The sequence below is a fragment of the Mesorhizobium shangrilense genome, assembly GCF_040537815.1.
Lineage (GTDB): Bacteria > Pseudomonadota > Alphaproteobacteria > Rhizobiales > Rhizobiaceae > Mesorhizobium > Mesorhizobium shangrilense.
Genome location: NZ_JBEWSZ010000012.1, coordinates 1 through 108,715, shown reverse-complemented (window position 1 = coordinate 108,715; position 108,715 = coordinate 1). Strand labels below are relative to the sequence as shown.

109 protein-coding genes, 4 pseudogenes and 1 riboswitch are annotated in these 108,715 nt (G+C 62.9%); of the genes and pseudogenes, 54 read left to right on the top strand and 59 right to left on the bottom strand.

The window, feature by feature from the left end; translation table 11 throughout:
- Positions 1-100: pseudogene (locus tag ABVQ20_RS38210) on the top strand (IS110 family transposase); the annotation flags it as partial.
- A gap of 64 nt (positions 101-164) precedes the next feature.
- Here ABVQ20_RS38210 and ABVQ20_RS38205 read toward each other — a convergent pair.
- The 4 genes from ABVQ20_RS38205 to ABVQ20_RS38190 form a co-directional block, all read right to left on the bottom strand.
- Positions 165-1,040, bottom strand: a complete 876-nt coding sequence (locus ABVQ20_RS38205; RefSeq protein WP_354464974.1) for an MBL fold metallo-hydrolase — start codon at positions 1,038-1,040, stop codon at positions 165-167.
- 146 nt (positions 1,041-1,186) lie between these two features.
- Positions 1,187-1,846 carry a peroxiredoxin gene (locus ABVQ20_RS38200; RefSeq protein WP_354464973.1) on the bottom strand — a complete coding sequence of 220 codons (660 nt, stop codon included), beginning with the start codon at positions 1,844-1,846 and terminating at the stop codon, positions 1,187-1,189.
- A gap of 186 nt (positions 1,847-2,032) precedes the next feature.
- Complete coding sequence (locus ABVQ20_RS38195; RefSeq protein ID WP_354464972.1) at positions 2,033-2,398, bottom strand: cell division protein ZapA; 366 nt, start codon at positions 2,396-2,398, stop codon at positions 2,033-2,035.
- A gap of 19 nt (positions 2,399-2,417) precedes the next feature.
- Positions 2,418-2,690, bottom strand: coding sequence for a DUF4164 domain-containing protein (locus ABVQ20_RS38190; protein WP_006200774.1), 273 nt, complete (start codon positions 2,688-2,690; stop codon positions 2,418-2,420).
- Between the two features lie 261 nt (positions 2,691-2,951).
- Here ABVQ20_RS38190 and tkt point away from each other — a divergent pair, with 261 nt between their 5' ends.
- From tkt to ABVQ20_RS38155, 7 genes are all read left to right on the top strand, one after another.
- Positions 2,952-4,943, top strand: a complete 1,992-nt coding sequence (gene tkt / locus ABVQ20_RS38185; protein ID WP_354464971.1) for a transketolase — start codon at positions 2,952-2,954, stop codon at positions 4,941-4,943.
- Between the two features lie 211 nt (positions 4,944-5,154).
- Positions 5,155-6,165, top strand: coding sequence for a type I glyceraldehyde-3-phosphate dehydrogenase (gene gap / locus ABVQ20_RS38180; protein WP_354464970.1), 1,011 nt, complete (start codon positions 5,155-5,157; stop codon positions 6,163-6,165).
- Between the two features lie 368 nt (positions 6,166-6,533).
- Positions 6,534-8,408, top strand: coding sequence for a potassium/proton antiporter (locus ABVQ20_RS38175; RefSeq protein ID WP_354464969.1), 1,875 nt, complete (start codon positions 6,534-6,536; stop codon positions 8,406-8,408).
- Positions 8,409-8,522: 114 nt separating this feature from the next.
- The gene (locus ABVQ20_RS38170; protein WP_354464968.1) at positions 8,523-9,719 is read left to right on the top strand and encodes a phosphoglycerate kinase; all 1,197 of its coding nucleotides are present in this window, start codon (positions 8,523-8,525) and stop codon (positions 9,717-9,719) included.
- A 126-nt stretch (positions 9,720-9,845) separates the two neighbouring features.
- Positions 9,846-10,871 carry a class I fructose-bisphosphate aldolase gene (locus tag ABVQ20_RS38165; RefSeq protein ID WP_354464967.1) on the top strand — a complete coding sequence of 342 codons (1,026 nt, stop codon included), beginning with the start codon at positions 9,846-9,848 and terminating at the stop codon, positions 10,869-10,871.
- A gap of 175 nt (positions 10,872-11,046) precedes the next feature.
- Positions 11,047-11,787, top strand: a complete 741-nt coding sequence (locus ABVQ20_RS38160; protein ID WP_354464966.1) for a DUF899 domain-containing protein — start codon at positions 11,047-11,049, stop codon at positions 11,785-11,787.
- Between the two features lie 73 nt (positions 11,788-11,860).
- The gene (locus ABVQ20_RS38155) at positions 11,861-12,577 is read left to right on the top strand and encodes an SGNH/GDSL hydrolase family protein (protein ID WP_354464965.1); all 717 of its coding nucleotides are present in this window, start codon (positions 11,861-11,863) and stop codon (positions 12,575-12,577) included.
- Here ABVQ20_RS38155 and ABVQ20_RS38150 read toward each other — a convergent pair.
- The gene (locus ABVQ20_RS38150) at positions 12,574-12,753 is read right to left on the bottom strand and encodes a hypothetical protein (protein ID WP_354464981.1); all 180 of its coding nucleotides are present in this window, start codon (positions 12,751-12,753) and stop codon (positions 12,574-12,576) included. The two genes, ABVQ20_RS38155 and ABVQ20_RS38150, sit on opposite strands and share 4 nt — an antisense overlap.
- Before the next feature lie 98 nt (positions 12,754-12,851).
- Positions 12,852-13,805: a ring-cleaving dioxygenase gene (locus ABVQ20_RS38145; protein ID WP_354464964.1), complete on the bottom strand. Its 954-nt coding sequence runs from the start codon at positions 13,803-13,805 to the stop codon at positions 12,852-12,854.
- Between the two features lie 232 nt (positions 13,806-14,037).
- On the opposite strand from ABVQ20_RS38145, the gene ABVQ20_RS38140 reads away from it, so the two are divergent.
- The 5 genes and pseudogenes from ABVQ20_RS38140 to ABVQ20_RS38120 all read left to right on the top strand — a co-directional run bounded on the left by ABVQ20_RS38140 (position 14,038) and on the right by ABVQ20_RS38120 (position 16,519).
- Positions 14,038-14,205 carry a hypothetical protein gene (locus ABVQ20_RS38140; protein WP_354464963.1) on the top strand — a complete coding sequence of 56 codons (168 nt, stop codon included), beginning with the start codon at positions 14,038-14,040 and terminating at the stop codon, positions 14,203-14,205.
- A gap of 84 nt (positions 14,206-14,289) precedes the next feature.
- Positions 14,290-14,879: pseudogene (locus ABVQ20_RS38135) on the top strand (DJ-1/PfpI family protein).
- Between the two features lie 53 nt (positions 14,880-14,932).
- Complete coding sequence (locus ABVQ20_RS38130) at positions 14,933-15,298, top strand: VOC family protein (protein WP_354464962.1); 366 nt, start codon at positions 14,933-14,935, stop codon at positions 15,296-15,298.
- Positions 15,299-15,316: 18 nt separating this feature from the next.
- Positions 15,317-15,727: a hypothetical protein gene (locus ABVQ20_RS38125; RefSeq protein WP_354464961.1), complete on the top strand. Its 411-nt coding sequence runs from the start codon at positions 15,317-15,319 to the stop codon at positions 15,725-15,727.
- A gap of 72 nt (positions 15,728-15,799) precedes the next feature.
- Positions 15,800-16,519, top strand: coding sequence for a helix-turn-helix transcriptional regulator (locus ABVQ20_RS38120; RefSeq protein ID WP_227349662.1), 720 nt, complete (start codon positions 15,800-15,802; stop codon positions 16,517-16,519).
- An 85-nt stretch (positions 16,520-16,604) separates the two neighbouring features.
- Here the strand turns inward: ABVQ20_RS38120 and ABVQ20_RS38115 are convergent, their stop codons facing one another.
- The 4 genes from ABVQ20_RS38115 to ABVQ20_RS38100 form a co-directional block, all read right to left on the bottom strand.
- Positions 16,605-17,300 carry a DUF1013 domain-containing protein gene (locus ABVQ20_RS38115; protein ID WP_354464960.1) on the bottom strand — a complete coding sequence of 232 codons (696 nt, stop codon included), beginning with the start codon at positions 17,298-17,300 and terminating at the stop codon, positions 16,605-16,607.
- Positions 17,301-17,504: 204 nt separating this feature from the next.
- Positions 17,505-18,110 carry a hypothetical protein gene (locus ABVQ20_RS38110; RefSeq protein WP_354464959.1) on the bottom strand — a complete coding sequence of 202 codons (606 nt, stop codon included), beginning with the start codon at positions 18,108-18,110 and terminating at the stop codon, positions 17,505-17,507.
- A 207-nt stretch (positions 18,111-18,317) separates the two neighbouring features.
- Positions 18,318-18,458 (bottom strand): DUF1127 domain-containing protein, encoded by a 141-nt coding sequence (locus tag ABVQ20_RS38105; RefSeq protein ID WP_354464958.1) that lies wholly within the window; start codon positions 18,456-18,458, stop codon positions 18,318-18,320.
- Between the two features lie 203 nt (positions 18,459-18,661).
- Complete coding sequence (locus tag ABVQ20_RS38100) at positions 18,662-19,672, bottom strand: NAD(P)H-quinone oxidoreductase (protein WP_354464957.1); 1,011 nt, start codon at positions 19,670-19,672, stop codon at positions 18,662-18,664.
- Between the two features lie 150 nt (positions 19,673-19,822).
- Here ABVQ20_RS38100 and ABVQ20_RS38095 point away from each other — a divergent pair, with 150 nt between their 5' ends.
- The 3 genes from ABVQ20_RS38095 to ABVQ20_RS38085 all read left to right on the top strand — a co-directional run bounded on the left by ABVQ20_RS38095 (position 19,823) and on the right by ABVQ20_RS38085 (position 21,651).
- The gene (locus tag ABVQ20_RS38095) at positions 19,823-20,017 is read left to right on the top strand and encodes a DUF1192 domain-containing protein (RefSeq protein WP_354464956.1); all 195 of its coding nucleotides are present in this window, start codon (positions 19,823-19,825) and stop codon (positions 20,015-20,017) included.
- A 91-nt stretch (positions 20,018-20,108) separates the two neighbouring features.
- The gene (locus tag ABVQ20_RS38090) at positions 20,109-21,356 is read left to right on the top strand and encodes an MFS transporter (RefSeq protein ID WP_354464955.1); all 1,248 of its coding nucleotides are present in this window, start codon (positions 20,109-20,111) and stop codon (positions 21,354-21,356) included.
- 31 nt (positions 21,357-21,387) lie between these two features.
- Positions 21,388-21,651, top strand: a complete 264-nt coding sequence (locus ABVQ20_RS38085) for an ArsR/SmtB family transcription factor (RefSeq protein WP_227344874.1) — start codon at positions 21,388-21,390, stop codon at positions 21,649-21,651.
- A 99-nt stretch (positions 21,652-21,750) separates the two neighbouring features.
- Here ABVQ20_RS38085 and ABVQ20_RS38080 read toward each other — a convergent pair whose 3' ends face one another.
- The 6 genes from ABVQ20_RS38080 to ABVQ20_RS38055 all read right to left on the bottom strand — a co-directional run bounded on the left by ABVQ20_RS38080 (position 21,751) and on the right by ABVQ20_RS38055 (position 25,109).
- Positions 21,751-22,215 carry an SRPBCC family protein gene (locus tag ABVQ20_RS38080; RefSeq protein ID WP_354464954.1) on the bottom strand — a complete coding sequence of 155 codons (465 nt, stop codon included), beginning with the start codon at positions 22,213-22,215 and terminating at the stop codon, positions 21,751-21,753.
- 13 nt (positions 22,216-22,228) lie between these two features.
- Positions 22,229-22,603, bottom strand: coding sequence for a nuclear transport factor 2 family protein (locus tag ABVQ20_RS38075; protein ID WP_354464953.1), 375 nt, complete (start codon positions 22,601-22,603; stop codon positions 22,229-22,231).
- Between the two features lie 39 nt (positions 22,604-22,642).
- On the bottom strand, positions 22,643-23,116 hold the full coding sequence (locus ABVQ20_RS38070) for an SRPBCC family protein (RefSeq protein ID WP_354464952.1): 474 nt from the start codon (positions 23,114-23,116) through the stop codon (positions 22,643-22,645).
- Between the two features lie 12 nt (positions 23,117-23,128).
- On the bottom strand, positions 23,129-23,473 hold the full coding sequence (locus tag ABVQ20_RS38065; protein WP_354464951.1) for an ArsR/SmtB family transcription factor: 345 nt from the start codon (positions 23,471-23,473) through the stop codon (positions 23,129-23,131).
- Between the two features lie 4 nt (positions 23,474-23,477).
- A complete protein-coding gene (locus tag ABVQ20_RS38060) occupies positions 23,478-24,134 on the bottom strand; it encodes a glutathione S-transferase family protein (RefSeq protein WP_354464950.1) in 657 nt (218 codons plus the stop codon).
- Positions 24,135-24,272: 138 nt separating this feature from the next.
- A complete protein-coding gene (locus ABVQ20_RS38055) occupies positions 24,273-25,109 on the bottom strand; it encodes an alpha/beta fold hydrolase (protein WP_354464949.1) in 837 nt (278 codons plus the stop codon).
- A 103-nt stretch (positions 25,110-25,212) separates the two neighbouring features.
- On the opposite strand from ABVQ20_RS38055, the gene ABVQ20_RS38050 reads away from it, so the two are divergent.
- The 3 genes from ABVQ20_RS38050 to ABVQ20_RS38040 all read left to right on the top strand — a co-directional run bounded on the left by ABVQ20_RS38050 (position 25,213) and on the right by ABVQ20_RS38040 (position 26,689).
- A complete protein-coding gene (locus tag ABVQ20_RS38050) occupies positions 25,213-25,737 on the top strand; it encodes a winged helix-turn-helix transcriptional regulator (RefSeq protein ID WP_354464948.1) in 525 nt (174 codons plus the stop codon).
- A gap of 79 nt (positions 25,738-25,816) precedes the next feature.
- Complete coding sequence (locus ABVQ20_RS38045) at positions 25,817-26,056, top strand: hypothetical protein (protein ID WP_227344863.1); 240 nt, start codon at positions 25,817-25,819, stop codon at positions 26,054-26,056.
- 201 nt (positions 26,057-26,257) lie between these two features.
- Positions 26,258-26,689, top strand: a complete 432-nt coding sequence (locus tag ABVQ20_RS38040) for a GlcG/HbpS family heme-binding protein (protein WP_354464947.1) — start codon at positions 26,258-26,260, stop codon at positions 26,687-26,689.
- 30 nt (positions 26,690-26,719) lie between these two features.
- Here the strand turns inward: ABVQ20_RS38040 and ABVQ20_RS38035 are convergent, their stop codons facing one another.
- The 8 genes from ABVQ20_RS38035 to ABVQ20_RS38000 all read right to left on the bottom strand — a co-directional run bounded on the left by ABVQ20_RS38035 (position 26,720) and on the right by ABVQ20_RS38000 (position 32,515).
- On the bottom strand, positions 26,720-27,121 hold the full coding sequence (locus tag ABVQ20_RS38035) for a hypothetical protein (RefSeq protein WP_354464946.1): 402 nt from the start codon (positions 27,119-27,121) through the stop codon (positions 26,720-26,722).
- Between the two features lie 149 nt (positions 27,122-27,270).
- A complete protein-coding gene (locus tag ABVQ20_RS38030; protein ID WP_354464945.1) occupies positions 27,271-28,224 on the bottom strand; it encodes an agmatinase in 954 nt (317 codons plus the stop codon).
- Between the two features lie 29 nt (positions 28,225-28,253).
- A complete protein-coding gene (locus ABVQ20_RS38025) occupies positions 28,254-28,928 on the bottom strand; it encodes an amino acid ABC transporter permease (RefSeq protein ID WP_354464944.1) in 675 nt (224 codons plus the stop codon).
- Positions 28,925-29,584 (bottom strand): amino acid ABC transporter permease, encoded by a 660-nt coding sequence (locus tag ABVQ20_RS38020; protein ID WP_354464943.1) that lies wholly within the window; start codon positions 29,582-29,584, stop codon positions 28,925-28,927. Before ABVQ20_RS38020 ends, ABVQ20_RS38025 begins: the two co-directional genes overlap by 4 nt.
- 108 nt (positions 29,585-29,692) lie before the next feature.
- Positions 29,693-30,547 (bottom strand): transporter substrate-binding domain-containing protein, encoded by an 855-nt coding sequence (locus tag ABVQ20_RS38015; RefSeq protein ID WP_354464942.1) that lies wholly within the window; start codon positions 30,545-30,547, stop codon positions 29,693-29,695.
- A gap of 2 nt (positions 30,548-30,549) precedes the next feature.
- On the bottom strand, positions 30,550-31,044 hold the full coding sequence (locus ABVQ20_RS38010) for an Lrp/AsnC family transcriptional regulator (RefSeq protein WP_354464941.1): 495 nt from the start codon (positions 31,042-31,044) through the stop codon (positions 30,550-30,552).
- 383 nt (positions 31,045-31,427) lie between these two features.
- Positions 31,428-31,610: a 50S ribosomal protein L32 gene (rpmF, locus tag ABVQ20_RS38005; protein WP_008834724.1), complete on the bottom strand. Its 183-nt coding sequence runs from the start codon at positions 31,608-31,610 to the stop codon at positions 31,428-31,430.
- A 143-nt stretch (positions 31,611-31,753) separates the two neighbouring features.
- Positions 31,754-32,515 carry a biosynthetic peptidoglycan transglycosylase gene (locus tag ABVQ20_RS38000; RefSeq protein ID WP_354464940.1) on the bottom strand — a complete coding sequence of 254 codons (762 nt, stop codon included), beginning with the start codon at positions 32,513-32,515 and terminating at the stop codon, positions 31,754-31,756.
- A 78-nt stretch (positions 32,516-32,593) separates the two neighbouring features.
- Between ABVQ20_RS38000 and ABVQ20_RS37995 the strand changes: the two genes are divergently transcribed.
- Together ABVQ20_RS37995 and ABVQ20_RS37990 are read left to right on the top strand one after the other, a co-directional pair.
- Positions 32,594-33,511 (top strand): polyprenyl synthetase family protein, encoded by a 918-nt coding sequence (locus ABVQ20_RS37995; protein ID WP_354464939.1) that lies wholly within the window; start codon positions 32,594-32,596, stop codon positions 33,509-33,511.
- Positions 33,512-33,598: 87 nt separating this feature from the next.
- Positions 33,599-35,938 (top strand): response regulator, encoded by a 2,340-nt coding sequence (locus ABVQ20_RS37990; protein WP_354464938.1) that lies wholly within the window; start codon positions 33,599-33,601, stop codon positions 35,936-35,938.
- Between the two features lie 3 nt (positions 35,939-35,941).
- Here the strand turns inward: ABVQ20_RS37990 and ABVQ20_RS37985 are convergent, their stop codons facing one another.
- The 6 genes from ABVQ20_RS37985 to ABVQ20_RS37960 all read right to left on the bottom strand — a co-directional run bounded on the left by ABVQ20_RS37985 (position 35,942) and on the right by ABVQ20_RS37960 (position 39,784).
- On the bottom strand, positions 35,942-36,706 hold the full coding sequence (locus ABVQ20_RS37985) for a Stf0 family sulfotransferase (protein WP_354464980.1): 765 nt from the start codon (positions 36,704-36,706) through the stop codon (positions 35,942-35,944).
- 59 nt (positions 36,707-36,765) lie between these two features.
- Positions 36,766-36,849 carry a phosphotransferase-like protein gene (locus tag ABVQ20_RS37980; RefSeq protein WP_354464979.1) on the bottom strand — a complete coding sequence of 28 codons (84 nt, stop codon included), beginning with the start codon at positions 36,847-36,849 and terminating at the stop codon, positions 36,766-36,768.
- 17 nt (positions 36,850-36,866) lie between these two features.
- Positions 36,867-37,070, bottom strand: coding sequence for a phosphotransferase-like protein (locus ABVQ20_RS37975; protein ID WP_354464937.1), 204 nt, complete (start codon positions 37,068-37,070; stop codon positions 36,867-36,869).
- 102 nt (positions 37,071-37,172) lie between these two features.
- Positions 37,173-38,027 (bottom strand): lytic transglycosylase domain-containing protein, encoded by an 855-nt coding sequence (locus tag ABVQ20_RS37970; protein ID WP_354464936.1) that lies wholly within the window; start codon positions 38,025-38,027, stop codon positions 37,173-37,175.
- A 5-nt stretch (positions 38,028-38,032) separates the two neighbouring features.
- Positions 38,033-39,283 carry a flavodoxin-dependent (E)-4-hydroxy-3-methylbut-2-enyl-diphosphate synthase gene (ispG, locus tag ABVQ20_RS37965; protein ID WP_354464935.1) on the bottom strand — a complete coding sequence of 417 codons (1,251 nt, stop codon included), beginning with the start codon at positions 39,281-39,283 and terminating at the stop codon, positions 38,033-38,035.
- A 327-nt stretch (positions 39,284-39,610) separates the two neighbouring features.
- Positions 39,611-39,784, bottom strand: coding sequence for a YdcH family protein (locus ABVQ20_RS37960; protein ID WP_227344845.1), 174 nt, complete (start codon positions 39,782-39,784; stop codon positions 39,611-39,613).
- Positions 39,785-40,024: 240 nt separating this feature from the next.
- Between ABVQ20_RS37960 and ABVQ20_RS37955 the strand changes: the two genes are divergently transcribed.
- Positions 40,025-40,228: a YdcH family protein gene (locus ABVQ20_RS37955; protein ID WP_354464934.1), complete on the top strand. Its 204-nt coding sequence runs from the start codon at positions 40,025-40,027 to the stop codon at positions 40,226-40,228.
- A 6-nt stretch (positions 40,229-40,234) separates the two neighbouring features.
- On the opposite strand, the gene ABVQ20_RS37950 is transcribed toward ABVQ20_RS37955, so the two are convergent.
- Positions 40,235-41,023 carry an IclR family transcriptional regulator gene (locus ABVQ20_RS37950; protein ID WP_354464933.1) on the bottom strand — a complete coding sequence of 263 codons (789 nt, stop codon included), beginning with the start codon at positions 41,021-41,023 and terminating at the stop codon, positions 40,235-40,237.
- Positions 41,024-41,146: 123 nt separating this feature from the next.
- On the opposite strand from ABVQ20_RS37950, the gene ABVQ20_RS37945 reads away from it, so the two are divergent.
- The 13 genes from ABVQ20_RS37945 (at position 41,147) to ABVQ20_RS37885 (ending at position 52,916) form a co-directional block, all read left to right on the top strand.
- The gene (locus ABVQ20_RS37945) at positions 41,147-42,019 is read left to right on the top strand and encodes a transporter substrate-binding protein (protein ID WP_435528500.1); all 873 of its coding nucleotides are present in this window, start codon (positions 41,147-41,149) and stop codon (positions 42,017-42,019) included.
- Positions 42,020-42,089: 70 nt separating this feature from the next.
- Positions 42,090-42,755: an amino acid ABC transporter permease gene (locus tag ABVQ20_RS37940; RefSeq protein ID WP_354464932.1), complete on the top strand. Its 666-nt coding sequence runs from the start codon at positions 42,090-42,092 to the stop codon at positions 42,753-42,755.
- Positions 42,756-43,406, top strand: a complete 651-nt coding sequence (locus ABVQ20_RS37935; protein WP_354464931.1) for an amino acid ABC transporter permease — start codon at positions 42,756-42,758, stop codon at positions 43,404-43,406. It abuts the gene before it with no gap.
- 4 nt (positions 43,407-43,410) lie between these two features.
- The gene (locus tag ABVQ20_RS37930; protein WP_354464930.1) at positions 43,411-44,205 is read left to right on the top strand and encodes an amino acid ABC transporter ATP-binding protein; all 795 of its coding nucleotides are present in this window, start codon (positions 43,411-43,413) and stop codon (positions 44,203-44,205) included.
- Between the two features lie 35 nt (positions 44,206-44,240).
- On the top strand, positions 44,241-44,702 hold the full coding sequence (locus tag ABVQ20_RS37925) for a RidA family protein (RefSeq protein WP_354464929.1): 462 nt from the start codon (positions 44,241-44,243) through the stop codon (positions 44,700-44,702).
- Between the two features lie 25 nt (positions 44,703-44,727).
- Positions 44,728-45,933 carry an aminotransferase class V-fold PLP-dependent enzyme gene (locus ABVQ20_RS37920; protein WP_354464928.1) on the top strand — a complete coding sequence of 402 codons (1,206 nt, stop codon included), beginning with the start codon at positions 44,728-44,730 and terminating at the stop codon, positions 45,931-45,933.
- Positions 45,934-46,122: 189 nt separating this feature from the next.
- Entirely contained in the window at positions 46,123-47,565 is a 1,443-nt protein-coding gene (locus tag ABVQ20_RS37915; RefSeq protein ID WP_354464927.1) for an alginate export family protein, read from the top strand.
- A 100-nt stretch (positions 47,566-47,665) separates the two neighbouring features.
- Complete coding sequence (locus ABVQ20_RS37910; protein WP_354464977.1) at positions 47,666-48,892, top strand: serine hydrolase domain-containing protein; 1,227 nt, start codon at positions 47,666-47,668, stop codon at positions 48,890-48,892.
- A gap of 107 nt (positions 48,893-48,999) precedes the next feature.
- Positions 49,000-49,497: a 5-(carboxyamino)imidazole ribonucleotide mutase gene (gene purE / locus ABVQ20_RS37905; RefSeq protein ID WP_354464926.1), complete on the top strand. Its 498-nt coding sequence runs from the start codon at positions 49,000-49,002 to the stop codon at positions 49,495-49,497.
- Positions 49,494-50,570, top strand: a complete 1,077-nt coding sequence (locus ABVQ20_RS37900; RefSeq protein WP_354464925.1) for a 5-(carboxyamino)imidazole ribonucleotide synthase — start codon at positions 49,494-49,496, stop codon at positions 50,568-50,570. The genes purE and ABVQ20_RS37900 overlap by 4 nt, the downstream gene beginning before the upstream one ends.
- A gap of 237 nt (positions 50,571-50,807) precedes the next feature.
- Positions 50,808-50,933 carry a type B 50S ribosomal protein L36 gene (gene ykgO / locus ABVQ20_RS37895; RefSeq protein ID WP_006327841.1) on the top strand — a complete coding sequence of 42 codons (126 nt, stop codon included), beginning with the start codon at positions 50,808-50,810 and terminating at the stop codon, positions 50,931-50,933.
- Positions 50,934-51,142: 209 nt separating this feature from the next.
- Positions 51,143-51,727 carry a tetratricopeptide repeat protein gene (locus ABVQ20_RS37890; protein ID WP_354464924.1) on the top strand — a complete coding sequence of 195 codons (585 nt, stop codon included), beginning with the start codon at positions 51,143-51,145 and terminating at the stop codon, positions 51,725-51,727.
- Between the two features lie 121 nt (positions 51,728-51,848).
- A complete protein-coding gene (locus ABVQ20_RS37885) occupies positions 51,849-52,916 on the top strand; it encodes an alpha/beta fold hydrolase (protein ID WP_354464923.1) in 1,068 nt (355 codons plus the stop codon).
- Between the two features lie 19 nt (positions 52,917-52,935).
- On the opposite strand, the gene ABVQ20_RS37880 is transcribed toward ABVQ20_RS37885, so the two are convergent.
- From ABVQ20_RS37880 to ABVQ20_RS37870, 3 genes are all read right to left on the bottom strand, one after another.
- The gene (locus ABVQ20_RS37880) at positions 52,936-53,664 is read right to left on the bottom strand and encodes a L,D-transpeptidase (protein WP_354464922.1); all 729 of its coding nucleotides are present in this window, start codon (positions 53,662-53,664) and stop codon (positions 52,936-52,938) included.
- A 198-nt stretch (positions 53,665-53,862) separates the two neighbouring features.
- Positions 53,863-55,299 carry a pyruvate kinase gene (gene pyk / locus ABVQ20_RS37875; protein WP_354464921.1) on the bottom strand — a complete coding sequence of 479 codons (1,437 nt, stop codon included), beginning with the start codon at positions 55,297-55,299 and terminating at the stop codon, positions 53,863-53,865.
- A complete protein-coding gene (locus tag ABVQ20_RS37870) occupies positions 55,296-55,784 on the bottom strand; it encodes a DUF1036 domain-containing protein (RefSeq protein ID WP_354464920.1) in 489 nt (162 codons plus the stop codon). Before ABVQ20_RS37870 ends, pyk begins: the two co-directional genes overlap by 4 nt.
- A gap of 245 nt (positions 55,785-56,029) precedes the next feature.
- Between ABVQ20_RS37870 and ABVQ20_RS37865 the strand changes: the two genes are divergently transcribed.
- The 3 genes from ABVQ20_RS37865 (at position 56,030) to ABVQ20_RS37855 (ending at position 58,468) form a co-directional block, all read left to right on the top strand.
- Positions 56,030-56,827: an N-formylglutamate amidohydrolase gene (locus ABVQ20_RS37865; protein WP_354464919.1), complete on the top strand. Its 798-nt coding sequence runs from the start codon at positions 56,030-56,032 to the stop codon at positions 56,825-56,827.
- 18 nt (positions 56,828-56,845) lie between these two features.
- Positions 56,846-57,154 carry a DUF1244 domain-containing protein gene (locus ABVQ20_RS37860; RefSeq protein ID WP_354464918.1) on the top strand — a complete coding sequence of 103 codons (309 nt, stop codon included), beginning with the start codon at positions 56,846-56,848 and terminating at the stop codon, positions 57,152-57,154.
- Positions 57,155-57,286: 132 nt separating this feature from the next.
- Positions 57,287-58,468, top strand: coding sequence for an MFS transporter (locus tag ABVQ20_RS37855; protein ID WP_354464917.1), 1,182 nt, complete (start codon positions 57,287-57,289; stop codon positions 58,466-58,468).
- On the opposite strand, the gene ABVQ20_RS37850 is transcribed toward ABVQ20_RS37855, so the two are convergent.
- Positions 58,426-59,340, bottom strand: a complete 915-nt coding sequence (locus ABVQ20_RS37850; protein ID WP_354464916.1) for a LysR family transcriptional regulator — start codon at positions 59,338-59,340, stop codon at positions 58,426-58,428. The genes ABVQ20_RS37855 and ABVQ20_RS37850 overlap by 43 nt on opposite strands.
- A 94-nt stretch (positions 59,341-59,434) precedes the next feature.
- Here ABVQ20_RS37850 and ABVQ20_RS37845 point away from each other — a divergent pair, with 94 nt between their 5' ends.
- Complete coding sequence (locus ABVQ20_RS37845) at positions 59,435-60,394, top strand: SDR family oxidoreductase (protein WP_354464915.1); 960 nt, start codon at positions 59,435-59,437, stop codon at positions 60,392-60,394.
- A gap of 67 nt (positions 60,395-60,461) precedes the next feature.
- On the opposite strand, the pseudogene ABVQ20_RS37840 reads toward ABVQ20_RS37845, so the two are convergent.
- From ABVQ20_RS37840 to ABVQ20_RS37815, 6 genes and pseudogenes are all read right to left on the bottom strand, one after another.
- Positions 60,462-60,617: pseudogene (locus ABVQ20_RS37840) on the bottom strand (DUF3309 family protein); the annotation flags it as partial.
- A 92-nt stretch (positions 60,618-60,709) separates the two neighbouring features.
- On the bottom strand, positions 60,710-63,883 hold the full coding sequence (locus ABVQ20_RS37835; RefSeq protein ID WP_354464914.1) for an efflux RND transporter permease subunit: 3,174 nt from the start codon (positions 63,881-63,883) through the stop codon (positions 60,710-60,712).
- A 79-nt stretch (positions 63,884-63,962) separates the two neighbouring features.
- A complete protein-coding gene (locus tag ABVQ20_RS37830) occupies positions 63,963-65,138 on the bottom strand; it encodes an efflux RND transporter periplasmic adaptor subunit (RefSeq protein ID WP_354464913.1) in 1,176 nt (391 codons plus the stop codon).
- A 786-nt stretch (positions 65,139-65,924) separates the two neighbouring features.
- A complete protein-coding gene (locus ABVQ20_RS37825) occupies positions 65,925-67,055 on the bottom strand; it encodes a patatin-like phospholipase family protein (protein ID WP_354464912.1) in 1,131 nt (376 codons plus the stop codon).
- 93 nt (positions 67,056-67,148) lie between these two features.
- Positions 67,149-67,931: a 3-hydroxybutyrate dehydrogenase gene (locus ABVQ20_RS37820; RefSeq protein WP_354464911.1), complete on the bottom strand. Its 783-nt coding sequence runs from the start codon at positions 67,929-67,931 to the stop codon at positions 67,149-67,151.
- Between the two features lie 233 nt (positions 67,932-68,164).
- Complete coding sequence (locus ABVQ20_RS37815) at positions 68,165-69,253, bottom strand: citrate synthase/methylcitrate synthase (RefSeq protein WP_354464910.1); 1,089 nt, start codon at positions 69,251-69,253, stop codon at positions 68,165-68,167.
- Between the two features lie 91 nt (positions 69,254-69,344).
- Between ABVQ20_RS37815 and ABVQ20_RS37810 the strand changes: the two genes are divergently transcribed.
- The gene (locus tag ABVQ20_RS37810; RefSeq protein WP_354464909.1) at positions 69,345-70,484 is read left to right on the top strand and encodes a citrate synthase; all 1,140 of its coding nucleotides are present in this window, start codon (positions 69,345-69,347) and stop codon (positions 70,482-70,484) included.
- Between the two features lie 43 nt (positions 70,485-70,527).
- Here the strand turns inward: ABVQ20_RS37810 and phaR are convergent, their stop codons facing one another.
- Together phaR and ABVQ20_RS37800 are read right to left on the bottom strand one after the other, a co-directional pair.
- A complete protein-coding gene (gene phaR / locus ABVQ20_RS37805; protein WP_354464908.1) occupies positions 70,528-71,139 on the bottom strand; it encodes a polyhydroxyalkanoate synthesis repressor PhaR in 612 nt (203 codons plus the stop codon).
- A gap of 120 nt (positions 71,140-71,259) precedes the next feature.
- Positions 71,260-71,451 carry a hypothetical protein gene (locus tag ABVQ20_RS37800; protein WP_354464907.1) on the bottom strand — a complete coding sequence of 64 codons (192 nt, stop codon included), beginning with the start codon at positions 71,449-71,451 and terminating at the stop codon, positions 71,260-71,262.
- Here ABVQ20_RS37800 and ABVQ20_RS37795 point away from each other — a divergent pair.
- From ABVQ20_RS37795 to ABVQ20_RS37770, 6 genes are all read left to right on the top strand, one after another.
- Positions 71,438-72,616 (top strand): acetyl-CoA C-acetyltransferase, encoded by a 1,179-nt coding sequence (locus tag ABVQ20_RS37795; protein WP_354464906.1) that lies wholly within the window; start codon positions 71,438-71,440, stop codon positions 72,614-72,616. The genes ABVQ20_RS37800 and ABVQ20_RS37795 overlap by 14 nt on opposite strands.
- Before the next feature lie 105 nt (positions 72,617-72,721).
- Positions 72,722-73,447, top strand: coding sequence for an acetoacetyl-CoA reductase (gene phbB, locus ABVQ20_RS37790; RefSeq protein WP_354464905.1), 726 nt, complete (start codon positions 72,722-72,724; stop codon positions 73,445-73,447).
- A 705-nt stretch (positions 73,448-74,152) separates the two neighbouring features.
- Positions 74,153-77,542, top strand: a complete 3,390-nt coding sequence (locus ABVQ20_RS37785) for a helicase-related protein (protein WP_354464904.1) — start codon at positions 74,153-74,155, stop codon at positions 77,540-77,542.
- A gap of 26 nt (positions 77,543-77,568) precedes the next feature.
- Positions 77,569-77,955 carry an RNA-binding S4 domain-containing protein gene (locus ABVQ20_RS37780; protein WP_354464976.1) on the top strand — a complete coding sequence of 129 codons (387 nt, stop codon included), beginning with the start codon at positions 77,569-77,571 and terminating at the stop codon, positions 77,953-77,955.
- A gap of 149 nt (positions 77,956-78,104) precedes the next feature.
- Positions 78,105-78,443 (top strand): ferredoxin FdxA, encoded by a 339-nt coding sequence (fdxA, locus tag ABVQ20_RS37775; RefSeq protein WP_095089463.1) that lies wholly within the window; start codon positions 78,105-78,107, stop codon positions 78,441-78,443.
- 369 nt (positions 78,444-78,812) lie between these two features.
- Positions 78,813-79,394 (top strand): CarD family transcriptional regulator, encoded by a 582-nt coding sequence (locus ABVQ20_RS37770; RefSeq protein WP_354464903.1) that lies wholly within the window; start codon positions 78,813-78,815, stop codon positions 79,392-79,394.
- An 85-nt stretch (positions 79,395-79,479) separates the two neighbouring features.
- Here ABVQ20_RS37770 and ABVQ20_RS37765 read toward each other — a convergent pair whose 3' ends face one another.
- The 3 genes from ABVQ20_RS37765 to ABVQ20_RS37755 form a co-directional block, all read right to left on the bottom strand.
- Entirely contained in the window at positions 79,480-80,256 is a 777-nt protein-coding gene (locus ABVQ20_RS37765; protein ID WP_354464902.1) for an amino acid ABC transporter ATP-binding protein, read from the bottom strand.
- Complete coding sequence (locus ABVQ20_RS37760) at positions 80,253-80,933, bottom strand: amino acid ABC transporter permease (protein ID WP_354464901.1); 681 nt, start codon at positions 80,931-80,933, stop codon at positions 80,253-80,255. Before ABVQ20_RS37760 ends, ABVQ20_RS37765 begins: the two co-directional genes overlap by 4 nt.
- A 127-nt stretch (positions 80,934-81,060) precedes the next feature.
- Complete coding sequence (locus ABVQ20_RS37755; RefSeq protein ID WP_354464900.1) at positions 81,061-81,834, bottom strand: amino acid ABC transporter substrate-binding protein; 774 nt, start codon at positions 81,832-81,834, stop codon at positions 81,061-81,063.
- A 300-nt stretch (positions 81,835-82,134) separates the two neighbouring features.
- On the opposite strand from ABVQ20_RS37755, the gene ABVQ20_RS37750 reads away from it, so the two are divergent.
- On the top strand, positions 82,135-82,992 hold the full coding sequence (locus ABVQ20_RS37750; protein ID WP_354464899.1) for an RNA polymerase factor sigma-32: 858 nt from the start codon (positions 82,135-82,137) through the stop codon (positions 82,990-82,992).
- A gap of 37 nt (positions 82,993-83,029) precedes the next feature.
- On the opposite strand, the gene ABVQ20_RS37745 is transcribed toward ABVQ20_RS37750, so the two are convergent.
- The 4 genes from ABVQ20_RS37745 to thiB form a co-directional block, all read right to left on the bottom strand.
- Positions 83,030-84,499: a M48 family metalloprotease gene (locus ABVQ20_RS37745; protein ID WP_354464898.1), complete on the bottom strand. Its 1,470-nt coding sequence runs from the start codon at positions 84,497-84,499 to the stop codon at positions 83,030-83,032.
- 240 nt (positions 84,500-84,739) lie between these two features.
- Entirely contained in the window at positions 84,740-85,525 is a 786-nt protein-coding gene (gene thiQ, locus ABVQ20_RS37740) for a thiamine ABC transporter ATP-binding protein (protein WP_354464897.1), read from the bottom strand.
- Positions 85,522-87,141, bottom strand: coding sequence for a thiamine/thiamine pyrophosphate ABC transporter permease (gene thiP, locus ABVQ20_RS37735; RefSeq protein ID WP_354464975.1), 1,620 nt, complete (start codon positions 87,139-87,141; stop codon positions 85,522-85,524). Before thiP ends, thiQ begins: the two co-directional genes overlap by 4 nt.
- 8 nt (positions 87,142-87,149) lie before the next feature.
- Entirely contained in the window at positions 87,150-88,148 is a 999-nt protein-coding gene (thiB, locus tag ABVQ20_RS37730; RefSeq protein WP_354464896.1) for a thiamine ABC transporter substrate binding subunit, read from the bottom strand.
- A 43-nt stretch (positions 88,149-88,191) separates the two neighbouring features.
- Positions 88,192-88,306: riboswitch (TPP riboswitch) on the bottom strand.
- 86 nt (positions 88,307-88,392) lie between these two features.
- Here thiB and ABVQ20_RS37725 point away from each other — a divergent pair.
- From ABVQ20_RS37725 to ABVQ20_RS37710, 4 genes are read left to right on the top strand one after another with little or no spacing between them, the layout of a single operon-like run.
- Positions 88,393-89,037 carry a thiamine diphosphokinase gene (locus ABVQ20_RS37725; RefSeq protein ID WP_354464895.1) on the top strand — a complete coding sequence of 215 codons (645 nt, stop codon included), beginning with the start codon at positions 88,393-88,395 and terminating at the stop codon, positions 89,035-89,037.
- A gap of 1 nt (position 89,038) precedes the next feature.
- Positions 89,039-90,859, top strand: coding sequence for an ABC-F family ATP-binding cassette domain-containing protein (locus tag ABVQ20_RS37720; protein ID WP_354464894.1), 1,821 nt, complete (start codon positions 89,039-89,041; stop codon positions 90,857-90,859).
- A 57-nt stretch (positions 90,860-90,916) separates the two neighbouring features.
- The gene (locus tag ABVQ20_RS37715) at positions 90,917-91,159 is read left to right on the top strand and encodes a type II toxin-antitoxin system CcdA family antitoxin (protein WP_354464893.1); all 243 of its coding nucleotides are present in this window, start codon (positions 90,917-90,919) and stop codon (positions 91,157-91,159) included.
- Complete coding sequence (locus ABVQ20_RS37710) at positions 91,159-91,458, top strand: CcdB family protein (RefSeq protein WP_354464892.1); 300 nt, start codon at positions 91,159-91,161, stop codon at positions 91,456-91,458. The genes ABVQ20_RS37715 and ABVQ20_RS37710 overlap by 1 nt, the downstream gene beginning before the upstream one ends.
- Before the next feature lie 26 nt (positions 91,459-91,484).
- Here ABVQ20_RS37710 and ABVQ20_RS37705 read toward each other — a convergent pair whose 3' ends face one another.
- A complete protein-coding gene (locus tag ABVQ20_RS37705; protein WP_354464891.1) occupies positions 91,485-93,233 on the bottom strand; it encodes a hypothetical protein in 1,749 nt (582 codons plus the stop codon).
- A 73-nt stretch (positions 93,234-93,306) separates the two neighbouring features.
- On the bottom strand, positions 93,307-94,605 hold the full coding sequence (locus ABVQ20_RS37700; protein ID WP_354464890.1) for an adenylosuccinate synthase: 1,299 nt from the start codon (positions 94,603-94,605) through the stop codon (positions 93,307-93,309).
- A 214-nt stretch (positions 94,606-94,819) separates the two neighbouring features.
- On the opposite strand from ABVQ20_RS37700, the gene ABVQ20_RS37695 reads away from it, so the two are divergent.
- Entirely contained in the window at positions 94,820-95,785 is a 966-nt protein-coding gene (locus tag ABVQ20_RS37695; protein WP_354464889.1) for a DMT family transporter, read from the top strand.
- A 5-nt stretch (positions 95,786-95,790) separates the two neighbouring features.
- On the opposite strand, the gene serA is transcribed toward ABVQ20_RS37695, so the two are convergent.
- From serA to ABVQ20_RS37680, 3 genes are all read right to left on the bottom strand, one after another.
- Complete coding sequence (gene serA / locus ABVQ20_RS37690) at positions 95,791-97,392, bottom strand: phosphoglycerate dehydrogenase (RefSeq protein ID WP_354464888.1); 1,602 nt, start codon at positions 97,390-97,392, stop codon at positions 95,791-95,793.
- A gap of 63 nt (positions 97,393-97,455) precedes the next feature.
- A complete protein-coding gene (locus ABVQ20_RS37685; protein ID WP_354464887.1) occupies positions 97,456-98,631 on the bottom strand; it encodes a phosphoserine transaminase in 1,176 nt (391 codons plus the stop codon).
- Between the two features lie 267 nt (positions 98,632-98,898).
- On the bottom strand, positions 98,899-101,649 hold the full coding sequence (locus ABVQ20_RS37680; protein ID WP_354464886.1) for an autotransporter family protein: 2,751 nt from the start codon (positions 101,647-101,649) through the stop codon (positions 98,899-98,901).
- A 685-nt stretch (positions 101,650-102,334) separates the two neighbouring features.
- On the opposite strand from ABVQ20_RS37680, the gene ABVQ20_RS37675 reads away from it, so the two are divergent.
- Positions 102,335-103,354: a helix-turn-helix domain-containing protein gene (locus tag ABVQ20_RS37675; protein ID WP_354464885.1), complete on the top strand. Its 1,020-nt coding sequence runs from the start codon at positions 102,335-102,337 to the stop codon at positions 103,352-103,354.
- A gap of 127 nt (positions 103,355-103,481) precedes the next feature.
- Here ABVQ20_RS37675 and ABVQ20_RS37670 read toward each other — a convergent pair whose 3' ends face one another.
- From ABVQ20_RS37670 to glmM, 3 genes are all read right to left on the bottom strand, one after another.
- Positions 103,482-104,366, bottom strand: coding sequence for an outer membrane protein (locus ABVQ20_RS37670; protein ID WP_354464884.1), 885 nt, complete (start codon positions 104,364-104,366; stop codon positions 103,482-103,484).
- Positions 104,367-104,564: 198 nt separating this feature from the next.
- Entirely contained in the window at positions 104,565-105,416 is an 852-nt protein-coding gene (locus tag ABVQ20_RS37665) for an outer membrane protein (RefSeq protein WP_354464883.1), read from the bottom strand.
- 249 nt (positions 105,417-105,665) lie between these two features.
- Positions 105,666-107,018, bottom strand: coding sequence for a phosphoglucosamine mutase (gene glmM / locus ABVQ20_RS37660; protein ID WP_354464882.1), 1,353 nt, complete (start codon positions 107,016-107,018; stop codon positions 105,666-105,668).
- A 366-nt stretch (positions 107,019-107,384) separates the two neighbouring features.
- On the opposite strand from glmM, the gene ABVQ20_RS37655 reads away from it, so the two are divergent.
- Positions 107,385-108,221, top strand: a complete 837-nt coding sequence (locus tag ABVQ20_RS37655; RefSeq protein WP_354464881.1) for a hypothetical protein — start codon at positions 107,385-107,387, stop codon at positions 108,219-108,221.
- 395 nt (positions 108,222-108,616) lie between these two features.
- Here ABVQ20_RS37655 and ABVQ20_RS37650 read toward each other — a convergent pair.
- A pseudogene (locus tag ABVQ20_RS37650) lies at positions 108,617-108,715 on the bottom strand (IS110 family transposase); the annotation flags it as partial.

Below are 108,715 nucleotides of genomic sequence, written 5' to 3'. Positions count from 1 at the left end.
GCCCAAAATGCTCATCCGCATCGCTCTCGCCCGAAAACTTCTCGTCATCCTCAATGCAAAAGCACGCGACGCGCGCAACGAGTTCGCAAATGCAACTTGACACCCCAGATAGTCGCTCTCCCCACGCGTTGGGCGAGGAACCCGGGTTCTGAAAGGCCGCCCACCTACAGCCCATCCAGCGGAAACTTGAGGTAGCGCCGGCCATTGGCTTCCGGCTCCGGCAGCCGTCCGCCATTCATGTTGACCTGCAACGCATGCAGGATCAGCCTTGGCATCGGCAACGTCCGGTCACGCGCCTGACGGAGCGCCACGAAATCGGCTTCCGTCCTGCAGGCGGCGATGTGAATGTTCGTGGCTTTCTGTTGCGCGACCGTGCTTTCCCACAGGGGTTCACGCCCGCCGCCGGCCTGATAATCGTGGCCGACGAAAACCCGCGTCTCGTCGGGCAACGTCAGAATATCCTGGATCGAGCGCCAGAGCCGCTCGGCACTGCCGCCGGGAAAGTCCGTCCTCGCCGTACCGCTGTCGGGCATGAACAGCGTGTCATGGACGAAGGCGGCATCACCGATCACATAGGTGATCGAGGCCAGCGTATGCCCTGGCGAAAACATGACCTTTGCCGGAACGCCACCGACCGAAAAGACCGCGCCATCGGCGAACAGCCTGTCCCACTGCGACCCGTCGGCGGGAAAGTCCGGCCAATTGTAGATGGCTTTCCAGAGCCGCTGAACGTCGACGATCGCTTGGCCGATCGCTGCCGGCGCCCCGGTCTTCTGCTTCAGGTAATAGGCGGCCGAGAAATGGTCGGCATGCGGATGGGTATCGAGAACCCATTCCACCTCCAGCCGGTTTTCCCGGACGAAATCGAGCAGCGCGTCGGCCGACCTCGTGGCCGTGGCGCCGGACTTCTCGTCGAAATCCAGCACCGGATCTATGATGGCGCATCGCCGCGTCCGCGGATCAGCGACGACATACTGGATCGACCCGCTCGGCTTGTCGTAGAAGCCCCGGACCTGAGGCTTGGCCAACGCTGCGTCCAATTCCACCTCCTCGCCCGGTCCGAAAGGAATGATTTTCTCTATCAGGACCGAAGACGAGGATGTTTGTCCACCGACATTGCCCAGTCAAGCATCGTTTGGCTTGCTGAAGCTGGAACGCCGAAAACTCTTCCGTTGCAGCCGGCCGCTCAGGCGGACGGCTGCTTGGTCTTGCGCAGGTACGGCAGGATCGTCTCGTAGGCGCCGAACCGCTTGATCGCGTCCTCGTTGGAGACGGCGGCGGTGATGATCACGTCCTCGCCCTGCTTCCAGTTCGCCGGCGTCGCCACCTGGTGCTTGGCGGTCAGCTGCATGGAATCGACAGCGCGCAGGATCTCGTCGAAGTTACGGCCCGTCGTCATCGGGTAGGTAAGCACCAGCTTGACCTTCTTGTCGGGACCGATGACGTAGACCGAACGCACCGTGGCGTTGTCGGCGGGCGTACGGCCCTCCGACGTGTCACCGGCGCTCGCCGGCAGCATGTCGTAGAGCTTGGCCACCTTGAGGTCCTTGTCGCCGATCAGCGGATAGTTCACCGATTGCCCCGTCGCCGTCTTGATGTCGTCCTTCCATTTGCCGTGGCTTTCGACAGGGTCGACGGAAATGCCTATGATCTTGACATTGCGTTTCTTGAATTCGCCCTCAAGCCCGGCCATCGTGCCGAGCTCGGTCGTGCAGACCGGGGTAAAATTCTTCGGATGGCTGAACAGGATCGCCCAGCCGTCGCCGATCCATTCATGGAACTTGACCGTCCCTTGCGTGGTCTCGGCGGTGAAATCCGGCGCGATATCGTTGATGCGAAGACTCATGATGTGCTCCTACCCTTTGTGCTTGCTGCCGCAAATAACCAGCCGTCGGCTCTGCCGACCTTTCTAGCACTCCGGCACCATCCTTCAAAACGCGATAAGGGCAGCCATCGGCACTGGTGGCGGAAAAATTTCGTCTTTTGCCGGAAAATCCAGGAATTTCCGTTCAACGGACCGGGAGGCGAAGGCCTACGCTTTCGGCACGACCAGCGCGGTAGCCAGATCCTCCATGCGCTGGGCAAGCGCGCCAAGCGCCCCGGTCAACACGCTGTCGTTCTTGTCGGCCTTGGTCAGCGCCTCGTCGCGCGTCTTGCGCAGCGTCACCACTTCGCTCTCCATCCCGGCGATACGCTTTTGCAGTTCGGAGAGTTCGTCCATGACCATGATGCCGGCCATGACGGTCAGCCGCTGGTCGCCGATCTCGCCGAATGAATCCTTCAGGTGCGAGACGTAGCGGTCGAAGCGCTCGGCAAGGTCGATCAGATGCTCTTCCTGGCCCTCGTCGCAGGCCATGCGATACTGCTTGCCGTCGATGGAAACCGTGACCTGTGCCATTGGCCTACCTGTCCAGCCCCTATCTGTCCAACACAGCGCGGATGGTTTCCATGGCGGTCACCAGCCGGCGCGACACTTCCTTGTTGGCATCTTCCAGCCGTTCGGCGCGCGCTTCGGAATTGTCGAGCTCCTGCGCCAGCCGTGAACGGTCGGCATTCATCCGCTGCACTTCGGCCTCGGCTTCGGAATAGTCCCGCTCATGCTCGAGCTTGGCCGCGACGGCGTTTTCCAGCCCTTCGATGGCCTTACCCAGCCTGGCGATGACTTCCTTCAGTGTCGTTTCCCCGGTCATGGCCTTCGTCCTGTACCCTGCCCATCACCGAATCGCTCGCGTTCAGAACGCGTTATCTGGGAAACATTACGCGCCGTGTTAAGCGCACGTCAATAAAGCTCTCGCGACTGTCCCCCGCTAACGCTAATGTGCCGCCCTGACGCCCATCACAAGGCGGGCAAAGGCGCACCGATTTGTTGACTAAAAGGCCGCGCCTGCTATGTGTCGCGGCACCATTTCAAGGGCCTTCCCACGGTCCCAACCCCCCACTTTGGAGGAAGCATGAGCTCGCGCGAACAACATGACCGGATGGCCAATGCGATCCGTTTTCTCGCCATGGACGCAGTTGAAAAAGCCCAGTCCGGCCATCCCGGCCTGCCCATGGGCTGCGCCGACATCGCCACCGTACTGTTCACGCGCTTCCTGAAATTCGACGCCAAGGCTCCGCACTGGGCCGACCGCGACCGCTTCATCCTGTCGGCCGGCCATGGCTCGATGCTGCTCTATTCGCTGCTGTATCTCACCGGCTACGAAGACATGACCATCGACCAGATCAAGCATTTCCGCCAGTTGGGATCGAAGACGGCGGGCCATCCCGAATACGGCCATGCCACCGGTATCGAGACCACGACCGGTCCGCTCGGCCAGGGCCTCGCCAATTCGGTCGGCTTCGCGCTCGGCGAGCGCATCATGAACGCCGCCTTCGGCAACGACCTCGTCAATCACTACACCTATGTGCTGGCCGGCGATGGCTGCTTGATGGAAGGTGTTTCCCAGGAAGCCATCGCGCTTGCCGGGCACCTCAAGCTCAACAAGCTGATCGTCTTCTGGGACAACAACAACATCTCGATCGATGGCCCCGTCTCGCTCGCTGATAACACCGACCAGGTCGCCCGCTTCCAGGCCTCCGGCTGGAACGCGAGCCACATCGACGGCACGGATCCCGAAGCGATTGCCTATGCCATCGAAGCCGCCCGCCATTCCGACAAGCCGACGATGATCGCCTGCAAGACGACCATCGGCTTCGGCGCCCCGACGAAGGCCGGCACCAACAAGGCGCACGGCTCGCCGCTCGGCGCCGACGAGATCGCCGGCGCGCGGAAGTTCTTCAATTGGGAGTCGCCGCCCTTCGAGATTCCAGCCGATATCCTCGACGCCTGGCGCACCGCCGGCCAGGCCAACGTCAAGGCGCGCACCGATTGGGAAGGTCGCCTGGCCAAGGCCGAGCCGAAGCTGAAGGCTGAGTTCGAGCGCCGCCTTGCCGGCAAATTGCCGTCCAATTTCGACGCGGTCATCGCCGACTACAAGAAGAAGCTCTCCGCCGACAAGCCCAAGGTCGCCACCCGCAAATCGTCGGAAATGGCGCTCGAGGTCATCAACGGCGCCGTGCCGGAAACCATCGGCGGCTCCGCCGACCTCACGGGCTCCAACAACACCAAGACCAGCCAGACCAAGAACATCACCCCCGACGACTACGGCCAGCGCTATGTCCACTACGGCATCCGCGAGCATGGCATGGCCGCCGCGATCAACGGCTTGACGCTGCATGGCGGCCTCATCGCCTATGGCGGCACCTTCATGTGCTTCTCCGACTACGCCCGTCCGTCGATGCGGCTTTCCTCGCTGATGGGCATCCGCTCGATCTTCGTCATGACCCATGATTCCATTGGTCTGGGCGAAGACGGCCCGACCCACCAGCCGGTCGAGCATCTGGCGGCACTGCGCGCCATCCCGAACCACAATGTCTTCCGTCCGGCTGACGCGGTCGAGACCGCCGAATGCTGGCAATTGGCCCTTGAGTCGGAAAAGACGCCTTCGACGCTGGCGCTGACCCGCCAGAACCTGCCGACGGTGCGCACCGAATTCGTTGCCGAGAACCTGAGCGGCAAGGGCGCCTACGAGCTGGCTGCCGCCAGCGGTGAAGCGGCCGTGACGATCTTCGCCACGGGTTCCGAGATCGAAATCGCGCTTGCTGCCCGCGACCTGCTGGAAAAGCATGGCCATCCGACCCGCGTCGTTTCCGTTCCCTGCTTCGAACTGTTCGACAAGCAGAGCGACGACTACCGCAAGAAGACGATCGGCAACGCACCGATCAAGATGGCGATCGAAGCCGGCATCCGCCAGGGCTGGGATCATCTCATCGGCTCAGACGGCATCTTCATCGGCATGACCGGCTTCGGCGCCAGCGGTACCATCGAACAGCTCTATCCGCATTTCGGCATCACCGCTGAAGCCGCGGCCAAGGCGGCGGAAGCCCGCCTGCACGGCAAGTAAGGTCTATGCATGCCGCCCCAAATTGCTCAGCGGTTTTGGGATACCGACATGCATGAAACAAAGATGCCCCGGCGAAATCGCGCAAAGCGATTTCGCCGGACTGGCCCAACCTAATCGATTTAAATCCACATCGTCGCGGCTGGATTCTTTCCGCTTCCGCCGCTATGAAGCTGCGGACCCATCGTCTGCCTCCAGCTCCCAGGAGAGAAAAATGACCGTCAGAGTTGCCATCAACGGATTCGGCCGCATCGGCCGCAACATCCTGCGCGCCATCCACGAATCCGGCCGCAAGGACATCGAAGTGGTCGCCGTCAACGATCTCGGCCCGGTCGAGACCAACGCGCATCTGCTGCGCTTCGACAGCGTGCATGGCCGCTTCCCGCACGAAGTCTCGGTTTCCGGCGACCAGATCACCGTCGGCAAGGAAAAGTTCAAGGTCACGGCGATCAAGGATCCGACGCAACTGCCGTGGAAGGAACTGGGCGTCGACATCGCGCTCGAATGCACGGGCATCTTCACTGCCCGCGACAAGGCCGCCGCGCACCTCACCGCCGGCGCCAAGCGCGTGCTCGTCTCGGCTCCGGCCGAAGGCGCCGACCTCACCGTCGTCTACGGCATCAACCACGACCAGCTGACCAAGGACCACATCGTCATCTCGAATGCGTCCTGCACCACCAACTGCCTGGCGCCGCTGGCAGCCGTTCTGCACGAGACGGTCGGCATCGAAAAAGGCATGATGACGACGATCCACTCCTACACTGGCGACCAGCCGACGCTGGACACCATGCACAAGGATCTCTACCGCGCACGCGCCGCGGCACTGTCGCAGATCCCGACCTCGACGGGTGCCGCCAAGGCGATCGGTCTTGTCCTGCCCGACCTCAAGGGCAAGCTCGACGGCATCTCGATCCGCGTGCCGACCCCGAACGTCTCGGTCGTCGACTTCAAGTTCATCGCCAAGCGCCCAACCACGGTGCAGGAGATCAATGACGCGGTGATCGCCGCCTCGAACGGCAAGCTCAAGGGCATTCTCGGCGTCACCCATCACCCGAACGTCTCGATCGACTTCAACCACGATCCCCGGTCCTCGATCATGGCGCTCGACCAGACCAAGGTCATGGACGGCAACTTCGTTTCGGTCCTGTCGTGGTACGACAACGAATGGGGCTTCTCCAACCGCATGTCCGACACCGCCGTCGCCTTCGGCAAGACCATCGCCTGATCAGGCGCCTGGCTTTCAAGCTAAAACGCCCGGCTCGTCCGGGCGTTTTTCGTTGGACACTTGGCTCGCCTCCTCAAGTTGGCATATTGCATGTCCTCGAGATTGGCCTGAACGCCCATCGCGGTTCGATCCATGCAGCGCCGTTGGAGCGTTGCGGCGGTACCGAGCCCTGTTCCGCTGCATCCCTCGGCCGATATCGCGGAATGGATCCCAGGGTCGCCGCGACGCCGCTTCGCGGCTGCTCTGCCCTGGGATGACGAAGTTGGGTGGATAGGGCAAAAAACCACCCTCCCGCCTTGCACTGGTCATGTCTTCGCCCCACTCTCACGTAAAGCGGGAAACAGAGGAATTCGAGGGGCAAATCACGGATGGAGCATGCGATCTATCTCGTCACGCTGGTCGGCACCGCGCTTGTTGTTGCCGCCGCGTTTTCGAGCCTGATCGCCTTCCGCTTCGGCGCCCCTCTTCTGCTCCTGTTTCTCTGCATTGGTCTCGCCACCGGAACCGACGGGCTCGGCATCGAGTTCGACAATGCGCGCGTGGCTTACTTTGCCGGCTCACTGGCGCTGGCCGTCATCCTCTTCGATTCCGGTTTTGGCACCCCGCTCAACGCCCTGCGGCAAGCGGCCGGACCCGCCCTGTCGCTGGCAACGTTCGGTGTGATCCTGACCACCGGGCTGTTCGGCGCTGCCGCTCACTACATCCTCAGTCTCACCTGGCTGGAATCCTTCCTGCTCGGCGCCGCCGTCGCCTCGACCGATGCGGCCGCGGTGTTCTTCCTGTTGCGCGCCGGCGAGATCAATCTGCGCGAGCGCGTCCGCTCGACGCTCGAGGTGGAATCCGGCACCAACGATCCGATCGCCATCTTCCTGACCATCACGCTGGTCGAGATCATTGCCGCCCATGCCAATCCGGAAGCCAATGTTCTCGTTGCCAACCTGGTCCTCGGCTTCCTCCTCAACATGGGGCTCGGTGCTGTCGTCGGCGTGCTCGGCGGCCTCGCCATCGTGCGCCTCGTCGACCGGCTCAACCTCGATCATGGCCTGCTGCCGATCTTCGTCCTGACCCTGTCGCTGATGGTCTTTGCCGCCGCCGGCGCAATTGGCGGCTCGGGCTTCCTGGCTGTTTATATCGCCGGCCTGATCGCCGGCAATTCCGATATCCGCGCCGTCACTATCCTGAAACGCTTCCAGGACGGCATGTCGTGGCTGGCGCAGATCATCATGTTCCTGATCCTTGGCCTGTTCGCGACGCCCTCGCAGTTTCCGGCCATCATGCTGCCGGCCATAGGGCTCGGCCTGTTCCTGATGTTCGTCGCGCGGCCGATCGCGGTCTGGCTGTGCCTGATCCCGTTCCGCCTGCCCCGCCCCGAGGTCGCCTTCGTCTCATGGGTCGGCCTGCGCGGCGCGGTGTCGATCCTGCTCGCCATCACCCCGCTGCTCGGTGGCCTCGAAAACGGCCGCATCATCTTCAACACCGCCTTCATCATCGTGCTGGTGTCGCTGATCATCCAGGGTTGGACCGTCGGACCGCTGGCGCGCCGCCTGGGTCTCATCGTGCCGGCTCGCCTTGGCCCCCTGGACAAGGTCGAACTGGAACTGCCGGGCTCGGCCCACCACGAGCTTCTCGCCTATCGTGTAGCACCGGGCAGCCCGGTGGCGCGCGGCGAGCGCATCCCGCGCTGGGCGCGGCCCTCGCTGGTGTTGCGTGACGGGCGCTCGATGCGCTTCCAGGACATGGGCCGCCTGGCCGCCGGCGATCAGGTTTATATCTTCGTGCCCGACCGCTATCCGCGCCTGCTCGACAAGCTGTTTGCCAGCCGTGCGGTGGTCGATCCGGAGGATGCGGATTTCTTCGGCGCCTTTGCCCTCGATCCGGCGCGCTCCGCCACGGAACTGGAGGCCGCCTATGCACCGGGCCTCACCGAGGCGGAGCAGAAGCTGACGATCGGCGCTTTGGTCACCGCGAGGCTCGGCGGCCACGCCGAATATGCCGACCGGGTGCTGCTCGGTCCGATCGAACTGATTGTCAGGGACGTCGACGACAAGGGCAAGATCATCGGTCTTGGCCTTTCCTTCGAGCCGACAGCGCCCGTGGCGCGGGTGCCTGTGTTCCTGAGCGCCGGCGAGATGGGCGACCGTCTGGCCGCCTTTATCCGTAACTGGCGCAAGCCGACAGAGACGCAGATCGCCGAGGCGCGAGAGACGCCCGCGGTGCCGCCGGTTCCTGAAAAGACGGAATAGGGCCGGTTCGTCTGCCCACAGAACATCAAATTTTCCGCAGCCGCACGCCGTAAGCCTTGCATCATCGATGGTGCGGGGTAATGTCCCGGCGATTTTTCCGCGAAAGGAACCAGCATGGCCGCCTTCAAGACACTCGACGACATCGGCAACATCAGCGGCAAGCGCGTGCTGGTGCGTGTCGACCTCAACGTGCCCGTCGCCGATGGCAAGGTCACCGACGCCACCCGCATCGAGCGCATCGCGCCGACCATCGCGGAACTGTCCGGCAAGGGCGCCAAGGTCATCCTGCTCGCCCATTTCGGCCGCCCCAAGGACGGCCCCTCGCCTGAATTCTCGCTGGAGCCGATTGCCAGGGCGACAGCCGAGGTGCTCGGACGCCCTGTTGGCTTCGCTTCCGATTGCGCCGGCGACACGGCGGGAAGCGCCGTGGCGGCGATGAACAAGGGCGACGTGCTGCTGCTCGAGAACACCCGTTTCTACAAGGCGGAGGAAAAGAACGACCCCGCCTTCACCGAACGGCTTGCCGCCAATGGCGACATCTTCGTCAACGACGCCTTCTCGGCGGCGCACCGCGCCCATTCGTCGACGGAAGGCCTCGCGCGTCTGTTGCCGGCTTTCGCCGGCCGCACCATGCAGGCTGAACTCGAAGCGCTGGAAAAGGGCCTGGGCAACCCGGCCCGCCCGGTCGTTGCCATCGTCGGCGGCGCCAAGGTCTCGACCAAGATCGACCTCTTGATGAACCTGGTGAAGAAGGTCGATGCCCTGGTCATCGGCGGCGGCATGGCCAACACCTTCCTTGCCGCGCGCGGCACCGATGTCGGAAAATCGCTGTGCGAGCATGACCTGGCCACGACCGCCAAGCAGATCATGATCGAGGCGGCGGAATCGGGCTGCGCCATCATCTTGCCCGTCGACGGTGTCGTCGCCCGCGAATTCAAGGCGGGCGCCGCCTGCGAGACCGTCGCCATCGCCGACGTGCCGGCCGACGGCATGATCCTGGACGTTGGCGCGAAAACCGTCAAAACCATCGGCGAATGGATCGACCGCGCCGCGACGCTGGTCTGGAACGGCCCGCTCGGCGCCTTCGAGATCGAGCCGTTCGATCATGCGACGGTGGCGGCGGCAAAGCATGCCGCCGAACGTACCAGGGCCGGCAAGCTGGTTTCGGTTGCCGGCGGCGGCGACACGGTGGCGGCCCTCAACCACGCCGGCGTCGCCGATGATTTCACCTATGTGTCGACGGCCGGCGGCGCTTTTCTGGAGTGGATGGAAGGCAAGCCACTGCCGGGCGTCGACGTGTTGAAGAAGTAGGCTCGGCCGGATCGGCGACGCGGCGGAAGGCGCTGGAAACTTTCAATCGATTCGAGCTTTCCGATGCCATTCCTTTGGCGGTAGACTTCCGTTAAGCGCGGAACAGACCCGTTGAGGAGAAGCAGAATGAGCGAACGTCTCGAAGACATTGCCGCAGCGATCGTGGCCGGTGGCAAGGGCCTGCTGGCCGCCGATGAAAGTTCCGGCACCATCAAGAAGCGCTTCGACGTCATCGGCGTCGAATCGACCGCCGACAGCCGCCGCGACTATCGCGAGATGATGTTTCGCGCCAAGGACGCGATGACCAAATACATTTCCGGGGTCATCCTCTACGACGAGACCATCCGCCAGAAGGCCGCCGACGGCACGCCGCTGGTCGATATCATCAAGGCGGCCGGCGCCATTCCCGGCATCAAGGTCGACGCCGGCGCAAAACCCCTGGCCGGCTTTCCCGGCGACACGATCACCGAAGGCCTCGACGGCCTGCGCGAACGCCTCGCCGATTACTACAAGCTCGGCGCCCGCTTCGCCAAATGGCGCGCGGTGATCGATATCGACACCGCCAAGGGCGTTCCATCGGCCAATTCGATCGCCTCGAACACCCATGCGCTCGCCCGCTATGCGGCACTTTGCCAGGAGGCCGGCATCGTGCCGATCGTCGAGCCGGAAGTGCTCATGGACGGCGCCCACGACATCGACACCTGCTACCAGGTCTCGAAGGCAACGCTGCTGAAGCTCTATGATGAGCTCAACATGGCCGGCGTTGTGCTGGAAGGCACCATCCTGAAGCCGAACATGGTGATTGCAGGCAAGAAGTCGGGCAAGACCAACAGCCCCGAAGAAATCGCCGAGAAGACGATCAAGCTGTTCCGTGAGACCGTGCCCGTCGCTGTACCTGGCATCGCCTTCCTGTCGGGCGGTCAGTCGGACGAGGAAGCGACCGCCAATCTCAACGCCATCAACGCCATCGGGCCGCATCCGTGGAAGCTGACCTTCTCCTATGGCCGCGCCCTGCAGGCGGCCCCGCAGAAGGCCTGGAGCGGCAAGGCGTCGAACGTTGCCGCCGGCCAGGCTGCCTTCACTCACCGCGCCCACATGAACCATCTGGCCGCACTGGGGAAATGGAAGGCGGGCCTGGAACAGGCCGCCTGAGCGCAGCTCTTCTGTCTTCCTTCGAACCCGGGCCACGTGCCCGGGTTTTTTGTTTGTGGCTTGCCGGGCTTGGGCTGGCGCTTCAGCGTCCTTATTTCCTCTTCGGCAAAAGTGACGGCGATGTCGGTTGAGGCCGGTCTCGAACGTCCTTGGGGGACAAGCCAGGGAGAGGTTCATGAACAACAACAAGGCCGTTTCGCGGGAAGACTGGTTTCAGGCGCACAAGGCGCATCTGGCCCGTGAGAAGGAACTGACGCGGTTTCGCGAGCGTATTGCGGCGGAACGGCGGGAACTGCCCTGGTTGAAGATCCGGAAGGACTATGTCTTCGAGACCGAGCAAGGGCCGAAGAAACTGGCCGATCTATTTGGCGCCAACAGCCAGCTGATCGTCTATCACTTCATGCTCGGGCCGGGGTGCAATCATCATTGCGAGGGCTGTTCGTTCCTTGCCGACCATATCGACGGCGCCAACCAGCATCTCAGCCATCACGACGTGTCGCTGGTCGTGGTGTCGCGCGCGCCGCTGGCCGAGCTTCAGCCCTACAGGCAGCGCATGGGCTGGAAATTCGACTGGGTGTCGTCCTATGCCTCAGATTTCAACTTCGACATGCAGGTTTCGTTCACTGACAAGCAGATCGCTTCCGGCGAAACCACCTACAATTTCGAGACCCGTCCCCGGACATCGAAGGAACTGCCCGGCACCAGTGTTTTCTATCGCGACGAGAGCGGCGACATCTTCCTTACCTTCATATCGCGGGCACGCGGCGGCGAAGCGCTGATCGGCACTTACGACTATCTCGACATGACCCCGAAGGGCCGCGATGAGACCGGTCCCTATCACGGCCTGATGGACTGGGTGCGGCTGCACGACGAGTATTGCGACAGACCGAAGACGAAGAGCGACTGCTGCGATTAACCTTGCGGCAGCTGGACCGTTCACCTCGGCCGCAACATCGGCTAATGCTCGTTGTTCGTCCAAGGGTATCGTGATGCGACGCTTTCTGGCCCTCCTCACCTGGCTCGCCTTTCCGGTCTATGTCTGGCAGGGATTGGGCGTGCGCCGACGCACCACGCGCATGCTGCCGGCGCAGGGACCGGTCATGCACGATCTCCTGGGCAATGCGCCGGCGATCTCGCTGCTCGTCCTGGGTGATTCCTCCGCCGCCTCGGTCGGCATCGGCAATTCCGAAAACGGGCTTGCCGCGCAACTCGCCGTGCTGATTTCGCAAAGCACCGGCCGCGCCGTACGCTGGCGCGCCGCCGGCTTCAACTCGGCAACGTCAGGCCAGATCCGCGATCACGTCCTGCCCAATCTCTCGGCCGACCCGTGGACGCATATTGTGCTGGCCATCGGCACCAACGACACCAAGAACTTTCACTCGGTGCCCCGCTTCAAGAAGGATTTCGGCGGCCTGCTCTATGCACTGCGCGCCAAATGGCCGGAGGCTCGCGTGGTGTGGTCGCCAGTGCTGGAATTCACCCGCGCCCCAGCCATGCCGTCATTGCTTGGCAAGATCCTCGAAATCCGCGCCGTCGAGATGAACCGGATGGGTGAGCGCCTCTGCCTTGAGCGCGGCGCGGTGCCGGCGCCACGCCTGCCGATCACCAATCCCGAGGCCGGCTTTGCTTCCGACGGTTTTCACGCCTCGGAAGCCGGCTACCGGGCCTGGGCGGAGCATCTCGTCGGACTGGTGATCGCGAGCTAAGTCAAATGCCCGAGCACGGCGGCCAGCGATATCGCCGCCATGGCAAGCAGCGCCAGCTTCCAGAAATCGCCGCGGCGCTTGAGACCAGGCCAGCCGATGGGCTTGATCAGCTGGATGACCATGAAGCCGACGATGACAAGGGCAAGGAGTTTCGTCATGCCGTCTTTGACCAGCAACGCCGGCCCCTGTCAAAGTGGTTCGCTCGGCCTCTGGAAAAGAACAGGCGCCGCGATCCCGAACTGGAACGCGGCGCCCGCTGTCGGCCGGAGGCGGTTCAGTTCAGCGGCTTGAGGCCAGCCTCGATGGAGGCGCGTCTCGGTTCGAGGAACGGCGGCAGCGCCAGCTTTTCGCCCAGCGTTTCCAGCGGCTCGTCGGCCGTGAACCCAGGTCCGTCGGTGGCGATCTCGAACAGGATTCCGTTCGGCTCGCGGAAATAGAGCGAGCGGAAATAGTAACGCTCGACCTCACCGCTTGATGGCAGCCGGAATTCGGCCAGGCGGGCCGTCCACTGATGCAACGTCTTCTCGTCCGGCGCCCTGAAGGCAACGTGATGGACAGCACCGGCGCCTTGGCGTGCCGGAGCCAGCCCCGGCTGTACCGCGACATGAAGTTCGGCCGCCGGGCCGCCATCTCCCATTTCGAAGACATGAACCTGACCCTCGCCATCCGGCGAGGCATATTCCCGCGCCTTGCGCATGTTCATCACCTGTGTCACCACCGCCTCGGTGTTGGCGATGTCGGGAACGCTGATGACGATCGGGCCGAGCCCGCGTATCTGATGCTCCACGGGAACCGGGCTCCCTGCCCATGGGTTGCTGTCACCCTTGCCGCCATCGCTGACAAGACGCAGGCGCTGGCCCTCCGGATCTTCGAAATCCAGCGATGGATAGCCGCCGACATCACTGACCGCTCCTGACACGATGCCCTCGCCGGTCAGCCGCTCTTTCCACCAGGCAAGGCTTTCGAGGCTGGCCACGCGCAGGCTCGTCCGGACGATGCTGTGGGTACCGCGCCGCTCCGGCCCGACAGGCCAGTCGAAGAAGGTCACGTCGCTGCCCGGCGTTGCTTCTCCGTCGGCATAGAACAGATGATAGGCTGACGTATCGTCCTGGTTCACGGTCTTCTTGACCAGCCGCAAGCCCAGGACGTTCCTGTAGAAATGCAGGTTTCCCGCCGCATTGGCGGTGATGGCCGTCAGATGATGAATTCCGGTTAGTTGCAGGCTCATGGTCGTCTCCCTGATCTCGAGGAAATCTACGAGAATTGTTGGTCCTCATATCGGGATGCCCGGCCCATCTCCGTAGAGCCCAGAACCCGACGGTCCGTCGCCGCAGGCTGAACGCTGCCGCCCTTGACAGCGTGGGACGTTCGACAACCCGCCGGGCCTCCAAGCCTCCTGACAGACTGCTGTCAGGAGGGGTGTGCGATGATGCCTCCATCAAAGAGAGAGGAGTCACGTCATGACCGGTTTTACCATTCTGCGCGACATGCAGCACTATGTCGGCAAGATACGGACGATTCGCAACGAGATCCGCACCCAGCGTTTCCTGAACGCGCTGCCGCCGGATATCCGCAAGGATATCGGCTGGCCGGACATGTATGCCGAGCGCCGCCTGCGCGGCAATTGAGACGAATTTTTCGACATCACGGTTGGATGCGCGCGCGACGGCACCCAGATAATAGGACCGGCGCGCGAGGGGTGGAGCGAGCTCATGCCAGAACAGAAGAAAATCGGTGTCCTGTTCATCGAAGGCTTCGCCGACTGGGAATATGGGCTGCTGGCGGCCTCGGCGGTCGAATGGTTCGGCGCACGCACCGTATCGCTGACGCCGGGCGGCCAGCCGGTGACCGGGATCAGCGGTTTTCGGCTCGCTCCCGAACGCTCGGCCAATGTCGACGACACCGCCGATCTCCATGCCATTGCCGTGATCGGCTCCGAGCAATGGTTCGGCAAAGCGCCGCCAGATACCGTTGATCTGCTCGCGGCCGTCGCGTCGCGCGGCGGCGTGGTCGGCGGTATCTGCGCCGGGACGCTGGCACTGGCCCGGGCCGGCCTCTTCGACAAGGCCAAACATACCAGCAATGGCCGCGACTGGATCAACGAAAGCAACTCGGTTATCCGGGCGCGGCGAATTATCAGGACGTACCGCATGCCGTTGCGGACGGCACGATCGTTTCCGCGCCGGGTTCGGCGCCCGGCACGTTCGCCTTGGCCTTCCTGAAGGCGCTCTATCCCGAAAGAAGCCGTGACCTCGCTGGAATGCGGGCAATGTTCGCCAAGGAGTATGCTGAAGCCTCCTGACAGAATGCTGTCAGGAGCGGCATGCAATAGTGCAGCCGTAACGGGAGCGAAAAATGACCTTCATACCTTCAAAAGCCTCGGCTTGGTTCGAGATCCCTGTCACTGACATGGATCGGGCGCGCACCTTCTACGCATCGGTGCTTCAGAACGATCTGGTGCTTGAGGAAAGTGGGCCGAACCCGATTGCCATGTTCACGGCGCAGGACCGAATGGCATCAGGGCATGTCTATCCCGGCAGGCCAGCGACGCCTGGGACCGGCCCGACTATCCATTTGTCCGTCGCGGCACCCATCGATGACGCCATGGAGCGGGTCAAGCAGAATGGCGGCCAGGTCGTTTCTCCGGCCATCTCCATTCCCGTCGGCACATTCGCCTATTGTCTCGACCCGGACGGCAACAGTTTCGCCCTGTTCGTTTGAGGTGATGAGGACCGCCTGATGGTGAAAAGCTGGAATGACAGGCTGGACACACCGGGTATCAACGGCATCAAGCCGTCGCCGCGTACGTTCGCCGACGTCATCGAGGATCAGCCGATGCTGGTGCCGACAGCTCGGCAGGTGGATGACTTCATCCGCACGATCCCGCAGGGGGTGGACATGGATGTCCGCGCCCTGCGCACCGCGCTCGCCATCGAGCATGGCGCCGAAGTGACATGTCCGGTCACCATAGGTTATCATCTGCGCACCGTCGCCGAGGCCGCCAATGAGGATCTCGAACGAGGCATGACGCTGAACGACGTCGCGCCCTTCTGGCGCGTGCTCGACGCGAAGACGCCGACGACGAAGAAACTTTCCTTCGGCACGGCATTTGTTGCCGCGCAGCGCAAGCGCGAAGGACTGAAACCATAATGGACACCGCCCAAAAGTGGAGATCGGTTTTGGGCGATGACATACACAGAAGCAACGCCGAGGGACGATACGATGCGCCGCGCCGACAGGCTCTTCCAGATCGTGCAGCATTTGCGCGGTGGCCGTCTGGTCACCGCCCAGAAGCTTGGCACGTGGCTCGAGGTTTCCGAGCGAACGATCTACCGCGACATAGCCGACCTGCAGTCGACCGGGGTGCCGATCGACGGCGAGGCCGGCGTTGGCTACATGATGAGGGAGGGTTTCGACCTTCCGCCGCTGATGTTCACGCGTGATGAGATCGTGGCGCTGGTCGCGGGCGCCCGCATGGTGCGCGCCTTTGGTGGCGCCGCCATGGCGAGGGCCGCGGACGAGGCACTCGTAAAGATCGGCGCCGTGCTGCCAGACGCCGAAAAGGACCGCATTGCCCGCACCGAGATCCACACGCCGATGTGGGTGGTCAGCGACGCCGCCCGCGAAGCGATCGACTTGATCGAGCGCGCGGTCGAGAAACGCCAGGTGCTGACCATCGACTATTGCGACGAGGCTGGCCGTGGCACGGCGCGCGATATCCGCCCGCTCGGCCTGTGGTTCTGGGGCAAGGTGTGGACGCTGGTCGCCTGGTGCGAGATGCGCGACGATTTCCGAGCCTTCCGCATCGACCGCATCGCCTCGGTGATCATCGCCGGCCGTATCTTCAAGCCGGAGCGCGGCAAGCAGCTTGCCGACTTCTACCGGGCAGTGGAGCGCAGCGAGGACTATGGCATGGCGCCGGATCGCGCGGCCAGAACCTGACATCGGCGCACGCATGACAATAAAAAGCCCGCTCGAAGCGGGCTTTTTTCAACGTGCAATTGATCGGGCTTTCGCCGATCCTTCCTCACTCGTCGTCGTCGGTATCCGTGTTCTTGGACTTCAGCGCCGAGAGCTTGGCGAAGACGGCGTTGGCGTCGAGCTCCGCATCCTCGTCCTTCGGCTTCTCCGGCGTTGGCACCAGACGTTCGGTCAATGCCGCCGGCAGCAGCGTGTCGCCGACCGGCTGCGCCTGCTCGCGGCCGCGCGAAGCGCGGTTGACTTCCATGTCGAGGTCGATCTGCGAGGCAAGGCCCAGCGTCACCGGGTCCATCGGCTGCAGATTGGCCGAATTCCAGTGCTTGCGCTCGCGGATCTGCTCGATCGTCGACTTGGTGGTGCCGACGAGGCGCGAAATCTGCGCATCCTTGAGTTCGGGATGGTTGCGCACCAGCCAGAGAATGGCGTTGGGGCGATCCTGGCGCTTGGACAGCGGCGTGTAGCGCGGACCCTTGCGCTTGGATTCGGGCACGCGGACCTTGGGGTCCGAGAGCTTCAGGCGCTGGTTCGGGTCCTTCTCGGCGCGCGCGATCTCGTCGCGGGTCAACTGGCCGGTCATGATCGGGTCCATGCCCTTGATGCCCTGCGCCGATTCGCCGTCGGCGATCGCCTTGACCTCGAGCGGATGCAACCCGCAGAACTGCGCGATCTGCTCGAAGGAAAGCGCGGTGTTGTCGACCAGCCAGACGGCGGTCGCCTTGGGCATCAACAGCGTATTGGCCATTTTAAAAATCCTTCTCGTTCGCCCGCGTTCCCGCGCGGGCGGTGGTTTAGGGCCACCAAAATGGGAAATTCGCGGTCTGTATAACCGCTCGCAAGGCGTTTCGCAACGCTTTTGGCGGAAGTGATGGGCTCGCCGACGAGAGATCACCAAGCCTCGTTCATCATAGGGCCAGCAATATCAACCCGCCTTGGCCGCCCACCGTTCTCAGCGAAACGGCTCGGTGCTTTTGAGCAGCGCGACGAGTTGGCTTTGCTGGCGGGTCCTGGTTTTGGCGAATATCCTTTCGAGATACGTCCGGCTGGTCTTGACGGTAATGCTTGAGCTCGCCGCCGCGTCCTTCAGGGAATATCCGGCGGCAAGAGCAGCGGCCAGCGTGGCTTCCGCCGGCGTCAGCTCGAACAGGGCGCGAATGTGGTCGGCAAAGCTGTCGCTCACCTGGAATGAAACGTCCCGAAGCATCACCATCGCGCAACGTTCAGAAGCCAGGCCATAGGCAGGGGCATGAACGAACGGTGCTATGGAGACAAGCAGTCCCGGTCGGTCGGGCTCCTCGCGATCACCCCGCAGCAGGAGCGTCCCGCCTTTGCTAGGCGTGAGATCGTCATATGTCGCGCAGGCATCCGCGATATGTCTCTGGAGCGGCTGGGCATCCTTGAAATTGGATGCCTGGATCTCGCCGCCGAAAGCGCGAAGCAGGCTGCCGGGACGCGCCAGTATCATCTCGGCGGCCTCGTTCAGCTGCACGATGCGCTGTTGGCCGGTGACTACGACCACCCCGAAAGGGAGGTGCGAGAACGATGACGAGAGCAAGGAACTCGCCTGCCGGAGATATTTCCGAACACCGATACGTCATTCAAAAACCGCCTCCGCGTGCCATTCAATTGTCGGCGGACGCTCTCGTGGGTCCTAAACGACAAAACCCGCCGGACAGGGTCCAGCGGGTTCGGAACCGGCGACGGGAAACCCGTCTCGTGTGGCTCTGGCTTGGGTCGCGGCCGCGAGCAGCCGCTCTTGAAATCAGATGGCGCGACGAGCGATCTTTTCGATGTCGGCGCGGTTGATGCCGAGATCGTTGAGCTGACGGGTGTTCAGCCGGTTCAGCTCGCGCACGGTTTCGTTGTACATGCGCCAGTTACGGAAAGCGCGGATCGGGTTCATGTTAGTCCTCCAAATGGTTGTTCGTTTCGGTGATGCTCAAATAGGCGTCACCGATGCGGAGTTGAATGGCTGATTTTGCATAGCAATGATGCAAATGCTGCATTGCAGCATTAAGCTTCTGTTCATCTTGTAGGCAGGGACCAGGACCACGGGCGCGGTCTCGCTCCGGTCAGCCTGCCGATCGAGCCCCGGGTATGCCGCTATCAGCCGACGTCCAGCACGATCTTGCCGATATGCTCGCCGTCCTCCATCCGCTCATGTGCCCGCCAGGCGTCGCTGAGTGGGAAGATCATATCCATGACCGGGGCAACCTTGCGGGTACCCAGCAGCGGCCACACCTGCGCCTCCAGCGCGGCGGCAATGGCCGCCTTGAACTCGACGGTGCGCGGCCTGAGCGTCGAGCCGGTATGAACAAGCCGCTTGACCATGATCTTCGAGAAATCGGCGCTTGCGACAGCGCCGCCCTGCACAGCGATCTGGACAATACGGCCTTCGACCGCCGCGGCCTCGTAGTTTCGCGCCACATAGTCGCCGCCGACCATGTCGAGGATGACGTTTGCGCCCTTGCCTCCTGTCGCGTCCTTGACCGCGGCGACGAAATCCTCTTCGCGATAGTTGATCGCCCGATCCGCCCCCAGCCTCAGGCAGGCGTCGCATTTCTCCTTGCTGCCGGCCGTGGTGATGACATAGGCGCCGAACGCGGCGGCAAGCTGGATGGCCGTGGTGCCTATGCCCGACGAGCCGCCATGCACAAGCAAGGTCTCGCCGCGTTTCAGGCCGCCGCGCTCGAACACATTGTGCCAGACGGTGAAATAGTTTTCCGGCACCGCGGCCGCTTCGGTGTGGGTAAAGCCGGCCGGCAAGGGCAGGACGCTGCCGGTATGCACCTTGACGTATTCTGCATATCCGCCACCCGGCGTCAGCGCGCAGACCCGGTCGCCGATGCGCCAGCGCGATATGTCGTCGCCAAGGGCGGCCACTTCGCCGGACGCCTCGAGGCCCGGCAGGTCCGACGCGCCGGGCGGTGCTGGATAGGCGCCCTTGCGCTGCTGCACATCGGGCCGGTTGACGCCGGCGGCGCGCACCCTGATCAGGATTTCACCGGAGCCCGGCTGCGGCACATCGCGCGTCTCGGGTTTCAGCACACGGGGACCACCAGGTTCCGAGATCGCGATGGCCGTCATCTTCGCCGGAATTCTCTGTCCATTCGCCATGCGTGTTTCCATCCCTGGTTCGCCAGACTCTTGCTGGCTGCCATACTCTTGCCGGCAGTCCGAATCTTGCCGGATGTTTGCATCCGTGCCCCTGCCCTATGTATGCTCATTGCCAAATCAGGCAAATGGCCAAATCAGGGAGGAGCGACGATGGCGATCTTCGACGACGAACCCAAGAAGAAAGCGCGCCCGCATGAGATAGGGCAGGACCTGTCCCTGCTTTCCGTGAGTGAGTTGTCGGAGCGGATCGGTATCTTGCGAGAAGAGATCGCCAGGCTGGAAGCCGAGCTCAAGGCCAAGGGCAGCACGAAGTCCGCGGCCGAGGCCTTGTTCCGCCGCGGATAGTTTCAAAAAGCGCCGGTTTGACGCCGCCGAAAAGCCGGAATGCACCTGTCTTCAGACCCTGCGCTTCAGCAAACTCCAGCCGGATCAAAACATGTTCGCAGCCTACCGACCGATCCTCTCGCTGCTTCGCGGCACTGCCTTCCTGCTGGCGGCATCCGGCTTGCACGGCCTGCTCCTGCCGTTGCGCGGTCAACTTGAAGGGTTCTCGACGGCATCGCTCGGCCTGATGGGCACCGCCTGGGCCGGCGGCTTCGTCACCGGCTGCTTCTTTGCCCCGCGCCTCGTGCGCCGCGCGGGACATGTGCGGGCCTTCGGCGCCTTTGCGGCGTCGGGAGCGATCGTGGCGCTGCTGACCGGCTTGATCATCGACGAATACGTCTGGATCCTGCTGCGCGCTTTCACCGGCTTCACCATGGCCGGCGCCTTCATGGTCATCGAAAGCTGGCTGAACGAGAAGGCCACCAACGAGAACCGCGGCACTGTCTTTGGCCTCTACATGATGGTCACCTACGCCTCGATCATGGGCGGACAGATGATCGTCGCCGGCGGTGACGTGCGATCGGACTCGCTGTTCATGATCACCGGCATCCTGTTTTGCCTGTCGCTCATTCCGACCGCCGTTTCGACGGCGTCGCATCCCAAGGCGCTGCAGGATGTCAAGCTTGACGTCAAAGGCCTTTATGCCAATTCGCCGGTGTCGGCGGTCGCTTGCCTGCTGGTCGGCATCGCCAATGGCGCCTGGGGCACGCTGGGTGCCGTCTACGGCGCCCGCATCGGCATTTCCACGGCCGAGATCGCCTTGATGATGAGCCTCGTCGTCGTCGCCGGCGCTGCCATGCAGCTTCCGGCCGGGCGCCTGTCCGACAAGACCGACCGACGTTTCGTGCTGGCGGGCGCGGCCTTCGGCGCGGCGCTGTTTGCGCTTGCGATCTTCCTGTTCGAGCCGCGCTCAGCCATCTTCGTCCTGATCTTCACGGCGGCCTACGGCGCTTTTGCCTACACGCTCTATTCGATCGCCGTCGCCCACGCCAACGACCACGCGCGATCCGAGGATTTCGTCAAGGTCTCGGGCGGCCTGTTGCTGCTCTATGGTTTCGGCACGATGATCGGCCCGTTGCTGGGCGCGGCCCTGATGGGGTGGGTCCGGCCGGAAGGCCTGTTCCTGGCGACGGCGTTCGCGCATCTCAGTCTCGCCGCCTATACGCTGCTGCGCATCAGCCGCCGCGCCCCGGTGCCGATCGAGGATCGCGATGCCTTCAAGACACAGCCGGCCGACCGCTCGGTCACGCCGGAAGCGCTGCGGCTTGACCCGCGAAGAAAAGCTGAAACCAATGGTTGAGATTCGAAAGGCTTTGCCTCACAAATAAGGCATGATGTTTTCCGACGCCTTCATGGCGATTGCCGATCCCAACCGGCGCCATCTCTTGGAAGAACTCCGGCGCGGCCCGAAGACCGTCAACGAATTGGCCGCCGGACTGCCGGTATCGCGACCCGCCGTCTCCCAGCACCTGAAGGTGCTGCTTGATGCCGGCCTGGTCAACGCCAAGCCGGAAGGAACAAGACGGGTCTATACGGTGAGCAATGCCGGTTTCCTGAAGCTGAACCTCTGGCTCGATCAATTCTGGGAGACCTGATGCTTCTTGCCCAAAAGCGCACAGCGGTTTTGGGACAACGACATGCATGAAGAAAGCTCGGCGCGCTTCAAGCCCTTCGCCGGATACCGGTAGCCGAAATCAGGCTTCGACCGTCAGCGCCGCGCCCAGCGCGTCGAGCAGTTCGCGGGTGCCGTGCTCGCGGGTGGCGGAGCTGTCGTGGCCATCGAGAAAAGCGCCCTGCTCGGTCAGCACCAGCCGCGTGCCCTTGCCTTCGGCATGCAGCTCGATCGTAGCCAAGGACACCGAGATGCGGGTTTCGCCAAAAAGCATGTCGTAACTGTAGACGATGCGCTGGTCCGGCACGATGTCCTGATAGGTAGCGTTGTATACGTGGATCGGTCCGTCCTTGGGACCGCCGGCATTGATCTCCTTGCCGCCAACGCGGAAGTCCATTTCATGCCTGCTGGGCATCGGGTTGCTGGGGTCCGTGAACCAGCGCCTCTTGGCCGCCGGATCGCTGAGCGCGAAGTAAACTTTCGCGGGCGGCACCGGATAGAAGCGGTCGATGATGAAGGTGGAATGGACGACGGATCGCTGGGTCATGGGAATTCTCCTGCTAGCTTGATGGTTGCTGGGCGATGAAGACGCCGTCCTTGTGGGCAGCCCCGAAATAGACCTCGACACCGCACAGCCGGCTGCCCCGGAACGTATGAAGCTCGGTGTTGCGGAAGCCTTTGCCGTCGAGCGTTTCGCAACGATAGAGAACGAAGGCAGCGTCCCCGTCCTCGCATATCCTCTCGATGGTGATCGACTTGAAGAGCTTGCTGTTGGGCCAGCACCGCACGAAATAGGTCGCCCGGTCGATGGCATCGTCATAAGGGCTGGTGAAGGTGAAATCATCGGTCAGGACAGCCTCGATGATTTCACGGTCATTCGCCTGATAGGCAGCGAAATAACTGTGGATCAGCTCCGATCTGCTTTTGCCGGGCATGGCGGAAACCTCCTTCTGCTTGGTTGGCGATTGCCAGGATCAGGCGTCGGCGGGCTCGTTCGAAAACTCCGCCGCGAGATTGTCCAGCGCGGCGCTGAATCCCGCCTCGCTGCCGGCGATCATGTCCTTGTCGCCGAAGGCCGCGACCTGGTCGGTGAGGATAAGCCGTGTGGATTTACCCTGTGCCTGAAGCTCGACCGTGATCAGGGACACGGAAAGCCGGTTCCAGCCCTCCGACACGACTTCGGTCGAGACGATCCTGTATTCGGGCTCGATATCCATATAGCGGGTTTCAACCCGGTAGATCAGTCTGCTGCGCGGCCCGCAGCGGCTGACATCCAGCCCGCCGACACGAAAGTCGGTCTTGTCGTAGACCAGTTCCGCATCCTTCGATGGCGTGCCCCAGCGCATGCGCGCCTGCGGGTCGGCCAGGGCCTTGAACACCCGCGCCGGCGAAGCATTATAGAAGCGCTCGAGCACGATGGTGGCATGTGTCACGGACGGTTCGGTCATGATGAGCCTCCTTCACTTTCCTTCGGTGTCGTCATTGGTTTCGGCAAGAAAGGCGCCGAGCCGGTCGAGCCGGCGCTCCCAGATCAGGCGCCGTTCGTTGATCCAGTGTTCGGCGGTTCTCAGCGCCTGCGGTTCAATCTGGCAGGTGCGCACCCGGCCGAGTTTCTCGGTGCGGACGAGCCCGCTTGCCTCCAGCACGTTCAGGTGCTGGACGACAGCCGACAGCGACATCGCCAGCGGCTCGGCCAGTTGGCTGACCGATGCCGGACCGCGCGACAATCGGTCGACCATCTGCCGGCGCGCCGGGTCGGCAAGCGCCTGGAACATCAGATCAAGCTGGGCCGGATCGTGCAGCATGGCTTTAACCGTTGTTGTAGGGGAACATGTGGAAATAGGGCTGCGCTTCCTCGATCACGCGGGCGAAGGATGGCCGCTCCACCAATCGGTCGTGGTAACGCTTCACCGCCGGATATCGGTCGCCGAAAGGCTCGACCTTGTTGGCGTAGAACAGCGCCGGTGACGCCGCGCAGTCGGCCATGGTGAAGGTCTCGCCCGTCGCCCAGCTCTTTGCCTGCATGTCTTGTTCAAGGAAGGTATAGGAATTGCGCAACTGGCCTCGCGCCTGCTCGACGCCGAACGGATCGGTCATGCCTTCCGGCCGCAGCCGGTCGGCGACGATCTTCTGCATCGGCTCCTGGACATAGAAATCATAGAAGCGGTCGGCCACGCGAACCCTGCTGGCGAGACCGACATCGACGGGGAGCAGTTCGACTGGCCCTGGGTAATGGGCGGCCAGATATTCGATGATGATGGTCGATTCCGGCACCGTGCGGTCGCGCGCATCGTCGCGCAACGCCGGCATCTTGCCCCAGGGCGACAATTTCAGGAAGGCGGCGCGCGACTGCTCGTTGCCGAGATCGACGATGACCGATGTGAATGGCGTATCGTTCTCATAAAGCGCGACCAAAGGCTTCCAGCAGAAGGAGGCCAGCGGGTGAAAGTGAAGCGTAAGGGTCATTGTCCTGCTCGTCCGTTCCTTGGCTCGTCTGTTCCTTGGCACGCCAGCTTTGGTGCCTCGTCCTAGCGAAAATCAAACACTGAAGCATTTGCTTAACTATTGCCGCAAGCCCGATGCGTCAAGCCCCCGGCCGCGCTCTTAGCCGGCCTGGGCGTGAGCGACGATCGCAGCAGCTATCGTTGTCCAATCGTCCGGATGCAGCTCGTGACCGCCGCCCTCAATGCGGACAAGCCGCGCCCCGGCAACCGCCTCGGCAAGTGCCGCGCCGTGCTCGATCGGGAAGATCGGGTCTGCCGTGCCGTGCACCACGAGCAGCGGAGCCGCGATCTCGCCGAGGCGGCCCTTCCAGGCCTCGCCGCCCTTGAGCATGAAATGATTGGTCGCGCTCAGAAAGCCGCCGGAACGGTCGTAATCCCCTTCGATAAACGCCCTTGTCCGTTTCTCGTCGAACGGATGCGCCACGCTGGCGATCATCCGCGCATCCCTGGTGATAAAATCGACCACCTGGCCGCGATCGGACCAATCGACGTTCTCGCCTCCAGCCGAATGTTCCATATAGGCTTCGGTCGTTCCCGGCAGATGGGACGTGTCGGTTCCAATCGGCGAACTGCTGATGACCGTAAGCGACAGGACACGCGGCGGATACTTCAAGACCACAAGCTGCGCAATCATGCCGCCCATCGACATGCCGACAATATGGGCCTCTCCGATGCCATGGCTGTCGAGCACATGGATCGCATCATCAGCCATGTCGTCGAGCGTATAAGGCGGCGCGCCCGGCGGATATTTGGTCGAGCGGCCGGTGTCGCGATTGTCATAGCGGATCACGAACAGGCCGGCGTCAGCCAGTTTCCTGCAGACCGCCTCCGGCCACCACAGCATTGAGGCCATGGCGCCCATGATGAGCAGGATCGAAGGATTTGCTGGATCGCCAAAGGCCTGGGATGCGATTTCCGGCTGTTCACTCGTCGCCATATCGGGAGTCTCCTGGTCCTCACAACCGATTGCGTTTTGCAATCAGTTGCACGATACTGAGACTGATACGATAATGCAACTGGTTTTTCTCTCGGAGAGTCGCATGAGCATCGATCGCCGGTCCGGATGCCCGATCAACCTGTCGCTGGAAGTGTTCGGCGATCGCTGGAGCCTGATCATCCTTCGCGACATGATTTTCGGCGGCAAACGCCATTTTCGCGAGCTGCTCAACGGCTCGATGGAGGGGATCGCTTCCAACATCCTCGCCGACCGGCTGAAGCGATTGATGGAACTGGGCATGCTGACCAGGGCCGACGACCCCACCCACAAGCAGAAGGCCATCTACAGCCTGACCGAAATGGCCATCACGCTGGTGCCGATCCTGGCGCATCTCGGCGCCTGGGGCCGCGTCTGGCTGCCGGTGAGCGATGATCTGTCGATCCGCGCCGAGCTCCTCGAAAAAGGCGGCCCGCCGTTGTGGGAGCAATTCATGGACGAACTGCGCCACGAGCATCTTGGCACGCCATCCAGCACGCCCTCCGACGCCACGGTGCGCGCAACCCTGCGGGCAGCCTACGAGGCGGTCGTCGCCCGCAAGAAGGACGCAGGACCCGGTGCGCCTGCGTGACCCAAGTTATTTTTCCATTTTCAGGCCGGCTCTGCTATCAAGGGGCCGAAATCATGATTTGCGAGATTGGATAAAGCCCTTGGTTGAGAACTCTAAGGATACCGCACGCGCACGCGCCGATTCGCGTTTCAAGAAACAGGAAGAGGCCGCCACCGTGCGCCAGAAGGCGATGGCCGAATATGTCGCCGAGAGCGATGCCCGGCAGGCCAAGACCAACAAACTGAGGGCACTCCGCCTCGCCAAGGAAGCGGAAGACCTCGCCAACGCGCCAGCCGCCCCGGCCAAGAAGCCGGCGCGCGCCAAGAAGAAAACCGCCTAGCAGGCTAGACCTTCGAAGGCAGATCAGAAGCACGCGAGCGCCATATCGGGAGGATGCGGTACTGGTGGCGTGCTTCCACATTGCGGCCTGTCGTGGTCGCTATCCATCCCGCCCTTTCCGGCGAAGCAATTTCAACCGAAACCGGGATTTCGCATCGCCCGCACCCGGTCAATGATTCACGCCTTTCCATAGGAGATTACCATGACCGCACTGACGCTCGAAAAGGCCAAGCAGATCATCGACGCCGCCTTTGCCAAGGGGGCCGAACTCAAGCTCAAGCCGCTGGGCGTCTCGGTGCTTGATGCCGGCGCCCATCTGGTCGCGTTCCAGCGCCAGGACGGCGCCTCGTTCCTGCGCCCGCAAATGTCGGCTGGAAAGGCCTATGGCGCGCTTGCCATCGGCATGGGATCGCGCCGCGTGGAAGCCTTCGCCAAGGAACGTCCGCATCTTGTCGCCGGCATTTCCGATGTCTCGGGCGGGCGTGTCCTGCCGGTCGTCGGCGGCGTTCTGATCCGTGACAAGGCTGGTGCCGTCATCGGTGCGGTCGGCATTTCGGGCGACACGTCGGACAATGACGAGACCGCGGCCATCGCCGGCATCGAGGCAGCCGGCTTCACCGCCGACCCAGGTTGAGGTCGAGCAGCGGGCTGAACCTCGATATCCCTAGTTCAAATTGATATCCCGGCTGGCCGATCGCATCGACACCGCGAAACCGGCCAGCACGTCGATGAGTGCGATGACCATCAGCGTGAAGAAGACGGAATGGGCGGCGCCCTTCACCAGCAGGAACTCGACCAGGAACGCCACGAAGACGAAGGTCGATAGCAGGTGGTCCATGATCGACGCATTGGTCGTGCGCGTCGACTTTACCATTTCCGCGAAGAAGAAGATCAGCCCGATCAGCACCATCAGGTCGCCGAGCGTCATCGAAAACACCCCGCCCGACATCATGCGGACCGAGAAGATCTCGCTCACCCACGGATCATCGCCGCCGCCGAATATTCCCAGAAGGCCGAGATTGTAGAGGACGAAGGGCACGATCAGCAGCGGAATGGCACCGAACATCTGACGTCTCCGGTTTGGGCACCCTTCTGTAGAATGCGGCACGCGCCCGCCGTCAAGAATTTTCGCAGAGGCGCGACAACACGAACAAAGACCGCGTGAAACCGCATGGCGGCCGGAATTGCTCCCGACCGCCACGCGATCCTCTGAACTCAGCGCTTGAACTGCCCCGCCCGCACCGCGGCGCCAATGACGTTGAGGATGATATGGCCAGCGGTGATCGAGGTGATCTCGTTGACATCGCGCGCCGGAGTGATCTCGACGATATCGACGCCGACCACCTTACCCTTGGCGAACAGTCCCTTGATCAGGTCGATCGTCTGGCGATAGGTGACCCCGCCCGGCTGTGGGCCGGCGACAGCCGGCATGACCGCCGGATCAAGCCCGTCGGCATCGATGGTGAGGTAATAGCGACCGCCATCGGGGATGCGCTTGAGCAGGGCCGCGGTGCCGATGTCCTGCCATTCATTGGTGGTTATGATGTTGGCGCCGTAAGCGTGGGCGGCTGCCACCTCTTCCGCGCGCGCGCTGCCCTGGCCGCGCACGCCGACCTGGAAGATGTCCTTGATATGCGCCATTTCCGAGGCTCGGCGGATGGTGCTGGAATAGCCCTCCTTGACGCCGTTGACGTTGTCACGCCAGTCGAGATGGGCGTCGAGCTGCACCAGGGTGACCGGGCCCTCGCCGTCAAGGGCCCGGAAGATCGGGATCGGAATGCCGTGATCGCCGCCTATGGTGATCGGCAGTGCGCCGGCAGCGCGGATCTTGCGGATCGCGGCTTCGGCCCGTTTGTAGTGCCCGACATGATCGGCCGCCGCGCCGGGCACGTCGCCGACATCGACAACCTTGATGTCCTGGCCGTCGAAGACCGGTCCGCCAATGTCGAAATCATAGCGGTCCAGCGCCTGGCTGATACGCTGCGAGGCGCGCCGCACCGCTGTCGGCGCGTTGGTCTGGTCGTTGATCAGCTCGTCGATTGTGTAGGGGTCTCCATAAGGCATGCCGATAATGGCGACGTCAGCCTTCAGCGTGTCGAGATCCTCGACCAGCGGAAAGTTCATGAATGTCTGGAACACATCGCGCGGCGCGGTGGTGAGCTTGGACATGGGGTCTCCTCTGTATTGAAAGTTTTGGATCAGGCGCCACGGCGGGCCGCGAGATGGGGCTGCAACCTGTGCTCCAGGCTGCGCGAGATTGCCGCGACAAGGGCGGTCAGCCCCCAGTACAGCAATGCAATGGCGGTGAAGATCTCCACCGGCGAGAAGGTGCGGCCGATGACGTTCTGAGCCATATAGGTGAGCTCGGGAACCGTGATCGCCGACAGGATCGCCGATTCCTTGATCAGCGTGATTGTGAGATTGGTGGCCGCGGGCAGGATATAGCCGAGCACCTGCGGCACAAGGATCTTGCGAAAGATGGTGAGGTAGCGCAGCCCGAGCGCATAGCCTGCCTCGACCTGCCCACGCGAGATGGACTGGATCGCCCCCCTGATGATCTCGGCCGAATAGGCGCTGGCATAGGCCGACAGCGCGCCGATCGAAACCACCACCGGCGAAAGCCGGATGCCGAACATCGGCAAGGCGTAGAACAAGAGGAAAATCTGGATCAGGAACGGGATGTTGCGGAAGATTTCAACATAGGCCGAGACGATAGCCGCCGACAGCCGCCCGCCCCGCAGCCTGACCAGCGCCAGCACGACGCCGAGCGCGAAGCCGAGCGGCAGCGACACGGCGCACATCAGCACCGTATTGCCGAAGCCCTTGGCGAGTATCTGCCAATTGTCCAGGATGACGGAAAAATCGAACGTCATGCGCGTGCTCCCTGCGCCTTGCGTTCCAGGTGCCTGGTCAGCAGGCTGCAGGAGAACAGCACGATGAAATACAGCACCGCCGCCATGCAGAAGGCCTCGACCGGCCGGTAGGTGACGTTCATGATGTTCTGCGCGGTGCGGGTCAGTTCGACCACGGCAATCACGGAGAGGATGGATGACGCTTTCACCAGCATGGTGAACTCGTTGACCATCGGCGGGATGATGGCCCGGAACAGCTGCGGCATGATGACCTTGAACCAGATCACCACGGGTTTCAGGCCAAGCGCCTTGGCCGCTTCGTATTGGCCGGCGGGAATGCGTGTCAGCCCGGCGCGCAGAATCTCGGCGACGAAGGCAGCGCTGTTGAAGCTGAGCGCCAGCACGCCCGCCAGCAGCGGCGGCAGATCAATTCCGACAAGACCCGGCAGCACATAATAGACAACGAAAATCTGCACGATCAGCGGCGTGCCGCGAATGAAACTGGTGTAGAGCGCGCCGATCCAGCGAACCACGCGCCAGCGTGATCGACCGCAAGCGAGCAAGCCGAAGCCGATCACCGTGCCGACCAGGAACCCCAGCGCCGAGACACCGAGCGTGATGCAGGCACCGGTCAGGAATTGCGGCAGGAAGGCCAGCGTTTTTGAAAAATGGAACATTTTTCAACTCGAACGGAGAAGCATCGTCTGGCGTGGCGAGAGCGATTGCCGCAAAGGCTGCGAACCATCGCCTGCGCCGCGCCAGACATGTTCAAGGACGGATACGGTTCAGAGCGCGCCGGGTGGCAGATAGCCTTCAGCAGGCGTCTTCATCTCGAAGCCGAACCATTTCAGCTGCAGCTCCTTCAGCTTGCCGCTATCCTTCAGCTCGCCGATCTTGGCGTTGATGAATTCGCGTAGATCCTTGTCCTCCGGCCGCAAGACCCAGGACAGATAAGAGAATTCGCCGATCGAGCCGACGACCTTGTAGGTATCGGGAACGTTCTTCATCAGCACCGCCGCTGAAGGCGAGGCGATGACAATGGCGTCGACCTGTCCGGAGGCCAGGGCGACATGGGTCTCGGGGAAGGAGGTGAACAGCTTCAGTTCGCCGACACCTTTGCCACCCTTGTCCTTGAGCTCCTTGTCATAGGCTTCGATGATCGGCTGCACGGACGACGCAAGCTGCGTCGCCACCACCATGCCAGTAATGTCTTCCGGCGTCTTGATGCGGGTCTCGTCGGCACGCACGACAATCACGTTCTCGAACGACCCCGTCGGTCGAGTGTAGGCGTATTTCGCCGCCCGTTCGGCGTTGATGCCGGTAGACGTCGCCATCAGATCGAACTTCTTGGCAAGCAGGCCCGGCAGCAGGCCCTGGAAGGGAAGGTTGAGCTGGTCGAGCTTCACGCCCAACTGGCTTACCACATAGTCCAGGATGTCCTTGTTGTAGCCGACGATCTGGCCATCACGGACGAACTCGAACGGTTCGAAGGCGGCCTCGGTGCCAACGACGATGGTGCCGCGCTGCTTGATCTGATCGATCAACCCATCGGCATGAGCGGGAGCGAGTGACAGGAAGAGCGGCGCGGCGGCAAGCAGAGACAGGACGCGGCGGCGCGAAGCTGAGAAAAACGCAATCATTGTTACCCTCTTTTTTCTTCGGTTTTGCTGTGCTGGTAGGCGCGGCCGCTGTGTTTGAAGACGCGGCCGATCATGTAGCTCTCCGAGTCCTTGATGCCGGGAACATTGGCCAATTCGCTGACCAGGAAGTCATGCAGGCTGGTCGTTGACGGCAAGGTGAGCTGGATGATGATGTCGAACGGTCCGGTCATGGCGTAGACGCTGTCGACGAACGAGTACTCGGACAGCTTTTTGGCGACACTGATGATGTGCTCGCGGTCAACATCGAGCCCGACGATTGCCGCGATGCCGACATCGCTGCGCAAGGGACGCACGACAGCCTGGATGCAGATATCCGGATCTTCCAGCACACGGGCCATTTTTCGCCGCACGGTCGCTTCGGTCACGCCGATGCGCTTGGCGATATCGACGCTCGACATCCGTCCGTCGACCTTGAGTTGGGAAAGCACCGCTTGTTCGGTATCGTCCAGATCACTCGTGCTGACGAAATCCCACATATATTCCCTCATTCATGTCGATTAACGACTATGAATTTGAAAATTGCATAAGAAACCATTCATGACAATCCCACATGCGCCGAAAAACATCGAGCGCGGGGAAGCCCGGTCATCGCGAGCGATCCCGGAATGCCCGCTTGGTTCATGGAAGACGTCGCATTGAAGGAGATGAGGCAGCGATGATCCCGCGTTCCAGGCGTCAGGCCAGCCTGGAGGGGTACCTGCGCGCTGAAACAGCGTCACGGTCGATCAAGGATCAGGGCCTGGAAGGATGCCGGCAATGGCGGCCTGCGCTTCGAGAAGTGTGCCATCCGGCTGAAAAACGCAAAAAGACCGGCCACTGGCCGGTCTTTTTACAATTCAGGACTTGGAAGAAGCTGGTCTCAGCTTTCCTTGGGCGTCAACACCTGACGGCCGCGATACATGCCGGTCTTCAGGTCGATGTGGTGCGGGCGGCGCATTTCGCCGGAATTCTTGTCCTCGACATAGGTCGGGGCCTTGAGGGCGTCGGCCGAGCGGCGCATGCCGCGCTTGGACGGAGAGGTTTTTCGTTTCGGAACGGCCATGGATATGCTCCACTACATGGTCAAAAAAGCCCCGCCTGCCCTCGTGAAAGGGCCGTTTCAGGGGCCGGAATCTGAGAAAGTCGGGTGCCTATACACGCCCTGTGCCGTTTTGGCCAGCACTACCGCGAATTTTTTTGAGTTGGCTACTGGAGACAACCGACATAGGCGCCGGACCGGCCCGCCCGCCGCTCGATCAGGTTGGCGAGCCGTTTGAGGCCCGGTCCCGGCTTTGCCGGATTGCGTTCGATCGGGTTGGGCAAGGTGACGGCCAGCAGCGCCGCCTGCCGCCGTGACAGCTGTTTGGCCGAAATTCCGAAATGATGCTGGGCGGCGGCCTCGATGCCATAGATGCCCGGCCCCCATTCGGCGATATTGAGATAGATTTCCATGATGCGCCGTTTCGACATGACGGCATCGAAATAGACGGCCAGCGGCAGTTCGACGACCTTTCGAACCGTGCCCAGCGGCCGAGACCACAGAAAGAGGTTCTTCACGGTCTGCATGGTGATGGTCGACGCGCCGCGCGTGGCCTCGCCGGCGAGCGCGTCGTCGACCACGCCCTTCAATTCACCAAGGTCGACGCCGCGATGGAAGCAGAACTGCCCGTCTTCCGACATGATGACCGAATGCGCCAGCACCGGCGCCACGTCGTCGATCGAAACCCAGCGGCGGTCGTAGCCTGAAAACGTCGCCAGATCCTTCAGCATCAGCGTCGAAACCGGATGCACGAACGATGGCAGATAGAGGAAGGTCAGCACCGCCGGGATCAGCGCCATCACGAAGAGTACGGCAATGCCGCGCCGGACCCAGCGTTTGAGACCGATGCGGTTGCCGCCTTTCGGTCTCCCCGCCATGTCCAGCCCTTCGGTTTCGTGATCGACGATCGGTTCCGTCAAGCCGCCCAACCCGTGCTACTCCCCCTCCCGGCATAATGGCGCTTGGCTTCTTGCGCAATGTCTGAGTGTCGGCTACCCGTCCCGGCCATGACGAAAGACGATCAAATGGCGTTCGAAACGATCCTTGTCGAGCACGCGGCCGCGATCGAGGCGCAACTGCGCCAAATCCTCGATGGACGCGCGCTTGCCGGCGAAATCGCGCGGCCGGAACGTTTGATGGCGGCGATGCGCCACGGTGTGCTGAATGGCGGCAAGCGCCTGCGCCCCTTCCTTGTCATGGAGAGCGCCGCGTTGTTTTCCGCCGATGGCGAGGCAGCTTGGCGCGTGGCGACAGCCCTTGAATGCATGCATTGCTATTCGCTGATCCATGACGATCTGCCGGCCATGGACGACGACGACCTGCGCCGTGGCCAGCCGACCGTGCACAAGGCCTTCGACGAGGCGACGGCCATTCTTGCCGGCGATGCCCTGCTGACACTGGCCTTCGACATCCTCGCCGACGAAGCGACCGTGCTGCCGCCGGATCGAAAGGTGGCGTTGATGCTGGCGCTTTCCCGCGCCGCCGGCGTCGGCGGCATGGTCGGCGGCCAGATGCTCGACCTCGAAGCCGAACGAAACCGGCCTGATGAGGCCGGCATCATCCGCCTTCAGGCAATGAAGACAGGCGCGTTGATCCGCTTTGCCTGCGAAGCGGGTGCGATTGTCGCCGGCGCCCCGGCGCAAGACCGCGAGCGGCTGGCCGAGTTCGGCTCGGCGATCGGGCTTGCCTTCCAGCTTGCCGACGACCTGCTCGACCTGACGGCCAATGCGAGCCAGATGGGCAAGGCGACCGGCAAGGATGCGGCGGCCGGCAAGGCGACGCTGGTGGCGCTGCATGGCGCGACCTGGGCGCGAAGCCAGCTCCAGGGCCTCGTCGATCAGGCCCATGCCTTGCTCGAGCCCTATGGCGAACGCGCGGCACTTCTGAAGGAAGCCGCCAAATTCGTGGCAGTCCGCAGCAACTAAGGGCGGCTTTGCTCCACGAACGAAATTTTAATGTAAATGAAGCGTAATCCCCATCATTAAAATGATGCGTATGTGTTGGGGTTGCGCATGCCGGAATATTCTTCCTTTATCCGGTCGATCCGGATTCGCTACCTTTCAGGACTGTTGATTTTCGCACTCGCCTCCGCCGCGATCATGGTTGCGCTGGATCGGGTGAATTCCTTTCGTCGCGACATCGAGTCCGTGAGCAGCAACCTCGTCGTCTTCACGCGCGACTTGCGCAACGCGACAAGTTTCGCCGAAACGACCGGCACCGCCTGGCAGACGGAAACGCGTGACGCGCTCGCCACATCGGCGCGTGGCCATTCGGAGCGCCTGACCGGCGACATCGATGCACTCGATGCCCAGATCGCCGCGATCCGGCCGCGCCTCTCGAAGCAGACCGTAGACGAGCTCGATTCCGCGTCCGTCAACGGCGACCTGTTCTGGTCGCCGCGCGACATGGTGCGCAATTTCAACCGTATGTCGGTGGCACAAAAGGCCGACGAGTGGAGTTATCGCGAGATCCGCAACCAGAACGACCTGGTTGCACAGCCCATGCTTGTCCGTGTCCGCACCGCCATGGACGACGAGCGCCATCTGGCCGATGCCGCCAGCGACAGGCTGCTCTTGTGGGCAAGCGGGCTGTTGTTCGCCGTGCTCGCCATCGTCGCCTTCTGGATCTTCCGCCCGATGGAAAAGGCGATCCGGCGTGCCTTCACCGAATCCGCGGCGTCGCTGTTCAAGGCCGAGGCAGCCGACCGCGCCAAATCGGAATTCCTGGCCAATATGAGCCATGAGATCCGCACCCCGATGAACGGCGTGCTGGGCATGGCGGAACTGCTTGCCAAGACCGAGCTTACGCCGCGCCAGAAGACCTTCACCGATGTCATCGTCAAGTCCGGCAATGCGCTGTTGACCATCATCAACGACATCCTCGATTTTTCGAAAATCAATGCCGGCCAGCTGACGCTGGACCCGGCGCCCTTCCGCCTTTCCGAAGCGGTCGAGGACGTGGCGACCCTGGTGTCGGCGCGCGTTGCCGAGAAGAACCTGGAACTGATCGTCCGCGTTGACCCGCGTCTGCCCGCCTTTGTCGTCGGCGACGCCGGGCGGTTCCGGCAGATCATCACCAACCTGCTTGGCAATGCGGTGAAATTCACCGAAAAAGGCCATGTCCTGATCGATGTCGGCGGCGATATCATCGATGGCGTTGTTCAGCTCAAGGTCCGGGTCGAGGACACCGGCATCGGCATCCCGGCCGAAAAGCTGCAGAACGTGTTCGAGAAGTTTGCCCAGGTCGACGGTTCCTCGACACGCCGCCATGAAGGTACCGGTCTTGGCCTTGCGATCGCCGCACGCCTCGTCGACCTGATGGGCGGCAAGATCGGCGTCGAGAGCGAGATCGGCCGCGGCTCGGTGTTCTGGTTTGCCGTGCCGCTGCCCGCGCACCAGGCCCAGCAACGCGACGAGATCGTGCCGGTCGATGTCACCGGCGCACGCGTGCTGGTCATCGACGACAATCCGGTCAACCGCGAAATCCTGCTCGAACAGCTCCGAAGCTGGAGCTTCGACTGCGCCGCCGCCGAAAGCGGCGCTGTCGGCCTGGCTTTCCTCGACCGCGCCTTCCAGTTGGGTGCGGCGGTCGACTGCATCATCCTCGACTATCAAATGCCCGGCATGAACGGCGCCGATGTCGCCAGAGCCATCGCCGCCGACAGTCGGCTGAACATCATTCCGGTCGTGCTTTTGACGTCGGTCGATCAGGTTGATTTCGGTCGGATGATCATCGATTACGGCATATCGGCGCACCTGACCAAGCCGGCGCGCTCGGCCGTGCTGCTTGGCACGGTCATCTCCGTGATACAGAAGGCCCGCGCGCAAGGCAGCAAGGCACAGTTCGTTCGCGAACCGGTCGCCGTTGCCCAACCGTCGGTGCCGGCCTTCACCGTCATTCGCGGCCCTGCCATGCCGGTCTCCACCGCACCGGAATCAACGGTGACGCCCAATGGCCCGATCGACATCCTCATCGCCGAGGACAATGACGTGAACCAGCTGGTCTTCGGCCAGATCCTCAATGGGCTGGGCTTGAGCTACCGCATCGCCGGCAATGGCCGCACCGCGGTCGAAATGTACCGGGCGCTGCGACCCAAGCTGATCCTGATGGATGTCTCGATGCCCGAGATGAACGGCTACGAAGCGACGCGCGCTATCCGGACCATGGAGGCCACGACAGGCAGCCACATACCGATCATCGGCGTCACCGCGCATGCCTTGAAGGGCGACCGCGACAAATGCCTCGAGGCCGGCATGGATGACTATCTGCCGAAGCCGGTTTCCCCGGACCGCCTGGGGACGAAGATCGGCACCTGGCTGAGCGAGACGGTGGTGGTGGCCAAGACGGCTTAGCCCCTACTCAGAGCTTCGGACAGGCGCATCCGAACAATAGCGGCGCATCCAGTCGAGGCTTGTCTCGTCGGCGAGCTTTGCAACGCCCGGCCGCACATCTTCGGCATTCGGGGGCTGAACGCCGAGGACCTCGCAGATGCCCAGCAATGTCGCCGCCGGGTCGGCGGAAAGACGCTCATAGCCAATTCGCAGCGGGGTTAGGCCTTGCGCTGCGAACCAAACGTTCCAGGCCGCATCATAGGCTTCGAGTTCGGCGAGTTCACCTTTGATCCGCTCGAAATCATATTGGGGTTCTTGCGCCGGTCCTACCCTCTCGATCTCGGAGCCATCGGGAGCGATGTGCCAGAGACCGGTCTGCTGCGCCTTGATCAGGGAAATGGCCTGCGCAAGCTTGTCTTCACGCGAGAGGTGTATGTAGAGCATGCGACCAAAAGCTTTTTCAAAACGCGCCGTGTCTGACGCAAGTCCAGGGAAAATCTGATCGAGGATCGCTGAAAGCTCATCCAGGTTTTCGCGCATCAGGCGCAGGCCGAAGACGCCCGTCCCACCCTTGCCGGCACTGATTGCCGCATTGAGGTAGGCCGTGTTGAATTCAAGCTCGCCCATCATATCGCGAGCGGGCAGATTCCACTCTTCGGCCCACTCCGACACGTCCTGCCGCCGATAGAATGAGTGAGGATCGCCGGCCGTCCTCGTCGACGCCAGAAGCTTGCACAGCAAAGTGCTCCCGGTTCTCGGCGTGCCGCAGATTATGTATCCGTCAAACATGTTACAGCCCATGCTGGTCGTCGAAGGCAGCGCAACCGCCCCTGGCAAATGATGGGCGCCTATAACCGAAATTTCCGCTGTATGCGACGGGCGCATTCCAACGGCGTAAGCGTGCTGGTGTCGACTTCGAGATCGTAGCGGATGCCCTTACGCGCCCATATTACCAGCGCGCCAGCCCCGGCAACCGGTCGGCCCGCTGGACTTCACGAGCCTCGAGGACCTCCAGTGGCGCGAACACGCCAATCAGGTGAAGATCGAAGTCGGCGAGCAGCTCGAGATATTCCGGCATTTCGCCGTGGCACAGCACATCGTCGACAATCAGGTTGTTGCCCTGCCCCGCCATGGCGGCGATGGCGTGCCGCATGCCCCGCAAGGCTCGAGCTTTTGCCGGCACTGCCAACGCCATTGAGAAGAATGATCTTGGCGGTCATACCGACAGTGCCCTCATCAGGAATTTCCGACTGTTCTACCGGTTGCGCATGACCAGGCATGAGCCACCGACGCTGTGCAGTTTCTGGCAGATGATGTCGGCATTGGCTCTGGTATCGGCCCCGATTCTGACCGCATAGATGCCGCGCCGGCCGATTGGCGTGCGCACCCGGCTGACCACCGGATCATGACTGGCGAGCAACGCTGGAAACCGGCTTCTCACCCTGAGCCACTGGTTGAGCGCAGCGGAGCGGCGGAAATTGCCGGCCACCTGCACGCCCCATGGCATGACGTTGATCGAGGCCATCGCCACGGTCGTCGACATGATTGATGGCAACCTGCGGCAAGCAACAGCGAAACTCACCTTGGCATCAAGCGGCTGGGAGGTTCCGGCGTAGGATGTGTCGGTGAACTTGTCCACCGGCTCGCCCATGATGTCGAACACGTAGCTTTCGGTCTCCATCGGCAGGAAACCGCCGGAACTCAGCCAGCGCGACACCCGGTTCTCGCCGGCATTGTAGGCGGCCGCAGCAAGGCCGAGATTGCCATAGGTGGTTTTCATCTCGGCGAGATATTTTGCCGAGGCCGGGATCGCCTGGGTGATGTCGAAGGAATCGGCGAGGCCGCGCATCTTGGCGGTGCCCGGCATGAATTGGGCGATGCCCTCGGCGCCAACGGGACTGACCGCATTGGGATCAAACCGGCTTTCCTTCCAGATCAGCCGGGCGAAGAAATCCCTCGGCAGGCCGTTCTGGTCGGCATAGGCCTCGATAAGATTGCAAACCTTGTCGATCAGCCGCTGCTTGGCCGACTGGGGCGGATCGGCCCGAACGACAGTCGACCAGGTCAGTCCACACAGCAAAACCAGCGTCGCCCAGAGGAAACGCTGCATCTGATCTACTCGGCCGCGGCCTTGCCGCGACCAAACCGCTGCTCGATATAGTCAGCGACCATTTTCTCGAAATCGGCGGCGATCGACGGCCCACGCAACGTCGCGGCCTTCTTGCCGTCGACGAATACCGGCGCTGTCGGCGTCTCGCCGGTGCCGGGCAGCGAAATGCCGATATCGGCATGCTTGGACTCGCCCGGACCGTTGACGATACAGCCCATCACCGCGACCTTGAGGTTCTCGACACCGGGATATTTTTCGCGCCACACCGGCATGTTCTTCCGGAGATCGGCCTGGATGTTCTGGGCGAGTTCCTGGAACACGGTGGACGTCGTGCGACCGCAGCCGGGGCACGCGGCGACGATCGGCACGAACTGCCGGAAACCCATCGTCTGCAGGAGTTCCTGCGACACCTGCACTTCGCGCGTGCGGTCGCCATTCGGCTCCGGCGTCAGCGAGATGCGGATGGTGTCGCCGATGCCTTGCTGCAGGAGGATGCCCATAGCGGCGGAAGAAGCCACGATGCCCTTCGACCCCATGCCGGCTTCGGTGAGCCCGAGATGCAGCGCATGGTTGGAGCGGGTGGCGAGTTCGGTATAAACAGCGATCAGGTCCTGCACGCCGCTGACCTTGGCCGACAGGATGATTTTCTCGCGGCCGAGACCGATCTCCTCGGCCATCTCGGCCGACAGGATCGCCGATTGCACGATCGCCTCGCGGGTGACTTCCTGCGCCGTCAGCGGAAAGCCCTGGGCCTGATTGTCGTTCATCAGCCGGGTCAGCAGCTCCTGGTCGAGCGAGCCCCAATTGACGCCGATACGCACCGGCTTGTCGTATCTGATCGCCATCTCGACGATATCAGTGAACTGCCGGTCCTTCTTGTCCTTGAAGCCGACATTGCCGGGGTTGATGCGATATTTGGCGAGCGCTTCCGCGCAGGCCGGATGATCCGCCAGCAGCTTGTGGCCGATATAGTGGAAATCGCCAACCAGCGGCACATTGACGCCAAGCCGCTGAAGCCGCTCGTGGATGCGCGGCACGGCCGCGGCACTCTCGTCGCGGTCGACGGTGATGCGCACGATCTCGGAGCCGGCGCGATGCAGCGCCGCGACTTGCGCAACTGTCTGGTCGATGTCGGCCGTGTCGGTGTTGGTCATCGACTGCACGACGACCGGGGCGCCGCCGCCAACCATCACACCGCCGACATCGACACCGACCGAGGTGCGACGCGGAAATGGAGAGGAGAAATATCCGGTCATGGCCGGCTACCCTTTGTCCAACACTTTTTGAATCTGCGCATCGCGCTTCCCGAAAACCGTATCCGGTTGCGGCGGCGACGCGCCAAGGTCCGGGCATGAGGTGGAGGAGCAAAGATGGCTTGTCAATGGCGACAGGTCGCCACTGCTTCAAATCAGACCAGGGATGAGACCGGAAAATCCTTGGATCTCATACAGTCAGAGACAACAAAAATAGCTCCGGAACCCAGCCTCGGTTTCCGGCCGCCTGCGCCAAGACCAACAGCCACTGTCCGGCGGCGGATGCCGCCGGCAGGAAATCCAAACTGTGGCTACTAAATCAACGGGGCGTTAGTGTGTGGTCGCCCTCAGTTTTTCAATCTCGTCCTTGAGTGCCAGCTTGCGCCGCTTGAGATTCACGATATCGAGGTCATCGACCGACGGATGGTTCATCGCGTCATCGATCTCGCGTTCGATGTCGCCGTGTTTCCGCTGCAACTCATCAAGATGGGATGCAAGAGACATGATTGGTTCTCCCTTTCATGGTTTTCCTCGATTGCAGCCGTCAAAGGCACATCCACCGCAGGTCGCATCTGTGACGGCACGATGACACTGTGCCACCATCCGGAAGCGATGTCGAATGATCCGTGGTAGCATTCCACGACAATACGAAATGTGATATGGGCTGCCCGCCGGTTGCAAAAGACGCCGGCCCCGCCCAATCAGGCCCAGTTTTGGGCGCCGCAGATATCAATACGGTAGAGAATGTCCGATCAGGAACAGGCCGATATTCGCCTCGAATTTTCCCGGCTGAAGCAGGAACACGCCGATTTCGACGCCGCGATCAACGCGATGATCGCGATGAATTGCGACCCGCTGCAGGTACAGCGCATGAAAAAGAAGAAGCTGTTCCTGAAGGACCGGCTGATGGCGCTGGAAGACAAGATCATCCCCGACATCATTGCGTGAGGCAGCCTATCCGGCGATCGAAAGCCTGGCGGCGCGGTCGCGCAGCAAGCCGATGAGATCGCCGGTTCGCTCCTCGGAAGTGTCGATGGGAACAACCAGGCACATCGTCGCCTCGACCTTGCCGGGCGCTGAAAAGACCGGCGCGGCCAGGCATTTCGTATAGGCGTCGACAAGGCCCGACGTGACGCAGTAGCCGGTGGTTTGCGCCCTCGCTATGTCGGCGATGAAGTCGTTGAGCAGCAATTTGCGGCCGTCCGGCAGGACAAGGTCATCCTGCGACACCATGCCCTCGATCCGGGCTCGCTCGAAGCCGGAAAGAAGCAGCCGTCCCGACGCGGTCCAGGGCAGCGGTATCTGCAAGCCGGTGGCGGAGCTGATGCGGAACGGCCTGGTGCCCGGACTGGAGTGGACGATCGTGTAGCGGCCGCTCTGCAGCATGCAGAGTTCCGAGGTTTCGCCTGTCTCGCGCGAGAGGTTGTCGACCTCCTGACGTCCCCTTCTGAGCAGGTCGTTGCCCCGCACATAATCCATTCCGTAGAGATAGAGCTTCTTGCCGAAATAGACGCGGTTGCCATCGCCGGTCATTTCCAGAAGGCCGGCGTCAACAAGCGAACGCACCAGCGTGTAGGTCGTCGAGCGAGGTGCGTTCACCCCCTTGGCAAGGTCGCCAATACCGATCGCCCGCTGGGTCGTGTGAAGAAACTCCAGGATCTCGAGCACCCGGTTGAGCCCCTTTTCACGCGATCCCGATGTCTTCTCGTCGGCTGAAGCTGCTGCGGCATTGCCATCTTGCATTGTCGATTCCTGGTGTTAGTATCTGTCTTGTACAGGATACATGCGTCTCTTGTAAGAGACAATCGGCTAGAGATCACTGACGCGTGGATCCGTTCAAGGGGAACAACACGAAAGGAGGTCGCCGTGAACGACACATCCGGAAGACGTGATTTTCTGAAATTGGGAATGGCGGGACTGGCCACGGCTGGCGTGCTGGCAACCGTCGATGCTCAGAAGGCCGCGGCCCAGGCCGCATCCGACAGCTTGCTGCGCACTGTGCTCGATCGCGGCAAGCTGATCGTCGGCACCGGCAGCACCAACGCGCCCTGGCATTTCGAAAACGATGCCGGCGAACTTGTCGGCATGGACATCACCATGGGACGCATTCTTGCCAAGGGGCTTTTCGACGACCCGACCAAGGTCGAATTCGTCATGCAGGATCCTTCGCAGCGGATTCCAAACGTGACCACCAACAAGGTCGACATCACCATCCAGTTCATGACCATGAGCGCCCAGCGCTCGCAGCTGATCAATTTCTCCAGGCCCTACTATGTCGAGGGCGTCGCCCTTCTGACCCTGCCGACCGCCGAGAACAAGACCTTCGACAAGCTGCTTGCCGCGGGTTCCGCAACGCGCGTCTCCATCCTGCAGAATGTCGATGCGGAGGCATCGGTGCACATGGCACTGCCGCAGTCGCAAGTGATGCAGATCGACACCCAGGCCAACGTGCTGCAGGCCCTGGAATCAAAGCGCGTCGACGCGGCAGCGGTCGATCTTTCGACGGTGCGCTGGCTCGCCTCGCGCAACCCGGACAAATATTTCGACGCTGGCAAGAGCTGGTTCTCGATGCTTTACGGCGCGGCACTTCGGCAAGGCGATCTCGACTGGCTGACCTTCGTCAACGCGACCTTCACCATCGCCATGTTCGGTCATGAGACGGCGCTCTATGACGCCGCGTTCAAGGACTATTTCGGGCAGGAGCCGCCGGCGCGCCATCCCGGCTTCCCGGTCATCTGATCCGCAGGGACGGAAGGGCGTATCCAGCGCTCTTCCGTCCGCCGACGGCCCTCGACACAGAGGCGGACGCATGGGCTATGCCCTCAATTTCAACCTGATCTGGCGCCATTTCGACAAGCTCTGGGGCGGACTGCTGCTCAGCCTGGAGCTTGCCGTGATCTCGATCGCCATTGGCATCGTCATCGGACTGGTTCTGGCGGTCTGGTACGTTTCGGCCGGGCGCGTGGTGCGCACCATCATCGCCGCCTATGTCGAATTCATCCGCAACGTACCGCTGATCCTGCTCGTCTATCTCGTCTTTTACGGCCTGCCCACGGTGGTCGATCTCGCTTACAGCGCCCAGACTTCGTTCGTGGCGACACTGGCGCTCTACAGCGGCGCCTATCTGGTCGAGGTGTTTCGCTCCGGGCTCGAAGCTGTGCCGCGTGGCCAGATAGACGCCGGCAAGGCGATCGGCCTGACACCCTGGCAAAGGCTGCTGCATGTGCGCCTGCCGACGATGCTGCGCATAACGCTGCCCGCACTTTCCAACACCTTCATCTCCCTTTTCAAGGACACATCCGTGGCATCGGTCATTTCGGTCCCCGAACTGACCTACGGCGCCCAGTGGATCAACTTCAACACGTTCAGGATCGTCGAGGTCTACCTCGTTGTGACGGCTATGTACCTGCTGACGGGCTATACGCTTCTCTATGCGCTCAGACTTCTCGAGCGCTGGTTCAAGGTGGCGCATTAGATGACCAGCCAGATTGCCTATGCCTTGCCTTTCCTGGCCCAGGGCTTTGCCCTGACGCTCTGGGTATCGCTGCTGGTCGTGGTGTTTTCGCTGATTGCAGGCGTGATCATGGGCGTCGGCCTTGTCTACGGCCCGGCGCCGCTGCGCTGGGCGGTACGCATCTTCAGCGACACCATTCGCGGCATACCGATCCTGGTGCTCATCTTCTTTGTCTATTACGGCCTGCCTGCCGTCGGCATCCATCTCCAGTCATTCTGGGCGGCGGTGCTGGCGCTCACCCTCTTCAAGACGGCGCAGGTCATCGAATATTTGCGTGGCGCTGTCGGCTCCATACCAAGGGGGCAGTCTGAAGCGGCGATGGCGATCGGGCTGACCTTTCGCCAGCGGCTGGCCTACGTCATCTTCCCGCAGGCGTTCAGGCGCTTCCTGCCGCCCTGGATCAACGGCGTCACCGATGCGGTCAAGGGCAGCGCGCTGGTATCGCTGCTCGGCGTCACCGACCTGATGCAGGCCATCAACCAGGTCATCGGCCGCACCTACGAAGCCATGCCGCTCTATATCCTCGGCGCGCTCATCTACTTCGCGGTCAACTATACGCTTTCGCTGGCCAGCCGACGGCTGGAGCGGCGTTTCTCCTTCATCCGGGAATAGCAAGATGTCCACCAGCTCGAACGCCACCCCGGCCCTTCTCGACGTCTCCAACGTCTCCAAATCCTTCGGCGCCGTCGAAGTGCTGCGCTCGGTCAGCCTGCAGGTGGCGCGCGGCGAAGTGGTGACGGTCATCGGCCCCTCGGGCAGCGGCAAGACCACGCTGCTGCGTTGCGTCAACTTCCTGGAAAGCTACGATGGCGGCTCGATCCGCATCGACGGCAAGGAGGTCGGCTACCGCGACAGCGGAACACGACAGCGCCGCAGCGAACGCGACCTGGCCGCGATGCGCGCCGAGACCGGCATGGTGTTCCAAAGCTTCAACCTGTTTCCGCATCTGACGGCCGCCGGCAACATCATGCTCGGCCTCACCAAGGTGCGTGGCAAGAGCAACGCCGAGGCGCGCACCATCGCCGAGCACTGGCTCGGCCGGGTCGGCCTCGCCCACAAGGCCGACAGCCTGCCTGCCGAACTTTCCGGCGGCCAGCAGCAGCGCGTCGGCATTGCGCGTGCCGTGGCGATGGGACCGAAGATCCTGCTGCTCGACGAGATAACCTCGGCGCTCGACCCGGAACTGGTTGGCGAAGTGCTTGAGGTCGTGCGCAGCCTGGCCGAGGACGGCATGACGATGGTGATGGTCACGCATGAGATGGCCTTCGCCCGCGACGCATCGAGCCGCATCATCTTCATGGCCGACGGCGGCGTCAGCGCGGCCGGCCCGCCCGCCGAAATCCTGGCGGCGGACACCGACAACGAGCGCCTCCGCACCTTCCTGGCGCGCTTCCGCGCCTCGCATTTCTGACCCGGACGGCAAAGCCGTCGCAAGGAGCTTTTTTCATGACGCCTTACATCCGGCTCGCCGAGTTGGGCCTGACGCTGCCCGAACCGCCGACGCCCATCGCCAACTTCGTCACCCATGCCGAAAGTGGACGGCTGATCTTCCTGTCCGGACAGGGCCCGCTACGCCCCGACGGCACGCTCTTCACTGGCAAGGTCGGAGACGATGTCACGGTCGAGGAGGCCTATGGCCATGCCCGCCTCACCGGTCTCAACCTGCTCGCCGTCATGCACGCAGCCGCCGGCGACCTCGGCCGCATCGTGCGCATCGTCAAGTTGCTCGGCTTCGTCAACGCGATACCGACCTTCAGCGACCACCCGAAAGTGGTCAATGGATGCTCCGATCTCTTCGCCGATGTGTTCGACAAGATCGGCGGCCATGCCCGCTCGGCGATCGGCGTCGGCTCCTTGCCCGGAAACATCACGGTCGAAATCGAGGCGGTCGTCGAGATCGCCGCCTGACCTGTCACCAATGGGATATGCAGAAATGAAAACCACTTCCGCCGACGGCTCCAACACCACCATCCGCGAACGGCTCGGCCTTCGCCCGATCATCAACGTGTCGGGCACGATGACCGCGCTCGGCGCGTCTATCATTGTCCCGGAAGCGATCCGCGCCATGTCGGAAATCGCCTCGCAATGGGTGGAGATGGATGACCTGCAGCGTGCCGCAAGCACGGTTGTCGCGCGCCTGACCGGCGGCGAGGCCGGTTTCATCACAGCCTGCTGCGCCAGCGGCATCACCATGGCCATCGCCGGCGCGATGACCGGAAACAACCTGCTCGCCATAGAGCGGCTGCCGGATGATACGGAGGGCCTCAAGTCTGAGGTCATCGTCCAGCTCGGCCACATCGTCAATTACGGCGCGCCGATCGACCAGTCGATCCGGCTGGCGGGCGCAAAGACCATCCCGGCCGGCACCGTCAGCGTGACGCAGGACTATCATGTGCGCGACGCCATCCGCGACCGCACGGTGGCGGGCCTCTATGTGGTCGCTCACCACACCGTCCAGTACGGCATGCTATCCTTGGAGGAATTCTGCGAGATCTGTCACGCCAAGGGCGTTCCGGTGATCGTCGACGCGGCTTCCGAATACGATCTACGCGGCTTCCTGGCGCGCGGCGCCGACATCGTTATCTACAGCGGCCACAAATTCCTCAGCGGGCCGACCAGTGGCATCGTCACCGGGCGCAAGGATCTGGTGCGGGCCGCCTACCTGCAGAACCGCGGCGTCGCGCGCGCCATGAAGGTCGGCAAGGAAAGCATCGCCGGCACCATGGCCGCGCTGGAAGCCTGGGAAAGGCGCGACCATGCCGGCATCCGCCAGCGCGAGGAAGCAGCACTCAAGCTGTGGAAGGACACGCTACACGGCCTGCCTGGCATTTTCGCGAAGATTATACCCGATCCGACCGCCAATCCGCTCGACCGGCTGCAGATCTTCGTGTCACCTGAAAGCCGGTTCACCGCCACAGGTCTCGCCTCGGCGCTGGCGGCGGGTTCGCCGCCCATCATCGTGCGCAACCACGAGGTCGAGCGCGGTCATTTCTTCCTCGATCCCTGCAACCTTCATCCGGGCGAAGCAGAAATCGTCGCCGAACGGCTGCGCGCCATATTGACCGCGACTGAGCGGCCCGCCGATGCGATGAAGACCGCTCGCAAGGATTCGTCCGGCGCCTTGCGCTGGCCGGATTAGGGCCGTTCCTGCCAATGACAACATTGAACACGTAGGCAATCAGTCCTCGCCGAAAGCAATTGCCCGAGCGTTATCCGCCAGTCGCAGAAAATGAAGAAGAAGGAGCGCCGATAGTCTAGGCTGGGCGGAAATCACACTGGCAGTGACTCGCCGGGAGAACAAATGACATGCGTGCATCAGGACATGCGAATGCAACGGGATAGACTATGGCCCGTCGCTATTGTCTGGTTCTCCGGAGCGCTCTTCATCCCCCGCTTGGCACTCGCTGACGATCCCATGGTGCTGCTCGACAGCGATGGGCTTGTGGTCAGGGCTCATCTTCAGGCTGGCCTGAACGTCGTGTCCGAACAGAATCTGTTCTGGAACTATGCCGACACGTTCGCACCATCCGCTGGTTTCAATGCCAACCCGACCTGGCTCGAAGGCTACATCAAACCCGGCCTGAGCTTCTCCAAGGAGCTTACCTCCGTCGTGTCGGCCTACGGCATGATCTCGCTGGTGGCTTCAGGCACGGTTGGCATCGACGCCTACGACACCGGCAACACCGGCCGCATAACCCTTGAGGAGGGTTACCTCGGCATGCGCTCCACAAACAAGGATGGCCCGACATTCGACGTCTCGGCCGGACCGCGCGAATTCAAGGCGGGCACGGGCATGCTGCTCGCCAATGGTGGCTCCAGCGGCTTTGATCGCGGCGCGCTCAAACTCGGGCCGCGCAAGGCATGGGAACAGTCCGCGATCGGACGGGTCGGCATCGACGGCTTTACAGGCACTGCCTTCTACCTTGACGCCAACGAGCTGTCCGATACCGACAGCCACACCAGGATCGTCGGAACCGACCTTCGCTATGACGCGGGGCCTGAGAACTTTGCCGGCGCCACGATCGGCCACGTGCTGTCCTCCGATGCCCCCTATCCGAAAGCCGCGCCCAACGGCATCGGTGCGCCGAGTATCCTGCCGGGGGGTCGCGATGGCCTGAATTTCGTCAACCTCTATGGTCGCGTCAGCCCGGAGCGGGGGAGCTTCGAGAACTTCTTCGTTGGCGGCGATTTCGCCTATGAATGGAACAACCGCATCGACATGGCGGCATGGGCCGGCCGCGTTCAGGTCGGCTACACCTTCGCTGAATATTCATGGGCGCCAACCATCTCCTATTCGTACCAGACATTTTCGGGCGACAATCCTTCCACCTCGAAGCTCGAACGCTTCGATCCGCTCTTCTACGAGGGCAGTCCCAGTTCCTGGTCGACCGGATCGAAATCCTCGATGCTGTTCATCAACTCCAACGTCAACGCCCACCAGATCAGCCTGCGCGTGACGCCGACACCTCGCGACACCTTCACCCTTCGCTATTCCTATATCGACGTCAATGAACTGCGCAGTCCGATCCAGTTCGGCCAGGCGACGCGTGTCGACGACTCTTCCGAAGGCGTGCCGAACGCGATCACGGGTGCCACGGCCAGGCATCTCGCCGATGACATCTACCTCGAATACAACCGCGTCTTGACCCAGAATATCTATCTGACCACCGGCTTCAGTGTTTCTTTTCCCGGGCCCGGATCGGCATCGCTCGTCAACGGCAATCTGCCAGTCTGGACAGGAGGTTACGTCAATGTCGTCGCCAATTACTGAGACGGATGCCACGAGGAAATCCCGGTTTGCCGCCATGCTGCTCTTGGCGCTTGGCGCGGCGATCGTGCCGGCGATTTCTCATGCCGAGGAGACAAAACCCATGTCAGCCGAAGCGTCTGATCCCGGCAAACTCGGATGGATGGTCGGCGCGCCCCCGCCGCCGGACAAGATCATCCGATTTTCCGACCCCGACTATTTCAGTTTTCCCAAACTGCGCTGGACCGCCTGTCATTTCCGCCAACTGATGCCGACGGTTGGTGTCAGCCGTGGCATCGGCGCGCCGATGCCGCTCGAACGCAAGCTCGACCCGACGATCGACGCCGTCACATTCATCCCGCTGGGCAGCGACAAGCCGATGAGCTGGGAAGAATCGCTGGCGGCCAACTACACCGACGGCATCGTCGTCCTGCATAACGGCGTCGTGGTCTACGAGCGCTACTCTGGCTGCCTGAACGATACCGGCCAGCATGGGGCGATGTCGGTGACCAAATCGCTGACCGGGCTGCTGGGTGAGATGCTGGTGGCCGAAGGCACGCTCGACGCCAACGCCAAGGTCGCCACCATCGTGCCGGAGTTGGCCAAGAGTGCATTCGGCGATGCGACCGCCCGGCAAGTGCTGGATATGACAACCGGCCTCCGCTACAGTGAGGACTACGCCGATCCCGATGCCGATGTGTGGATCTATTCGGCGGCCGGCAACCCCTTGCCCAAGCCTGCCGACTATTCGGGTCCGCGTACCTATTTCGAGTACCTGCAGACGGTGCGCAAGGAAGGCGAGCATGGCAGCGCCTTTGGCTACAAAACCATCAACACCGATGCGCTTGGCTGGATCATAGCGCGCGTCACCGGCAAATCCGTCGCCGACCTGTTGTCGGAGCGGATCTGGAGCAAGATGGGCGCCGAGCAGGACGGCTATTATACTGTGGATTCCATTGGGACGCCCTTTGCCGGCGGCGGCCTCAACGCCGGCCTGCGCGACATGGCCCGGATCGGCCTGCTGCTTCTCGATGACGGCGTCATCAACGGCCAGCGCCTAGTGCCCGAAGCGGCGATCGCTGATATCCGCGCCGGCGGCGACAAGGCGGCATTCGCGAAAGCGGGATACTCTCTCCTCAAGGGCTGGAGCTACCGCGGCATGTGGTGGATCTCCAACAACGAGCACGGCGCCTTCATGGCGCGCGGGGTGCATGGGCAGGCCATCTACATCGATCCCGCGGCCCACATGGTCATCGCGCGCTTTGCCTCCAACCCCGTTGCCGGCAATGCCGCCAACGATCCGACATCGTTGCCGGCCTATGAAGCGCTTGCCAGGCACCTGATGAAGTGACATTCAGCCACGGCGCGGGCAGTGCCGGCACACAGCCTGCGCTGCCCATCCTTGCGGCTTTTGGCGAATTCCGCTAATGCGCGCCTTTGTCGCCGGGGAGCAAAAGCTTGGACGATCAACGCGCCGACGTCGCCATCATCATGGGCAGCCAGTCCGACTGGGCGACCATGCGCCACGCCGCCGAAACGCTGGAAGCGCTGGGCATCCCACACAAGCGGCTGATCGTCTCGGCCCACCGCACCCCCGACCGGCTCTATGATTTCGCCAAGGGTGCCAAGGCGGCCGGCTACAAGGTGATCATCGCCGGCGCCGGCGGTGCTGCCCACCTGCCCGGCATGACGGCGGCGATGACGCCGCTGCCGGTGTTCGGCGTGCCGGTGGAATCGAAGGCCCTGTCGGGACAGGACTCGCTGCTTTCCATCGTGCAGATGCCGGCCGGCATTCCGGTGGGCACGCTGGCCATCGGCAAGGCGGGCGCCGCCAATGCCGCCCTTCTGGCCGCCGCCGTGCTGGCGCTCAACGACGAAAAGCTTGCCGCCCGGCTCGATGCCTGGCGCGCATCCCAGACCGCCAAGGTCGCGATCGAACCGACGGATACGCCGTGAGCCTGCCTGCTGGATCGACGATCGGCATCATCGGCGGCGGCCAGCTTGGCCGCATGCTGGCCATGGCCGCGGCGCGCCTCGGCTACCGCACCGTGGTGCTGGAGCCGCAACCGGATTGCCCGGCGGCGCAGGTCGCCAACCGGCAGATAACAGCCGCCTATGACGACCCGGCCGCTCTCGCCGAACTGGCTGATGCCAGCGCCGCCGTCACCTATGAGTTCGAGAACGTTCCGGTCGAGGCCGCCAGCGCGCTTGCCGCCAAAGTGCCCGTCCATCCGCCGGCGCGTGCGCTGGAGGTGGCGCAGGACCGGGTGACCGAGAAGACATTCCTCAATGGCATCGGCATTGCCACCGCGGATTTCCGCGCCGTCGACAATGACAACGAGCTGACGGCGGCGCTGAAGGCGTTTGGCGGCAGCGGCATATTGAAGACGCGGCGCATGGGTTATGACGGCAAGGGCCAGCGTGTCTTCCGCAACGTTGAAGCGGGCGGCTTTGCCGGCACCTGCGAGGCGATGGGCAATGTTCCGCTGATCCTCGAAGCCTTCGTGCCGTTCGAGCGCGAGATTTCGGTGATCGCAGCGCGCGGCATTGACGGCGCGGTCGCCGCCTATGACCCGGCCGAGAATGTCCACCGCCACGGCATCCTGCACACCTCGACGCTGCCGGCCGGCATAAGCGCCGGTACGGTGATAGCGGCGCAGGAAGCTGCATCCACAATACTGTCGGCGCTCGACTATGTCGGTGTCATCGGCGTCGAATTCTTCGTGCTTGCCGATGGTTCGCTGCTGGCCAACGAAATCGCGCCGCGCGTCCACAATTCAGGCCACTGGACGGAAGCCGCCTGTATCGTCTCGCAATTCGAGCAGCACATCCGTGCCGTGGCCGGTCTGCCGCTGGGAAATCCCGGCCGCCATTCGGACTGCGTCATGGAAAACCTGATCGGCGACGACGTCCTGCGCGTTCCCGAACTGCTTGCCGAACCCGACCTGATGCTGCACCTCTATGGCAAGGCCGAAGCGCGTCCCGGCCGCAAGATGGGGCATTTTACGCGGATCAGTCGGCGCGGCTGAATGTTGCCCGGCTTATTGATCCCTGGCCGATCAAGCCGGCCCTGAGCTGCCTGATCAGCCGCGCCAGGTATTGTGACGGATATTTCATGGCACCGGCCAATCCGATCCGTTATGCAGCACGCTTACGGTTGACACGGACAAGGCTCCTCGTTTATGAGCCACGCACAAGTTCAAAGGCGCGTCTTCTGGCGCGCCTTAAAAATTAGGCCCGGTGGGCCCAGACCGACAGGCAAGACCATGAAGATCAAGAATTCGCTCAAGGCGCTGAAGGCACGTCACCGCGACAACCAGCTGGTTCGCCGCAAGGGCCGCGTCTATATCATCAACAAGACCGCTCCGCGCTACAAGGCTCGCCAGGGCTGAGTTCCCGGCCGGAGGCCCTTGGCCTCGGTCTGCGTGATGCCACCGAAACGGTCCGAGATTCGGATAGTTTTCGGAAAGCACGGTGCGGAAATTCAAAATGCCAGAGCACCGCGCGCCCGCAAGGACGCGCGGTGCTCTGCTTTTCGGCCTGCCGGCCGCTCACACGAAATTCAGTTTGACGTTCCGCTGTCCGGGACTAGGTTCCGTTGATGCGGATTCTCCAGGCATTTCTCACCGCCCTTCTTCTGTCCGGCTCTATTGCGGTGCCGGCCTGGTCGGATGAGCCGGTCAACCCTCCGGTTGCCGCGACCAAGGAAGCCCGTCTCGACCAGTTGTTCATCGATCTGAAGCGTGAGCGCAACGAGAAGGCCGCGGAACGGATTGCCGGGCGCATCTGGGGCGAATGGTCCCAATCCGGCAGTGCATCGATAGACCTGATGATGCAGTGGTCGCAAAAGGCGATCGAGAACCAGAAGTTCGACGTCGCACTCGACTTCCTGGACCAGGTGGTGACCTTGCAGCCAAACTACGCCGAGGGCTGGAACCGCCGCGCGACCGTGCATTTCATGATGAAGAATCTTGGAAAGTCGATGTCCGACATCGACCATGCGCTGCAGCTGGAGCCACGCCATTTCGGCGCGCTTTCGGGCCTGGCGCAGATCATGGCCCTGACCGGCCACAAGCAGTCCGCACTCGAAGCCTGGCAGAAGGTGCTGGCCATCTATCCGATGATGCGCAACGCCCAGGACCAGGTCGCCACGCTGTCGGAAGAACTCGCCGGCGAAGGCATATGATCCAAGGGATTAGGCAGTAGGGAATAGGCATTAGGCGCCTGAACCTCCCCTCCTGCCTCCTGCCTCCTGCCTACTGGCTACTGCCTAGAACTAATCCCCCTCCACTCCCGTATATCCCCCCATGAACCTTATCTATGCTGTGCTCGCCTTCCTGATGGCTGTTGTGTTCACCCTGGTCGGGGTCACCCGCGTTGGCGCATGGCTGATCGAGCGCGGCAATCCGCCAGTCGGTGAATTCGTCGACATCGACGGCGCCCGCATCCACTATGTCCATATCCCGGCGCCGGCTCATGCCGACCTGCCACCGATCATCTTCATCCACGGCGCCAGCGCCAATCTGAAGGACCAGATGCTGCCGCTCAAGCCGCTGCTTGAAGGTCGCGCCGAAATGCTGTTCTTCGACCGTCCGGGCTTTGGCTGGTCGGGGCGCGGCTCCGGCAACAATGAGAACCCGTCGGCGCAGGCCAATACAATCGCGGCGTTGATGGACCGTCTTGGCATCAAACAGGCGATCATTGTCGGCCATTCCTTCGGCGGCGCCGTGACATCAGCCTTTGGGCTCGAGCATCCCGACAAGACGCTCGGCCTCGTTTTCCTGTCTCCCGCCAGCCATCCATGGCCGGGCGGCGCCACCTCCTGGTATTACGATCTGACGACCATTCCCGTCATCGGCTGGCTGTTTTCGCAGACGCTGACCTATCCGGCCGGAACGTTGCAGATGGCGAATGCCACCACATGCGTCTTTTCGCCCAACAAGGTGCCGGACAACTACATCGCCGGGGCCTCGATCCCCATGGTGTTGCGTCCGTCGGCCTTTCGCGCCAACGCCACCGATGTCGCCGGGCTCTATAGCTACGCACTCGACGCCGCACCGCACTATCATGAGATCAAGGCGCCGACGGTGGTGATCTCGGGTGACCGCGACAAGGTTGTCTACGCGCGGATCCACTCGGTCGGCCTTGTCAGGGACATTGCCGGCGCCGAACTCGTCTGGGTGCACAATCTCGGCCACAAGCCGGATTGGATCGCGCCGGATCTCGTGGTCGGCGCGATCGAGAAGGTTGCAGGCAGGGATGTCGATCTGCAGGCTCTCGCCAAGGCAGCGGAAGCTCGCATTGCCAACGATGCCTACGGAACCGGCCGGTGCGCCGACATAAGGCTGCCTGAGGCGGAGCTAGCGCCGACCTGAGGCCTGTCCACTGGCCAGTTTAGATGACCACCAGCGGTGTCTTGCCGGGGACGCGATCGTAAAGATCCATCACATCCTGGTTGAACATGCGCACGCAACCGGATGACGCGGATTTGCCGATGGACTTCCAGTCCGGCGATCCGTGGATCCGGTAAAGCGTGTCGACGCCGTCCTTGAAGATGTAAAGGGCGCGCGACCCGAGTGGGTTGCTGATGCCGGGCGGCATGCCCTGGCGCCATTTCTCCAGCTTTGAATCCCGGCCGATCATTGCCGAGGGCGGCGTCCAGGTCGGCCATTTGCGTTTCCACTGGACAATCGCACGACCCTTCCAGGAATAGCCTTGCCGGCCCAGCCCAACGCCATAGCGCATGGCCTTGCCGTCCTTGAGCACCAGGTAAAGGTGTTTGTCGGTCGTATTGACGACGATCGTGCCGGGCTTCTCTCCTGTCGGATCGTCAACGATCTGCCGCAGGAAGCGCTGATCGACCTTGCTGAAGGGGATCGCCGGCAGTGCCCGGCCGCCATCTTCGACAGCGCCATACATGCTGGCATAGTCGGGAGACACACGGGTTTCAGGCGCGGCGACTTCGATCGGCGCCTTTTCAAGTGTCGGCTCAAGCGGCGTCGGGTTGAGAGGACTGGCAACGCTGAGCGACTGCTTGGGAAATTGAGCACACGCCGAGACCGTGGAAACACCAATAAGCGACAGCCCGGTCAGAAATGACCGGCGCGAGACGAGAGATGACATTCAATATACTTTCAAACGATGGGAAATGCAGGCGGGCGCGGGGCGACTGTTAGCGTCGCTTCACCGCGTTTTGTAGAGGCGATCACGGCAACCCTGTGTCGAGACAAAGGCCGGGATCATTGTCCGTGCCTTTGTTGTATTATGGCCACAGGAGATGAGCACGAAGCCCGCGATACGCTTCTACCTGGAAAGAACGGGTTACCGGCTGCTCTGCACGTCCGATCCGACATAGGCGATGCGCAGCATGTTCGTCGAGCCAGGCGTCCTGAGCGGCACGCCTGCCGTGATGATCACGCGGTCGCCCGGCTTGCCGAACCCTTCCTCGAAAGCAATGCGGCAGGCGCGGTTGACCATGTCGTCGAGGTCGCTGGCGTCCGGCGAGACGACGCAATGCGTGCCCCACAGCAGCGACAGCCGCCGCGCGGTGTTGAGGATCGGCGACAGCGCGATGATCGGCACCTGCGGGCGCTCACGCGCGGCGCGCAGGCCTGTCGTGCCGGACGCCGTGTAGGTGATGATAGCCGACAGTTTCAGCGTTTCGGCGATTTCGCGCGCGGCCAGCGAAATAGCGTCGGCGCCGGTCGCTTCCGGTTCCGAGCGCTGCGCGTTGATGATGCCGGCATAGGTCGGATCGGTTTCGACCTTGGTGGCGATGCGGTCCATCATCGCCACGGCTTCGACCGGATAGGCGCCGGCCGCCGATTCCGCCGACAGCATGATGGCGTCGGCGCCTTCGAAGACGGCGATCGAGACGTCGGACACCTCGGCGCGGGTCGGCACCGGTGCGGTGATCATCGATTCCAGCATCTGCGTTGCGACCACCACCGGCTTGCCGGCCCGGCGCGCGGCGCGCGTGATCTGCTTCTGGATGCCGGGCACGGCCTCGAGCGGCATCTCGACGCCGAGATCGCCGCGGGCGACCATCAGTGCGTCGGAAAGCTCGATGATCTCGGCCAGCCGGGCCACGGCCTGCGGCTTTTCTATCTTGGCCATGATGAGCGCCCGGCCGCGCGCGATCTTGCGCGCTTCGGCAAGGTCCTCGGGCCGCTGCACGAAGGACAGTGCGACCCAGTCGACACCGGTGGCGAGCACCGCATCGAGGTCCTTGCGGTCCTTCTCGGTCAGCGCACCGACGGGCAGATCGGTATCGGGAAGACTGACGCCCTTCTTGTCGGAAATGGTGGTGCCGGCGACAACGGTGCAGACGATCGACTTGCCGTCGCTCTTGACCGCCCTCAGCTCAAGCTTGCCATCATCGATCAAAAGACGGTGACCGGCCTCGACCGAGCTCAGGATCTCCGGATGCGGCAGGTACACCCTTGTCGAAGTGCCGGGCTCGGGATTGTCGTCCAGCGTGAAGGTCTGGCCGACGGTCAGCACTTCCTTGCCATTGGCGAACTTGCCGACGCGCAGTTTTGGTCCCTGCAGGTCGGCGAGGATACCGATCGGCCGCCCAACCTTTTCCTCGACGGCACGGATACGCCCGACCAGCGTGCGCATCAGCTCGTGATCGGTGTGGCTCATATTGATGCGGAACACGTCGGCGCCCGCTTCGAACAGCTTCTTCAGCATCTCCTCGGAAGAGGAGGCCGGACCGATGGTGGCGAGGATCTTGACCTTGCGGCTGCGTCTCATTGACTGTTCGTTCCCGGGGCGGCTGGAGCGCCTCCCGTTGCGGGCTCATCGGTCAGCTGGACCATCCAGCTTGCCTGTTCGCCCGTGTCATATTCCTGGAATCCGGCGCGCTGGAAGCCCCGGGCGACGCAGTCGGTTACGCCGGCGATCTTGAACTCTTTTTCAGCCACGCACATGTTGATCGGGCCGTCCCAGCGTCCGCCGCGCTCGGCGTCTTCTGCATAAAGATAGTAAAACCTTGATGACAGCGGCCCTTCGATCAACGTCTTGCAGCTCGATCCCTCGATGTGCCACCAGCCCTCGGTGATCCAGCCGGCCTTGGCGCGATAACCGATGCCGACGCCGACCAGGTTCTGTGTGGCGTTGCAGACGCGGAAATCGGCGCGTGCCGGCGAAGCCATGACCATAGCGGACAAGCCCACGGCAAGGGTCAGGACCGGCATGGCAAAGGCATAGCGCGCGCGCTGCCCGCCAGCGGAACCCATTCCAAAACCCCTGAAGAACCACATCAGCATCTCTCTGCGCCCCTTTTCGGAAAAGTCCGGGCGCATGTCAACGCGCCGTTCTGTCCAATTCCAATCGATTTAGAAAGGCCCTGGCGCGCGATTTCGTCGCTTCTGCCAGATTTCCGCAGAAACCGTGGCCAAACAACGGCATTGCGCGAGCGTCCTCTTCGTGGAATGACGATAGCACCCTCCCAGGAAGCCAGCGAACAGACCATTTCCCGCCAATGACCCGATCCACAGTTTTCGCGCCTTTCGATATTGTCGAGGGCGACCGCAAGCGAGGCATTGTGCTGCTGGGCGACCATGCTCGCCGCGACCTGCCGGAAGACTATGGCAGCCTCGGCCTGCCGGCGGCGGAATTCGAGCGCCACATTGCCTACGACATCGGTGTCGAGACGGTGACGCGTGAACTGGCCGCCCTGCTCGGTGTGCCGGCCGTCCTCTGCAATTTCTCACGCCTGCTGATCGATCCCAATCGCGGCGAGGACGATCCGACGCTGATTCGCCAGCTATACGACGGCACGGTCGTCCCGGGAAACTATCCTCTGGCCACGGAAGAGCGCGAAAGACGGCTCGATCGCTTCTATCGTCCCTATCATGATGCGATCGGGGCAATGGTCGCATCCGTCGCACAGGCGTCTGGGCAGGCGCCCTTCATCTTCTCCGTGCATTCCTTCACGCCGGTCATGCAGGGCATCAAGCGTCCCTGGCACGTCGGCATTCTGTGGGACCTCGACGACCGCGTGGCGCGGCCATTGATCGACATGCTGGCCGCGGACACAAGCCTCATCGTCGGTGACAACGAGCCCTATGACGGCGCGCTGCGCGGTGACACAATGTTCAAGCACGCCATCGTCAACGGTTTTGCCCATGCGCTGATCGAGATCCGCCAGGACCTGATCGCCGACGGCAAGGGCGCACTGGCGTGGGCGGAGCGCCTGGCGCCGATCGTTGACGCCATCGACCGCCGTGCCGACATACATGTGGTCAGGCAATTCGGCTCCCGCACCGGGCCGCTGTAAGACCGCAAGGAGGTTTCCATGACCGAACTCAGCGACGAGCAGAAGCGCGATTTCGAGGCAGCCGCCTTTCGCCGGCTGGTCGAGCATCTGCGTGAACGCAACGACGTACAGAACATCGACCTGATGAATCTCACCGGCTTCTGCCGCAACTGCCTGTCCAACTGGTATCGCGAGGCGGCGAACGCCGAGGGCGTCGATCTCACCAAGGACCAGTCGCGCGAGATCGTCTACGGCATGCCCTACGCGCAATGGCAGGCACTCAACCAGACCGAGGCCTCCGACGCCAAGAAGGCCGAATTCGAGGCAAGGCGACCCAAGGACCACTAGGTCCGCCACCGACATTCGTCGATCACCATCGACGCCTTGTTTGGCCCAAATGCTTTCCCGAAAGAGTGCTTGACTGAAAATTGAATCGATCTAATTTGCCGCTCGAAGTCATTTTCGGACCGGAATCGCCTTATGAACGTGTCGAACGCCATGCAAATCGCCAATCGTGGGCGATGGGCTGTAGCAGCCATCTTTCTCGCCAATGGCTTCCTGACTGGCAGCTGGGCGCCGCAGATTCCGGTGTTCCTGACCCGGCTGGACATCTCGAAGTTCACCCTCGGCCTGCTGATCCTGCTGTTCGGCGCTGGCGCGGTCGCCGCCATGACCTGGTGCGGGCACCTGATCTCGAGACACGGTTCGCGCACCGTGCTGCGCTGGTTCGGCCTGTGCGGCAGCCTCGGCCTGCTGGTCGTGGCGCTGGCGCCCAATGTACCGCTGGCGGCCATCGCGATGTTCATCTTCGGCGGTTCGATCGGCGGCATGGATGTCGCCATGAACGCCAATGCGGTTGTGGTCGAGCGGCGGCTCTCCCGCGCCATCATGTCGTCCTCGCACGGCTTCTGGAGCCTTGGCGGTTTCGCCGGTGGCGGTCTGGGTGGCTTCGCCATCCAGCATTACGGCCATCTTGCCCATGCGGCGGTGGTGACGGCGCTCGCCTTCGTGGTGATCGCGGTGGCGATCCGCCATCTGATCGCCGAGGACAGGCCGCAGGCGGCCGAGCACCACAAATTCGCGCTGCCGGGAAATCCGCTGGTCTATCTGGTCGGGCTGATGGCACTGCTGACGATGATCTCCGAGGGCGCGGTGCTGGACTGGGGAGCACTTTATCTGCGCCAGGAGCTTGGCGCCGACCTTGCCGTCGCGGGGCTCGCCTACGCCGCCTTTTCCGGCGTCATGGCCATCATGCGCTTCTTTGGCGACGGCGTGCGCAACCGCTTCGGCGCGGTGTTGACATTGCGCGTGTCGGCCCTCGTCGCCGCCACCGGCATGCTGGTGGCCGGCCTGTCGCCGTCGCCCTGGCTCGCCATCGCGGCCTTTGCCTTTTGCGGCTTCGGCATCGCCAACATGGTGCCGATCATCTTTTCGGCTGGCGGCAACCAGGAAGGCATGTCATCGGGCACCGGCATGAGCGTGGTCACCACCATGGGCTATTCCGGCATATTGGTGGCGCCATCGGCGATCGGCTTTGTCGCCGAGCATTCGAGCTTCGGGCCGATCTTCATCGCCATGTCTGGCCTGCTGATTGTTGTCCTGCTGATGGCAGGGCTTGCTCACCGCGCCGAATTCGCGCCCAGCGCCGCGCCGGCCGAATAACGCTTCAGTTCCTCGTGGAGGAAATCCACTACCCGACGGATGCGCACGCTGGTGCGCACGTCGCGATGCATGGCCAGCCACACCGGCAGCGCCGGCAATTGTAGGCCAGGCAGCACCTTCTCCACCAATGGATCACGGTCGGCCAGCGGCTCCTGGCCAAATCCGATGCCGTTTCCGGCCCGCACCGCTTCCCACAGTACGATCTGGTTGTCGGCCCTGAAGCGAAAGCCGCTGCGGGCGATCGAGACGCCGAACTGGGCAAAGCCTCTGATAATCTCGTCGCTGCGGTCGAAGCCGATCAGATCGTGCTCTGCAAGATCACTGGGCGCGCGTGGCCGGCCGCGACGGTCGAGATAGGACTTTGCCGCGCAGGCACAGAGCGCAATGTCGGTGACCTTGCGCGCCACCAATTCGTTCTGCGCCGGCTTGACCATGCGGATCGCGATGTCGGCATCGCGGCGCAACAGGTTCTCCACCTGGTTCGACGCAACGATCTCGACTTCGATGCCAGGTTCCTCGATGCCGAGCCGTGCCGTCATCTCCGGCAGCACATAGGCGGCCACCACCTCGCTGGCGGCAATGCGCACCGTGCCCTCGATCGCCTCGACCGAGCCCAGCGCCAGCAGTGAAAACGCACTCGCCTGCTCGCTGACGGCCTTGCCGCGCTCGAACAACGTGGCCCCCGCCTCCGTCAACGCATAGCCGCGCCGTCCGCGCCGGAACAGCGTGACGCCGAGCGCCTGCTCCAGTTCCGAGATGTGACGGCCGAGCGTCGGCTGACTTGCGGAGAGTTTACGTGCCGCCGCCGACAGGCTGCCGGTTTCAGCCACGGTCACGAAGCTCTTGATCAGGTTCCAGTCGATTTCAGTCATTCATAATTGAATATCACATCGCCAATTTCAGTCAATTTTCATTCGTTTTCCGACAGCCCATATTTGGGGCCTAACGCAAACACGGAGACGAAACATGACCAAGATCGCAATTCTCGGCGCCAATGGCCGGCTCGGCCGCGTGGTTGCCAAAGCCTTCATCGACGCGGGCTACGACGTCCGCGCCATTACCCGCAGCGGCAAGGTGCCGGCGGAACTCAAGGGCGCGACAGCCGCCGCCGGCGACGCGCTCGACCGTGATGCCCTCATCCGGGCGACGGCAGGCGTCGACGTCATCTTCAACGGCCTCAACCCGATCTACACCGACTGGGGCAAGTGCCTGCCTATGGCCGAGAACGTCATGGCCGCCTGCCATGCGAATGGCGCCCTGCATCTCTTCCCCGGCACCGTGTACAATTATGGCTCGCCAATGCCGGCGGTGATCACCGAGGACACCCCGTTCCACCCGACGACCGAGAAAGGCCGCATCCGCTGCGCCATGGAAGACCTGTTTCGCCGTGAGGCCGACGCCGGCCGCGTCCGCACCATTCTGCTTCGGGCCGGCGATTTCTTCGGCGGCACCGGCAGCGGCTCGTGGTTCGACCTGGTCGTCGCCGCCAAGATAGGCAAGGGCATCTACACCGCACCTGGTCCAGTCGATCTCGTGCATGAATGGGCCTATCTACCGGACTTCGCCCTAGGCTTCGTCGCGCTGGCCAAGAATCTGGATAAGCTCGACTTCTACGAGGCGCTGAACTTTCCGGGCCACGCAGTCACTGATCTGGAGATCAGGGCCGCTGCCGAAAAAGCTGTTGGCCGTCCGCTCAAGATGACATCGATGCCCTGGTGGGTGCTGCGCGCCGGCAGCCCCTTCGTGGCGATGTGGCGCGAGATCGTCTCGATGTCCTATCTGCGCTTCGAGCGCCACCAACTGGCCTCGACACGGCTTGAGGGCATCATCGGCGAGATCCCGCATACGCCGCTGGATCGGGCGGTCGCCGGGGCTCTCGGAGACATCGGCATCGCGACGGTCGCGCGTGCGTCCAAAGCTGCGTGAACACAAAAGCGACGGACATGGACATGCTGTGTCCATCACTTTCCGCCACCGGCCTGAGGCCGTTTCTGAGCCGCCCCAACACCAACAGAATGAGGAGCAGGACCAGCATCGCTCCGACTATTCCGGACGGCCCATAGCCCCAGGACCGCGAATGCGGCCATGCTGGCATAGCGCCGATCAGGACAAGGATCAGGACGATGATGAGAATCGTGGTGATCGGCATCAGAGGCTTCCCCGCTGTGAGATTATGGGGAAACAATGCAAAAGGCCGCCCGGTTGTTCCTGGCGGCCTTTGTCGTCAATCGCAGGTACGTTCTATTCGGCTGCCTTGGGGAAAGCGGCTGCTGGCTCGATATCGCGCCCTGGCGCTTCAGTCGACGAGACCTCGCCCTTGCCGCGCCGGAACAGCCGACTGAACCAGCCGCGCCGCGCGCCAGGCTTCACCTTGGCGCGGGTGAACACCATCAGCATCGACGGCGTCACCACCAGCGTCAGAACCGTGGCGAAGGAGAGGCCGAAGACGATCGCCGAGGACAGCGAAATCCACCATTGCGTCGACGGCGCATTGATCGTCGTCTCGTGATGGAAGATTTCGAGGCCAAGGCCGAAGGCGATCGGCAGCACGCCGAGAATGGCCGACACCGCCGTCAGCACCACCGGACGGGCGCGTTCCCTGCAGGTCTGCAGCACCGCGTCCATCTTGTCCCAGCCCTCCTCGCGCAGCCGGTCGTAGGTGTCGATCAAGACGATGTTGTTGTTCACCACCACGCCGGCCAGCGCGATGACGCCGATGCCGGACATGACGATGCCGAATGTTTCTCCGGTTATCAGCAATCCCAGGAAGACGCCGATCGTCGCCATGACCACGCAGGACAGCACCAGCCAGACGCTGGTGAACTTGTTGAACTGCGCCAGAAGCACGAGGAAGATCAGGAAGATTGCCGCGCCAAAGGCCTTGCCTAGGAACGCGCTGGCCTCTGCACTGTCTTCGTTCGAACCGGCAAGCTTCCAGCGTATGCCGCTGCCGAGGTTCATGTCGGCGACAGCCTTCGTGACCTCCTGCTGGACGGCCGCGACCTGAGCGCCGGCCGCGACATTGGCCTGCACCACCACCGTACGGGCGCCATCGATGCGGTTGAGCACGCCGACGCTCGGTTTTGCCTTGCGGACGACGAAGTTCGAGATCGGCACCGACCCTTGCGAGGTCTGCACCCTCAACTCGTCCAGCGTGGACAAGGTGCGCCGGTCCTCCGGCAGCCGCAGCCTGATATCGACCGCCTTGTCGGCGCCGGCAGGACGGTACTCGCTGAGCTTGAGCCCGTTGGTCACCAGCTGCACCACGGTTCCGACCGAGGTCGGGCTGATGCCGTATTGCGCCGCCTTGGCGCGGTCGACCTCGATCGCCCAGTCGACACCGGGCGGTGGCAGGCCATCGGAGATATCGATGACGCCAGGCACCTTGGCGATGCGCGCAGCAACAGCCCGGGCTTTCTCGTCCAGTCCCTTGGGATCGACGGCCGAAAGCCTGATCTGGATCGGCTTGCCGGTCGGCGGGCCGGCTTCCGGCACCCGAACCTCGACATCGACGCCGGGGATGCCGGCCATGACGCCGCGCAGATCGTTGAGGATCTGGTTAGCCGATTTGCGCTCGCGCCAGTCGACGAATTCGTACTGGATGACACCGACGACGTCCTCGGGGACATCCTGGCCGCCACCGCTGGACTTGCCGACGCGGGTGTAGACCGACTTCAGGCCCGGCCAGCCGAGCAGCCTTTTTTCGGCAATCTTGGTCGCGGTGTCCATTTCGGCCAGCGAAAGGTTACCGCGGGCATGCACATAGAGCAGGCCGTAGTCGGGCTCGACACTTGGGAAGAACTCGACGCCAGCACCGTATTTCGAATAGGCGAAACCGATACCGAACAGCAGCGTGACTGTGAGCACAAGCACGGTGACGGGGAAACGCACCGCCTGCTTGACAACAGCCATGTACCAGCCGTCGCGATTGCCATGCTCGTGATGCGCCGGGGCCTTGGCGAAGATGGCTCCCAGCGTCGGGGCAAAGACCAGCGCGTAGAGCATCGAGGCCGACAGCGTGACGATCAAGGTGATCGGCATGTACTTCATGAAGTCGCCGATGATGCCCGGCCAGAACAGCAGCGGCGAGAAGGCGGCGATGCGCGTCATCGTCGCCGCGATGACCGGGCCGGCCATGCGCTTGGCGGCAAGCGCGAAGGCTTCCTCCTTCGGCATGCCTTCGCTCATCCGTCGTTCGGCGAATTCGGTGACGATGATGGCGTCGTCGACCAGCATGCCGACCGCCAGGATGAGGCTGAACAGCACGATCATGTTGATCGTGTAGCCCATCATGGCCAAGAGCAGGATGCCGATCAGGAAGGACGATGGAATGGCCAGCCCAATCAGCAACGAGGCACGGCCGGACAACGCGTAGAGAATGACGATGAACACCAGGATGACGGCGATCATGACGTGGTTCTGCAGGTCCCCCAGCAACTGGTTGACGAAGACCGACTTGTCCTGTGTGTAGGTGACGTTCAGACCTTCCGGCATCGTCTTGACGAAGGCGTCGGACACCGCCCTGACCTTGGTCAGCGTATCGATCAGATTGGCGCCGATGCGCTTCTTGACCTCGATGGCGACGGCAGGCTTGCCGTTGAGCCGGGTGATCGTCGTGGCATCGGCGAAGGTCGAGCGGATCGTCGCGATATCCTTGGCCTGGACCACGGCATTGGGGCCGGCGACCACCGGCAGGGACGCCACGTCCTCCGGCGTTTCGATCAGCGACGGCACCTTGACCGCGTATTTGCCCTGCGACCCTTCGATGTTGCCAGCGGCGACAAGGCTGTTGGAAGCCGAAACGGCGCCAATCAGCTGATCGAGCTGCAGCCCATAGGACGACAGCTTCATCGGATCGATGACCACTTCGACGAGATCGTCGCGCGAGCCTTGCAGCGACCCTTCGAGCACGCCGGGCACTTCCTCGATCCGGTCGCGCAGTTCACGCGCCGCGGCGGCCAGCACGCGCTCGGGCAATTCGCCCGACAGCGTGACGACGAGCACCGGAAATTCGGAAATATTGACTTCGGTGACGACAGGCTCCTCGGCAGCCTGCGGCAGGTCGGCCTTGCCGTCCTGCACCTTGCTGCGCGTATCCTGCAACGCCGTCGCCAGGTTCGTCTGCGGCTGGAACTCGACCAGCACATAGCCGCCACCCTGGAAAGCGGCCGAGCGCATTTCCTTGAGGCCCTTCAGACTCTTCAGCTTGCTTTCCATCGGCCGCAGCAGAAGGCGCTCCGAATCCTCCGGCGAAATGCCTTGATAGATCAGGCTGACATACATCATCGGAATCGGAACGTCGGGCTCCGCTTCCTTCGGTGTCGACTGATAGGCGACCCAGCCCGCGATCAGCAGGAAGACCAGGACCGAAATGGTCAGGCGGGCATTGTTGATTGCGAGTCTGACGATATCCATGACTTAGCCTGCTGTTGCTTTCGGGAGTGGCGAACAGACTGACGTCGCCGGGCAAGGCCCGGCGCCGGCGCCCCTTGCGCTACTGCGTGCCGGCGGTGGCTTCGCCGATCAGCTTGTTGATCGTCGCCTGGTCGGCATCGACCGGCTTGACCACATCGCCTTCCTTCACAAGTTCCTGGCCGGCGACGATAATGCGCGCATCGGCAGGGATGCCGCCAAGCACGAGACCGGTTGGCGTGTCGTCGACCAGGTCGATCGGGAAGAACGCCACCTTGTTGTCCTTGTCGACGGCACGGATGCCGAGATCGCCCTTGTCGCCGAGCGTCACCACCGAGCGCGGCAGCATGATGGCGTCGGTCGGCAATGCGCTGAGCGCGATTTCCGCGGTCATGCCGGCCGGCACGGAACCATCGGCATTGGGAATGGCGACCTCGACGCGGAAGGTGCGGGTCGCCGACGACGCGTCGCGGCTGATATAGCGCACGGTGCCTTCGACGCTCTGGCCGCTGACCAGGCGTACATTGGCCTTGTCGCCGAGCTTGAGGTAGCCGAGATCACGCTCGCTGACTTCGCCGCGGGCGATCACAGGATCAAGCTTGAGGATGGTTGCCACTTCGCCGCCCTGCATGACGGAACTGCCAAGCTCCACCGGGACCCGGTCGATGACGCCATCGAAAGGCGCCTTCACCTCGTTGCGGTCAAGCTCGGCCTGTGCGGTGTCCAGCTGGGATTGCGCCAGGGTCAGATTGGAGCGGGCGGTGTCGAGCTGCAACTTGGGCAGATTGCCGGTCTTGGCCAGCCGCTCCGCCGCATCAAGCTCCGCCTGGCGCTGCGCCACGAGTTGCTTGGCATTGCTTACCATCGAGATCTTTTCCTCAGCGGCAAGCATCAGCACGAGATCGCCTGTCTTGACGTGCTGGCCCTGCTTGACCGGCAGCTGGTCGATGACGCCGCCGACGCGTGTCGCCAGCACCGCGCGCTTGTCGGCCTCGGTCAGCCCGGAAATGCGGATGGCGCGCGCATAGGTGCGGCGCGGCGGTGTCACCACGGCGACGGTGCGCAACGGTGCCTTTGACTCGGCTTCCGTGGTCTTCGGCTTGCTGGCGTCCGGCGCTTTGCCTTGCTCGGTTTCGGCGGCCTTGGCTTTGTTGGCGGCTACGCTGCCGACCGACGAAAACTCGCCTGTCGCCATCCAGGCCGCGAAACCAATGAGCACAACAACGGCTGCAAGCTTGTGAAACCTGATTCTCGGCATTGTCGTTTTTTCCACTGCGGGTTCGGCCAGCACCGCGTCCCCGTAACGCGGGCGCGTCGCCGATATGGGTGCGCGCCAAGCCGTGTTCAATTTGCCGTGAACGGCGAAGGGCGCTTCTACATCAAAGTTGCACTGCAATATAGCCGGAAAGTTGCGAGAACATTGCGTCGCCGGGCATGATGCACCCAGCGGAATCGATTTTCGTGCGGCCGGCAGATCGTTTCCGTCGGGGCTGACACCGGCTTACGATCCGCTCCTGGCGCCCAGCCCCGGGCACCCGTCTTGGTCGCCCTGGACACGCTGCGCGAACATCTTCGAGGCGCGGCTACCTGTTGCGGCCCAGCTTGTTGATCCCAGCGAATTTCCGCCGGGGAATTTCCCAAACCAAGCCATCTCGACAGACGAAAGCTGTCGGCTCTCCGTGCATGACCACTCGGGCAGGGCGTTGTAATTACTGCATAAATTAGAGATCAAGGAAGGAGATCCGCAACTCGGAGCCTCGGCTCCGCCAACAGGCGGACCATCGAAGCCATGACGCCGCAATACCCGCATGGGCCACCGCCGACGGGCATGCGCGATGTGACGACCAACACAACGCCGCGACGAAGTCGCCGGACAAACAGAGTTCCGTGCCGGCAAGCTCCTTCGGCGCGTTTTCGATCCGAGACGCTACCGCCCCGCCCTCTTATGCGATCGTGAAAGACCATTCCGAGAACTGGGTGGCAACAGGCGTCAGTATGATTTGGAACTTTTCATGCCAACGTCACAACCTGCTGTTGAAGAACCTCAAGCCTGACGGCGCGCCACCTCGGGCTTCAGCCGTGCGGCAAGGAATTCCTTGACCCTCCGGCCCGGCGCCGGGCCACGCACCGGCTTGAAGCCGTCATCGAGCTGGCCGGAGAGATCGAGCGTCGCCGTTTTGCCGACCGCATCATAATTTTCCTCCAGCCAATCGCTGGCTGCGGTGCGGCCGAGATCGCGCAGATAGGCCAGGAAGGCCCATTCGGCATTGACCTTCGATGATGCCGAGAGATCCTTGAACGCCTCGTCGGCATCGATGCGGTGCATGCGGATGTCGCGGTATTCGCCATGCGGCAGCCGGCCGGCCGCGATCAGTTCCTTGACGAAGGCAATCGAGCGGAACTCGCGCATCAGCCCGGCATTGAAGGTGATCTCGTCGATGCGGTTCTGGATCTCGTTGGCGCTCTTCGGCGTTCCTTCGCGGACCACGGGATTGATCTGCACCAGAAGGACATCCTCGGTCGCTGTCGCCTTGAAGAATGGGTAGAGCGCTGGATTGCCACCGTAGCCGCCATCCCAATAGGGCACGCCCTTGATCTCGACCGCACGGAACAATTGCGGCAGGCAGGCCGACGCCATCACGGTGTCGAGGTCGATCTCGCCATCGGAAAAGACCCGCAGCTGCCCGGTCTCGACATTGGTTGCCGAGATGAACAGCTCCATCGATTTGCAGGCGCGCACATTGTCGAAATTGATCTCCTGCGCGACCACGTCACGCAGCGGGTTGAGGCCAAGCGGATTGGCGACATAGGGCGAGAACACCCGCGACATGGTGTCGAAGAACAAATAGCCCGGCGTGTTCTCGATCGACCAGTTGCCCCAGGCGACATCCCACGGCATGCGCTGCACCGGACTGAACCGTCCCTTGGCCGCCACCGCGCGCCAGAAATCATCGAGCTTCCGTCTCGCGCCCTCAACACCGCCACGGACAAAACCGTCGGCCAGCGCCACGGCGTTCATGGCACCGGCGCTGGTGCCGGAAACCGCTGCTATGTCGAACCGCCCGTCTTCCAGCAGTCGGTCCAGCACGCCCCAGGAAAAGGCCCCGTGCGAGCCTCCGCCCTGGAGCGCGATATTGATCTTCTTGGTCTCCTCCGCCTTGCCGTTTTTCGTCATGGCGTCGTCCTTTATGTGTCGAGCTTATTGGCTTTGAACCGCTCGGCGCTCCGTTTCTGGAACTGATTGGGAAGTTTGTAGAAATCTCCGGTCTCACTGGGCGGTCCAGCCCCCATCGACCGAAATGTGCGTGCCGTTGACCTGCGCCGCCGCGTCCGAACACAGGAACACCGCCGCCGCGGCAACCTGTTCCACCGTGACGAATTCCTTGGTCGGCTGCTTTTCGAGCATGACCTCGCGGATGACCGTCTCGCGGTCCATCTTGTTGGCCTTCATCTGGTCGGGGATCTGGGCCTCGACCAGCGGCGTCAGCACATAGCCGGGGCAGATGGCATTGCAGGTGATCTTTTCGCGCGCAAGTTCAAGCGCCACGGTCTTGGTCAATCCCATGATCCCGTGCTTGGCCGACACATAGGCCGACTTGAACGGCGAGGCGACCAAGCCGTGCGCCGAGGCGATGTTGACGATCCGCCCGCCGCCGGCTTGTCTCATCAGCGGGATCACCGCCGCGATGGTGTGAAACGCCGACGACAGGTTGATGGCGATGATCGCATCCCACTTCTCGGCCGGGAATTCCTCCACCGGTGAGACATGCTGGATACCTGCATTGTTGACGAGAATATCGACGGTGCCGAAGGTCTCCGCCGCCCTGGCAATCAACGCCCTGCACTCGTCGGCCTTCGACATGTCAGCCTTGATATAGGCGGTCTTGACGCTGTGCTGTTTGGCGATCGCATCGGCGACGGCATGGTCGGCGGCCGTGTCCGAGAAGGAATTGATGACGACGTTGTGGCCTTGAGCCGCCAGTGCATGGGCAATGGCCAGGCCGATACCCGAGGTGGAGCCGGTGACAACAGCGGTTTTTCTGGCGATCAAGGCAAATTCCCTTTGCGGCGCGAACAGGCATATATGTTGCAGTGCAGCATATATGCCCTACGCATCGCAAAAACAGCGGTACCCCTAGGTAATGACGTGAAACTTTCGTCATCAAGAGTCCGTTACACCCTGTTCATAAGGACCAGGAATCTCACGGCGACCGCCGCGCCCAGAGGCGGCTGCGCCCTTTCACTAAGGCCCGCACCTCTCAACGGATCGAGGAGAGTTCAACCTCAGGCAACAAGATCCGGCACCGGCCCGACATAGCGGGACTGCGGACGGATCAGCCGTCCGGTCGCCTGCTGCTCGCGCGCGTGCGCAATCCAGCCGGCCACGCGCCCCGCGGCGAAGACATTGCTGAACGCTTCCTTCGGGAAGCCCGCTGCCTCCAGCAGCAGCGCGGTGTAGAACTCGACATTGGTCTGCAGCGAGCGCGACGGCTTGGCGACCCGAAGCACCTCAAGGGCCGCTTGCTCGACCTTCTCGGCGAAAGCCAGCCGGCGGCCGGTCTGGCCCTCGGCACCCAGTTGGCGAACGACCGCCTTCAGCACATCGGCACGCGGATCGCGCACCCGATAGATACGGTGGCCGAATCCCATGATGCGCTCGCCTCCAGCGACTTCATCGCGCAGCCACCCGGCCACGTCGCCGTGTGCCGCGATCGCATCGAGCATCTCGATCACCGGACCCGGCGCGCCGCCATGCAGCGGCCCCTTCAGCGCACCAAGACCTGCCAGGATCGCCGACGTCAGGCCGGCCTGCGTCGAGGCGACCACGCGGGTCGCGAAGGTCGAGGCATTCAGGCCGTGATCGCAGACCGTGACGAGATAGGTGTCGATCGCCCCTGCCAATGCCGGGGACGCGGCGGTACCGTTGAGCATCCTCAGCATGTCGCCGGCATGACCTGCCCGCACGTCCGGCGGCACCGGCGTTTGGCCGTGCTGAAGACGCAGCAAGGCCGGCGTCAGCACGGCGGGCGCGGCGATCAGCCGGAGCGCGTCCTCCAGCGTGTCGCCGTCCGGCAGGAAGGCCATGCCGGCACGCATAGCGCTGTAGATGTCCAATGAAACCAGGGACGGAAGCATCGGCTGCAGCCGTGCGAACACCTCGCCGCGCGCCTGACCGATCTTTTCGGCCAGTTCCGCGTCGCCCGGAAGGTCGTCGAAAAAGCCGTCCAGCAGCAAGCGGACCACCTGGGAGAAACTCCAGCGGCCAGCCAGTTCCAGCAGCGAATGGCCTCGGATCGTCAGACGGCCGCCAAGACCGTCGACATCGGAAAGCACGGTTTCCGCCGCCACCACGTCATCGAGCCCGTTTGCCATAGCTGTCTCCTTGAATGATTTCGGGATCGGAGATAAGGCTGGGCAATCAATCCATCAATCTTGATCAATAGAATCAATATACAAGGCCGATATGTCGGAGTGGCTGTCACGGGAAGAAGCGCTGGGAAGGCTCAAGGTGCGAGCGCAGACACTCTATGCCTATGTCAGCCGCGGGCGCATCGGCATGCGGCCGGACGAGGAAGACCCGCGCCGCAGTCAGTACCGCGCCGACGACATCGCGGCGCTGGCGACGCGCCGGGCACGCGGCCGCCGTCCTTCGGTCATCGCGGAAAGTGCGATTGCCTGGGGCGAACCGGCGATCGCCACCTCCATCTCGACCATCCTGCATGGCCACCTCGTCTATCGCGGCCAGGACGCGGTCGCGCTTTCCGATGAGGCGACGCTGGAAGAAATGGCGGGGGTCCTGTGGGCATCGCCAAACCAGGTGCGTTTCCGGTCACAGTCGACAGGTAGGCCGGATCAAAGCGGCCGATCCGCCGCCTTTGCGCAACTTGCCTCGCTTGCCGGCGAAGGCCGTACTTCTCTCGGACGCAGCCCCGCTTCACTCTACGGCGATGCGGCGCAAGCAATTGGAATGCTGGCGGGCGCGTTGGGCGCCGTCCCCGGAATGGATGCCGTCCACAGCCGCCTGGCGCAGGGTTGGTCCGTCGACACCGCGGGTGCGGACACGATCCGTCGCGCCCTTGTCTTGCTCGCCGATCACGAGCTGAACGCATCGACCTTTGCCGCGCGTGTCGCGGCCTCGACCGGCGCGCCGGTTGCCGCCTGCCTGCTGGCGGGACTGTCGGCGCTTTCAGGCCCGCGCCACGGCGGCGCCGGCGAAGCGGTGATGCAGCTGGCCGACGACGCCAGCCGGCACGGCGCCGACGCGGCAATCAGGCGCTGGCTCGACCATGAACGGCCGCTGCCGGGTTTCGGCCACCCGCTCTATCCCGACGGCGATCCCCGGGCAGCCGCGCTGCTTTCCACGATTGATGGCGACGTCATCCTGTCATCCCTGCGCGACGCGGCTTTCGCGGCAACAGGCATGCGTCCCAATGTTGATTTTGCCCTGGCCGCGCTGACACGCAGCCTCCGCTTGCCTTCCGACGCGCCATTCCGTCTGTTCGCGCTCGGCCGCAGCATCGGCTGGGCCGCGCACGCCGTCGAACAGATAACGAGTGGAAGCCTTATCAGGCCGCGCGGGCGCTACGAGGGATTGCTGCCGTAGTGGGCCGCCCAGCCTGCAGGCTGACCTTATCGATGGTCAGTCCTTACGACATTGTGTCGAGCTTGCGCTGCATCGCGGCGATCTGATCCTTCAGCTCCTGCAGGTCGTCGGATTTCTCCGGCGTCTCCTTCCTCGCGGGTTCAGCGGGTGCTGCGGCAGGGCCATTCGTTCCCGCCGGCGGGAACGGCGTGAACAGGCGCATCGCATTCTGGAACATCTCCATGTTGCGGCGGGTCTGTTCCTCCAGCGCCTTGATCGGCGTGGTGATCTTCATCATGTCCAGTGGCGACTTGCCGATCGCACCCTTCATCTGCTCGCGAAAGCGCTCCTGCTCCTTGGAGAAGGCGAGCATCGACTGTTCTAGGAAGCTCGGCACGATCATCTGCATCTGGTCGCCGTAATAGGCGATCAGCTGGCGCAGGAACGGGATCGGCAGCATGTTCTGCCCGTCCTTGTTCTCAAGCTCGAAGATGATCTGTGTCAGCACCGGATGGGTGATGTCATCACCGGTCTTGGCATCCTGTACGGTGAACTCCTCGCCCTTCTTGACCATCTCGGCGAGGTCCTCGAGCGTCACATAGGTGCTGGTCCCCGTATTGTAGAGGCGGCGATTGGCGTATTTCTTGATGATGATCGGATCGTCTTTAGCGGCCATCTGCATCCTCCCGGGGACACCGGCACGCCCCTGAGTAAGCCGCCGGTAACGATTGTGCCTTTTTTGAGGATATGCGCAAAAGCGTCATAAATCCAAGTGGTTTGTGCAGTGCGGGAGCATTTAATGCTGCATAGCGGGCAAAATATGTTGCGCAGCAATCGGTGGCCTGTTGCTCGACCAAGGCATGACCTGCTTGCCACGCATGGCCGGCATGCCCATTTCCGGTTTGACTTGGGTTCTGGAAAGGGCAAGAAAAGTCCTCAACGACAGAACGTCAGCTTCAAGTCCGGAGAAGAAAATGTCCGCTTCCATCGTTATTGCCAGTGCCGCGCGCACGGCCGTCGGCTCCTTCAACGGCGCCTTCGCCGCCACCCCGGCGCATGAACTCGGTGCCGTCGTCATCAAGGAATTGCTGTCGCGTGCCGGTGTCGAGCCGGCCGAGGTCGACGAGGTCATCCTTGGCCAGGTGCTGACCGCTGCCCAAGGGCAGAACCCGGCCCGCCAGGCATCGATCATCGCCGGCCTGCCGAAGGAAACCACGGCCTGGGGCCTCAACCAGGTTTGCGGCTCGGGCCTGCGCGCCATTGCCTTGGGCATGCAGCAGATCGCCACCGGCGATGCCAAGGTGATCATCGCCGGCGGCCAGGAATCGATGTCGCTTTCGCCGCATGCCGAGCACTTGCGCGCCGGCGTCAAGATGGGCGACTACAAGATGATCGACACCATGATCAAGGACGGGCTGTGGGATGCCTTCAACGGCTACCACATGGGCAACACCGCAGAAAACGTCGCCCGCCAGTTCCAGATCACCCGCGACGACCAGGACCAGTTCGCGCTCGCCTCACAAAACAAGGCCGAGGCCGCGCAGAAGGCCGGCAAGTTCAAGGACGAGATCGTCGCCTTCACCATCAAGGGCAAGAAGGGCGACACCATTGTCGACCAGGACGAATACATCCGCCACGGCGCCACGATCGACGCCATGACCAAGCTGAAGCCGGCTTTCGACAAGGACGGCACGGTGACCGCCGCCAACGCCTCCGGCATCAATGATGGCGCGGCCGGCGCGCTGCTGATGAGCGAAGCCGAAGCAGCCAGGCGCGGCATCACCCCGCTGGCGCGCATCGTTTCCTGGGCGACCGCGGGCGTCGATCCGGCGATCATGGGCACCGGACCCATTCCCGCCTCGCGCAAGGCCTTGGAGAAGGCCGGCTGGTCGGTTGGCGATCTCGACCTGGTCGAAGCCAACGAGGCCTTTGCCGCGCAGGCCTGCGCCGTGAACAAGGATATGGGTTGGGATCCGTCGATCGTGAACGTCAATGGCGGCGCGATCGCCATCGGCCATCCGATCGGCGCCTCGGGCGCCCGCATCTTCAACACACTGGTCCACGAGATGCGTCGTCGCGGCGCCAGGAAGGGGCTGGCCACCCTATGCATCGGCGGCGGCATGGGCGTCGCCTTGTGCGTGGAAGCACTCTGAGAGATCTCGAACGGGCGGCGAAAGCCGCCCGTTTTGTATCTGTGCATATAGCATATCAACTGCCTGCCAAGCCCGACAACAGGGCAGCATCAAAAGGGGAAATGCATGACCAAGGTAGCAATCGTCACGGGTGGATCACGCGGCATCGGCGCGGCGATCTCGATCGCATTGAAGAACGCCGGCTATTCGGTTGCCGCCAACTACGCTGGCAATGACGACGCTGCGGCGAAATTCAAGGCCGAGACGGGCATCCCCGTCTACAAATGGTCGGTCGCCGACTATGACGCCTGCGCCGCCGGCACCAAGCAGATCGAGGCGGATTTGGGCCCGGTCTCGGTGCTCGTCAACAATGCCGGCATCACCCGCGACGCCATGTTCCACAAATTGACGCGCGATCAGTGGAAAGAGGTCATCGACACCAATCTTTCCGGCGTCTTCAACATGACGCATCCGCTCTGGGGCGGCATGCGTGACCGCAAGTTCGGCCGCGTCATCACCATCTCCTCGATCAACGGCCAGAAGGGCCAGGCCGGCCAGGTCAACTATTCCGCCGCCAAGGCCGGCGACATCGGCTTTTCGAAGGCGCTGGCCCAGGAAGGGGCGCGGGCAGGCATTACCGTCAACGTCATCTGCCCCGGCTACATCGCCACCGAGATGGTCAAGGCGATCGACGAGAAGGTGCTGAACGAGCGCATCATTCCGCAGATTCCCGTCGGCCGCCTCGGCGAGCCGGAGGAGATCGCACGTTGCGTCGTCTTCCTTGCCTCCGACGAGGCCGGCTTTATCACCGGCTCGACCCTCACCGCCAATGGCGGTCAGTACTTCGCCTGACGAGGCGCTCGGACCGAGGATTGGGATTCTGGGAAGAGCGGGCGCGTCTCCCGCTTTTCCGCCATTCCATGAGCGGTCGGTGAAACCCGATGGCCCGTTCCGGCACGGAAAGATTAACGGCGACCGTGCCGGCTGTCCGGAACCAGCTCCGCAGCCTGTGGATTATCGGTGGAAAACCTGTTCACAACACAAGATATTGTGGAGAACAAAACAGGAAAATAATGCGTTCACCGATTCGTCGCCGTTTCGTTCCGTCTTTGACCGGAAGGTTAACGGCGGAGACGGAAACAGCTTGCCAAACGGTTAGGACGCATTAAGAAAGATCAATAATTTCATAATGTTGAGTGGCTCCCGTCACGCCGACGAGGTCGTTCATCGGCAAAAGTTAACGATGGTGCTCGCCCTGCATGAAACGGGCCAGTTCAACGATTCAGCATGTGGTAAGACTCATCCCTCGAAAATCCACATATAGCCGTGAACAAAACCTGAATCCCGGCGAGTCAGCGATTCGTCGCTGATTCGTTCCAGACTCGTTCCAACTGTTAATCGAAACCGGAACGAAGGCGAGGATCAGCATCTTCGATCGGCCCTTTGGAACATTCCGCTTTCGCTTCGCGCACGAAATCCCTATGTGTCGCCTGTCATACGCGCCATCCGGGGCGCGCTCCCGACAACGAGAGGCCAGAAAGCCTTATTTCCAGGTCGATGAACATCCAACAGAAACACACCCAGCCGCTGATCCTGTCGGGCCGTGACGTGACCGCTGTGCTTGGGCCGACCAACACCGGCAAGACCCATCTCGCTATCGAGCGCATGGTGGCGCATGAGACCGGCGTCATCGGCCTGCCGCTCAGGCTGCTGGCGCGGGAAGTCTACACACGCGTCTGCGAAAAGGTCGGTGCCCACAAGGTGGCGCTCATCACCGGTGAGGAGAAGATCCAGCCGCCGGGCGCCAGATATTCCGTTTGCACGGTGGAGGCCATGCCGCGCGAGACCGACGCCGCCTTCGTCGCCATCGATGAAGTGCAGCTTGCCGGCGATCTCGAGCGTGGTCACATCTTCACCGATCGCATCCTGCATCTGCGCGGCCGCCAGGAGACGCTGCTTCTGGGTGCGGCCACCATGCACGGCATTCTCCAGCGCCTGCTGAAGGGCGTCTCGGTGGTGACACGGCCACGCCTGTCGCATCTTGCCTATGCCGGCTCGAAGAAGCTGACCCGCCTGCCCCGGCGCACGGCGATCGTCGCCTTCTCCGCCGACGAGGTCTATGCCATCGCCGAACTGATCCGACGCCAGCAGGGCGGCGCTGCCGTCGTGCTCGGCGCGCTCTCGCCGCGCACCCGCAACGCCCAGGTGGCGCTGTTCCAGTCGGGCGATGTCGACTATCTCGTCGCCACCGACGCCATCGGCATGGGGCTCAACCTCGATCTCGACCATGTCGCCTTCGCTCAGAACCGCAAATTCGACGGCTATCAATATCGCAACCTGACGGCGGCCGAGCTTGGCCAGATCGCCGGCCGCGCCGGCCGGCACCTGCGCGACGGCACTTTTGGCGTCACCGGCCAGGTCGACCCGCTCGACGAAGAGCTGGTCAAGCGGATCGAGAGCCATGATTTCGATCCGGTGAAGGTGCTGCAGTGGCGCACCGCCCATTTCGACTTCGCCAGCCTCGATGCACTGAAACGCTCGATCGAGACCAACGCACCGGTCGAGGGCCTGACACGAGCGCTTCCGGCTGTCGACGCGCAGGCGCTCGAATATCTGTCACGCGACGAGGACATCCGCGCGCTTGCCACCGATGCCAAGCGTGTCGCCCTGTTGTGGGAAGCCTGCGCGCTGCCCGATTACAGGAAGATCGCGCCGGCGCAGCACGCCGACCTCATTGCCTCGATCTATATGGACCTGGCCAGGCATGGCCATGTCGACGAGAACTACATGGCCGAGCAAGTGCGCCGCGCCGACACCACCGAGGGCGATATCGACACGCTCTCCCACCGTATTGCACAGATCCGCACCTGGACATTTGTGTCGAACCGGCCGGGCTGGCTGGCCGATCAGGCACACTGGCAGGAAAAGACGCGCGAAATCGAAGACAGATTGTCGGATGCGTTGCATGAGCGGTTGACGAAACGCTTCGTAGACCGCAGGACTTCCGTCCTCATGCGGCGCCTTAGAGAAAATACCATGCCTGAAGCCGAAATTAGTTCTACCGGAACCGTCCTTGTCGAAGGCCACCATGTCGGCGAGCTGCAGGGGTTCCGCTTCACCGCCGACCAAAGCGCCGGCGGCGAAGACGCCAAGGCCGTGCGCACGGCCGCGCAAAAAGCGTTGGCCGCCGAATTCGAGGCGCGCGCCGAACGCTTTGGCGCCTGCGCCAATGGCGATATCGCGCTTGGCTCGGACGGCACGCTGCGCTGGATCGGCGCGCCGATCGGCACGCTGGTCTCCGGCGAGGACGCGCTGAAGCCGCGCCTGGTGCTGCTGGCCGACGAGCAGTTGACCGGTCCGGCGCGCGACAAGGTCGCCGCCCGTGCCGAGCGTTTCGTCAATTTCCAGATCGAATCGCTGCTGAAGCCGCTGGTCGACCTCAAGAATGCCGACCAGATCACCGGCATCGGCCGCGGCATCGCCTTCCAGTTGGTCGAACAGTTCGGCCTCATCAACCGCCGCGACATCGCCGAGGAGATGAAGTCGCTCGACCAGGAAGGTCGCGCGGCCCTTCGCCGTCTCGGCGTGCGCTTCGGCGCCTATCACGTCTTCGTGCCGGCGCTGATCAAGCCGGCGCCAGCCGGACTGGTGACGCTGCTATGGGCGTTGAAGAATGACGGCAAGGACAAGCCGGGCTTTGGCGACGTGGTGCACGCGCTCGCCTCCGGCCGTACCTCGGTGGTCATCGATCCGGCCTTCGACAAGTCCTTCTACAAGCTTGCCGGCTACCGCAATCTCGGCCGCCGCGCCGTGCGCGTCGACATTCTGGAACGGCTGGCCGACCTGATCCGCCCGGCGACCAACTGGAAGCCCGGCCTCGGCCAGCGTCCCGACGGCGCCTATGACGGCCAGTCCTTCATGGTGACACCGCCGATGATGTCGATCCTCGGCGCCAACGCCGATGACATGGAAGAAATCCTGAAGGGCCTTGGCTACCGTGCCGATCCGAAGCCTCCGGCGGAGGTCAAGGCAAGGCTCGAAGCGCAGGACAATGCCGCGCGGGAAGCCGCCGCTGCAAAGCTGGCGGCGGAAGAGGCTGCACGGGCCGAGCAGGCCAAGGCGGCGCAAGCCGCGGCAACCGATACAGTCGCGGAGGAATCGGTCGAAGGTTCGGAGCCGGCCGAGGTCGTAGAGGCCACTGTCGAAATCCCCGCCGAAGCCGTCGCGGAAGCGGCGGTAGAGCCTGTCGCGGAAGAACACCCCGAGGCCACGGAAGAGGCCGCGGCGGAAGCAATTGCGGAAGTTCCGGCCGAGCCTGAATTGGCCGCCGAACCAGAGGCGGAAGCTGTCGCGATCGCGCCGGTGGAGCCGGTTTCCGAAACCGCGCCCACAGTGTTGTCAGGCGAAACTGCCGCAGTGCCGGAGGCAGCCCCAGAGGCGGCCATCGTCGAGCCTGCGGTGGAAGCCGAAGCGCCAAAGCCCATCCTTTTGTGGCGGCAGGCGCGCTTCGACCAGCGCCCGCGCCACCGCGAAGACAACCGCAGGAACAACCGTCCGCGCAACGGCCAGGCCGCGCGCGGACGAAGCGATGCGCCAGCGGATGCCGTGGCCGCCGGACAGCCGGCGGCTACGCCTGGAGAGCGGCCTGCTCGTGAAGGACGGCGCGATCAGCGCGACGGCGCCGGCAAGCCGCGTTTCGACCGCTCGAAGTTCAAGCCCAAGCCCCAGGGTGAAGGCGGGGAGCGTCGCGAGGGCAAGCCGCAGGGTGAGCGTCCCGAGCGCCGCGACAACCGGCCCGACTGGAAGGGCAGGCCGGACAGCAAGGGTGGTCCACAGGGTGCAAAGCCTGTGTTCCAGCCGAAGCCGCGCGAGGAGCGCCCGGTTCGCTTTGATCCGGACTCCCCCTTCGCCAAGCTTGCCGCCTTGCGCGATCAGCTGAAGAAGTAGGCTGGCTCGCTTCGATGGTTGCCCCAATCGTCGCGCGAGACCGCCAACGCATCGACAAGTGGCTGTTCTTCTCGCGCGCCGTGAAATCGCGCTCGCTGGCTGCCAAATTGGTGGTGGCCGGACGGGTTCGAATCAATCGCGACAAAGCAGCGCAGGCTTCCGACATGGTCAAGCCTGGCGACGTGCTGACCATCACGCTTGAGCGGCGTATCTTCGTCTGGAAGGTGCTGAATACAGGTGTGCGGCGCGGTCCCGCCGAGGAGGCGCGCACGCTCTACGAGGACATGTCGCCACCGCCCGCACCCAAGGACGGGAGCGTTCCTGATGCAATTCCGGCGCTGCGCGAGGCCGGCAGCGGCCGTCCGACGAAGAAGGAGCGTCGCCAGACGGACCGGCTGTTCGGCGAGGAATGAGCCATCACCGGCTCCCAATGCGGCAGCCATCTGGAATTTCATTCCGCAAACACCGATATCAGTCGCAATGGCTGCCCTTGCCAGCAGCCGGCAAAGGCGTTACCTCACGAAAAAAGCCCAGCAAAAATGGGACGTCCCGGAGCCGACCGATGACCTATGTCGTGACCGACAATTGCATTAAATGCAAGTACATGGACTGCATCGAGGTCTGTCCGGTCGACTGTTTCTACGAAGGCGAGAACATGCTCGTCATCCATCCGGACGAGTGTATCGATTGCGGCGTCTGCGAGCCGGAATGCCCGGCCGACGCAATCAAGCCCGACACCGAGTCCGGCCTCGACAAATGGCTGCAGATCAACACCGAATACGCCGAGAAATGGCCCAATATCACGGCCAAGAAGGAACCGCCGGCCGACGCCAAATCCTTCGATGGCGAGGCTGGCAAGTTCGAGAAGTATTTCTCGGCGGAGCCCGGCGAAGGCGACTGACGGCGCCGCGGGTTCGACCGGCATAACGCTACGTAAGAGGCACGACACATTAACTGCCTTGACAGCGCCGGTGTTGCATGGCCTTCGCGAATGCAGCAAAACCTTGATTCTTCCGACTTTTTGTGTTACATCACGGAAACATGCCGGTGACACAACGTCGATTTATGGCGCAGAAGCCCCAAATCACTGAAAGGTGAATTTCTCAATCGGACCAGAGCAATCTGGGCCAGGCGGTCGCAATATGTGCGGTTTGCCGGTCCCGGCTTTTCCGATGGGTTCACCTGTTGTGCGGCTAACGATCGGCACCCCACCGGTCGCGCGAATTAGGCTGGCAGGTCGCCGGCACCACAACAAGGAGTTCAGGGCGTAATGGCAACGATCACCCCGCAGAAGAAGTCCAGCGCGGCACGTCACGGTTTCAAGACCGGCGAGTTCATCGTCTATCCGGCGCACGGCGTCGGTCAGATCGTCTCGATCGACGAGCAGGAAGTCGCTGGTCACAAGCTGGAACTGTTCGTCATCGACTTCCAGAAGGACAAGATGCGCCTGAAGGTTCCGGTCGCCAAGGCGACGTCGATCGGCATGCGCAAGCTGTCGGAAGAGGACTATGTCGAGCGCGCATTGAAGGTCGTGCAGGGCCGCGCTCGCGTCAAGCGCACCATGTGGTCGCGCCGCGCCCAGGAATATGACGCCAAGATCAATTCCGGCGACCTGATCTCGATCTCGGAAGTGGTGCGCGACCTCTACCGCGCCGACAACCAGCCGGAGCAGTCCTATTCCGAGCGTCAGCTCTATGAGGCGGCGCTCGACCGCATGGCCCGTGAGATCGCGGCCGTCAACCGCATGTCGGAGACCGAAGCCGTGCGCCTCATCGAGGTGAACCTCAACAAGGGTCCCAAGCGCGGCGCCAAGGCCGACAACGAGGAAGCCGAGCAGGAAGAAGCTGCCTGAGCTTTTCCGCCTTCAAGTTCTGAAAAACCCGGCCTCGCGCCGGGTTTTTATTTTGGGGAGATAGGGCTGAAAGCGAGGGCGCCGTCTACGCCTCGCCGCCGCCGCCTTCCCTCTCGGCCTCCTGCTTCAGCGTCGCGATGAAGCGCTTTGTGCGCTGATGCTCCGGATTGCCGAACAGCACGGCGGCTGGGCCCTTCTCGACGACAACGCCGGCGTCGAGAAAAACCACCTCTTGCGCGATCTTGGAGGCGAGGCGCAGGTCATGCGTCGCCATCACCATGGTCGTGCCTTCGCTGGCCAGCTTGCCAAGCACGTCGACCACCTCCTGCGCCAGCTCCGGGTCGAGCGCCGAGGTCGGCTCGTCGCACAGCAGCACCTTTGGCGAGGGCGCCAACGCGCGTGCGATCGCCACGCGCTGCTGCTGGCCGCCCGACAGCGTCGCCGGCCAGGCGTCCGCCTTGTGCGCCATGCCAACCTTTTCCAGCAAGGCGAGCGCCCGCTCACGTGCCCGCTCCGTCGGCCATTTCAGCACCGTCACCAGCCCTTCCATGACGTTCTCGATCGCGGTGCGATGCGGAAACAGCTGGAAGTTCTGGAACACCATGCCGGTCTGCAGGCGCAGGCGCTGGATATCCCTGGCCGCAACCTTGCCGCCTGGGCGGAATTCAAGCGTCTCGTCGCCGATGCGCACCGTGCCGGAGGTCGGGATCTCCAGCAGGTTGATGCAGCGCAGCAGCGTGCTCTTGCCGCCGCCGGAGGGGCCGACAAGCGCGGTGACGCTGCCTTCGTCGATGGTGACGGTGACGCCCTTCAGGACGAGATTGTCGCCAAAGCGCTTTTCGATGTTGGTGAGGCCGATCATGAACGTGCCTCCAGGAAGCCACCATAGCGGTTGAGCCGTGTTTCCAGCCGCGTCTGCAAGGCCGACAGCACCGAGCTCAGCGCCAGATAGAGGATCGCCGCCTCGACATAGAGGATCAGCGGTTCATAGGTGGTGGCGACGATGCGCTGCGCGGCCTGGAACATTTCCGGCACGGTGATGGCGGCGGCCAGCGAGGTATCCTTGACCAGCGAGATGAAAGTGTTCGAAAGCGGCGGCACCGCGACGCGACCGGCTTGCGGCAGGATGGTGCGCCGCATCGCCTGGCTCCAGTTCATGCCGATCGAATAGGCGGCTTCCCACTGTCCCTTGGGCACCGAGCCGATCGCCGCGCGGATGATCTCCGACGTGTAGGCGCCGATGTTGAGCGTGAAGCCGATCAAGGCCGCCGTAAAGGCGTCGAGCAGGATGCCGGCCGACGGCAAGCCGTAGAAGATCAGGAACAGCTGCACCAGGAGCGGCGTGCCGCGAAAGATCCAGACATAGAAGCGCACAAGCGCGACCAGCGGCTTCGCGCCGAACAACCGGGCAAGCGCCGCGGCCAGGCCGACAGTCAAGCCAAGGACGAAGGACAGCAGGGTCAACGGCACGGTGAAGATCAGTGCGGCCCACAGCAGCGAAGGCAGCGACTCCAGCATCAATTGCAGCCAGTGCGGCACGAAAGCCCCTCCATCCGGTCGACGGCTTCATCGAAGCGCCAAGGCATATCACGACAAAAGCGGCGGGCCGTCAAAGACGGCTCGCCGCTCCACATGTCACAGGCCGGCAAACCGGCCCAGATATCAGTTACTTCGAAACGTCCTGGCCGAAATAGGTGTCGGCGATCTTCTGATAGGTGCCGTCGGCCTTGATATCGGCGAGCGCCTTGTTGATCGCGGCAACCAGCTCCGGATCACCCTTGCGCACGATGACACCGGAATAGTCGGCGTTTTCCTCCTGCGCGGCGATCTTCACATTGGCGTCGGGCTTGTGCTTCTTGAAGTCGAGGAAGGACAGGCTGTCATTGATGGTGGCATCGGCACGACCGGTCAGCAACAGCTGGATCGACTGGTCGAAGCCATCGGTGCCGACGAGTTCGGCGCCATTCGTCTCGGCCAGCTTACCGAAATTCGAGGTCAGCGACTGCGCCGACTTCTTGCCCTTGAGATCGGCAAAGCTCTTGATGTCTGCATTGTCGCCGCGCACGATCAGCACCGCCTTCGAGGCGATGTAGGGATCGGAGAAGTCGTACTTGGCCTTGCGCGCGTCGGTGATGCCGACCTCGTTGATGACGGCGTCGTAGCGGTTGGCATCGAGGCCGGCGATCAGCCCGTCCCACTTGCCTTCGAGGAACTGCGGCTTGACGCCGAGCTTGTCGGCGATCGCCTTGGCGATTTCGACATCGAAACCGACCAGCGCGCCGGAAGCATCGTGATAGGTAAAGGGCGCGTAAGTGCCTTCCGTGCCGATCTTGATGGTGCCTGCCTGCTTGATCTCATCGAGATTGGCGCCGGCATGGCTGGCGGCGACAGCCAGAACCTGCAGGGCTCCGGCGACAACAAGCGATTTAAGCCATTTCATTTTTCTGTGATCCCGTCTTTGGCCGTTGTGCGGCGCATTGTGAGATTTGGAAAATGGCACATGCTTGCAAACAAAATAAGGAACAAGATTCCGAATAGTATACCACTCTGAAATCAAATTCTCCAAAACGCATCGATTGGCATCAATCACCCCCTTTGCGGAACGCCATGAGCGGCGCAATCCACACGGTGAGCGCAGCGGAACCATTCTCCGGCGTGACACGTTTCTCGGCTGTTGTAGGGCACGGCATAACCATTTCAACCACCCCGCCGTCCGGACGCCCGAAAAAGGGAGCATGGCATGATACAGGACTCGGCAGGACGGACCATGGTCCGCGCGGCGATGAAGGCTCCCTATCTCGAACGTGATCAGGAGCATCTTCTGGCCTTGCGCTGGAAGGACGACAATGACCAGCACGCGCTGCACAGCATCACCGTGGCGCATATGCGGCTGGTCATCTCCATGGCCTCGAAATTCCGGCACTATGGCCTGCCGCTGGGCGACTTGATCCAGGAGGGCCATGTCGGCTTGCTGGAAGCCGCCGCCCGGTTTGAGCCGGAGCGTGAGGTGCGGTTCTCGACCTACGCGACATGGTGGATTCGCGCCGCGATGCAGGACTACATCCTGCGCAACTGGTCGATCGTGCGCGGCGGCACGAGTTCGGCGCAGAAGGCGCTGTTCTTCAATTTGCGGCGCCTGCGTGCCCGCCTCGCCAACGGCACCGAGCCGCTGTCGAACGCCACGCTCTATCATGAGGTGTCGGTTGCGCTCGGCGTGTCGGAAGCCGATGTGGCGATGATGGATTCGCGCCTTTCGGCACCCGACAGTTCGCTCAATGCACCGCTGGCTGATGACACGGGCGCAACGGAACGCATGGACTTCCTGGTTTCGGACGATCCATTGCCTGACGAGGTCGCCGGCGACACGATCGATGTCGAGCGCCGTTCGCTATGGCTGAAGACCGCGCTCGGTGCGCTGAACGCCCGCGAGCTCAGGATCATCGAAGAACGCCGGCTGAGTGAAGAAGGCGCGACGCTCGAGTCGCTCGGCGAGACGCTTGGCATCTCCAAGGAACGCGTCCGTCAGATCGAGGCACGCGCCATGGAGAAGCTCAAGGTGGCATTGGTCAGGCAGAACCCTGAATTCATGGCCGCCTGATCCAGCGAAGCCGGACCGCCTGGGGCAAGAACACCGGCTACTTGTCGGTGACGATCTTGACCTTGTCGCCGGCCGAGACGGCGGCACCGGGCGACAACGCATTGAGCACACGGAACAGGTCGAGCTTGCGATCGACGCCGACCATCTGTGCCGCAAGCGTGCCCATGGTCTGTCCCGGCTGCACGGTGAGCACGCGGATGTGCAGCGGCTTCAGCGCCGCCTTTTCCGCCGCGCTGAGTATACGGAAGCTGCCGCTGACCGAACGCGCGACGCTGTCCAGGTTCGTGCTGGCCGAAGGTGCCGCCGTCAACAGCCGGTAGACCTGCCCACCCGCCCGGATCACCGCGATATCGAACTGCCAGCCCTCGGCGCCCGCATGCGCGGTCGCCGCTTCATTGCCGTTGATCGTCTCCTGCTTGACGCTGCTGTCTACGAGGCCGGCAACCCAGCCGCTGCGGACATAGTCGGTCAGCGGGCGGTTCTTGTCGATCGAGACGCCGTCGAAACGGATCGCCATGTCGCCGGGGCCGGTCGCCGTCACCGCCGCGGCCGAATTGTCGATGACAAAGCCTTCGGGCACCGAGAAGGACACGCCAAGGCCCGGATGCAGGAAGGTTTCGCCGCGCACATAGCCTTCCTCCGGCGTGTCGCCGTAGAGCAGGCCGTCTATGCCGGCGAGGAAAGAATCGCGATCGCGCGTGCCGAAGCCGGGCGCGCCGAACTGGCGGGCATGGCGCTGCGCCAGATCGATGCGCTGCGGCGTGTTGGGGTGGGTCGCCAGGAAGTCGAGGCTTGGGTCGGTGGCGCCGCTGATCGAGCGAAAGTCGGTATAGGCCGACATCGACTGCAGGAAGCGGCCGGCGGCATAAGGGTCGTAGCCGGCCTCGCCGATCGACTTGATACCGATGGCGTCGGCCTCCAGTTCCTGGTTGCGCGAGAACTGGGCGAGCCTGAGCTTGCCGCGGATCAGCGCCGCCTTGGCGGTCGGGCTGTCGCCGAGCACATCGGAGACGACCTTGGTCGCCAGGCCTTCCTCGGCCTCGAGCTGCTGGCGCTGCAGGCCGTGATTGGCTGTGACATGGCCCATTTCGTGCGCGATGACCGCGGCCAGCTCGGAAGAATCATTGGCCAGCGCAAGCAGGCCGCGCGTGATGTAGAGATAGCCGCCTGGCAGCGCGAAGGCGTTGACGTTGGGCGAATTCAGGATGGTGATGCGATAGGTCTGGGTCGGGTTTGCCGACACGACGGTCAAATTGCCGACGACCTTGGCAACCATGCGTTCGAGCTTCGGGTCGGAATATTCGCCGCCATACGTGGCAAGAATGCGCGGATGCTGCGCCTTGGCCATTTCGGCGAGCTTGCTGTTGGCGGCGACATTGTCGACCGTGATGGGCTTGTCGGAAGGCTGGAAGCCGGATTCCTGAACTGCCGGAGGCGTGAACATCTGGCAGCTTGCCAGCGCCACGGCAAAGCCGGCCAGCGCGAAGAAGCGCGCCAGTGGTTTCATCCGTACTCTATGCATGCGGGTCGGCAGAACCGCTTCCTTCCAGGTCTTGGCCCATGATCTCGAAAACTCGTGGAGATCACGCGCAAAATCAACATGTTGCAACGTCTTTTGGCGTCCGGGGTGACGCACGGCATGCAGGCAAATCACGGCCGCGCCAGACCAATACAGGGTGGACCTAGCCACACTACCCTGATCATGGCAAGCAAGCGCCGCATCGCCTTGGGCCGGTTTGACCGTAAATTATGTCCGCTTCCGGGCAATATCTTGTGATCCGGCGCCAATCGGACCTGCCCCGATATAGCGCTGGAAGACCTCCGGGCCAGCCCCGGCGAAGAAATCAGCCGCCGCACCCGTCGCGGCGACCGAACCATTGTCCAAGAATACCACATTCTGGCCGATGCGGCGCGCATCTTCCGGCTGGTGCGTGACGAACAGCACCGTCATGGGCCGGTCGGCATGCACACCGGCCACCAGATCGAGCATGTCGTCGCGCAAGGCTGGGCCAAGCGAGGCAAAAGGCTCGTCCAGCAGAAGCACCGGGCGGTCGCGCACCAGAACACGGGCGAGCGCGACACGCTGACGCTCGCCGCCGGAGAGTTCGCGCGGCAATCGCTTCTCCTTTCCGGCAAGGCCGGTGCGTTCGATCGCCCCGGCGATCAAAACCCGGTCCGCATCGCTCAGCCGTAGCGACGGCGAACGGCCTAGTCCGACATTCTGCTCCACGGAAAGATGGGCAAAGAGGTTGTTCTCCTGAAACACCATCGACACCGGTCGTGCCGAAGGTGGCTGCGCGCTGACATCGATCCCGCCGATCAGCACGCGGCCGGAGCGCGGCATCTCGAAACCTGCGACCAGATTGAGCAGGGTCGATTTCCCCGAACCGCTCGGGCCCATGACGGCGGTGATCTTCGAGGCGGCAAAGCCGACATCGAAGACGAGCGGCGCATCGCCATAGCTGAACGAGACGTTCTCGAGCCGCACGGCGGTGCCGTCTTCGATCATCCCGTCTGCCTTGGCGAGCGTCATGATTTCCCTCCCCTCCCCAGCCGGTCCGCAGCCAGGACAAGCGCCAGGCAGACAACGCCCAGCAGCAGCGCCAGACCGGCAGCGTCCTCCGTCCGGTAGCTACCCATGCGCGCCAGGAGCAGATAGGGCAATGTCTGCACCGAATCGCTGCCGAACAACGCGATGACGCCGAGGTCGCCAAGCGACAGCGCCATGGCGAAGGCGAAGGCGGTCGCGAGCGGCCGCCGCAATGACGGCCAGTCGACCAGTATCAGCCTGTTCCAGCCTGAAATGCCGAGCTGTGCGCAAAGCCGTTCGTGGCGCTCGCTCGCCGCGTCATAGGCGGGGCGGACGGCGCGGATGGCGAAAGGCATCGCCATCACCGCGTTGACGGTGACGACCATGATCGGTGCGACGGCGAAGACGTCGCTGATAGTGCGCAGAGCCAGGAACCAGCCGGCGCCAATGACGATCGGCGGCACGACGAGCACGAAGCCGGCGCCAGTGTCGGCGGCGTGTTCGAGCAACGTCCTGGAGCCTGCGCCACGGCTCAGGGCCAGCGCCCAGCGCGCCATGACCAGCGCCAGCGACAGCATCACCGAGAGCAGCGCCGACAGGAAGGCGAGCACGGCACTGGTCAGCGTCGCCTGCCGCACCGCGCTCTCGCCGGCCAACCGGCCGAGATCGGCGCCAAGCCCGGCGATCACCGTCGCCACCATCGGCCCGGCGACGAACAGCAGAGCGAGAACGACCAGCAAGGCGTTGAGCCAGCTCTCTCCATTGCCCACCGATAGATAGCGGCGCGACGCCACCGGCAGATTGGCGTCGCCGGTTACATTGACGCCGAAGCGCGCCAGGACCAGCACCACGACAAAGGTCAGCGCGATCTGCAGCGCGGTCAGCGCCACGGCGCGCGCGGGATCGAAATCGAAGCGCAGTGCCTGATAGATCGCGACCTCCAGCGTCGTCGCGCGCGGACCGCCGCCCAGTGTCAGCACGATGGTGAAGGACGTTATGCAGAGCATGAAGACAAGCCCGGCGACGCCCGGAATGGCCGCGCGCAGCCTTGGCCACTCGATCAGCCGAAAAGCCGGCCCGGCGCCCATGCCGAGCTGGCTCGCCAGCCGCCACTGGTCGGCTGGCACCGTCTGCAGTGCCTCGAGAAACAGCCTGACGCAGAGCGGCAGGTTGAAGAAGACGTGCGCAACCAGGATGCCAGCCAGGCCATAGATGCCCGGCCAACTGCCATTGCCGATCACCGTGAACACATCCGCGAAATAGCCGGCGCGACCGTAGAGCGCCAGGATGCCGAGCGCGGCGACAATGGCCGGCAGCGCCAGCGGCACGGCAAAGAGCTGCAGGATAAAGCTTCGTCCGAAAAAGCGCGGATGCCGCGACAGGGCGCGGGCGACGAACAGCGCCGGCACGACCGAGAGCAGCGTCGACAGCACCGCTTGCCACAGGGTGAAGCGCACGACGCGAAAGAGATAGGGATCGAAGGCTGCCCAGGCGCCTGAAAGATCCTGGACGCCTTCAAGGAGCAGGCCAGCGATCGCGCCACCGATCAGCAGCGCGATTGCCCCGAGCGCGACGATGCCGGCGGTGACGCGTGAATCGGTCGAACGCACCGGCACCATTGCAAGGGCTACTTGCTCATCACCGCCAGCCATTCATCCACCCAGGCCTTGCGGTTGGCGGCGACCTCTTCAGGGCTGAACAGCAGCGTCTTGGTCGGCTTGACCAGTTTGTCGAAGGCCGGATTGAGCGGTGCATCGGTCTTGCCGGCGGGGAACATCCAGTTGGTCTCGGGAATGACATCCTGGAACTTCGGCCCGGTCATGAAAGCCATGAACTTTTCCGCCAGCGGGTTCTTCGCGCCGGTGGTGGTGATGCCGGCGACCTCGATCTGCAGGTATTCACCCTCCTCGAAGGACGCCGCCTGATAGCGTTCGGTCTTCTCGGCAACCATGTGATAGGCGGGCGACGTCGTGTAGGACAGCACCATCGGCGCCTCGCCCTTGGTGAACAGGCCATAGGCCTCGCTCCAGCCTGGCGTCACGGTCAGCACTTTCGACTTGAGCTTGGCCCAGGCTTCCGGTGCCTTGTCGCCATAGACCGATTTCACCCACAAGAGCAGGCCAAGGCCAGGCGTCGAGGTGCGCGGGTCCTGGATGACAATCTTGTCGTCGGCGCTGCCCTCGACCAATTCCTTCAGGCTCTTCGGCGGCGTCTTCAGCTTCTCGGTGTCATAGACGACGGCGAAATAGCCGTAGTCGAAGGGAACAAACGTATCATCGCTCCAGCCGCCGGGCACATTGAGGTCCGACACCGTGCCATGCGGCGCAAACAGGCCGGTGGCCTTGGCTTCGGCGGTGAGATTGGTGTCGAGGCCGAGCACGATGTCGGCCTTGGTCGAAGCGCCTTCCAGCTTGACGCGGTTGAGCAGTGCCACGCCGTCGGCGACCGAGACGAATTCGACATCGCAGCCGCATTCGGCCTCGAATTCCTTCTTCACGGCGGGACCAGGACCCCAGTCGGCGGTGAAGCTCTCATAGGTGTAGACCGTGAGTTTGTCCTTGGCGAAGGCCGGGCCGGATATGGCAACAACCATGGCTGAGACAACAGAGTATAAAAGCGTGCGCATCGGCGCCTCCTTCGTTCGAATTGAAAGGAATTGAGGCGTCGGACTGTCCGAAACGTCTAATCCCTCCGCCGGTACAAACCGGATCAGGTTCAGCGGGTTGGCGAGATTGCCTCTCAGCCGGTCCGCGAAGATCGCGTCCGGCACCCCGTTAGAGCGTTTCGACACATAGGCCCGGCCGATCAACCACGCAAGTGGGAGTTTGCCGCCTTCCGTTTCCCGTGCCGGGCTGGTAAGGGCGACGCACATGAGCACATTCACCATCCTGCTTGGCGGCGACCTCATCCGCACGCCACGGCTCGACCGCCAGGTCGAGGGTTCTCGCGGCATCGCCGCCGACGCCGGCATCGGCCATGCCCGGATGCTGGGTCTTGTCCCGGAACTGTGGGTGGGCGATTTCGATTCGGTACCAGCCAATCTGCCCGATGATCTCGCCGCCGTGCCGCGTCGGACTTTCCCTGCTGAGAAAGACAAGACCGATGGCGAACTGGCCATCGCCGCGGCGCTCGAACGTGGCGCGACCCGCCTCATCCTGGTTGGCGCTTTCGGCGGCAAGCGCGCCGACCACGCCTTCCTGCATCTGGCGCTCGGTCTGCGGCTGGCCCAGGCCGGGACAGAGGTGATCTTGACCAGCGGCGCGCAGGAAGGCATCCCCTTGCTGCCGGGGAAGGCCGGCTTCGACTACGCCGATGCGACACTTTTTTCCGTCCTTGGTTTCTCGGATCTCTCCGGCCTCACGGTCAAAGGCGCCAAATGGCCGCTGGATGATGTCGAGGTCGCATTCGGCTCCTCGCTGACCATTTCCAACGAGGTCAAGGGTCGGCTCGAAATCGCTCTGGGACGTGGTCGCGCACTGCTGCTCGCTCATCCCCATCCACTACCTGAAAGCTGATATGGCCCCGCCACTTCTCAATCTCGACGGCATAAAACTGACCTTTGGCGGTACGCCGCTGCTCGACGGCGCCGCATTGGCCGCTTCGGCCGGCGACAAGATCGCGCTCGTCGGCCGCAATGGCTCGGGCAAGTCGACGCTGCTGAAGATCGCGGCCGGCCTCATCGAGCCGCAGGACGGCGAAGTCTTCCGCCAACCTTCGGCGACGGTGCGCTATCTGCCGCAAATGCCTGACATGGATGGGTTCACGAACGTCCGTGCCTATGTCGAGGCAGGGTTGGGACCGGCGGATGATCCTTATCGCGCCATCTATCTGATGGAACATCTCGGCCTGTCCGGCGAGGAGCGACCGAACGACCTGTCCGGTGGCGAGGCAAGGCGCGCGGCACTTGCCCGCGTCATGGCGCCGGAGCCCGACATTCTGCTGCTCGATGAGCCGACTAACCATCTCGACCTGTCGGTGATCGAATGGCTGGAAGAGGAGTTGGTTCGCACTTCCTCGGCGCTCATCGTGATTTCGCACGACCGCCGCTTCCTTGAGCGCGTCTCGCGCGCAACCGTCTGGCTCGATCGCGGCCAGACCCGCAGGCTGGACAAGGGTTTTGGCCATTTCGAGGAATGGCGCGATCTGGTGCTGGAAGAAGAAGAGCGCGAGCAGCACAAGCTCGGCCGCCAGATCGTGCGCGAAGAGCACTGGCTGCGCTATGGCGTGACGGCGCGGCGCAAGCGCAACATGCGCCGGTTGGGTGAGTTGCAGACCATGCGCCAGCGCTTTCACGGCCATCGCGGCGCCGAAGGTTCGGCCACCATGGTGGCCAGCGACGCCGCCGAATCCGGCAAGCTGGTGATCGAAGCGAAGAACATCGAGAAGAGCTTTGGCGACCTCACCGTGGTCAAGGAATTCTCCACCCGCATCCAGCGTGGCGACCGTATCGGCCTGGTTGGACCCAACGGCGCCGGCAAGACGACGCTCCTGAAGATGCTGACCGGCGAAATGAAGCCGGACGCCGGTTCGGTGCGGCTCGGCACCAATCTGGAGATCGCCACGCTCGACCAGAAACGCGAGGCGGTCGACCCGGCCGAAACGCTGGCGCAATATCTCACCGACGGGCGTGGCGAGAACCTCGTCATCAATGGCGAGCAGCGCCACGTCGTCTCCTACATGAAGGACTTCCTGTTCAAGCCCGAGCAGGCGCGCACGCCGGTGCGCGAACTTTCGGGCGGCGAGCGGGCGCGCTTGCTGCTGGCCCGTGTTCTGGCGCGGCCGGCAAACCTTCTCGTGCTCGATGAGCCGACCAACGATCTCGACATGGAGACGCTGGAACTGCTGCAGGAACTGGTCGCCGGTTTCGCCGGAACCGTCATCCTGGTCAGCCACGACCGCGATTTCCTCGACCGCACCGTCACCAGCATCATCGCGCCGGACGGCGGCGGCCGCTGGATCGAATATGCCGGCGGCTATTCGGACATGCTGGCGCAACGCGGCGGCACCCGGCTGGACGATCGCAAATCGCGGGCGAAGGCCGAGAATGGCGAAGCGCTGGGAGCAAGCAAGGCCGAGGCATCAGCCCCGAAAGGCCCGGCGAAAAAGCTGTCGTTCAAGCAGAAATTCGCACTGGAATCGCTGCCCAAGAAGATCGAGGCGGTGACCGCGTCCATCTCGCGGCTGGAGAACAACATCGCCGACCCCGCCTATTACGAGCGCGATCCGGCTTCGTTCCAGAAAACCATCGCGGCCCTCGACAAGGAGCGCGCCACATTGGCGGCACTCGAAGAGGAATGGCTGGAACTGGAGATGTTGCGGGAAGAGATGGAGGGGTGAACGATTGCGTGCGGGTTATTATGCGCCTATATTATGCGCATAAGGAAGACCGTCTCCATGCTTCAACCGCCGCCAAAACCTCAGCGGAAATCCGTCAACACGTCCATCGACTCTCAGTTGATCAACGACGCGAAAGCATTGGGCATCAACATCTCCCGCGCCGCCGAAGAAGGTATAGCGAAAGCAATTGCGGCGGAAAAGACGCGTCGATGGCAAGCCGAAAACAAGGAAGCCATTGAAAGTTCCAATGAATATGTCCGGCGCAACGGACTGCCATTAGCCAAACACCGGCTGTTTTGATGGCACGCTACGACGTCTATCGGAATGTCGGTGGCCACGGCTATCTTCTTGACGTTCAGTCCGATCTCCTCGAACGTCTGGATACAAGGGTTGTGGTTCCGCTGATACCGCCCGATGTAGCTCCGGTACCGGCCCGACGACTAAACCCGACCTTCGCTATCGATGGCAAAGATCACGTGATGGTCACGCAATTCCTGTCAGCATTGACCGCCTCTGAGTTGCCTGTCCCTGAAGGAAATCTTTCCAGGCACCACGACGACATCGTCGTGGCACTCGACATGCTGCTTCAAGGCTTCTGAGAAACGCGGGCGTAAGGCCGACGTTCTCAGCCCGCCGTCTTCGCTTGCCAGGCCTTGATCGCCTCATCAAAGACCTTCTCGCCGGGGATGCCCTTTTCCATGGTCAGCAATGCCCGCCGTCCGGTCTTGTAGACGACCGGCACGTCGATCCAGTCCTGTCCCCTGAGAAGGGTCAGGTTGGCGTCTTCATCCGCCTTGGTGTCATTGAGCGCGACGAGGAAGAAGCCATCCGCGATCTTGGCCGGAATACCGATCAGCGGGCTGCCGGCGTCCTGTTCCGAGCTCTTCATGGCAACGCGCAGGATGTTGTCGACACCGCCGCCTTCAAAACCTTCAGGCGTCAGGAAGATCATCTCGATGATGTGGCTGGCCGGCAGCGTCCGGTCAGTGTTGCGGCGAATGGTCATGCGCAGCTGGATATCCTTGCCGGGAATGGTCGCCTCGGCGCGGATCGCCGGTTCCGGCGGAAGGTCACCGCCAGGCGATTCCTGCACCAACGACCAAACGATACTGCCGGGCTCGGCCGAACCCTGCGAAGTGCTCGTGCGCTCCTCGTAGAAGATCGCCTTCTGGCCGACCGCCACTGTCGGCTCGGCAGCCGCCGGTGTCGGCGCGGTGCCTGCGGGTGCCGGCGTGGCACCGGCAGGCGCTGTCGGCGTGGCGGCGGCAACCGGAGCGGTTCCGTTGGCCGGCGGTGTTGCCGGAGCCGCACCCGGTGCGGGTGGGGTGGTTGCGGCCGCGGGAGCGTTCGCCGCGGGCGTGGCGGCGGCCTGTGCATCACCTGCAGGGGGCGTCGCTGCCGGATGCGCTGGCGGCGGCGTGGTCAGCGCGGCGACGGATTCGCCTTCGCCAATACCGCTTTGCCCACCGGCCGGACCGGGATCCGTCTCGCTGCCCTGGGGCGTCAGGCGCTGGGTGAACTTGGTTCCCCCAGCGGCGTCCGTTGTGCCGGCCGCGGGAGCCGGTGGCGATGCCGCGGCGCTGGCCGCTGGGTTGGCCGGCGCGGCCTTCAGGGGCTCGGTCTTGACCACCTTGCTGTCACCCGAACCGAACATCTTGCCGAACGCACCCTTGTTCAGCCAGATGCCATAGCCGCCGCCGGCGATGACGGCCAGCGCGACCACGGCGGCGATCAGCCCACCATAGCTGCGCTTGCGCCGAGCCGGACGCAGGCGCTCGAACGTATCGCCCCCCGGCCTTTCGTCATTGGCGAAGATGTCGGCCTTCTCGTCCGGCTCGCCTTCGTCCATCCCCGGAAGGGTGGCATCGTCGCGATCCGGCGCGGCACGATCGGGAAAGGAAGGAGCCGCTGATGGCCTCTGCCAGCTTGGCTCCGCCCGCGCGGCCGGAGGCGTCGGCTTTGCAACGAACGGCGCCGTGGCAGGCCTGACGGCTTCAGCCTTCGCGGACTCAGGTCTTACGGGCTCGGGCCTGGCGGGCTCGGGCCTTGGCGGCTGCGGGCTGGAAAGCGGCTGCCGGACATGGCTCGACTGGTTCTTGTTGCGATCGATGGAGGAAAAGATGTTTTCCAGTTCCGCGAGCGGGTCGGTCTCCGGCACGCTCTTGGCATAGTCCTGCTCGACGCTTGCAATGGCATCTTCCAGGGAGCGTTTCTGCTTGGCGATGACCTCGGCAGCCAGCGGCGGTGAAAACTCCGCGAGTTTCCTTTCGAGCGCGGAACGCGCGCCTTCATAGATCCGCTTGCGCGTATCGAATGCCGGCTCGCCGTACTTGTCGAGCTGCTTCTTCAGAACAGAAACGAAATCTGCTGCCATGCTTCGGTCGACCTGTATTTTGCTCCCGGACCGCCCGCGCAAATCAGCCGCGATGCCCGGAAGGCTTGAGAAACTAGTCTTGAAACGGATCGGTCACAAGTATCGTGTCGTCGCGTTCCGGGCTGGTAGAGAGCAGTGCGACCGGCGCGCCGATCAACTCCTCGATATAACGGACATACTTGACCGCCTGGGCTGGCAGGTCGTTCCAGCTGCGTGCGCCGGCGGTGGTGCCTTTCCACCCCTCCAGCGTTTCGTAGACCGGCTCGACACGCGCCTGCGCGCCCTGGCTGGCCGGCAGATAGTCGATCATCTCGCCGTCGAGGCGGTAGCCGGTGCAGACCTTGATCTCGTCCAACCCGTCGAGCACGTCGAGCTTGGTCAGCGCGATACCCTTGATGCCGTTGACGGCAACAGCCTGGCGCACCAGCACGGCGTCGAACCAGCCGCAGCGCCGCTTGCGCCCGGTGACGACACCGAATTCATGGCCTCGCGTGCCGAGGAATTCGCCGATCTCGTTCTTCTGCTCGGTCGGAAATGGTCCTTCGCCGACGCGCGTCGTGTAGGCCTTGGTGATGCCCAAGACATAGCCGATCGCGCCTGGGCCGACGCCGGAGCCAGCAGCCGCCTGCCCGGCGACGGTGTTGGACGAGGTGACGAAGGGATAGGTGCCGTGGTCGATGTCGAGCAGCGTGCCCTGCGCGCCTTCGAACAGGATGCGCTCGCCGGCACGGCGCTTGTCATCGAGTATCTTCCAGACCCGGTCCATATAGGGCAGGATCTCGTGCGCGACCGAGGTCAGCTCCTGCATGATCGCCTCATGCGTGACCTCGGCATGGCCGAGCCCCCGACGCAGCGCATTGTGATGCGTCAGCAGCCTGTCGACCTTCAGGGGCAGTGTTTCCAAATCCGCCAAATCCATCACCCTGACGGCGCGCCGGCCCACCTTGTCTTCATAGGCGGGGCCGATGCCGCGGCGGGTCGTGCCAATCTTTGTCCCGGAATTGGAGGCCGCGTCTTCGCGGAAGCCGTCCAGTTCCCGATGCAGTGACAGGATTAGCGCGGTGTTTTCGGCTATTTTCAGGCGATCCGGCGCCACCTCGACACCTTGTGCCTTCAACTTCGCCACTTCGGCGACGAAAGCGTGCGGGTCGAAAACGACGCCATTGCCGATGATCGACAGCTTGCCCTGGCGCACGACGCCCGACGGCAGCAGCGACAGCTTGTAGACCTTGCCGTCGACAACCAGCGTGTGGCCGGCATTGTGGCCACCCTGGAAGCGCACCACCACATCGGCGCGCTCCGACAGCCAGTCGACGATCTTGCCCTTGCCTTCGTCACCCCACTGCGAGCCGACGACCACCACATTGGCCATGATTATTTCCCTTGAGACGCCGCACCGCGGCTGGAAGACTGTTCAAAACGACAGGCCTCTATAGCGTCAAGCCCCGCCGAGTGCGACCATTCTTTGCCGCCGAAAACGCCCTGAGGCACAACAATTTTCGGCTTTGACATCATTTACTTGTCCAACACGTGGCAATAGGCCGGCAAACATCCGCGGCGCATCACGCTCCGGCTGGAATTTCGCGATGCATCGAAGCGCCTACATATTCCTGCTGCTCACCACCTTGCTGTGGGGCGGGAACTCCGTGGCCGGCAAGCTCGCGGTCGGCCACGTCTCGCCGATGACGCTCGTCTTCCTGCGCTGGGTGCTGGCGGTAGCGATTCTGCTGCCGATCGGCTGGCGCACGATACGAGAGGATTGGCCGATGGTGCGAAGACACTGGTTCGTCCTGGCCGCCCTCGGCGCCAGCGGCTTCACCTTGTTCAACACGATCTTCTACACTGCCCTCAACTACACGACGGCGATCAACGTCTCGATCGAGCAGGCGGCAATGCCGATCCTGATCATGACAGCCAATTTCGTTTTCTTCCGCCTGCGCGTGAACTGGGCGCAGATTGCCGGTGTCGTGCTGACCATCGTCGGCGTCATCCTGACCGCCTGCCATGGCGACCCGCGCCGGCTGCTGACGCTGGAGCTTAATTTCGGCGACGCGATCATGCTGGTCGCCGTGTTCCTCTACAGCGGCTACTCGGTTGGCTTGCGGCTGAAGCCGGTGATGCGCTGGCAGAGCCTGATGCTTTCGCTGTCGGTCGCCGCACTCGTCACCTCGCTGCCCTTCTTCCTCTGGGAAGTGGCCGCCGGCAAGGTCATCGTGCCCGACGCGCATGGCTGGGCGGTCATTGTCTACACCGCGATCGGCGCCTCGGTCATCTCGCAGATGACCTACATCCGGGGCAACGAGCTGATCGGCGCCAACCGCGCCGGCCTGTTCATCAACCTGGTGCCGATCTTCGGCACGCTGCTTTCGGTGCTGATCGTCGGCGAGAGATTCCAGCTCTATCAGGCGCTGGCGCTTGTGCTCGTGCTGGGCGGCATCGGGCTCGCCGAATATAGTGGACGCAAAGCGGCACGGCTTCCAAGCGGCAGCCGCCTGTTTGCCGGAAAGCAAAAAGGCGCGGACGGCGCCGCGCCTTTCGAGCCTTTATCGTAGCGCGATCACATCGCACCGACATCGAACTGCAGCCGCTTGGCCGAGTCGATCGACTTGTGCGCCTTGACCTGCTCCAGCACCTTTTCCGGGAACGGCGCATCGAGATAGAGCAGCGCGATGGCGTCGCCGCCCGGCCGGTTGCGGCCGAGCTGGAAGTTGGCGATGTTGACGCCGTTCTCACCGCACACCGTGCCGAGCAGGCCGATGATGCCGGGCGCATCGGCATTGGTTGTGTAGAGCATGTGCTGGCCGACCTCGGCGTCGAGATTGATGCCCTTGATCTGGATGAAGCGTGGTTTGCCGTCGGAGAAGCAGGTGCCGGCGATCGAGCGCGTCATGTGCTCGGTCTTGACGGTGAGCTTGATGTAGCCGTCGAACACGCCGGATTTGTCGCGCTTGACCTCGGCGACGATGATGCCGCGCTCCTTCACCATGATCGGCGCCGAGACCATGTTGACATCGGCGACCTGCGGCCGGATCAGCCCGGCAAGCGTGGCGCTGATCAGCGCGCGCGTGTTCATCGTCGTGGTCGAGCCGTCGAACAGGATCTCGACCTCCTTGATCGGATCCTCGGTGACCTGGCCGACAAAGGCACCGAGCACTTCGGCGAGCTTGACGAACGGCTTCAGCCGCGGCGCTTCTTCCGCCGTGATCGACGGCATGTTGATGGCGTTGGAGACGGCGCCCTTGATCAGGTAGTCGGCCATCTGCTCGGCGACCTGCAGCGCGACATTCTCTTGCGCTTCCGCGGTCGAGGCGCCGAGATGCGGTGTCGCCACCACATTCTCCATGCCGAACAGGGCGTTCTGCTCGGCCGGTTCCACCTCGAACACGTCGATGCCGGCGCCCGCAACCTTGCCGCTCTTCAGCCCCGCAATCAGGTCAGCCTCGACGATCAGCCCGCCACGCGCGCAGTTGATGATGCGCACGCCGTTCTTCATCTTGGCGATCGCCGCGGCATCGATGATGTTGCGCGTCTTGTCGGTCAGCGGCGTGTGCAGCGTGATGAAGTCCGCGCGGGCGAAGAGCTCGTCCAGTTCGACCTTGTCGACGCCGAGTTCCTCGGCGCGCTTGTCCGACAGGAACGGATCGAAGGCGATGACATGCATCTTGAGGCCGACGCCGCGTGTGGCGACGATCGAGCCGATATTACCGCAGCCGATGACGCCCAGCGTCTTGCCGGTGATCTCGACACCCATGAAGCGGTTCTTTTCCCACCTGCCGGCATGGGTCGAGGCATTGGCTTCCGGAATCTGGCGGGCGAGTGCGAAGATCATCGCCACCGCGTGTTCGGCGGTGGTGATCGAATTGCCGAACGGCGTGTTCATCACGATGATACCCTTGCGGCTCGCCGCCGGGATATCGACATTGTCGACGCCGATGCCGGCGCGGCCGATGACCTTCAGGTTGGTAGCGGCGTTGATCAGCTTCTCTGTGACCTTGGTCGCCGAGCGGATGGCGAGGCCGTCATATTGGCCGATGACTTCGAGCAGCTTTTCCTTGTCCTTGCCGAGATCGGGCAGATAGTCGACCTCGACGCCGCGATCCTTGAAGATCTGCACGGCGGTGGTGGAGAGTTTGTCTGAGACGAGAACACGGGGCGCCATGGCGGCCTCCTTCAAATGGGATTGATCCGGGAATGGGCGGCCGCAAGGCCGCCACGGAAAATCTCAGGCTGCCGCTTTCAGCGACGCCTTCTGGGCGGCAAAGGCCCAGTCGAGCCAGGCCAGCAAGGCTTCGAGATCGGACGTCTCGACCGTCGCGCCGCACCAGATGCGCAGGCCGGGCGGTGCATCGCGATAGGCGCCGATGTCATAGGCGACGCCTTCCTTGTCGAGCACCGAGACCAGCCCCTTGGCGAAGGCCGCCTGTCCGTCGGCGTCGAGCGCCGACACGTCCGGATCGGTGAAGGACAAGCAGACCGAGGTGTTCGACCGTGTCGCCGGCTCGACGGCGAGATGGCCGAGCCAAGAGGACTTGGCGACGAAGCTGTCCAGAACGGCGGCATTGGCATCCGCCCTGGCGACCAGCGCATCGAGACCGCCGATCGACTTCGCCCAGTTGAGCGCGTCGAGATAGTCCTCGACGCACAGCATCGACGGCGTGTTGATGGTCTCGCCCTTGAATATGCCTTCGATGAGCTTGCCGCCCGAGGTCAGGCGGAAGATCTTTGGCAGCGGCCAGGCCGGCTTGTAACTCTCAAGCCGCGCGACGGCGCGCGGGCTGAGGATCAGCATACCGTGCGCGCCCTCGCCGCCCAGCACTTTCTGCCAGGAGAAGGTGACGACGTCGAGTTTGTGGAAATCGAGCCTTTGAGCGAAGGCCGCGGAGGTGGCGTCGCAGATGGTCAGGCCCTTGCGGTCGGCCGGGATGAAATCGCCGTTCGGCACGCGCACGCCCGACGTGGTGCCGTTCCAGGTGAAAACCACGTCGCGATCGAAATCGATCTTGGTAAGATCCGGCAACTGGCCGTAGCCGGCCTCGATCTTGCGAACATCGGCAAGCTTCAGCTGCTTGACCACGTCGGTGACCCAGCCGGAGCCAAAGCTCTCCCAGGCGACCATGTCGACGCCGCGCTCGCCGAGCAGCGACCACAGCGCCATCTCGACAGCACCCGTGTCCGACGCCGGCACGATGCCGATGCGGTAATCCACTGGGACCTGGAGAATTTCCCGCGTCAGCTCGATCGCCTGTTCGAGCTTGGTCTTGCCGATCTTGGCGCGGTGGGAACGACCGAGCGCGGCATTCTTCAGCGCCTCGACCGACCAGCCAGGACGTTTTGCGCAGGGACCTGAAGAAAAATTGGGATTTGCCGGACGGAGTCCGGGCTTAGTAGGTGTCGTCATCGTGGTCTATCCTTCCAGATAGTGGCCCCTCGTTGGGGAGGGGTGGCCCACGCCGGGAAATACAGAAAAGGCCGCAAAAGCGCAATAGGGAAATGGATCTGCCAGCAACACTGCTGCGGCACGGCTGGCACAGCGACGAGATACGGCAGCAAGGAAAGAGGCGGAAAAGAAGGGGATTTCCTCGAAAAGCGGCGCGCTGAAATGCAAAGAGCCCGCCACCTTTCGGCGGCGGGCTCTTTGGGTGCAGAGCATTTTTTTGCGGCGGATCTAGAACCTTACGGTCAGCCCCGCGGTGCCCTTCAGCGCATGGCTGCCTTCGAAGCTGGTCGAGGCCAGCGCCTCGCCATACAGGGCATATTTGCCGCCGGCCCATTTGTAGGTGCCGCCCAGGCCGAGTTCGGCGCCGAAGCGCTGCGGCTCGAACGACATGTCGACCCCCGAGACGGCGACCGAGGTGCCGTCGAGGAACTCGTAAGTCAGGTTGGCGATGCCATAGACATGGCTTCCGGTGGCCTGGGCGTCGTAATTCAGCGCGGCACCCAGCCGGCCCTTGAGGCTGTCACCCCTACGCAGCGACACATTGGCGCCGAACGGATCGGTGAACGCATCGAAATCGACAGAGGCGTAGGCAAGCTGCGCCTGCGGGGTCAGCGACCAGGCGCCGTCGAGCCCGATCTTGCGTCCCGCCTCCAGGCTGAGCGCATAGCCGCTGCCATGGATGCCGTCGCCGATCTTGCCGATGCCGGCGGCGTCCATGTCGCTGCGCAGGATCGCCGCCTGCGCCTGGCCATCGACATAAAAGCCGTTCTCGCCATACCAGGTCAGCGTGGCGCCGATGCCGTAGCTGTCGGTGGTGTTGCCGCCGTCGCCCAGGCCGGAGAAGATGTCGGCGTTGGCGCGCGAATATTGCGCCGTTAGGCCGGCGACCAGCCTGCCGGCCGCCGTTTCGGAAAGCTGACCGTCGATGCCGGCCTGCACCAGTGCCGTGTCGACGTCATAGGAAGCATCAGCGCTGGACGCATTGGCCTCGACATGGCTGTGCGCGCCTTCGATGCGGGTCCAGATGGCCTGCTGGCCCGTCTCGGCTTCGCCATCGAGCGCGGCATGGCGGCGGTCGCCGACGCGCTGTTCGAGCGTCGGCAGCGCGATCATCCCGAGCAGCACCTGCGGGTAATTCTGGTAAACGGGTGTCGTCGGCGCCAGGCTGGCGGCGCGCAGATACCAGTCGCCGTCAGTCGTATCGGCGAGGCCGTTCTGGAACAGCTTGTAGCTGTAGGCACCGCCGATCGCCGGGCCGTTGAGGACGAAGGCATCGGCCGCCGAGGTGCCGTCGACCTGGACGATCCTGATGCCGTCGGCCGTTGTTTGCGCACCCAGGCCGCCGACGTTGAAGACGTGCACCTGGGTTGCGCCGGTGCCCAGGATGCTGTTGCCGGTGATGTGCAGCAGGTCGGTGGCCGAGCTATCGTTGCCGAGCACCGTCTCGATCTCCAGCGCCCCGCCATTGCCGGTGTAGTTGCCGGCAACGGTTAGCGTGCCGATGGAATTGCCCGGCGCGATGACGCCGCCGAGGTGGTTGGTGGTGGTGCCGACGGTGCCGGTGCCCTGCAGGCGTCCGCCCAGCACGTCCATCGAGCCACCAAGCTTGCCGTTCACCGAAAGAATGCCGGCGTTTACATTGGTCGACCCTAAGTATCCGGAACTGTCGCCGGTCAACGTCGTCATGCCCGGGCCATCGTGCTCAACAGTGCCATTGCCCGAAATAACGCCGCCAAAGGAAATGTCATCGGACCGATTGAACACAAGCGTGCCGTCATTGGCGATGTTGCCCACGACGCTGCCCAAGGCGCCGCCATTGCCGAGGTAAAGAGTGCCTCCCGTGATGGTGGTGCCACCCGAATAGGTGTTTGCACCGGTCAGCACCTGGGTTCCGCCGCTGAGCGCCAGACCGCCTGTGCCCTCGACGGTGCCAGCGAATATGTCGTCGGCATCTGTGAGAGTCAGTGTCTTTGCGCCAAGCGCGACAACACTCGTGCCAGCGAGCGAACGGATGTTCGTGCCGGCCGCCGTGATGGCGGAAATGTCAAACGTGCTGTCCACGATGACCCGTTTGGAATCAGCCAGGCTGCCCGCACCGACAAGGCCCAACGTGCCGGATTGGATCGTCGTGGCGCCGGTATGGCTCGCGACACCCGCCAGATTGAGGACACCGTCGCCGATCTTGGTCAGCCCGCCGCTGCCCGAAATGGCGCCTGAAAGCACATTGGTGTTGGCCTGCGTGTCGATCGTCCCGCCACCGGACGCCAGCGTGATTGCGCGCGACGACGTGAAAGATGACGTCAATTCAAGCGTGCCGCCATCGAAGGACAAGCCGCCGGTCGATGCGCCGAGATTGTTGTCGGCGCCGACCGAAATGGTGCCGCCATTCAGGAATGTTCCGCCCGAATAGGTGTTGGCCGCCGTCAGATAGGTCGTGCCGGCGCCTTTGACGATCAGCCCGCCGGTTCCAGAGATTGGATTGCTCAGGATGAATTTGTTGGCTGCATTGACCGCGTTCAGCGTCAGCATGTTGCCACCCAGATTCAGCACGATGTTGCGCGAACCTGAAGGCAACAGGCCTATGCTGCCGCTTTCACTGCTGATGCGCCACTCCTGGGCGCCGGCAAGCGCAAGCCCGGCTGGCAGGTTGATCCGCTGGTTCACCTGGTTGTCGACGCCCACGCCGTCGAGCCCGTAAATGGTGAAGACGTTGTTGGGGGCGGGAAGGTTTGGGTGCGGCACAAAGCCCGAGCCGGAATAGGGCGCCAGAAAGACCAGTTGGCCGACCTGCCGGCTGGTCGAGATGTATGACTGCCCGGTTCCGGCAATGTCGTAAATTGCCCTGTCATTCTGGTTGATGGCGGTACTTCCGTTGTTGAATCCGCCGGGGGGGGTGCTCACATCCGTGTTGCCAACAGAGGTGTAGTGCCTGTCGGCGGCCAGTGCCGGCGCAGCGCCGGCGGCCGACAGGACAAACATCGATACTCCGGCCATCAGCCTGAGGGAAGCAGGGGCAAGTCGCCGGCAGGTCGAAGAAAAGGCAAGGTCTCTGTCAGAAAATCCAATGTCACTTTTCAAAGAAGCCTTTTCTAAAATAGACAGATTGCAGGTATTAGATGTTTGATTTTTCATCAGGCGGCCCCAGAGACGACGTTTTCCCAGAAACTTACTATAATGTACACATATGTACGCAATTCTTATATTACGCCATCGGTTAAAATTAAATGATGGAATGCGAGGCACAGGAACCGGCCAGACAGATCCACAAGGCTGGACCGGTCCGGTGTTTGACGAGAGAATTCTTTGAACTAACAGGCATGGCTACTCCCTGCCGGGAGCCGCGTTGAAGGCTCCGGATTCGATATTTAAGTACGAGCCTTCCTGTCAGGGATTGCGGGGCGCATACGGCAGGCTGCCGCACAGCCTGCCCCCTTCGTCATGCCCGCCGCGACCGGAGGGTAGCGCGGAACCGGACGTGCGAATGTAGCACCACGTCTCATTTGTCTGTACGTTGCGTCTCATCTCGCCGGGCAGGCAGCAGTCCGCTCGCCAAGCCATTGAGGCGGCTGGAGAATCACGCTAGCGCTGCGCGGTGATCCTGCCCGTCACGGCAAGGACATTCAGCGTTACGGCGCACGGAGCGAGGGCGATTGTGCAGGAGGAATTGCACCTCTCGACGAATCTCGTTCAATCGGATCTGCGCACCGAGTATTGGCGCGAGATCACGCGGCCGTTCTTCGAGACCACGCAGCATCCGGAAGACAGCAATTCCACGCTCGAAGGCTCGCTGACGTCGCGGGCGATAGGCTCGCTGTTGATCGGACCGACCAGCTTCAACCAGCAGCAATATCGCCGCGACCGGCGCATCGTCCTGCAAGGTGGGCTCGATCAATATCTGGTCCAGCTTTTCATCACTGGCACGCTTGAAGGCGACTGCGACGGCCAGTCGATTTCGGTTGGGCCCGGCGACATCTGCGCCTTCGATCTCGCTCGGAATTTCGAAAGCCGCGTGCATCAGGGTGCGACCATATCCATCATGCTCCCCCGCGCACGGGTGGACAAGGCAGCGGGTGGGCGCAGCCTTCACGGCGTGGTGCTCAAGACCGGCGCTCCCGTCACGCGGCTGCTGGCGGATTTCATCGTCAGCCTCTCGGATGTGTCGGCGGAAATGGAACGCGCCGACGCGCTGGCCATGGAGGAAGCGGCAATTGATCTGCTGGCTTCCGGTCTGGCGCGCCACGTGCCCTACGGAGCGACAGGCGATCCTGCCCTCGCACAAGTGCTGCGCCGGCGCGTACTGGATTTCATCGATGCCAACCTGACTGAGCCGGAGCTTGGGCCGGCGCTGCTCATGCGCCGATTCAGGGTTTCACGTGCCCATCTCTATCGGGTGTTTGCCGTCGATGGTGGCGTTGCCAAGGTCGTGAAGGAACGGCGGCTGGACGCGGCGTGCCGGGAACTCATGCATATCGGCGGCTCGGCGCGCTCGATCATCGAGATCGCCCATGGGCTGGGCTTTTCCAGCAGCAGCCAGTTCCTGCGCGCCTTCCGTGCCCGCTTCGACATGACGCCAAGCGACGTTCGGCAGCAGAGGGGAGAACCTACCGATCAACGGCTCGCGCATATGCAGGCACACTTTGCCGAATACGCGCAACAGCTTGGTTTGGCGAACCGGCTGGAATAGCGTCGCCGACGCCAATCCAGTGAATTTTCTTGCCTCACCGCCTCAAGGCGCGGGAAGAATGCTGGTGCCGGAAAAGCAAAAGCGGCGGACCCAAGGCCCGCCGTCGTGATTTCATGAACTCGGGGCCCTACCAGAGGTCGTAACGCAATCCGAGTTTGACCGTCTGATAGCTGAGGCCCTTGTTGATGGAAGGGGTGCCGGCACTGTCAAAGGACACATACTTCGCGGATGGCAACGCCACATATTGGTAGCCAAGATCGAGCGAAAGGTTCTTGCTGACCTGGTAAGCGAAACCCGCATCCAGTGAATAGGTCACGCTGAACTGCTTTTCGCTGGAGGACGTACCTGCATAATTGCTCGGATCCAGACAGGTTGTGGTTATTGTCGTTGTATTGCCGCTAAGGTCTGTTGTGGAGACTGGGTTGCCGTTGACGCACTTGCGAGCATTTTGGGTTAGACTGTATGAGGTGTAGGCGATCCCAACGCCACCACCGACATAGGGTGTAAGGCCGACATAGGTTCCAAGATCGACGAAGGCGCTGGCCATGCCATCGAAGGCCCGATTCTGGCCGTTGTTGGAGCCATTGCATGACGCCACGGGAGACTCTAGTGCCGAAGTCTGGCTGGTAACGACGCTCGCTGAATTGACAACCGTCGTCGTTTGGGTCCGGGCGCACGTGGTAACGAAGGCGTTATCAAACGAGCTTGTCGGAAGCATGCCGAAATTCAACTCGCCGCGCAGATAGTCGTTGAAGTGATACCCCATGCCGACCGAACCGGAGAAACCCTGGGTATTGGTGGAGAAGCCTGCCGGCGTCTCTGAGAATTCATAGGGCTTGTTGATCGCATAGCCGACGTCGCCGCGCAGGTACCACCCGGAGCCGACCTCGACCGGCTGATAGTCCGGCGCCTGGTCGACATAGATCGGCGGATCGTAATCGGCCGCGTGCACGGGCGACAGCGGCAAGAGGACTGCGGCAAGCGCCAGCGCTGTCAGCGATTTGAAGGTCATGGTCCTGGCTCCCGAAGTAGGCGCTGGTCGCAATAGCGAGCGCCGTTCAGGAAGCATTGTTAACCATAGTGGTTAAGTGGCGGTTAAGGATAACAGACAGTTAGCGAATTGATTTCGATGATCTTTCGCCGACGCTGCTGGAACGAAAACCGCCCGGCACTTGCCGGGCGGCTTCGTCAATCTCAGGCTGTCGAAACGTTACTTGGTGTAGACTGGCTCCGGCTCGGGAACATAGGGCTCCGGCGGAGGAGCGCAGTCCGACTTGCCGAACTGGTAGCGCAGGCCGCCGCGCACTTCGTTGACGCTGATGCCGCGATCGTAGCCGGGTCCAACATTGCTGTCCGACGCATAGTCGAACATCTTGCCACCGTTGATATGGCTGTAGCGGTAACCGACATCGAGCTTGACTCGATCGGTCAGGCAGTAGGACGCGCCGGCCATGAGGGCGTAGGCGAAGCGCCATCCCTTGCCGCCGTTGTGGTAGAAGTCGCCATCGGCGTCGCTGTTGTGCAGCGTATCCCACTTGACCCAGGCGCCGCCGATGCCGGCGCCGACATAGGGCGTCACGCCGTGCCAGGTGCCGATATCGACATAGGCGTTGGCCAGAAGCAGCAATGCCGAATAGGACGAGGTGTCGGTTGAAACGCAAGGCGTATTGGGATTGGGCGTATTGCAGAACCCGCTGGTTGAACCTTGGAAGCTGGAACTGCTCAGCCAGTCCGCAGTGAGATCCGTGCGGAAATGCTGGTTGATCTGGTAGCCGACGCCGGCACCGGCCGAGAAGGCGCTTTTGAGCGAACCGGTGTCAAAGGAGCCGGGAAACTGGGGCGACCCTGCATTGTAAGTGGTGTAATCGGCGCCGCCGAACTTCGACCAGTGATAGTCGACGTCGCCGCGAATATACCAGCCGCCATATTCCGGAGCCGGCTGCTCATAGACCGGTGGCGGTGCCTGCTCGACCACCGGCTCCGGCATATCGGCGGCGAACACCGGCCCGGCCACGCCCGCGAACAGCGCGGCAAACAAGGCCCTTCTTGCTGTATTGAACATGCTTGTCACCCCTAAAGACCTTCGGAACAGCGAACGCGTCCGGATTTGATTGGCTTCAGTTGTGGATAATGAATTGCAAAGGTTAAAAGGCGTTTAACCGTGTTGCTTAACCACGAATCGATAAAATCTGAGGTTCCTCCCAGCTTCCGAGCCAGGCTTTCGGATTTTGGAAGCAACAAAAAAGCCCGCCCGAAGGCGAGCTTTGATGCAACCAGGCAGCGGCGTGACGCCCTCCGGGCGCGCCGGAGATCAGGCGGCGCTGCGTGTTTCCGAAATCACCTCGACGATGTCGTTGACAACGGCTTCGACCAGTTGCGGATCATCGCCTTCCGCCATGACGCGAATGAGCGGCTCGGTGCCCGAAGGCCGGATGACCAGCCGCCCGGCCTTGCCCAGGCGATGGCGGGCATCCTCGATCGCCGCCTTGACCGGAGCTTCCTCGAGCGGCTTGCCGCCTGAAAAATGGACGTTCTTCAGAAGCTGCGGCACCGGCTCGAACTTCTTCGACAGCTCGCTGACCGGCCGGTTCTGCCGCTTGATGCAGGCGAGCACCTGGAGCGCCGAAACGAGGCCGTCACCTGTGGTCGAAAAGTCGGACAGCACGATGTGGCCAGACTGTTCGCCGCCGACATTGAGCCCATGCGCGCGCATGTGCTCGACGACATAGCGATCGCCGACCTTGGTACGATGCAGCTGCAGCTTCATATCGCCGAGGAAGCGCTCAAGACCGAGATTGGACATCACCGTCGAGACGACACCGCCGCCGGCCAGCCGCCCACTCTGGTGCCAGGACTCGGCAATCAGCGCCATGATCTGGTCGCCATCAACGATCGTGCCATTCTCGTCGACGATGACGACGCGGTCCGCATCGCCATCAAGGGCGATGCCGATGTCGGCGCGGACCTCGTGGACCTTCTTCTGCAGGCCCGCCGGATGGGTCGATCCGCATTCCTTGTTGATGTTGAAGCCATTGGGCTCGACATTGATGGCGACAACCTCGGCGCCAAGTTCCCACAGCGCCTCGGGCGCCACCTTGTAGGCAGCGCCATTGGCGCAGTCGACGACGATCCTCAGGCCCGAAAGCGACATCGAACGCGGCAAGGTGCGCTTGGCGAATTCGATATAGCGGTCATGGACGCCGTCGACGCGCTTGGCGCGGCCAAGCCCGTCGGAATCGGCGAGCGCCAGCTCGATATCCTTGTCGAGCATGCTCTCGATGCGCTCCTCGATCTCGTCGGAGAGCTTGTAGCCGTCGGGTCCGAACAGCTTGATGCCATTGTCGTAATAGGGATTGTGCGAGGCAGAGATCATGACGCCGATGTCGGCGCGCAGCGAACGCACCAACATGGCGACGGCCGGTGTCGGGATCGGGCCGAGCAGGAACACGTCCATGCCGGCGGCGCAAAGACCCGCCACCATGGCATTCTCGATCATGTAACCGGAAAGCCGCGTATCCTTGCCCAGCACAACACGGTGACGATGGCTGCCACGCTGGAAGGAGAGACCGGCGGCCATGCCGACCCGCATGGCGATTTCAGCGGTCATTGGAAACTTGTTGGCGCGCCCGCGGATGCCGTCCGTGCCGAAGTAATTTCCTGCCATGTTAGCCAGAGTCCCCGATCGTTTGCGAGGCACGTCATGCCACAATTGGCCAGTGCCCTATCATCACATTGTGTGATTATATGTTACGAATCCTTAGAAATTCATTGTTGTGCGCTGCACAAAGTAACTTGCCAGCATACCGTAGTGAAAGAGCTGTTGGGCAATACAGAGGTTTGCGGGTTGTTCGTCGCGGGTGCCTGTCTCAAAACCTTGTTTCGGGGCCGCTACTTGCAACGATTTCATCCCCTTGCCGGGATGAGCATGCATTTCGGCGATATATACGCCACTTCGCATCTAGCGCAACCGACCGTTGAGAGCTATTGATTTGCAGGGACGCATCTTGGGCGGCTGCAATGGAGAAACGCTATGCTCATTCATCGACTTGCCACTTTGACGGGCCTCGCCGTCGTAACCTTGTTCCTGGCAGCGCCAGCCAACGCGCTGACCATGGCCGAGTGCAGCACCAAGTATAACGCGGCCAAGGACGCGGGGACACTCGCCGGGCAGACCTGGAACCAGTTCCGCAAGGCACAATGCGGTACCGACGCGGCGGCCACGAAGACCTCCGACACCAAGGCGGCAACGACAACGGCGACGACAAAGCCCGCCGCCACGACCGCTGCTGCCGCTGACAGCAGTGCCAAAGGACTGACGGCGAAGGAATGCAGCACCAAGTATCAGGCCGCGAAGGCCGCTGGTACGCTGAATGGCATGAAGTGGGCCGACTTCCGCAAGGCGCAGTGCGCTGCCGGCGCGACCGCCGCGGCTGACACCAAGCCTGCGGCCAAGGCGACCACGACCGCCGCTGCTCCTGCCGCCACCGGCAAGAACCTGACCATGGCGGAATGCAGCACCAAGTATCAGGCTGCCAAGACGGCCAATACGCTGGGCGGCATGAAGTGGAACGACTTCCGCAAGAGCCAGTGCGGCGCCAGCGCGTCCGATGACGACACGGTGCCGGCTCCGAGCGAAGCGAACTACAGCAGCGAGCCGGAAAAGCCGACCGCCGTTGCGCCCAAGGGCGTGACGTTCCCGAAGGCGATTTCGCAGAAATTCGCCACCGAGACCCCGGCCAAGGGCCGTATGCATACTTGCCTTGAGCAATACTATGCCAACAAGGACGCCAATACGCTCGGCGGCCTGAAGTGGATCCAGAAGGGCGGCGGCTTCTACAGCCTCTGCAACGCCAAGCTCAAGGGCTGATCTCTTAGTCACATCTTCCAGAAAAAGGCCCGCGCATCGCAAGGTGCGCGGGCCTTTTTGTTGGGCGACTTCGGAGGCCATATCCACGCCGCAAGGAAGCGCCGTCGGCGACGCTGCCAATATCCTCCTTGCGGGGAGATTCCCGGCAGGACAGAGGGCGCGCGAAAGATCGCTGCTCTCATTCCAGCTTGGGTTCGCTTTCAGGAAGGTGCGAGCATCTCCCCTCAAGGGCAGGACAATCGCATATGGCGTTCCCCCACTCCGTCTCGGCTTCGCCGAGCCACCTCTTCCCCACATTCGTGGGGGAGAGGAAATGCCAACCGCCGAGGTCGCTGCCTTGAAAGGCCTGGGTTCCTCTCCCCCATGGACATGGGGGAGAGCGACTATCTGGGGTGTCAAGTTGCATTTGCGAACTCGTTGCGCGCGTCGCGTGCTTTTGCATTGAGGATGACGAGAAGTTTTCGGGCGAGAGCGATGCGGATGAGCATTTTGGG

Coding starts and splice junctions, on each gene's coding strand:
- ABVQ20_RS37845 (WP_354464915.1), top strand. CDS start 59,435: ATGACCAAGATCGCAATTCTCGGCGCCAATGGCCGGCTCGGCCGCGTG.
- ABVQ20_RS38090 (WP_354464955.1), top strand. CDS start 20,109: ATGTTCGCAGCCTACCGACCGATCCTCTCGCTGCTTCGCGGCACTGCC.
- ykgO (WP_006327841.1), top strand. CDS start 50,808: ATGAAGATCAAGAATTCGCTCAAGGCGCTGAAGGCACGTCACCGCGAC.
- ABVQ20_RS37960 (WP_227344845.1), bottom strand. CDS start 39,784: ATGTCTCTTGCATCCCATCTTGATGAGTTGCAGCGGAAACACGGCGAC.
- ABVQ20_RS37885 (WP_354464923.1), top strand. CDS start 51,849: ATGAACCTTATCTATGCTGTGCTCGCCTTCCTGATGGCTGTTGTGTTC.
- ABVQ20_RS37835 (WP_354464914.1), bottom strand. CDS start 63,883: ATGGATATCGTCAGACTCGCAATCAACAATGCCCGCCTGACCATTTCG.
- ABVQ20_RS37930 (WP_354464930.1), top strand. CDS start 43,411: ATGTCCACCAGCTCGAACGCCACCCCGGCCCTTCTCGACGTCTCCAAC.
- ABVQ20_RS37855 (WP_354464917.1), top strand. CDS start 57,287: ATGAACGTGTCGAACGCCATGCAAATCGCCAATCGTGGGCGATGGGCT.
- ispG (WP_354464935.1), bottom strand. CDS start 39,283: ATGACCGGATATTTCTCCTCTCCATTTCCGCGTCGCACCTCGGTCGGT.
- ABVQ20_RS37815 (WP_354464910.1), bottom strand. CDS start 69,253: ATGGCAAACGGGCTCGATGACGTGGTGGCGGCGGAAACCGTGCTTTCC.
- ABVQ20_RS37920 (WP_354464928.1), top strand. CDS start 44,728: ATGAAAACCACTTCCGCCGACGGCTCCAACACCACCATCCGCGAACGG.
- ABVQ20_RS38060 (WP_354464950.1), bottom strand. CDS start 24,134: ATGACCCTTACGCTTCACTTTCACCCGCTGGCCTCCTTCTGCTGGAAG.
- ABVQ20_RS38115 (WP_354464960.1), bottom strand. CDS start 17,300: ATGGCCAATACGCTGTTGATGCCCAAGGCGACCGCCGTCTGGCTGGTC.
- ABVQ20_RS37665 (WP_354464883.1), bottom strand. CDS start 105,416: ATGTTCAATACAGCAAGAAGGGCCTTGTTTGCCGCGCTGTTCGCGGGC.
- ABVQ20_RS37655 (WP_354464881.1), top strand. CDS start 107,385: ATGCTCATTCATCGACTTGCCACTTTGACGGGCCTCGCCGTCGTAACC.
- ABVQ20_RS37755 (WP_354464900.1), bottom strand. CDS start 81,834: ATGAAATGGCTTAAATCGCTTGTTGTCGCCGGAGCCCTGCAGGTTCTG.
- ABVQ20_RS37765 (WP_354464902.1), bottom strand. CDS start 80,256: ATGATCGGCCTCACCAACATCGAAAAGCGCTTTGGCGACAATCTCGTC.
- ABVQ20_RS38140 (WP_354464963.1), top strand. CDS start 14,038: ATGACCGGTTTTACCATTCTGCGCGACATGCAGCACTATGTCGGCAAG.
- ABVQ20_RS38125 (WP_354464961.1), top strand. CDS start 15,317: ATGGTGAAAAGCTGGAATGACAGGCTGGACACACCGGGTATCAACGGC.
- ABVQ20_RS37700 (WP_354464890.1), bottom strand. CDS start 94,605: ATGGCCAATGTGGTGGTCGTCGGCTCGCAGTGGGGTGACGAAGGCAAG.
- ABVQ20_RS37800 (WP_354464907.1), bottom strand. CDS start 71,451: ATGGAAGCGGACATTTTCTTCTCCGGACTTGAAGCTGACGTTCTGTCG.
- ABVQ20_RS38085 (WP_227344874.1), top strand. CDS start 21,388: ATGATGTTTTCCGACGCCTTCATGGCGATTGCCGATCCCAACCGGCGC.
- ABVQ20_RS37950 (WP_354464933.1), bottom strand. CDS start 41,023: ATGCAAGATGGCAATGCCGCAGCAGCTTCAGCCGACGAGAAGACATCG.
- ABVQ20_RS37955 (WP_354464934.1), top strand. CDS start 40,025: ATGTCCGATCAGGAACAGGCCGATATTCGCCTCGAATTTTCCCGGCTG.
- ABVQ20_RS38195 (WP_354464972.1), bottom strand. CDS start 2,398: ATGGCACAGGTCACGGTTTCCATCGACGGCAAGCAGTATCGCATGGCC.
- ABVQ20_RS38120 (WP_227349662.1), top strand. CDS start 15,800: ATGCGCCGCGCCGACAGGCTCTTCCAGATCGTGCAGCATTTGCGCGGT.
- ABVQ20_RS37880 (WP_354464922.1), bottom strand. CDS start 53,664: ATGTCATCTCTCGTCTCGCGCCGGTCATTTCTGACCGGGCTGTCGCTT.
- ABVQ20_RS38020 (WP_354464943.1), bottom strand. CDS start 29,584: ATGTTCCATTTTTCAAAAACGCTGGCCTTCCTGCCGCAATTCCTGACC.
- ABVQ20_RS38105 (WP_354464958.1), bottom strand. CDS start 18,458: ATGAACCCGATCCGCGCTTTCCGTAACTGGCGCATGTACAACGAAACC.
- ABVQ20_RS37720 (WP_354464894.1), top strand. CDS start 89,039: ATGGCCCCGCCACTTCTCAATCTCGACGGCATAAAACTGACCTTTGGC.
- ABVQ20_RS38145 (WP_354464964.1), bottom strand. CDS start 13,805: ATGAGCCTGCAACTAACCGGAATTCATCATCTGACGGCCATCACCGCC.
- ABVQ20_RS37685 (WP_354464887.1), bottom strand. CDS start 98,631: ATGACGACACCTACTAAGCCCGGACTCCGTCCGGCAAATCCCAATTTT.
- ABVQ20_RS37985 (WP_354464980.1), bottom strand. CDS start 36,706: ATGTTTGACGGATACATAATCTGCGGCACGCCGAGAACCGGGAGCACT.
- gap (WP_354464970.1), top strand. CDS start 5,155: ATGACCGTCAGAGTTGCCATCAACGGATTCGGCCGCATCGGCCGCAAC.
- ABVQ20_RS37850 (WP_354464916.1), bottom strand. CDS start 59,340: ATGACTGAAATCGACTGGAACCTGATCAAGAGCTTCGTGACCGTGGCT.
- ABVQ20_RS38015 (WP_354464942.1), bottom strand. CDS start 30,547: ATGATTGCGTTTTTCTCAGCTTCGCGCCGCCGCGTCCTGTCTCTGCTT.
- ABVQ20_RS37710 (WP_354464892.1), top strand. CDS start 91,159: ATGGCACGCTACGACGTCTATCGGAATGTCGGTGGCCACGGCTATCTT.
- thiQ (WP_354464897.1), bottom strand. CDS start 85,525: ATGACGCTCGCCAAGGCAGACGGGATGATCGAAGACGGCACCGCCGTG.
- ABVQ20_RS37940 (WP_354464932.1), top strand. CDS start 42,090: ATGGGCTATGCCCTCAATTTCAACCTGATCTGGCGCCATTTCGACAAG.
- ABVQ20_RS37695 (WP_354464889.1), top strand. CDS start 94,820: ATGCATCGAAGCGCCTACATATTCCTGCTGCTCACCACCTTGCTGTGG.
- thiB (WP_354464896.1), bottom strand. CDS start 88,148: ATGCGCACGCTTTTATACTCTGTTGTCTCAGCCATGGTTGTTGCCATA.
- phbB (WP_354464905.1), top strand. CDS start 72,722: ATGACCAAGGTAGCAATCGTCACGGGTGGATCACGCGGCATCGGCGCG.
- ABVQ20_RS38190 (WP_006200774.1), bottom strand. CDS start 2,690: ATGACCGGGGAAACGACACTGAAGGAAGTCATCGCCAGGCTGGGTAAG.
- ABVQ20_RS38165 (WP_354464967.1), top strand. CDS start 9,846: ATGAGCGAACGTCTCGAAGACATTGCCGCAGCGATCGTGGCCGGTGGC.
- ABVQ20_RS37680 (WP_354464886.1), bottom strand. CDS start 101,649: ATGTTTGTCCTGTCGGCCGCCGGCGCTGCGCCGGCACTGGCCGCCGAC.
- serA (WP_354464888.1), bottom strand. CDS start 97,392: ATGGCGCCCCGTGTTCTCGTCTCAGACAAACTCTCCACCACCGCCGTG.
- ABVQ20_RS38095 (WP_354464956.1), top strand. CDS start 19,823: ATGGCGATCTTCGACGACGAACCCAAGAAGAAAGCGCGCCCGCATGAG.
- ABVQ20_RS38040 (WP_354464947.1), top strand. CDS start 26,258: ATGACCGCACTGACGCTCGAAAAGGCCAAGCAGATCATCGACGCCGCC.
- ABVQ20_RS38075 (WP_354464953.1), bottom strand. CDS start 22,603: ATGCCCGGCAAAAGCAGATCGGAGCTGATCCACAGTTATTTCGCTGCC.
- ABVQ20_RS37670 (WP_354464884.1), bottom strand. CDS start 104,366: ATGACCTTCAAATCGCTGACAGCGCTGGCGCTTGCCGCAGTCCTCTTG.
- ABVQ20_RS37810 (WP_354464909.1), top strand. CDS start 69,345: ATGTCGGAGTGGCTGTCACGGGAAGAAGCGCTGGGAAGGCTCAAGGTG.
- ABVQ20_RS38175 (WP_354464969.1), top strand. CDS start 6,534: ATGGAGCATGCGATCTATCTCGTCACGCTGGTCGGCACCGCGCTTGTT.
- ABVQ20_RS37995 (WP_354464939.1), top strand. CDS start 32,594: ATGACGAAAGACGATCAAATGGCGTTCGAAACGATCCTTGTCGAGCAC.
- fdxA (WP_095089463.1), top strand. CDS start 78,105: ATGACCTATGTCGTGACCGACAATTGCATTAAATGCAAGTACATGGAC.
- ABVQ20_RS38155 (WP_354464965.1), top strand. CDS start 11,861: ATGCGACGCTTTCTGGCCCTCCTCACCTGGCTCGCCTTTCCGGTCTAT.
- ABVQ20_RS37935 (WP_354464931.1), top strand. CDS start 42,756: ATGACCAGCCAGATTGCCTATGCCTTGCCTTTCCTGGCCCAGGGCTTT.
- ABVQ20_RS38170 (WP_354464968.1), top strand. CDS start 8,523: ATGGCCGCCTTCAAGACACTCGACGACATCGGCAACATCAGCGGCAAG.
- ABVQ20_RS37890 (WP_354464924.1), top strand. CDS start 51,143: ATGCGGATTCTCCAGGCATTTCTCACCGCCCTTCTTCTGTCCGGCTCT.
- ABVQ20_RS38200 (WP_354464973.1), bottom strand. CDS start 1,846: ATGAGTCTTCGCATCAACGATATCGCGCCGGATTTCACCGCCGAGACC.
- tkt (WP_354464971.1), top strand. CDS start 2,952: ATGAGCTCGCGCGAACAACATGACCGGATGGCCAATGCGATCCGTTTT.
- ABVQ20_RS38160 (WP_354464966.1), top strand. CDS start 11,047: ATGAACAACAACAAGGCCGTTTCGCGGGAAGACTGGTTTCAGGCGCAC.
- ABVQ20_RS38130 (WP_354464962.1), top strand. CDS start 14,933: ATGACCTTCATACCTTCAAAAGCCTCGGCTTGGTTCGAGATCCCTGTC.
- ABVQ20_RS38100 (WP_354464957.1), bottom strand. CDS start 19,672: ATGGCGAATGGACAGAGAATTCCGGCGAAGATGACGGCCATCGCGATC.
- ABVQ20_RS37770 (WP_354464903.1), top strand. CDS start 78,813: ATGGCAACGATCACCCCGCAGAAGAAGTCCAGCGCGGCACGTCACGGT.
- ABVQ20_RS37860 (WP_354464918.1), top strand. CDS start 56,846: ATGACCGAACTCAGCGACGAGCAGAAGCGCGATTTCGAGGCAGCCGCC.
- ABVQ20_RS38010 (WP_354464941.1), bottom strand. CDS start 31,044: ATGTGGGATTTCGTCAGCACGAGTGATCTGGACGATACCGAACAAGCG.
- ABVQ20_RS37975 (WP_354464937.1), bottom strand. CDS start 37,070: ATGCGGCACGCCATCGCCGCCATGGCGGGGCAGGGCAACAACCTGATT.
- ABVQ20_RS38080 (WP_354464954.1), bottom strand. CDS start 22,215: ATGACCCAGCGATCCGTCGTCCATTCCACCTTCATCATCGACCGCTTC.
- ABVQ20_RS38030 (WP_354464945.1), bottom strand. CDS start 28,224: ATGTCCAAGCTCACCACCGCGCCGCGCGATGTGTTCCAGACATTCATG.
- ABVQ20_RS37715 (WP_354464893.1), top strand. CDS start 90,917: ATGCTTCAACCGCCGCCAAAACCTCAGCGGAAATCCGTCAACACGTCC.
- ABVQ20_RS37915 (WP_354464927.1), top strand. CDS start 46,123: ATGCAACGGGATAGACTATGGCCCGTCGCTATTGTCTGGTTCTCCGGA.
- phaR (WP_354464908.1), bottom strand. CDS start 71,139: ATGGCCGCTAAAGACGATCCGATCATCATCAAGAAATACGCCAATCGC.
- ABVQ20_RS37910 (WP_354464977.1), top strand. CDS start 47,666: ATGTCAGCCGAAGCGTCTGATCCCGGCAAACTCGGATGGATGGTCGGC.
- ABVQ20_RS37825 (WP_354464912.1), bottom strand. CDS start 67,055: ATGACGAAAAACGGCAAGGCGGAGGAGACCAAGAAGATCAATATCGCG.
- ABVQ20_RS38070 (WP_354464952.1), bottom strand. CDS start 23,116: ATGACCGAACCGTCCGTGACACATGCCACCATCGTGCTCGAGCGCTTC.
- ABVQ20_RS37830 (WP_354464913.1), bottom strand. CDS start 65,138: ATGCCGAGAATCAGGTTTCACAAGCTTGCAGCCGTTGTTGTGCTCATT.
- ABVQ20_RS37925 (WP_354464929.1), top strand. CDS start 44,241: ATGACGCCTTACATCCGGCTCGCCGAGTTGGGCCTGACGCTGCCCGAA.
- ABVQ20_RS37870 (WP_354464920.1), bottom strand. CDS start 55,784: ATGGGTTCCGCTGGCGGGCAGCGCGCGCGCTATGCCTTTGCCATGCCG.
- ABVQ20_RS38065 (WP_354464951.1), bottom strand. CDS start 23,473: ATGCTGCACGATCCGGCCCAGCTTGATCTGATGTTCCAGGCGCTTGCC.
- ABVQ20_RS37970 (WP_354464936.1), bottom strand. CDS start 38,027: ATGCAGCGTTTCCTCTGGGCGACGCTGGTTTTGCTGTGTGGACTGACC.
- ABVQ20_RS37990 (WP_354464938.1), top strand. CDS start 33,599: ATGCCGGAATATTCTTCCTTTATCCGGTCGATCCGGATTCGCTACCTT.
- glmM (WP_354464882.1), bottom strand. CDS start 107,018: ATGGCAGGAAATTACTTCGGCACGGACGGCATCCGCGGGCGCGCCAAC.
- pyk (WP_354464921.1), bottom strand. CDS start 55,299: ATGAGACGCAGCCGCAAGGTCAAGATCCTCGCCACCATCGGTCCGGCC.
- ABVQ20_RS38055 (WP_354464949.1), bottom strand. CDS start 25,109: ATGGCGACGAGTGAACAGCCGGAAATCGCATCCCAGGCCTTTGGCGAT.
- rpmF (WP_008834724.1), bottom strand. CDS start 31,610: ATGGCCGTTCCGAAACGAAAAACCTCTCCGTCCAAGCGCGGCATGCGC.
- ABVQ20_RS37750 (WP_354464899.1), top strand. CDS start 82,135: ATGATACAGGACTCGGCAGGACGGACCATGGTCCGCGCGGCGATGAAG.
- ABVQ20_RS37795 (WP_354464906.1), top strand. CDS start 71,438: ATGTCCGCTTCCATCGTTATTGCCAGTGCCGCGCGCACGGCCGTCGGC.
- ABVQ20_RS37745 (WP_354464898.1), bottom strand. CDS start 84,499: ATGAAACCACTGGCGCGCTTCTTCGCGCTGGCCGGCTTTGCCGTGGCG.
- ABVQ20_RS37865 (WP_354464919.1), top strand. CDS start 56,030: ATGACCCGATCCACAGTTTTCGCGCCTTTCGATATTGTCGAGGGCGAC.
- ABVQ20_RS38035 (WP_354464946.1), bottom strand. CDS start 27,121: ATGTTCGGTGCCATTCCGCTGCTGATCGTGCCCTTCGTCCTCTACAAT.
- ABVQ20_RS37785 (WP_354464904.1), top strand. CDS start 74,153: ATGAACATCCAACAGAAACACACCCAGCCGCTGATCCTGTCGGGCCGT.
- ABVQ20_RS37705 (WP_354464891.1), bottom strand. CDS start 93,233: ATGGCAGCAGATTTCGTTTCTGTTCTGAAGAAGCAGCTCGACAAGTAC.
- ABVQ20_RS37725 (WP_354464895.1), top strand. CDS start 88,393: ATGAGCACATTCACCATCCTGCTTGGCGGCGACCTCATCCGCACGCCA.
- ABVQ20_RS38025 (WP_354464944.1), bottom strand. CDS start 28,928: ATGACGTTCGATTTTTCCGTCATCCTGGACAATTGGCAGATACTCGCC.
- thiP (WP_354464975.1), bottom strand. CDS start 87,141: ATGGTGCCGGTGCGTTCGACCGATTCACGCGTCACCGCCGGCATCGTC.
- ABVQ20_RS38050 (WP_354464948.1), top strand. CDS start 25,213: ATGAGCATCGATCGCCGGTCCGGATGCCCGATCAACCTGTCGCTGGAA.